Origin of the sequence: Vibrio sp. CUB2 (assembly GCF_001557945.1) — a bacterium.
Taxonomy (GTDB): Bacteria; Pseudomonadota; Gammaproteobacteria; order Enterobacterales; family Vibrionaceae; genus Vibrio; species Vibrio owensii.
In genome coordinates this window covers 115344-230686 of record NZ_LNRB01000010.1, presented here as the reverse complement: position 1 = coordinate 230686, position 115343 = coordinate 115344, and the positions used below count along the sequence as shown (strand labels likewise).

General features: G+C 45.5%; 72 protein-coding genes (2 of these 72 cut by a window edge). 25 read left to right on the top strand and 47 right to left on the bottom strand.

What is annotated here, in order from left to right; all coding sequences use genetic code 11:
- From tssF to ATB78_RS17535, 12 genes are all read right to left on the bottom strand, one after another.
- Positions 1-1003, bottom strand: partial view of a type VI secretion system baseplate subunit TssF gene (tssF, locus tag ATB78_RS17590; protein ID WP_020195814.1) — the 5' portion only. It extends 746 nt beyond the left edge of the window; the window shows 1003 of its 1749 coding nt (coding positions 1-1003); the start codon lies at positions 1001-1003; the stop codon falls past the left edge of the window.
- A 10-nt stretch (positions 1004-1013) separates the two neighbouring features.
- A complete protein-coding gene (gene tssE, locus ATB78_RS17585; protein WP_020195813.1) occupies positions 1014-1424 on the bottom strand; it encodes a type VI secretion system baseplate subunit TssE in 411 nt (136 codons plus the stop codon).
- A gap of 61 nt (positions 1425-1485) precedes the next feature.
- Positions 1486-2961 carry a type VI secretion system contractile sheath large subunit gene (gene tssC / locus ATB78_RS17580; protein ID WP_005437988.1) on the bottom strand — a complete coding sequence of 492 codons (1476 nt, stop codon included), beginning with the start codon at positions 2959-2961 and terminating at the stop codon, positions 1486-1488.
- 8 nt (positions 2962-2969) lie between these two features.
- Positions 2970-3476, bottom strand: coding sequence for a type VI secretion system contractile sheath small subunit (tssB, locus tag ATB78_RS17575; RefSeq protein ID WP_061009530.1), 507 nt, complete (start codon positions 3474-3476; stop codon positions 2970-2972).
- A 26-nt stretch (positions 3477-3502) separates the two neighbouring features.
- Complete coding sequence (gene tssA, locus ATB78_RS17570; RefSeq protein ID WP_061009527.1) at positions 3503-5077, bottom strand: type VI secretion system protein TssA; 1575 nt, start codon at positions 5075-5077, stop codon at positions 3503-3505.
- Positions 5077-7080, bottom strand: a complete 2004-nt coding sequence (locus ATB78_RS17565; protein ID WP_061009525.1) for a protein kinase — start codon at positions 7078-7080, stop codon at positions 5077-5079. Before ATB78_RS17565 ends, tssA begins: the two co-directional genes overlap by 1 nt.
- A gap of 235 nt (positions 7081-7315) precedes the next feature.
- Positions 7316-8260 carry a hypothetical protein gene (locus tag ATB78_RS17560; protein ID WP_061009524.1) on the bottom strand — a complete coding sequence of 315 codons (945 nt, stop codon included), beginning with the start codon at positions 8258-8260 and terminating at the stop codon, positions 7316-7318.
- Positions 8253-9245: a DUF2169 domain-containing protein gene (locus ATB78_RS17555; RefSeq protein ID WP_061009522.1), complete on the bottom strand. Its 993-nt coding sequence runs from the start codon at positions 9243-9245 to the stop codon at positions 8253-8255. The genes ATB78_RS17560 and ATB78_RS17555 overlap by 8 nt, the downstream gene beginning before the upstream one ends.
- Complete coding sequence (locus ATB78_RS17550) at positions 9226-10545, bottom strand: hypothetical protein (protein WP_061009520.1); 1320 nt, start codon at positions 10543-10545, stop codon at positions 9226-9228. Before ATB78_RS17550 ends, ATB78_RS17555 begins: the two co-directional genes overlap by 20 nt.
- Before the next feature lie 100 nt (positions 10546-10645).
- On the bottom strand, positions 10646-11131 hold the full coding sequence (locus ATB78_RS17545; protein ID WP_061009518.1) for a hypothetical protein: 486 nt from the start codon (positions 11129-11131) through the stop codon (positions 10646-10648).
- A complete protein-coding gene (tssI, locus tag ATB78_RS17540; protein ID WP_061009516.1) occupies positions 11131-13209 on the bottom strand; it encodes a type VI secretion system tip protein VgrG in 2079 nt (692 codons plus the stop codon). The genes ATB78_RS17545 and tssI overlap by 1 nt, the downstream gene beginning before the upstream one ends.
- Before the next feature lie 72 nt (positions 13210-13281).
- The gene (locus tag ATB78_RS17535; protein WP_009705234.1) at positions 13282-13800 is read right to left on the bottom strand and encodes an Hcp family type VI secretion system effector; all 519 of its coding nucleotides are present in this window, start codon (positions 13798-13800) and stop codon (positions 13282-13284) included.
- Positions 13801-14255: 455 nt separating this feature from the next.
- Between ATB78_RS17535 and tssH the strand changes: the two genes are divergently transcribed.
- Together tssH and ATB78_RS17525 are read left to right on the top strand one after the other, a co-directional pair.
- Positions 14256-16934 (top strand): type VI secretion system ATPase TssH, encoded by a 2679-nt coding sequence (tssH, locus tag ATB78_RS17530; protein ID WP_061009580.1) that lies wholly within the window; start codon positions 14256-14258, stop codon positions 16932-16934.
- Positions 16921-18549, top strand: coding sequence for a sigma-54-dependent Fis family transcriptional regulator (locus ATB78_RS17525; RefSeq protein WP_061009515.1), 1629 nt, complete (start codon positions 16921-16923; stop codon positions 18547-18549). The genes tssH and ATB78_RS17525 overlap by 14 nt, the downstream gene beginning before the upstream one ends.
- A 167-nt stretch (positions 18550-18716) precedes the next feature.
- Here ATB78_RS17525 and ATB78_RS17520 read toward each other — a convergent pair whose 3' ends face one another.
- The 4 genes from ATB78_RS17520 to ATB78_RS17505 all read right to left on the bottom strand — a co-directional run bounded on the left by ATB78_RS17520 (position 18717) and on the right by ATB78_RS17505 (position 35888).
- The gene (locus tag ATB78_RS17520; RefSeq protein ID WP_061009513.1) at positions 18717-23408 is read right to left on the bottom strand and encodes an OmpA family protein; all 4692 of its coding nucleotides are present in this window, start codon (positions 23406-23408) and stop codon (positions 18717-18719) included.
- Entirely contained in the window at positions 23401-24636 is a 1236-nt protein-coding gene (locus tag ATB78_RS17515) for a hypothetical protein (protein WP_061009511.1), read from the bottom strand. The genes ATB78_RS17520 and ATB78_RS17515 overlap by 8 nt, the downstream gene beginning before the upstream one ends.
- Before the next feature lies 1 nt (position 24637).
- Positions 24638-26356 (bottom strand): hypothetical protein, encoded by a 1719-nt coding sequence (locus ATB78_RS17510; RefSeq protein WP_061009509.1) that lies wholly within the window; start codon positions 26354-26356, stop codon positions 24638-24640.
- A gap of 760 nt (positions 26357-27116) precedes the next feature.
- Complete coding sequence (locus ATB78_RS17505; protein WP_155647827.1) at positions 27117-35888, bottom strand: tandem large repeat; 8772 nt, start codon at positions 35886-35888, stop codon at positions 27117-27119.
- A gap of 291 nt (positions 35889-36179) precedes the next feature.
- On the opposite strand from ATB78_RS17505, the gene ATB78_RS17500 reads away from it, so the two are divergent.
- From ATB78_RS17500 to cqsA, 3 genes are all read left to right on the top strand, one after another.
- Entirely contained in the window at positions 36180-37166 is a 987-nt protein-coding gene (locus ATB78_RS17500; protein WP_061009506.1) for a peptidoglycan DD-metalloendopeptidase family protein, read from the top strand.
- Between the two features lie 321 nt (positions 37167-37487).
- A complete protein-coding gene (gene ylqF, locus ATB78_RS17495; protein WP_038897169.1) occupies positions 37488-38432 on the top strand; it encodes a ribosome biogenesis GTPase YlqF in 945 nt (314 codons plus the stop codon).
- Between the two features lie 290 nt (positions 38433-38722).
- The gene (cqsA, locus tag ATB78_RS17490) at positions 38723-40024 is read left to right on the top strand and encodes an alpha-hydroxyketone-type quorum-sensing autoinducer synthase (protein WP_081096618.1); all 1302 of its coding nucleotides are present in this window, start codon (positions 38723-38725) and stop codon (positions 40022-40024) included.
- A gap of 155 nt (positions 40025-40179) precedes the next feature.
- Here cqsA and ATB78_RS17485 read toward each other — a convergent pair whose 3' ends face one another.
- Complete coding sequence (locus tag ATB78_RS17485; RefSeq protein ID WP_032801937.1) at positions 40180-42225, bottom strand: hybrid sensor histidine kinase/response regulator; 2046 nt, start codon at positions 42223-42225, stop codon at positions 40180-40182.
- Positions 42226-42528: 303 nt separating this feature from the next.
- Between ATB78_RS17485 and ATB78_RS17480 the strand changes: the two genes are divergently transcribed.
- Entirely contained in the window at positions 42529-43146 is a 618-nt protein-coding gene (locus tag ATB78_RS17480) for an HAD family phosphatase (RefSeq protein ID WP_033005631.1), read from the top strand.
- A 67-nt stretch (positions 43147-43213) separates the two neighbouring features.
- On the opposite strand, the gene ATB78_RS17475 is transcribed toward ATB78_RS17480, so the two are convergent.
- Complete coding sequence (locus ATB78_RS17475; protein WP_005437703.1) at positions 43214-43762, bottom strand: GNAT family N-acetyltransferase; 549 nt, start codon at positions 43760-43762, stop codon at positions 43214-43216.
- A gap of 293 nt (positions 43763-44055) precedes the next feature.
- On the opposite strand from ATB78_RS17475, the gene ATB78_RS17470 reads away from it, so the two are divergent.
- The 4 genes from ATB78_RS17470 to ATB78_RS17455 all read left to right on the top strand — a co-directional run bounded on the left by ATB78_RS17470 (position 44056) and on the right by ATB78_RS17455 (position 49643).
- Positions 44056-45180, top strand: coding sequence for a fatty acid desaturase (locus ATB78_RS17470; protein ID WP_061009502.1), 1125 nt, complete (start codon positions 44056-44058; stop codon positions 45178-45180).
- Positions 45181-45557: 377 nt separating this feature from the next.
- Complete coding sequence (gene dcuC / locus ATB78_RS17465) at positions 45558-46925, top strand: anaerobic C4-dicarboxylate transporter DcuC (protein ID WP_005437706.1); 1368 nt, start codon at positions 45558-45560, stop codon at positions 46923-46925.
- A 244-nt stretch (positions 46926-47169) separates the two neighbouring features.
- Positions 47170-47760: a LemA family protein gene (locus ATB78_RS17460; protein ID WP_054824684.1), complete on the top strand. Its 591-nt coding sequence runs from the start codon at positions 47170-47172 to the stop codon at positions 47758-47760.
- Positions 47760-49643, top strand: a complete 1884-nt coding sequence (locus ATB78_RS17455; protein WP_061009500.1) for a M48 family metallopeptidase — start codon at positions 47760-47762, stop codon at positions 49641-49643. The genes ATB78_RS17460 and ATB78_RS17455 overlap by 1 nt, the downstream gene beginning before the upstream one ends.
- A 65-nt stretch (positions 49644-49708) precedes the next feature.
- Here the strand turns inward: ATB78_RS17455 and ATB78_RS17450 are convergent, their stop codons facing one another.
- A complete protein-coding gene (locus ATB78_RS17450; RefSeq protein ID WP_009704179.1) occupies positions 49709-50065 on the bottom strand; it encodes a hypothetical protein in 357 nt (118 codons plus the stop codon).
- 576 nt (positions 50066-50641) lie between these two features.
- On the opposite strand from ATB78_RS17450, the gene ATB78_RS17445 reads away from it, so the two are divergent.
- Positions 50642-51874: an OFA family MFS transporter gene (locus tag ATB78_RS17445; protein WP_009704178.1), complete on the top strand. Its 1233-nt coding sequence runs from the start codon at positions 50642-50644 to the stop codon at positions 51872-51874.
- 95 nt (positions 51875-51969) lie between these two features.
- Positions 51970-53595, top strand: coding sequence for a VRR-NUC domain-containing protein (locus tag ATB78_RS17440; protein ID WP_061009498.1), 1626 nt, complete (start codon positions 51970-51972; stop codon positions 53593-53595).
- On the opposite strand, the gene ATB78_RS17435 is transcribed toward ATB78_RS17440, so the two are convergent.
- Positions 53592-54665 carry a HEAT repeat domain-containing protein gene (locus ATB78_RS17435; RefSeq protein ID WP_061009496.1) on the bottom strand — a complete coding sequence of 358 codons (1074 nt, stop codon included), beginning with the start codon at positions 54663-54665 and terminating at the stop codon, positions 53592-53594. The genes ATB78_RS17440 and ATB78_RS17435 overlap by 4 nt on opposite strands.
- Before the next feature lie 10 nt (positions 54666-54675).
- Complete coding sequence (locus ATB78_RS17430; protein ID WP_061009494.1) at positions 54676-55998, bottom strand: anaerobic sulfatase maturase; 1323 nt, start codon at positions 55996-55998, stop codon at positions 54676-54678.
- Positions 55999-56174: 176 nt separating this feature from the next.
- Here ATB78_RS17430 and ATB78_RS17425 point away from each other — a divergent pair, with 176 nt between their 5' ends.
- The 4 genes from ATB78_RS17425 (at position 56175) to ATB78_RS17410 (ending at position 59255) form a co-directional block, all read left to right on the top strand.
- Positions 56175-56963, top strand: coding sequence for an SUMF1/EgtB/PvdO family nonheme iron enzyme (locus ATB78_RS17425; protein WP_061009492.1), 789 nt, complete (start codon positions 56175-56177; stop codon positions 56961-56963).
- Between the two features lie 172 nt (positions 56964-57135).
- A complete protein-coding gene (locus ATB78_RS17420; protein WP_061009490.1) occupies positions 57136-58116 on the top strand; it encodes an HAD family hydrolase in 981 nt (326 codons plus the stop codon).
- 138 nt (positions 58117-58254) lie between these two features.
- Entirely contained in the window at positions 58255-58902 is a 648-nt protein-coding gene (locus tag ATB78_RS17415; protein ID WP_061009489.1) for an AcfA family outer membrane beta-barrel protein, read from the top strand.
- A 17-nt stretch (positions 58903-58919) separates the two neighbouring features.
- The gene (locus ATB78_RS17410) at positions 58920-59255 is read left to right on the top strand and encodes a NirD/YgiW/YdeI family stress tolerance protein (protein WP_061009487.1); all 336 of its coding nucleotides are present in this window, start codon (positions 58920-58922) and stop codon (positions 59253-59255) included.
- Between the two features lie 65 nt (positions 59256-59320).
- Here ATB78_RS17410 and yegS read toward each other — a convergent pair whose 3' ends face one another.
- From yegS to ATB78_RS17310, 20 genes are all read right to left on the bottom strand, one after another.
- Positions 59321-60223 (bottom strand): lipid kinase YegS, encoded by a 903-nt coding sequence (gene yegS / locus ATB78_RS17405; protein WP_061009485.1) that lies wholly within the window; start codon positions 60221-60223, stop codon positions 59321-59323.
- Positions 60224-60235: 12 nt separating this feature from the next.
- Positions 60236-61138, bottom strand: a complete 903-nt coding sequence (locus ATB78_RS17400) for a LysR family transcriptional regulator (protein ID WP_005437729.1) — start codon at positions 61136-61138, stop codon at positions 60236-60238.
- Positions 61139-61277: 139 nt separating this feature from the next.
- A complete protein-coding gene (locus ATB78_RS17395) occupies positions 61278-61703 on the bottom strand; it encodes a bifunctional diaminohydroxyphosphoribosylaminopyrimidine deaminase/5-amino-6-(5-phosphoribosylamino)uracil reductase RibD (RefSeq protein WP_061009578.1) in 426 nt (141 codons plus the stop codon).
- Positions 61704-61910: 207 nt separating this feature from the next.
- Positions 61911-62348, bottom strand: a complete 438-nt coding sequence (locus tag ATB78_RS17390; RefSeq protein ID WP_005431788.1) for a F0F1 ATP synthase subunit epsilon — start codon at positions 62346-62348, stop codon at positions 61911-61913.
- A gap of 15 nt (positions 62349-62363) precedes the next feature.
- The gene (gene atpD / locus ATB78_RS17385; protein ID WP_005431749.1) at positions 62364-63749 is read right to left on the bottom strand and encodes a F0F1 ATP synthase subunit beta; all 1386 of its coding nucleotides are present in this window, start codon (positions 63747-63749) and stop codon (positions 62364-62366) included.
- 23 nt (positions 63750-63772) lie between these two features.
- Entirely contained in the window at positions 63773-64633 is an 861-nt protein-coding gene (gene atpG, locus ATB78_RS17380; protein ID WP_005431811.1) for a F0F1 ATP synthase subunit gamma, read from the bottom strand.
- 21 nt (positions 64634-64654) lie between these two features.
- Positions 64655-66193, bottom strand: a complete 1539-nt coding sequence (gene atpA, locus ATB78_RS17375; RefSeq protein WP_005437731.1) for a F0F1 ATP synthase subunit alpha — start codon at positions 66191-66193, stop codon at positions 64655-64657.
- Between the two features lie 12 nt (positions 66194-66205).
- Positions 66206-66748: a F0F1 ATP synthase subunit delta gene (locus ATB78_RS17370; protein ID WP_005431763.1), complete on the bottom strand. Its 543-nt coding sequence runs from the start codon at positions 66746-66748 to the stop codon at positions 66206-66208.
- Positions 66749-66756: 8 nt separating this feature from the next.
- Complete coding sequence (locus ATB78_RS17365; protein ID WP_005431830.1) at positions 66757-67227, bottom strand: F0F1 ATP synthase subunit B; 471 nt, start codon at positions 67225-67227, stop codon at positions 66757-66759.
- A gap of 43 nt (positions 67228-67270) precedes the next feature.
- A complete protein-coding gene (gene atpE, locus ATB78_RS17360; protein ID WP_004727739.1) occupies positions 67271-67507 on the bottom strand; it encodes a F0F1 ATP synthase subunit C in 237 nt (78 codons plus the stop codon).
- Positions 67508-67556: 49 nt separating this feature from the next.
- Entirely contained in the window at positions 67557-68324 is a 768-nt protein-coding gene (atpB, locus tag ATB78_RS17355) for a F0F1 ATP synthase subunit A (protein WP_005533315.1), read from the bottom strand.
- Positions 68325-68723, bottom strand: a complete 399-nt coding sequence (locus ATB78_RS17350; protein WP_005431832.1) for an ATP synthase subunit I — start codon at positions 68721-68723, stop codon at positions 68325-68327.
- Between the two features lie 606 nt (positions 68724-69329).
- Positions 69330-70637 (bottom strand): BatD family protein, encoded by a 1308-nt coding sequence (locus ATB78_RS17345; protein ID WP_061009483.1) that lies wholly within the window; start codon positions 70635-70637, stop codon positions 69330-69332.
- 5 nt (positions 70638-70642) lie between these two features.
- The gene (locus ATB78_RS17340) at positions 70643-72385 is read right to left on the bottom strand and encodes a VWA domain-containing protein (protein WP_061009481.1); all 1743 of its coding nucleotides are present in this window, start codon (positions 72383-72385) and stop codon (positions 70643-70645) included.
- Entirely contained in the window at positions 72378-73469 is a 1092-nt protein-coding gene (locus tag ATB78_RS17335; RefSeq protein ID WP_061009479.1) for a VWA domain-containing protein, read from the bottom strand. Before ATB78_RS17335 ends, ATB78_RS17340 begins: the two co-directional genes overlap by 8 nt.
- Positions 73462-74013, bottom strand: coding sequence for a DUF4381 domain-containing protein (locus tag ATB78_RS17330; RefSeq protein ID WP_045379730.1), 552 nt, complete (start codon positions 74011-74013; stop codon positions 73462-73464). Before ATB78_RS17330 ends, ATB78_RS17335 begins: the two co-directional genes overlap by 8 nt.
- Positions 74014-74976, bottom strand: coding sequence for a DUF58 domain-containing protein (locus tag ATB78_RS17325; RefSeq protein ID WP_061009477.1), 963 nt, complete (start codon positions 74974-74976; stop codon positions 74014-74016).
- A 12-nt stretch (positions 74977-74988) separates the two neighbouring features.
- Positions 74989-75972, bottom strand: coding sequence for a MoxR family ATPase (locus ATB78_RS17320; RefSeq protein WP_039480845.1), 984 nt, complete (start codon positions 75970-75972; stop codon positions 74989-74991).
- 65 nt (positions 75973-76037) lie between these two features.
- Positions 76038-77354 carry an anaerobic sulfatase maturase gene (locus tag ATB78_RS17315; RefSeq protein WP_045414725.1) on the bottom strand — a complete coding sequence of 439 codons (1317 nt, stop codon included), beginning with the start codon at positions 77352-77354 and terminating at the stop codon, positions 76038-76040.
- A 95-nt stretch (positions 77355-77449) separates the two neighbouring features.
- Positions 77450-78967 (bottom strand): arylsulfatase, encoded by a 1518-nt coding sequence (locus ATB78_RS17310; RefSeq protein ID WP_045414723.1) that lies wholly within the window; start codon positions 78965-78967, stop codon positions 77450-77452.
- A gap of 127 nt (positions 78968-79094) precedes the next feature.
- On the opposite strand from ATB78_RS17310, the gene ATB78_RS17305 reads away from it, so the two are divergent.
- On the top strand, positions 79095-79964 hold the full coding sequence (locus tag ATB78_RS17305; protein WP_038892346.1) for a LysR family transcriptional regulator: 870 nt from the start codon (positions 79095-79097) through the stop codon (positions 79962-79964).
- Here the strand turns inward: ATB78_RS17305 and ATB78_RS17300 are convergent.
- From ATB78_RS17300 to ATB78_RS17290, 3 genes are all read right to left on the bottom strand, one after another.
- Complete coding sequence (locus tag ATB78_RS17300; RefSeq protein ID WP_061009476.1) at positions 79951-82305, bottom strand: multiheme c-type cytochrome; 2355 nt, start codon at positions 82303-82305, stop codon at positions 79951-79953. The two genes, ATB78_RS17305 and ATB78_RS17300, sit on opposite strands and share 14 nt — an antisense overlap.
- Positions 82306-82447: 142 nt before the next feature.
- Positions 82448-83995: an arylsulfatase gene (locus ATB78_RS17295; protein ID WP_061009474.1), complete on the bottom strand. Its 1548-nt coding sequence runs from the start codon at positions 83993-83995 to the stop codon at positions 82448-82450.
- A 277-nt stretch (positions 83996-84272) separates the two neighbouring features.
- Complete coding sequence (locus tag ATB78_RS17290) at positions 84273-85820, bottom strand: arylsulfatase (protein ID WP_020196647.1); 1548 nt, start codon at positions 85818-85820, stop codon at positions 84273-84275.
- A gap of 345 nt (positions 85821-86165) precedes the next feature.
- Here ATB78_RS17290 and ATB78_RS17285 point away from each other — a divergent pair, with 345 nt between their 5' ends.
- From ATB78_RS17285 to ATB78_RS17275, 3 genes are all read left to right on the top strand, one after another.
- Positions 86166-87731, top strand: a complete 1566-nt coding sequence (locus ATB78_RS17285; protein ID WP_061009473.1) for an arylsulfatase — start codon at positions 86166-86168, stop codon at positions 87729-87731.
- A gap of 141 nt (positions 87732-87872) precedes the next feature.
- Positions 87873-90230 (top strand): fatty acid cis/trans isomerase, encoded by a 2358-nt coding sequence (locus ATB78_RS17280; protein ID WP_061009471.1) that lies wholly within the window; start codon positions 87873-87875, stop codon positions 90228-90230.
- 18 nt (positions 90231-90248) lie between these two features.
- On the top strand, positions 90249-90440 hold the full coding sequence (locus ATB78_RS17275) for a hypothetical protein (RefSeq protein ID WP_005447215.1): 192 nt from the start codon (positions 90249-90251) through the stop codon (positions 90438-90440).
- A 66-nt stretch (positions 90441-90506) separates the two neighbouring features.
- Here ATB78_RS17275 and torS read toward each other — a convergent pair whose 3' ends face one another.
- Positions 90507-93470 carry a TMAO reductase system sensor histidine kinase/response regulator TorS gene (gene torS, locus ATB78_RS17270; protein ID WP_061009469.1) on the bottom strand — a complete coding sequence of 988 codons (2964 nt, stop codon included), beginning with the start codon at positions 93468-93470 and terminating at the stop codon, positions 90507-90509.
- Between the two features lie 43 nt (positions 93471-93513).
- Between torS and torT the strand changes: the two genes are divergently transcribed.
- Together torT and ATB78_RS17260 are read left to right on the top strand one after the other, a co-directional pair.
- Positions 93514-94563 carry a TMAO reductase system periplasmic protein TorT gene (torT, locus tag ATB78_RS17265; protein ID WP_080637388.1) on the top strand — a complete coding sequence of 350 codons (1050 nt, stop codon included), beginning with the start codon at positions 93514-93516 and terminating at the stop codon, positions 94561-94563.
- A 63-nt stretch (positions 94564-94626) separates the two neighbouring features.
- Positions 94627-95082 carry a methylglyoxal synthase gene (locus ATB78_RS17260; protein WP_005437764.1) on the top strand — a complete coding sequence of 152 codons (456 nt, stop codon included), beginning with the start codon at positions 94627-94629 and terminating at the stop codon, positions 95080-95082.
- A 79-nt stretch (positions 95083-95161) separates the two neighbouring features.
- Here the strand turns inward: ATB78_RS17260 and helD are convergent, their stop codons facing one another.
- Positions 95162-97231, bottom strand: coding sequence for a DNA helicase IV (gene helD, locus ATB78_RS17255; protein ID WP_061009467.1), 2070 nt, complete (start codon positions 97229-97231; stop codon positions 95162-95164).
- 292 nt (positions 97232-97523) lie between these two features.
- On the opposite strand from helD, the gene yccS reads away from it, so the two are divergent.
- The 3 genes from yccS to ATB78_RS17240 all read left to right on the top strand — a co-directional run bounded on the left by yccS (position 97524) and on the right by ATB78_RS17240 (position 100453).
- Complete coding sequence (gene yccS, locus ATB78_RS17250; RefSeq protein ID WP_061009465.1) at positions 97524-99677, top strand: YccS family putative transporter; 2154 nt, start codon at positions 97524-97526, stop codon at positions 99675-99677.
- Between the two features lie 233 nt (positions 99678-99910).
- Positions 99911-100072: a hypothetical protein gene (locus ATB78_RS29860; protein ID WP_171374408.1), complete on the top strand. Its 162-nt coding sequence runs from the start codon at positions 99911-99913 to the stop codon at positions 100070-100072.
- A gap of 114 nt (positions 100073-100186) precedes the next feature.
- Complete coding sequence (locus ATB78_RS17240) at positions 100187-100453, top strand: hypothetical protein (protein ID WP_061009461.1); 267 nt, start codon at positions 100187-100189, stop codon at positions 100451-100453.
- A 98-nt stretch (positions 100454-100551) separates the two neighbouring features.
- Here ATB78_RS17240 and ATB78_RS17235 read toward each other — a convergent pair whose 3' ends face one another.
- Positions 100552-115343: the 3' portion of a retention module-containing protein gene (locus ATB78_RS17235; protein WP_061009459.1), read on the bottom strand. It continues 3841 nt past the right edge of the window; the window shows 14792 of its 18633 coding nt (coding positions 3842-18633); the start codon falls outside the window, past its right edge; its stop codon occupies positions 100552-100554.

The window sequence follows — 115343 nt, the reverse complement described above, 5'->3', positions numbered from 1 at the left end:
TCTCGACTTGCTCAATCCCATAGACTTCATAGTGTTCTTGAGTATTGCTTTGAGGGCGTACTTTATATTCATTACGGCGATGCTCTAAGCGAATTGGATCACCGTCTTTCTCGAACAAGTTAACGGCTGGCGTACAATGCAATCTTAAGTGCTTATCTTTCAAAACCACTTCAGAAGGTAAAGCACGCTTAAAGTGGAATTTGATTTTGACCGTGCTGCGTTGCGGAATGCCTTTTAGCCACTCTAAGCCCTTTATGTCGAAGAACATGAACTTATCTGGCAAAGAGAAGAACTCTTGTAGCAAGCGGTAACCTGCGAAGGAGTTTTTGCTGTAAGGCAGCAGCGCTTCGTCTTCTTCATGCCCTACTGGCTTAACGTATTCTGGCCCTAGGCGGTGTTTGTAGCCACCACCAACATCTAGCTCGACGTAATCTAGGTAGCGGAACAACCATAAGAAGACAGTGCGAGTAATATGAATCTCACCATGCAAGTGCAAGCGCAACGTATCTAAACCGATACGAGACAGTTCAAGACCATGTTCCGTTGATAACGTCACATCAATCGCTGAACTGGTGCGGCTGTTGGTTTGTTCGATATTAGTGATCGTGATTGGGTACAGATTCACATCGTAGCAAGTGCGGAACAAACACTGCGTGCCTTCAACTTGTTCACTCGCCATCTCCGCGCCACGTTTCACCACGGTTTTCTCAGTAACACTTCCCGTATGTGGTTTCAGCTCGCTGATGCACAAAGAAGGAATTGAACGCATGTAGTGCGGCCACAGCAAAGTCATCAGAGATTGCGTCAGCTCTGGCAATTCATCGTCAATCTTTTCACGGATACGTCCGGTCAGAAAAGCAAAACCTTCAAGCAGTCGCTCGACGTCTGGGTCGAAGGTTCCTTCCGACAGAAAGTGAGTTAGCTTTGGATGATATTTGGCAAACTCACTACCCGACTCGCGCAAATACGTGAGTTCATCTTGAAAGTATTTACTGTTACTCAAGTGGCACCTACTAAACGTTAAATTGGCCGTCGGTTCCCATGTAGACATCGATCGACATTGGGACTTTACCGCCGTTATGGGAAACTTCGCCGCGAATACCAAAGCCGAGTTGTAATGGATTATGATGGTCTTCACGGTAATGAACCTCGACATTCAATAGTCGGGGCTCAAAGCGTTCTATGGTTGATGTGATGTTTTTTTGAATGTGACGAACGAGGTTTGTGTTATTGGAAAGCACATCGTTGAAATCAGGCAGGCCGTACTCATCATCAATCATGGCGTTGCCAGAATGTGTGTTCAATAAGTCGGCAAGGTGCGAATGAATAGACTCAATCAGGTGCTTGTGAGACACCACTTTCTCGTAGCAGTTTTTTGGCTCACCCAATTCAATCCGTTCTAGAAGACGATAACCTTTTTCCATGTTCGGTCCTACGAAAAAAGCAGCCAGTCTTCACTGGCTGCTTGATGGTTTCAGTAATGGGTTATTGGTCTAGTTTACCAACTAGAGACAAGTCGAAGCTTGCGCCCATGTACTTGAAGTGAGGACGTACAGACATCGATACTTTGTACCAACCTGGATCGCCTTCTACGTCTGATACCTCTACCTTCGCAGCGCGAAGTGGACGGCGACCACGAACTTCCGCTGGCGGGTTCTCCTGGTCAGAAACGTATTGACGGATCCACTTGTTCAGTTCGATTTCTAGGTCGGAACGCTCTTTCCAAGAACCGATTTGCTCACGCTGTAGCACTTTGATGTAATGCGCCAGACGGTTGATGATGAACATGTAAGGAAGCTGAGTACCTAGCTTGTAGTTCATCTCTGCTTGTTTGCCTTCAGGCGTGTTCGCAAACACTTTTGGTTTTTGAACAGAGTTTGCAGAGAAGAACGCCGCGTTGTCAGAACCTTTACGCATGGTTAGAGCAATGAAGCCCTCTTCCGCTAGTTCGTACTCACGACGGTCAGAAACAAGGATCTCAGTTGGGATCTTAGTTTCGATTTGACCCATTGCTTCAAAGTTGTAAACCGGTAGGTCTTGAACCGCACCACCACTTTGAGGACCAATGATGTTCGGACACCAGCGGTATTTAGCGAATGACTCACTGATCTTAGATGCCATCGCGTACGCTGAGTTGCCCCATAGGTAGTTGTCGTGGCTGTCTGTTACCTTCTCATCGTAGTCAAACGCCTTAATTGGGTTATCTTCTACAGAGTAAGGTGTACGTAGCATGAAGCGAGACGTACATAGACCTAGGTAACGCGCATCTTCGTGCTCACGCAGACCACGCCATTTCGCGTACTGTGGACCTTCGAATACAGACTTAAGATCTTTTAGGTTTGGTAGCTCTTCGTAGCTGTCTAGACCAAAGAATTTAGCCGATGCAGACGTGATGAACGGTGCGTGAGACATTGCGCCCACGTTCGCCATGTATTCCATCAGTTTGATGTCAGGCGTTGATGCTGACATGTCAAAATCACAGATTACTGCACCAACAGGTTTACCACCGAATTGACCGTATTCACGTGTGTAGATCTGTTTGTAAAGACCAGACTTCACCACTTCTGGTGCGTCTTCGAAGTCATCAAGAACTTCATCTTTCTTCGCTGAGATCAATTCAATTTGAATGTTTTCACGGAAGTCAGTGTGGTCAACAAGGTACTTAAGACCACGCCACGTTGATTCAACCGCTTGAACTTCTTCGCTGTGAAGAATCGCATCAACCTGGTTCGACAGTTTTTGGTCGATTTCAGAGATCATCAGATCAACCAAAGATTGGTCTACTTTCTCTGTGTTCGAGCTGCTTAGTAGCTCACTGATGAATGCTTCTACGCCGCGTTTTGCAACGTCAAAACCTTCATCACTTGGCTTTAAACGAGTTTCATTAAGAATGCTATCCAGAAGTGAGCCTGATTCAACTAAGGCTGCTTCTTGTTCTGGCGCTTGTGCTTCTGCAGACATGATATCCCTTACTCTTCTTTCGCTTCTTGGTCGGCGCCAATGCTTAGTTCATCCAACAGTTTCTTTCTCGCTTCTTCGTCTTGAAGAACCGATGCGATCTTCTTACGGAACGCAGAAACGTTTCCTAGAGGACCTTTCAGTGCAACCAAGGCTTCGCGAAGTTCAAGCAAGCTGTTTAGCTCAGGTACGCTTTTCGCGATTGCTTCAGGAGAGAAGTCCTTCATGTTTTGGAACGTCAGATCAACGCCGATTTGACCACCTTCTTCTTCAGAAAGACGGTTTTCAACATTCACTTTAACGTTTGGAGACATGCCTTCTAGCACTTCGTTAAAGTTGTCTTTATCGATATTGATTGGAGTACGTTCTTCGATTGGCGTCTCATCTGCACGTGCAGTAAAGTCGCCAACTACCATCATGCTCAGCGGCAGCTCTACGTCGTCTTGCGTATCACCAGTTGCTGGAACATAACGGATATTAATTCGCTCTTTAGGAGCCACCGAGCCGTCACGTGACATAATTAGTTCCTTATTTAACTCTTTAATTAGTCATAAATTGCTTTCCACTCTTCATACTTCTCAGGCAAAAGATCCTTACTTCTGAATAACTGATGGAGTGTTTTTCGAATCAGGTCTTCTAACTGTGACGATAAGTGGGGTTCCCAGCTCGCGAGATTAAACGCTTTTTGTACTTCCCAACCCTTCTCAAGATAAGGCAGACACAACGGGTATAATCCAACAGACTGGTAAGCTGCTATCAATTGTAAATACAGCATAAACTGACCACGTCCCGAGCTATCCAGCTCGAGTTTGCGGGCAAGTTCTGCGGCATATTCCCCTAGGTTTTCTAGAGTGATATCCTCCATCGGCAGCGAATCTTCTTGCGAAATAACAACCGTTTGAACAACGGATTGAGACGTCGAAGAAGTTGCATCCTGAGTCGATAACCAGCTCAAGGTCGCTTCATCTGCAAATGGTAAAGAATTCTTAAATGAGAGGTGCTCGATGCCCTCTAGCGAATCAACAAAACGCTGCACTTCTTGTTTCACAGCCGTCGCTGCATCGTCGAAGCCCAAATTAATGAGCATCGAATACACGAAGTAATGACCTGTCAGCCAAAACGGCGCATCCGTTAGTGTGCGCTCCAAACGTTTAATGGTGTCGATGTCGCTTTCTTGATTGGCTTTGTCTCTGTATTCCGCCTGTTGATCGGAAGACACCGCCAAGCTCAATGGCGTTTGATTGTTTTGATGATCAGGCAGACCATCAATATCATCCCAAGTCAGATGACGATAAATTCGGTAAGCCAGCGGATCACTTGGATTTGCATGAAGCATGACTTCTGCAACCTTCTTCAAGGTGCGCTTAGAAGCCGTCGGTGAAGAGAAGTCCGTATCGACATCCACTTCTTTTGCTACCGCTTTCTTAACTGGTGCAGGTTTAGGGGCCGGCGTAACCGTCTTTGCTGGAGCGGTTTGCACTTCGCTCTGTGCCGGCTTTTCTACTGCGGCAGACTGTGCAGTTGGCGTAGATATCGCCTGTTCAACAGTGACCGATGCGTCATCGATTTGGTCATCAGCCGCAGCTTGTTGAGATAAGACGTTGAGCTGTGTGCGAATCTCAAAGAAATCCGCTTCTGAGTCTTGGTAAACATCGTCGAATTGTCGCTGAACCTCTTCAATGGTCGAAATACAGCTTGAAACCAACTCCCATGACTGAGCACTTTCTGCTAACTTACCGCTTACCAATTTAAACTGATGGTTCAGCCATTCGACCGCGCCATCTCTGCCCCGCTTTCGCGAAGGATACAGTTCAACACCAAAGCGACTTAACGCCTCACTAAGCAGCTTTAGACCTTGCTCAAAACCTTGAAGACCAAACTCTTCCGTTAACGCGCGTACAAGGTAACAAATGGCTTTTAAGTCTTTGCTGTGGTGCTCTAGCACTTCAGTGGCATGCGTTTTTACGGCGCCCCAATCGACCGTTTCACCAAACAAGGAACCGAATTTTTTTACCTCAGATTCCATCATCTCGTAGCAAAACTCGTAGCGAGCATCTTCACCCACTGGCGTTGCATCAGAGATAGGGGCCAATAAGCGTTCGATATCGATAACAGACATTAGCCTCTCCCCTCTGCTAGATAATCTCTCAGAGCGCGCTCAACGGCGATTGCACCACGTGCCGGGCGAGAAAGTTGATGACTTTTATCGATAGAATCCGTAGCCATGCTCTCAAGCAGATCGGTAATTTCACTAAACTTCTTCGGCGCGTTGCGCTCAAGGTCAGCCAGTGAATCGTGCAATTTTTGCTTATCAAACACCGATTGCTCAGTCACAGTGCTAAATAGAATGTATTCGCTACGAGCAACAATCAGATCCTTGACCTTTTTGTTCAGCGCCGGCGTGTTACCAAAATAAGTCTTAGCGGCCTTCGCCTCTTCAATGGCTTTGGTGTAGTAGTGATCTTTTGCGTGCTGCTCGATAGACTCATTGATGTTTGCCATTACTTTATTTGGCAACACTTGGCTGTAGAAGTAAGCTTCCGATTGATTTAGCAACCAAGCCGCTTTCATCTCTTCGTCAGCCAACTTAGCTTCACCATCAAGGATTAAATTAGCAATCTGCTCGTCTTTGCTTCCCGCAACAGCAGAGATTTTCATCGAATCAACCGACGCGACATTCAAACCTGCCATCACTTTGGTTAAGGTTTTGTCTGCGTATGGGAATAAAGCACCATCATCGACCAATTTTTCTCGTAGCGTCACCAACTCTTTACGCAAATCCACTAGCGTCTTCGGTAAATCATCCGCTAGAGCTTGATAAGAGGTCAATTGCGCCTGATTATTTTTGTACAGCTTAGACAGCTTCATTTGCTGCACTTGGTAGGCTTCACGGTAAGGTGCCGTCGACATGACGTCTTTTTCCATATCATTGAGCGCCTGTTCAATCGCCCAAGGAGGCTGAGCCAAGAAAGAAGCGGTTTGTGCTGGTTTGATCGTACTCGCCAAAGGAGTTTCGTTTTGTGAAATTGTCGGTTCCGACTTCACAATCGTTTTCCACTCGGGCTGGTTTTGTTCGTATAAGTAATGGCCTGTAATTGCCATCACGCTCAATACCAAGCTAGCTTCGAGCACTTTAAAGCGACCGTAGCCGGCTTTGTCTTGAGGTTTACAATGCGTCAGCAATAAGTCGGCATTACGTAAGCTGCTGAAAATCGGCGCATTCGACTGTGAATCAATAGATTGAGTGTCAATGCGTGCAAGTTGCTGTGCAAATGAAATAGCGGTGTAGCCATGCCCTCTTGGGTTATTAATCACTTGCTTGAGCAGCTTCCAAATATGGTTTGGAATTAATGCCGGACGCTTGCGATCTTTTAATTGCTTGTGCCAAGCGTCACCAAAGATCGAACCAATAAATAAATGGCCCGTCAGTAATGCAAGTGAATAAACATCGTCTTGTGGCTCGGTTGTACCTGTCTCAAGATAAAGAGGTGAAGCGTAACTTAAACTTGCCTCAGCATGAGGTTCTGTCTCACCAATATAGCGAGCCGCACCAAAGTCGATGAGCTTGACGTAGTCGCCTTCGCTCACCAAAACATTTGATGGTTTGATATCAAGATGGCAGATACCTCGGGTGTGCATAAATTCCAGCGCACCTGCAAGTTGGTACACTAACCAAGCAATATGGTCGTGACGGAAACCTTTAGAGGAGTGACGCTCCATCTTTTCTGCCAGTGATTCACCTTGAATCCACTCGTACATTAAGTATGGGCGTTCAAATTCGTTACCGATTTTAATGAAATCCGCAACGCTAGGATGTTGAGAAAGTTCTAGTCTGCTTGCCTCATTGACCAACATCTTATTGGCAATGTCTGGCGCATCTTCGTTGACGACTTTACAGCAGATTTGTTTTTCTGGTTGGCCTTTTTTGGCGAGATGGTAAACCGTAGTTCTACCATTTTTCGATGGCAGCGTGTCTAGAACATCAAATTGTGAAAAAAGCACGTACTCAAGCTTTGGCTTATTTTTCTGCGCCAACCTTTGCTCGTTCTGTTTCTTTTTCTCAATGGCTTTGACAACCAATTGATCAATATATCCTTTGGCTGCTCCCTGCTTATCAGACACTTTGCACTCTTTTATCGAACAAATATTATTAGGCCGAAATAATATTTGCTGAAACATCCTTGTTTCAAGGCTGGTATTTAAAACGAACAGTAACGCTATTACTTTAGTTATAATTACTAAGTTATTAGACTCTTTGACTTACGCTTTCACTACATAAGTTATGTTGTTTTCATCGATTAAATACCATGCCGTGATTATGAGAGCATTTTAATAAGGTTTTGCGTGTTGTTTCGTACTAGCACGCCAGTAATTGAAGCAACCCTTTGTCACCATTAAAATCAAACATTAATAGCGATGCATGTTGGTTAAAATGATGATTTTTAACCGTAAATCCAATCAAAGCGAGTGAAGAACTACTGCCCATCGTGCCCCATAACTCATTGATAAGCTGTGGCTGTTCTGGATTCGTGAAACGTTCCGCTTTGGCCCCCAATGCGAAGCCGTAATCTTCAGTGTGCATACGGAGATTCGTCATATCGGAATACACTTCACCAAATGAATCGAGCTTTTTACTCGCACGCTGAACAAGGCGAAACATGCCTCTTCGGTCTGACGTATTTAATTCCGTGTCAATATAACCAAGCTGCGCTTGAGGTTTAAGTTTCAATGTTTCTACCGTATTTCTTCGGCAGAGAATTAAGCCAGCCCCTCCCTCACTCGGAATAATGCCCCACGGATTATTGGTACTCATGACCATGGCATCATCAATGAGCGCTTGCATCGTATCCACCATAGAATCGACGCTAATACACATCATGGCATCGTATTTATCCAAAGACTTCATAGCCTGTAGCACGAAGCTAGGCCCACTGGTATGCACTGCTTCGACCACAGAAAGAAAGTCAGAATAGTCACTTTCACCAAGCCATTCTTGCATCTTCACTAATGAAATTGTCGTTGGCACAGCAATAAGTAATGGAATCGGCTTCAAAGAACGAGGTAACTGCACAAGCAAAGAATCCAGTAAATTTGCAGTTAATTCACACGTTTTTTCAAATAACGCGCTCTCTTTTGTGTACTCGATTTTGGCAAAGGTAAAACGCTCAATGCCGTCTTTACCAACCACTTGATCAAATCTGGCTAAATCGGCGTTTGCGACACTGGTTGCGATATCCAGATTCATGCCAGTAGGTGTCATCACTTCCATCCCCAGTACGTAACGGCCTGTTGAATTATGCATGCTCGCTTACCTCTTCCAACTTAGTGATCGATGTCGACACCAACAAATGCTCTTTACCCTGACAAGGAAACGCAGCGGTGTAACTGATTGATATGGTTTTCTTTTCAGCATCCACAAACAAAGTGTACATCGCCATATCGGCTTGGTAGCTGTTGTCTTTGAACGTCGCGATTGCGCGATATTTCTCTTTAGGAATTCGGAACGAAAGCGTGTCATCATGACAGAAACCACTCATCATCAAGCGCTCACCACCATGAAGAAAGCCCTTACATTGTTGGTCTACAGGCGCGCTTTGAAAGAAACGCTTATCAAAGTCGAGCGGTAACATTGGCTTGCGGTTTTCAATCCAATCGTCATCAAATGCCCCCGCCAGTTTTTGGCGCGATTCAAAAAATGGAGGAATTGGACCAAAGCCCGCTACGCGAAGATTTTTCGAAGTAGCACTCCACTCTTCTCTCGGGTAGAAAACCGACGGCACTTTCTGTTCGAGCAGTTCTTTGTTGGAATCGGCGACCCCACCACCAACTCGGTTACGTAAATCACCGCCAATTGCACAGGTGTAATCAATGTCTTTTTCAATAAAAGGAATAGGCTTACTGAGCGTGATACTGCCACCATGTTCAACCCAAACACGTTCACCATGAATCGCGAGGGTTTTATCAATGTGGCCATCAATCAACACGCGACACTCTTGGTATGTCACTGGCTTTTTCGCGTAACTGCGCGCTTTGCCGTAAACAAGCACATCTGTGTTGTCTTTGGTATACGCAAACTCGTGGTCAACTTTCATCGCAGAGAAACCTTCTTCGCCCAAATATTGGGGATCATCAAAGATTTCACTTTGACCTAATTCGTGCCAGACCACACCATCGAATTGCCAAGTACGTTTCGCGACCACAACCCACACTTCATCGCCGTTTTCGTCACGTTGAAAACGACCTTTAAGTGATAGCTCAGGGTGCGCTTCAATATCCCATAACTGCATTGCTATTCCTTAAGTTGAATCGTTCGCTCGCAGAAGGTGCGGCCTTTAAATTGTTGAAGTTCCAGTCTTGCTGATGAATCGGCATCGCCATATCCCAAGGCACATAGGCTCTAGATTGAATGCAGATTTGGCGCCATAACCAATCGCGGAACAGCACATCAACGTTGGCATCTTGCATCGCAGCTAAAGTAGATTCGAAGCTCAATGCATAACCTAAGCGACTTGGTAGGTTTTGGACGTGTTTTTCATCTTCCACCCATTCATTGAGCAGGTCGACGATCTCTTCCCACTCATATTCAACACCAACGTCTTCGGGAGTAAGGGGAAGAAGCTTTCCGTAGACCACATACAAAGCTTGAATCCAAGTTTCACCGTCATCTTCATCCAGAGTTTCCAAGTGCTCGATGATTTCTGGCACTAACTTCCAATCGCCACTCAGAGCAAAATCAACGGGGGCTAATAACGAAGAGATATCAAACGCCTCAAACTCTTTGAGTTCTAATAGCTTCGCGAAAGTCAGCACTTGATCAGAAGGCAAACCACTCGGCTCAATACCAAAACACTGACGGAACCAGGTGCCTCTGTCGCGTTTAGTGATCAATCGTTCAAACAGATATTGTTCAGAATTCGCATTGTCATTAATCCATTCAATCCCCTCTTCCACATCTTGTAATGCCAGTAGAGGTAGCGCGATATTAGAACGAATGATTTCGGCTTTGTGCCAACGTTTAATTAACGCAACACTCAAAGCTTGACGCAGACGCAAGCACTCAAAGTACAACGTACTCGATTTTGCTTTCCCCTCAATGAGTTCAGACATGACACTATCAATGTGTTCAACTGGAGATTGCGTGACAATGACCATAGCCGTTTTAGTATCTAACGCTTCGAGTAAGCTCAATCCACATAAAAGGTTATCCAACTCAGAGCCCAATTCACCCTGAAGCATCAACCAGCCGTAGATTTCTGGCTCTTGGCCTCTTAATTGATGAATCAAGCCCGGTGCTAATCGATAAAACGACAAGTACACCTGCTTGAGCTCTTCAATTTGACGTTCAATCAGTTTGAGATACTCCAACTCACGACTTGGATAGCCCCGCTTGTGAATTTGAATTCGCTGCTTGATTAAAAATCCGATGCTTTCAGAAGCAATAGACAGCTTTTCATTACAAAAGCTCAGCCAAGTTGGCGGTAATTGGGAAAGGTCGTTCACAGCACGCTCAGCTTTTGCTAACGCGCCTTCGACTTCTTGATTGGTTATTGGTGCCTTTAGGTGCTCGACACCGATTCTTTGTCGCATCTACTTATCCGTTTTTAGCGTGCGATTACGCGATTGCAGTTAGTTAACTCGAGTGGCTAGTCAATTCGTTACCACGAGATAAAGAGTTAACAAGAGCTAACTAGTTAATTGCGATCGTTCCGCCTTGAATTTTTTGTGCTTTCTCTGCTTGAGAAGTGACGTATTTCGCTTTAGTGGTAATTCGGCCATCACGCCCGCTGTAGCGAGTTTCTGTCTCACCACTTCTGACGATCAGTTCTTGCTCTGTCTCGATGACCATCTTCTTTGCTCGCAGTACAAACTCCTCAGAGTCGTCCAGAATGGAGAAGAAAATGTCCGTCACAAGAGGCAAGCTTAAGTCGTCGTTCAAAAATTCGATTCGACAACTTAATCGATTATCGATAGCCATTTGCAGTTCAGAGCGGCGAAAGCCACGCCCTAACCTTGCGGTAAGTGGTTGGTTAAATGGGTTGCCATCAAAATCAACACGGACACTGCCCGTTGATTCGTTGATGGCGACTATGGTTCCAAAACGCGAAAAGCAAGCCGGTGTATCGGCTTGCTGCTTCGTGATGGTTTCTGTAATAAGAGGTTGTTTTTCCATCATTAGTTAATCGCTACGTTACCACCTTTCACGACGACTTTATCGCTACCTTCAATGGTGATTGAAGAACCAGTGAGCTTGATTGAACCGTCACTGTTCATCACTAATGAAGAACCGCCAGTTTTCAGTACAATCTTGTCCCCACTGATGATTTGCGTTGCGCCATCGGCTTTGTATGACGTATTACCTTTCACCGACACGGTTAAGTTACCGCCTACGGTTTGGTTATCATCCGCACCAATGTCTGAGCTCTTCGATGCACCTACTGTTAAGTTGCTGTTTTCACCCACATCCAGATCATCATTCTTGCCAATCTTGGTCGTGCGGTTATCACCAATCTCTAAATCAGAATTGTTTTTCACATACTGAGTTTCGTTGGCGTTGTAAGTAACGGTAACGTCTTGCTCTACGGTTTCCGTAAAGGTGCTGTTTACTTGCGTTGTCTTGTGACCATCAATGGTTTCCTTGTGGTCACCGTGTACTTCGTTGGTTTGATGACGCGCTACCTTTAAGAACTCATCCTGACCGATATCTCGGTAACGGTTGTTGAGTACTTTCGTCGACATGTCTTTTTGAGCGTGAATGTAGACTTCTTCTTGGTTCGCTTCGTCCTCAAAGCTCAGTTCGTTGTAGCCAGTGCCTTTGTGCGTTTGAGTACGGAACGTGGTACGCGTTTTGTTTTCTGGCAACGAGTATGGAGGGAAATGCAGGCCGTTATAAACCGCGCCTGTCACTAGCGGACGGTCTGGATCCCCTTCAAGGAAGGTCACTACAACTTCATGGCCAATACGTGGCAAATAAACCGCACCCCAAGTTGGAGCCGCCATAGATTGGCTAACGCGAATCCAACAACTCGCATGTTCATCATTATCGCCATAGCGATCCCAATGGAACTGAACTTTGATTCGTCCAAGCTTATCGGTGTAGATCTCTTCGCCTGCAGGGCCAACCACAACAGCGGTTTGCGGGCCATCAACTAGTGGCGCTGCCATTTTTGGTGCTTTAAATACCACATCGCGTGGAATGCAAGAAAACTGGTTGTAGTAGGTAGTCGGCATCCCACTGGTTTCGTCTTCATGCACTTGTGGATCTTGCCCAGTGTGCATGACGGAAAGCATGATGTAATCACGGTTAATTTCTGAACGAGGATGCTCGCCGATATTGAAGCTGTAACCAGACGCCAAACGCATTACGTCACTGCTTGCTTCCACTTGTTGGTTGTCCACAATGTGCTCAGACATCCATTCCGTCGTTCTCACCTGCCCCATCGCAGGATCAACATAACGACCTGGGTAATCAAACTGCTTCAAATCTTGGTCAAGGTCACCCGCGTGCGTCATCTCTTGCGGGATCTTTGGCTGCTCGTAGTTGTAATCCGTGTACGTAACCTGACCAGTTCGAACGCGGTTAACAAGCTCTAGATCAGAGATATGCTCGCGATCGGCAACACCGCCGCCATCAGCGTGAAACACAATCGGTCCGATATATGATGCATTGATTGGTGAGCTCACCAAAGGCGCGATGGCATCGTTACTATCAACAATCACCATGGTGTGGTTTGAATCGGTATGGTCAAAGTAATACCACATACCGTGCTCAGCCATCATTCGTTGAACGAAGTGCAAGTCAGATTCGCGATATTGCAGAACGTATTCTTTTGGAGGGTAAGTACCCGAGACTTCAAATCGGTAATCAGTAACCGCTCCATCATCTAACACTTCCGTGATGATATCTTGCGCTGACTTTTGTTGGAAAATGCGACAATCTTGGCGCTGAGATAAGAACCAAGCTTGAGGAACCAAAACTAATTGATAGCGAGAAAAACGACGCCCCGTACCTAGGTAACGAACTTCGTTTACTACGCCGTTGAATACGCGCGCAGCACCTACACCCTGCCCATAAAGAGTCAGCGTGCCCGCTTTACGAATGAGAGCATCAAAAGAGATATCTGGATCAAGTGAAAGTAATGAGAGACTGATGTGAAAAGGCTTCGAAAGCTCTTCATTCACTTGAAAGCTTTCTACTCGAAACTCGTGCCCACACCCTGGCACTTCAAATTTAAATTCTACGTCATTCACCATATCTTTTACCTGATACAAATAATCGAATTAGGGCCAACAATTGTTGGCCCTGAATCTTTACGCAAAAAGCAATTATGCTTCGCGTGGAGCACGCCAGTCGTCGTTACCAGCTGTACCACAGTTTTCGTGAGTTACTTCGATTGCACGGTAAGTCAGCTTAAGAACTTCTTCTGTCACGCGGTCTGCAGTTGCAGCATCTTGACAGTGGTTCATGCGAGTTTGGATATCTACAAGTAGCGCATCAATCAGTTTGATTGAGTAGTAGTGCTCTTGCTTACCTTGAACTGAAGTACGGTAGAAACGAATCACACACTCAGGAAGTTTTTCACCAGATACTAGTGCGTTGAATAGTAGTGGAGAAGAACGGTCTTGAACTTTAGTTACAACAAGTGGGCGGTGTACGCGTTGACCTGTTGGCTGACCGCTTTGTGGGTCACGTGGCACTGTTAGTACGTGGTCTAGCTCTTGTACTAGGAACTCATCAACGTGAGCTTCTTGCCAAGTGTTACCTACAGAATCTGCAGAGTAAGTATCTTTAGTGATGTGACCTTGAGTTTCACCTTGGATAGACATATATGCTGGAGTTGGCATCGTTATTTCCTTTTCTAAAATCTGTTTTGTTTAAATCACCAAATCGCTTATCACCGCGACTACTTGGTATAATCAAACTCCGTGCCAACTTTTATAAACCTTTAAATACAACAACTTAGAGGAAAATCAGCTTTATTTATCAATTTATTAAGTACAATTTATTGGATGAAAAACCAAAAAGTTGGATTCAAATAATAATAAATTGTTTCGATTATAAAAAGTGAAAATAACCATATATTTAAGGCAGAATAAAGTTAATAACACTGGCAATTTAGGCACATTAACCAATAATTAATTCACAATAACAACGAATATTTATCAGTGACAAATATTCGCACTAATATCATCATTAAAATCACCAACAAACGATAGTCAAAATATCTTGATAAAAAAACCGCACTGTCACTTTTAGTATAATAGCCGCTACCTCTTTTCCTCTAAAGAATAAAATGGCTATGATAAATATAAACCTTTCTTCATTAATTCAGCGTCTACACCCGATTGCAAAAGTGGCATTAGAAGACGCCGCTGCACTTGCAGTCTCTGAAAAAGCAAACGAAGTTCAAATTGAGCATTATTTACTGAGTCTATTAGAAAGGCCAAATAGTGATTTTGACGTCTTATTAAGTCATTTTGATTGTTCTGAGAACTTATTAAGACAATCGGTTCGATCCACACTCGACACCAACGCCAAAGGAAATGGCAGCAAACCTGTTTTTTCTGCTTTATTAATCGAATGGTTACAAGAAAGCTGGCTGGTTTCTTCTTTAGATCTATCCGAAACACAAATCCGCTCTGGCGCCCTACTCCTTACACTTGTTAGCAACCCACTACGTTACGGCCAACATGGTTACGCCTCTATCCTTGAAGCGGTAAACCCTGACAGCCTTAAGCGTAACTTTGCAGAGCTAACAAGCCACTCTATTGAGGCGCAAGTCGCAACTTCTGAGAAAACACAAGCTCGTGAAGATGGTAGCGCACTGAGCAAGTTCACGACCGACTTCACTGGTAAAGCACGCAAAGGCGAAATCGATCCTGTTTTCTGCCGTGACCAAGAAATCCGCCAAATCGTGGACATTCTTGCTCGTCGCCGTAAAAACAACCCTATTGCTGTTGGTGAACCGGGCGTTGGTAAAACCGCAGTAGTAGAAGGCTTGGCACTTAAGATTGTACAAGGTGACGTACCAGACAACCTCAAAGGTGTTGAGCTTTACGGCTTGGACATGGGTCTTCTGCAGGCAGGTGCAAGCGTAAAAGGTGAATTCGAAAAACGCCTAAACGCGGTATTGGATGAAGTGAAAAACTCGCCAACCCCTATCATTCTTTTCATCGATGAAGCACACACCCTTGTTGGTGGCGGTAACCAAGCAGGCGGCAGCGACGCAGCAAACTTGTTAAAACCAGCCCTAGCACGTGGTGAAGTGAAAACCATCGCTGCAACAACATGGTCGGAATACAAGAAGTACTTCGAGAAAGATCCTGCCCTTGCGCGTCGTTTCCAATTGGTGAAACTCGACGAACCGTCTCCTGAACAAGCAGCATTGATCATTCGTGGTCTTCGCCCTGCTTATGAAAAATCACACAATGTTTACGTGCGTGATGACGCCATCACTGCTGCGGCAGCACTTTCTGCGCGTTATATCTCTGGTCGTCAACTACCAGACAAAGCGATCGATGTACTAGATACGGCGTGTGCACGAGTGAACATCAGCCTTAATGCCATTCCTGCTTCTGTTGAGACTCTGCAGCAAGAACTTGCAGCTCAACAGCGCGAGCTAGAAGCTCTTGAGCGTGATGCTCTGCAGCAAACTGGCGACAAGCACAGCCTTGCTAACATTCCAGACCTAAAACTGGCAATGGAAACAACGAAAGAAGAGCTAGCAGAGCAAGAAGCCCAATGGCACAAAGAAAAAGAGCAGATCCAAGAGATGATTGCTCTACGCTCTCGCTTGCATGAACTGGTCTTTGGCGAAGCAAATGAAGAAGAATTTGCTGCAGACGAAGATTCAGAACAAGAGCAAGACGTTTCTCCATATGCAGAAATGGATGAAGAAGCCGTTCGCATTGCAATTTCAGCCTGCCAAGAACAGTTAGACGCAATCCGCAGTGGCAACCCACTGGTTCACTTTGAAGTGGGTCCAGATGAAGTCAGCCACGTCATCTCGGACTGGACCGGTATTCCAATGGGTAAGATGCTTCAAGACGAAGCAGAAACCACACTAAAACTGAAAGAAAGCCTAACACAAAGCATCAAAGGCCAAGAATACGCTATCGATGCACTGTCTGAAGGCATTCAAACTGCAAAAGCTGGCCTAGGTAACCCAGACGCACCGACAGGCGTATTCCTACTGGTTGGCCCAAGTGGTGTGGGTAAAACCGAAACGGCTCGTGCGATCGCTGATCAAATGTTTGGGGGTGAGCGCTTTATGACGACCATCAACATGTCTGAGTTCCAAGAGAAGCACACGGTATCTCGCCTAATTGGTTCACCTCCGGGTTACGTAGGTTACGGTGAAGGCGGCATGCTGACAGAAGCGGTACGTCAGCGTCCATATTCTGTTGTACTTCTTGATGAAGTTGAAAAAGCCGACCCAGAAGTGTTGAACCTGTTCTACCAAGTGTTCGACAAAGGTACGCTGAACGACGGCGAAGGCCGAACCATCGATTTCAAGAACACGCTGATCATCATGACCAGTAACCTTGCGACGCACGAGATTGAATCTTTGGTTCATCAATCCAAAGACATTGATGCAAACATCATCGCAGAAGCTATCCGCCCTACTTTGAACCAACACTTCAAACCGGCGCTGTTGGCACGAATGTCGGTACTGCCATTTGTTCCGCTTTCTGATGAAGCGATGACAGAAATCATTCACCATAAGCTGAACAAAGTTTCTCAGCGCCTACAGAGCCATCACAAGTTGTCTCTGAGCTACGAAGAAAGCTTAGTTGAGTTCGTACTAGGTAACTGTCGCCTTGCTGAAACGGGGGCGCGTAACATCGACGCGGTAATCAACCGTCAGTTACTGCCTCAGCTCTCGACTCAGCTACTAGTGCATGACAAGGATGATTCACATACGCAAATCGAAGTGTCTGTCGATGAGCAAGGAACACTAACCTATGCGTTCAGCTAACCATAGCGAACTTAGCAACGCCCTACTTGCGATCAGCCAGTCTTTGGCTGATCGCAGCCAGCTTACCCAAACCTTGGACGCTGTGTTGACTGCGGCGAGACAAATGACCCTCGCAAAGCACGGTATCATTTATGTTTTGGACCAGACTGGCCAGGCGTTGATTCCAAGTACCGCTCACCATAACGATAAAACGATTGTTTCCCACCCTTGGGAGGCATTGCAGATTGATTCCGCTAGTGAGAACGACCCATTTAACTTTGCCATTCGCAATGGTGAAGTGGTATTGATTAACGAGTTGTATAAGTACAACGGCTATGACTGTGACAGCATCTATCAAACTGAGCAGACGCTAGGACTAAAAAGCGAGAACTTGCTGGCTTGGCCTTTGATTGATAGCGAAAGTAAGACAATTGGACTCTTGGTCTTGCTCGATTTAAGTGTTATCGACAATGAGGCGGCATTGACTGAGTTTTGTCGCATGGCGGCGAGTAATATTCGCCAAGCCGTTTGGTTAGAGCAATATGGGCAAGTGATTAAAAGCCTCAGTGCCGATAATCAAGCCCTAGTGCGCGAGAACACTCAGCTCAAAAAGCGCACCCAAAAAGCCTATCAGGGCCCTATTGCAGAGAGCGAAGAAATGCTCAATGTCTTGAATCGTCTTGATAAGGTGTTATCTCTTCCTGTCGACGTTCTGTTACGTGGTGAGACTGGTGCCGGTAAAGAGGTGATCGCGAAATACATTCACGAAAACTCTAACCGAGCAGAACAACCTTTGATCGTTCAAAACTGTGCGGCTATTCCAGAGCAGTTATTGGAATCTGAGCTTTTTGGGCATAAGAAAGGTTCATTTACGGGCGCAGACAAAGACAAAGTCGGCCTGTTTGAAGCAGCCAACGGCGGCACACTATTCTTGGATGAGATTGGTGATATGCCAATGCTACTGCAGGCAAAATTGCTGCGTGTGCTACAAGAGCGTAAAGTTCGCCCAATCGGCACCAGCAAAGAGATTGAAGTCGACGTGCGCGTTATCGCCGCTACTCACTGTAATCTTATGCAGCAAATCAAAGATGGCGGATTCCGTGCCGATTTGTTCTATCGCTTGAATGTCTTCCCGATTACATTGCCGCCTTTAAGAGCACGCAAGTCGGACATCCTCCCTCTCGCAGAGCACTTCGTGCAACACACCACAAACACGCTAGGTTTACCGCAAGCGCCAGGGTTAAGTGCCAACGTCCGTAAACAGCTTCTTGCGTACCCATACCCAGGCAACGTGCGTGAGCTTAAAAACATCATCGAACGCTCGGTACTGCTGTCCGATTTTGAAACCATCACTCACATCGAATTTGGTGAACAAATTCCAGAAGATACGCCAAGTGTTGAAGTAAAAGCGGCATCACCTGCCCCAGAACAACCTGCTTACGAGCCAGCACAAGCAGATTTGGAAGACGCTTCAATGGGCCTTAAGGACGTTGTCAGCCAATACGAGCGCACAGTGATAATCGATTGCTTAAATGCCTGTAATTGGCACACCAAGAAGGCCGCAGAGCAATTGGCACTTCCAATGAGTACGCTCAACCACAAGATGAAGAAATACGATATTTCTGCAGCGGGTTAAGCGAGAAGCGAGAAGCGAGAAGCGAGAAGCGAGAAGCGAGAAGCGAGAAGCGAGAAGCGAGAAGCGAGAAGCGAGAAGCGAGAAGCGAGAAGCGAGAAGCGAGAAGCGAGAAATCTTACTTCAGTTTCCATTGATAAGAAAAGAAAAACCGCCCGAAGGCGGTTTTTTTATTTATTGAGAATCGACGCTTCAATGATGGTTGCCAAGTATGGGTCTCTAATCCAAGTTACTAAACGTTCTGTACGCTCTTCTGGTTTCAGTTTTGCCCAGTTGATGTACATATCTTTATCAACTTTATAGCTTGGATCCTCACAATCAGAAAAATAAGATAACTCATCTACATTTTTGTGCTGCCTGCCCAACGACATCTCAAAGCTTCCAAGTTTAAACGGAGTTTTTTCCGCTGTATTACGTTGTACTAGAGAGGACACCTTTAGAACTGCTTCTTGGAATCGACCAGATGTCGAAACAACGGGTCCAAATGGTCGAAGCCCCTTGATTTCTTGCCCGTTCAGCGCTTTAAATGCGAACTCAAAACGAGACGCGTAGACCACCTTACCATCGAAATCTTCATCCATGTCTATGTTGGATAGAGCCTCAGAGACAAAATCTGCATCTATATTTTTGTTAACCACATCGCTGTCATCTAGCGTCCATTTAGAACCGTTCTTCTTTAGTATCCCAATATAAGTAAGGTTACTTAGATACTCAGGACCAGCGGTAGTTTCAGATCCGAATACGGCTTCATTATCAAAAGTGGTAGATAGCTTTAGTGAAACTGGAACACTCTGCCATTCGAGGTTTTGTCCCTCATACGACTCTTTTCTGTGCTTGCCACCAATAAGCATAACTTCCATAGCGAATGACTTATTCGAAGTCCAATCAAAACCTTTGAGCTCATCAGCAGTAGTGAATATACTGTCTTCGTTCATAAACTGTCGTTTATTTCCGTAGTTGACCGCAATCGCACTGTGCTTAATGTCATCGATAACAGGCTTAGTCGGGCCTTTATGAACTTTACTATGTAAGACAAAATCTAGCGTTAACAAATCTTTCTCTGACACACTATTTCCGTTCGCTATAAAACCCGATTTAGCAGAGAGTGTATAGTTATGGTTTGTATCGACCCCGACAGGAATCTGTCTAGGTGACGTAATAAATCGTCCGACTGTCTTGTCCACTCGTACTGGTAGCTTATAGTTGCTTCCAGATAGAGTGAACTCATAGGTCATATTTTTGAAGCCACCGCTGTTTACATATTCTTTGAGCACGTCTTGTTGGGAGTCAATTTTTATCACCTGCCCAAAAATCGGACCGAGAGCAACTTTAGATAAATAGCCACTATAATCAACTAAATCATGCTTGGCGATCAAAGGCTTCACACCAGAGAAGACATCATCACCAAAGTAAAAATACGGCTCAAACTCACAACCAATCAGGGCTTTGCCGTCTGCTTTTTCCGCCTCAAAAAATTCGGCCAACTCACCTTTGGGGTCTACACTAAACTCCTCGTGTTTCATCGGTTTGAACATCAAATTAAACTTAGGCCCACTGGTATTAAGTAAACCATCAGTACGCTGATAAGACATCTCACACTGAAACACATTTGACGTCATCTGTTTCAGACTTTGTTTGCCTAACACCATTTGCCACTTCAAACGGTGGAAAGGCGATAATCGCACCTTTTTATTTGCTTTTAATCGTACCTTCTCCCACTCATCAAAGGTGACCCATTTAGAGTTGTCATGAGGCTCAGAGACTAATAACCTAACGAACCCTAGGTCCTCTTCTGATAATTTTTTAGACTCAACATTAAACTGTGTCGCAAACTCCACTAAGCCTCGTTGTTGATCGCGATTATAGAGCTTGTCTTGCACTGGAAACGCGACATTAAACGCCCCAGAAACGTCTTTCCTTTTTGGAGCAATATAGTTGGCTTTGTTACGAGTAATGATTTGTTCAGCTATTTCTTCACCGTAACTTTCAACTAATTGCTTGCGTCCCTCACGACGCATGAGTTCTTGGATCCACAAGTTGCACAAGTTTTCTTTTAACTCTGTGTTTAATATCCAGCCGTCGGTTTCGATATATCGCTGAATGTATTCATCGATGGCTAATACTTGCCACTGCTTTGTGAACTCTTGTTCGCCCTCAGCACAAGCTCTTTGAATCAAAAGTACCAAACCATTAATAGCAAGTGCACGGCGTTGATAGCGCTTAATCAACTCCTTTGCACCCGTTGCTTTTCCTAGGTGCTCGACTAACGCCTCTGAAGACGTAAAATACATCTCGGTCAATTGAGTATTAATTTCAGCCAATGAATCAATAATCTCTGTGGTTTCATGGCTAAGTTGTTCAATCGCAGATATGCTTTTTCTAACTTCGTTGTAGGAAGACAAGTAATAATCGAAGAGCGCAGAGTCTAGCAACTGGGCGCCACTCATCAGCATTTTCCCGCCTTCTTTAACAACGAAAAAGCCTCTTGCTGCCTGTCCTATTATCGGAACATAGCAAGCCATACCAACGATCATCTCGAAGATAGCTAGCTTGAGCTCTTTTGCAATTGCTTCTTCTCCCAAGTTCGCATTTAACTGAGCTAAACGCGCTTGCTCCATAGCCTTAAAGCCGAGTCGACTCGGTGGAATTCTCGCCGCAAACTCTTGTAGGTATATTCGAACCTCAACACGTCGGTTAATATTAAGTTGAGCGTTTTCGCGTTTGATTTCGTTGTTTGGTACCTCGACTATCGGTCGACGTTCGCCAAAAAATCGAATGTCAGTGACTGAAGAAAAGAACTCAGCAACATGCTGCGCTCGCTGTTGCGAAAGGTTTTGGTTATATTCTGAATCACCGTTTTGACAGGCATGCCCTTCGATTTCAACAACGGCATTTGGAATCTTAGATAATTCTTTATCGACAGCAGCCAAATATGACAAGTGAGGGGCTTGAACCTGATTGTTATCAAAAGGAAAAACCAAGCGTAAACCGGCACCTTTATGGTCTTTAACAAACATTGCACTGTCTTCAGCAACGTCATTAGGAATGCTGTCAGTAAACGTTACATTGTCGCCTAACTTATCTATGATTTGCTTAAGTAGTAATTCCCCGCTCTTCAGACTTTCTTTCCAGACTGGTACCCAGTTCAGATAATCGCGTGATACCTGCTCAAAATAACTTTTCCTGAGTTTAGCTTTCTCTTCTGCTAAGCGTAATTGCTCGCTTTTGTCAGTGATCTCTTTTATCTCATAGAAGGTGTTGATTGCATTGAGCCCTGCACCAGCAAAGGGCGACAAAAAGCTTTTGATACTGCCGTTACCTGTCAACCACGTTCTTGCAGCACTCCCCGCCACAACGTGGGCATTACCATTTCTCGCAGGTTCAATAACCTTGGTAAAGAACTTACTTTTGTCAAACCCCTTCTCTTTGAGGAGCACTTTTAAGCCCACTTGTGCTGCACGCTCAGATCCCGATGCGGCTTGGCGTAAATCTTGAAGAGTTTGGTAAGCTGCTGCGGTAGCCGATACCCCAAATGAAAACTCCAATGCAGAAATCATGGCTGGAGGTAATGCACCCTTGTCTACTTGCCCCCAAAACGTGTTTGCTAAACTTCCAATCACGTCGTGTTTACTTGATGGGTTTTGATGAATATTAATGCCAGCATTAACCAAACTTGGCGTAACTTTTGTGCCAATCTCCCAAAGTGCAGCACTCATACTGGCAGTCGTTCCACTATTCTCTAAGTTTTCAAGCTCCCCCATTCGGAAGGCTTGTAGGGCTTTAAACTGCGTAGGAAATTGGTATATCAAAGACTCTTCAAGTGAGATCATGTCGCCTGCAACAACCGCGATCTTACCGAACGGAGTCGTTTGGCTAAGTGTGATGTATTCTCGTAGCTCGTAGCTAACTCTTGTAGCATCACCAAACTCATCATACTCTTTGGTTACATTAGTGGCATTCTGGACAAATTCGGGAATTTTTCCTCCAAACTTTTGGTCGAAAGCCACTTCAATAGTGTACATGCCATCAGTAAAAACCTCCGACGCTAAAGGAAACAGCGCTACTGGACGATGCGACCCGCTGGTTTTTTCAAGTTTAGCCTGTGTTACAACGTCCTTGTCTTGCAAGCTTTTGTGTGTGCTCGTTGTTTCATCGAAACGCTTTATATCAACAACAGCGAGGTCATAATCATCGGTTGAAAACGCTACAGCGAGAAATGAAAAAGTCGGGACGATAAAACCTCGAATGGGCTTATCTTCAGGAACAGAGTCGTACCATTTGTTATATGTAATTTGCTCATCAGTTAGTGCTTGAGTGCCCACTTTATATTTAGGAGCAAGTTGTGAGCGCTTTACTTCTGTGACAGCGTATTCCACTTTTTTTTCTAGCGAGTTCAGTGTTTTCTTGCTCCCATTTCCCTTTAGATTTCCTAAGATAGAGACAAGGTCTGAGCACGCCTTTTTGATTGGGCGAGCATTGCTCTGCGCACCAATCGCCAACTCTGTAAGCATTGACCATTCAGGAAAAGACAGCTTGTACGTCTTCTGTGCTAACTCATGTACTGGCGAGCGCAGTGCCAAAACCTGATTGACATTGGTTTTTTGGTTTTTCTGAATAGAATCGCCCAGTACATGTAAACGGCCTAAATCATCTGTCGCCCAAAGAGCTGCGCTTTCCTCACCTAAATTTATGGCAATAGGAAGACGTGACATAGGGCGGATATTTTTCAGCTCTTCTAATGAGGTCAGATCTTTTTCGATATTAATCGCTCTATATTGAGGAGTCTGTGCATCCCCAATATTAGGAAAATCGACACCGAACAAATAGACATCTGTTGGTAAATACTTAAAGTTATTACTCATCGTTTTCTACCTCCAGAAAACGCCCGTCATTAGCATCAGCATTATATAACACTGGAGTTATCGTGTTTTGACCTGATTGAATCACCTTCCATGACTGAGCCCCATTTCCATTCATTTCATAACGGTGATCTGCCCCGTAACGTCTTATGGTTATTTTTGCTGCCCCTATTTGTGTTTCATTGCCGTTGTTACTGATATTGCCCACTTCCGCATAAACTTTCTTTTCATCACCCTCTCTAGAAAACGAAAGCCAAGTTTTATCCTCCACGTTGATCAGCACCTTACGATACGAGTTTATTCCCCATACATACTTACCATTAGGGCTGATCGCAATTTGGCGGTAGATACGCTTTTCAATATCGACGGAGTCTTCAAACTCTTTTTCAGGTAAAATAGTGTATAAGCGTTTGAGTGTCTTGGCGTCATAAACCCCAACCCCCAAGCCCGCGGCATTGATTAATTTGCCGTCTACAATGACCGTATTTTCAGACAACGGTACGTCTACCTCTTCTTTGATTCCTGTCGCGAGTGTGTATTTATAGCGCTTAAAACCGTCTGAGAAATAGATGTAGCTAGAGTCGTCCGCCCAGACTAAATAAGGCTTCGTGCGCGCACTGCCAAGTTGAATGGTCTGCTGCGTTTTTAGGTCAAAGATCGCTTTTATCAGAGGCTCACCATAACTGTATGCATAGGCAACATAACGATTATTGGGTGAGCGACTCATCATAAAGGTCTGTGGCGAAGCCGTACTTGGCATATCATCCGTAACCAAACGTAAATCTGTCCCATCAATTTTCACGCTCCAAATTTTGTAGCCATTTTCGTAATCATTTACGAGAGGGTCTCGAGAGCTGACATTATTCCACCAAAACTGAATTCGAGGTTTGTCATAAGAGCTCGCATCAGACAAGTCTTCACGGGGCCACTCTTTTGCTCTGCGAACGGCATAGCCTGGTTTTACGGGAAGTGTACCTGGGTATTCAGGCTTGGAAAGGTCTTCAGAATAAACAATAAAGTTGTGCTCACTTTGCCATTGGCAGCGTGGTCCTGTTACGTCTTTGCGTTCGAATGACGTTGTTTCACCAACATCATAACAAGCCTTCTGAGCGGGCTCTTTTTCTACGGATTGTGTTGTTGCAGTATTCGAAGTTTGACTACTTTCTTCACCACAGCCTGTTAATAACATAACTGTCGAAAGAAGCGTGATACTTAACGTTGTTCGTTTCATTTTATAATAGTTCCGTGAGTTCAATGTCTTGATAAATTACTGACATTAAGACCGTTTTATCTGAGTTATGAGATCGGCAATGACGGGTTAGATTGACCCTTTTAACTTCTGGTAACCAACCACTAAACACGACTTCTTTACAATACTGATCCACAAACTCAGCCTCGCGCAAAAAAATCTTTTGGCTCCATGTTTCATCAACACACGTCAGTTGGAAATAATCATCTGGTTGATCGCATTGGGGGTTACTCTTATAAGTAATTACAATGCCTTCGCTTGGGGAGTTAACAACAGCGGCAGCAACACCCTGCTCTTTTTGACTGACGACATTGTAATCTGATTTGCTTAACACTTGAGTACCTAGATTCGGCAGCGAAATCACAGGTTCGGAGCTCGCATCAAAGTTATGAGCGGAAGAATAATCACTGAGGTCTACTTTAACCGCTTTCTCGTTATTCCCGCTCTTTAATTCATTGAGTTGCTGAGTATTGAGTTGAGCCCGAGAATAATAAAGAGCAACATCACTTTGTACGCTCCCGTTTATTTTGTATGGAAGCCAAATATGAGGCAAAGGAACACCAAGCGGCTCTCTCTTAGTTTTACTTCCAGCCTTAAATGGACTCAACTCGGTTTGAAGTAATTCTGTGTATGTTTCGCCTTCATTAGGCCAATCAGCGACCACTACCTCAACTTCTTCTCCAGTAAGACCAAAAACACGGGCGCAAGCGTATTCGTCCAACATACCCTCATAGACTTTTTTACCGTCTTGATACAACTGAAACGCTTCCCCTGACAGAAATGCTTCGGAGTCTTCATCATATAAGCTGATATCGACCGATCTTTGAGGCGAGGACTTGGTGCTTTGGTAGAGTGATAGATCGACATCAGAAAAGCGTCCGTCGTTTTGAACTTGGATTTCTCGCCAAACTTCTGATTGCCAAACGGCATAAATATAACCGCGATCGATAGATACATACCCTGAATCACTCTTATGAACAGGAACCAAAGGCACCAACACGTTATCCCACTCATCCATCTGAGTTTCTTTATCAACGGGTTGCAGGTCTTCGGCGAGTTTAAGCAAGATTGGTTGAGGCTGGTCGGAACAAGGGATTTTGATATAGAGCGTTTTGCCCTCAGCTTCGAGATCTTTAAATGTCGCTAGGCTGCGGTGTTTATTTTCTGTATCGGCCTTGCCTACAGTAACTTTTTCTTTTTGAGCGTCGGTTTTTCCCAACATCAAACATGCTGCATTGCTAGACCACTGCCCTGCAAACTCGACAACGATTTTTTGCTCTGGGCTTGGCTCAGAAGGTACATGCGTGTAACTACGAACTAAAGCAACATCATCAGTAACCTGCTTGTAACCCGCTTTAAAAACTTTGCTTTCATTCGAAGCTGACACAGAGTCAACGAGTGTTTTAAGTCTAGGAAAACTTTGCAACTGAGAGTCTGTTAGTGGCGACCTACGAGCAAAGGAAGACAATGAGACCCAACTGCCTTTCCCAAGTTCGCCTCTGATCGCTGCTAGCAATCCGCTGGTCGTTTTTTTAGAAGAAAGAGAAATCTTTTGCGCAAACTCTTTAGGGAGGTTTCTAAGGATGTCATCTGAATTTCGCAAACGCGAAAGTTGCCCTATACACTCGTCTGGTGTAAGAACATAAGGTAGCTCGCTGGAGGATAGCTTCGAGCTAGGTATAAATTTGCAAACTAAATGCATTTGAATTCTCCACAACCAACATCGTAAATATGGTTGCGGTGACATTTAAGCTGATAAGGCTTACAAGTACGATTTGGTGCGCTAATGCTACTAATTTAATTTATAACATTCAATCACATAGAAAAATCAACAAATAAGCTGAAAGCCACCCAAAAGACATATTCGCTAGCAAACAGGTCATTTTAACTACAGAAAAACACAAAATAACTAGACATTTAAATCAAAAAGAAGAATTCAAATAAAAGGATTTTTTTTATTTTTGAGCAGAAGTTAACAGTTTCGATACAGACAATAAGGGAGCGAAGAAAAGCTCTAAAGCAATGACCTTCCTCAGTAACAATAAATAATAGAATTGCTACTGAGGAAGTATGAATAAAAAAAGGTGAGTGCGTGTCACACCCACAAAAACGCGTAACCGCTTTGATGTGATGCTAGGCTGGTGTCACTTCATTACGATTACACAACTGTCAGGTAGTACCCTACCTTATGCAGAACTCTATACTTGGGGTATAGCGATGGATGTAACTATATAATATTACGACATATTCTCAACGTGGCATATTCACCACCACATTCTGGAATTGACCACCACAATCACACCAATACCATCTAAAAACAAAATAGATATAGTCATTCTAGATATTTGACCTTGTATAAAGACCAACAAATCATCTGTCGCAATCATTAGAAAAAGCTAATCATTTGACTTAGATCACTTAACACCAAGTAAAAAGAAAGCGAGCTAAATGCTCGCTTTGTATTACGCAACCTTTTTCAAGGCTCTATCTTCCTTATCTCTATACAGATAGTCAGAGTCGGAAAGCACTTTAACGATAGTGCTCGAATAATTAAATGTCGTGTTGACCTCAGTTGCACTTGCAGATAGCGAATTTGTGCCATTTGCATAGACGGTAATTGTGCCCTCTTTCAAAGAAGACAAATCAAGATCAACGGTCCATGTTCCATCACTGAGCACAGATGCATTACCAGTAGTTGGTTTATCATCAGCATCAACAGCTCTGATTTCTATTACTTCACCCTCTTTAAAGCGAGTACTTGTTCCATTAACAGTTACTGTTGTATTACCAGACACATCACTAATGGCTCCAATAGTGATCGTTGGTGTAATTGGCATTGAGTGGCTGCTGTCATCTGCGCCTGTGTTACCAGACAAATCTTGATAGTCTTTCACCACCAAACCTACGGTCAGCTCTGACGTGACGGGCACGACAACGTCACCAGTCCAGACTTTCGCATCCGCTGTCTTGGTCAGTGTGAAGGCGGAACCACCCAGCTCTGCACTCGCTGCTTGCAGCGCTTTATCGAACTCCAGTGTGACCGTGACATTTTGCCCTTCCAACTGGTGCGTTGGATTGAAGGTCGCACTGGTCAAGGTTGGCAATGCCTGCGATAGCGTTAAGGTGCTCGTTTCTGTGACCTCGACGTTGGAGGCGTTGGTCCCCGTCACCACCACGTTGTAGGTGCCATTTGGCTCACCACTGATGTCCATCGCGTTGCTCGTCCAAGCCCCGCCGCTTTGCACCGTGGCATTGCTGCTCACGATAGCCGTTTCACTGCCTTGCGCTTTGATTTCTACGTTCACCGTTTGGCCTTCAAAGCGTGTTGACGTCCCCGCAATCTGCAATGAGGCCGCATTACTGCCATCCACATTGCCTACTGGCGTGATCGCCAAGATTGGCGTGATTGGCAATGTATATGACGTATTATCCTCACCCACATTACCTACTAGGTCTTTATATTGACTCACCACTAGGCCAACACCGAGTTCTGGTACGTCTGGGACATTAACGGTTCCGGTCCAAACTTTCTTATCAGCAGGATCAGCCGTTAGCGAAGTAACATTGTTCGCACCTAATGTTGCCGTTGCTTCTTGTAACTCTTTGTCAAACTCAAGCTTAACGTCTACTGCCTTTCCAATTTCTTGATGCAGTGGATCAAACGTTACTTTAGTAAGCGTAGGTAACACACCTTCTACCCCCAGAATCAAACTATCCCCTTTTCCGGGGATATTGTTGATGCTCTTATAGCTCCCATCATCGGCCCGTATGGTTATGTCTTTATTTTCTCTTTCTGGTGATATGTATGTGACTGTCCAAGTTATGTTGTCAGTGGTATTCCAAGATAAAGGTTTTAACTCACCGCCATTATTCTCATCTAACTTTACGTCTGAAATATCGAAATCTGTGACTTCTTCAGTAAAAGTAAATGTAAGCGGGACTTCGGCGCCACCAGCCAAAGGTGTGCTTGCAGTCGTCGATATTGTTAGCTCAGGAACTGTCGCTGCCACCACTTCGTAAGTTGTCTGTCCATCCTTTTGATTGCCGACAGCATCAGTCGCGATTACTTTTATCGTGTAATTTCCTGGCGATAATAAGTAGTGAAACACATAAGGGTCGCCATCGTTGGTAGGCTCCGTGATTGACTGTGGCCCTACTGCTAGACCTGAGCCGTTGTCAGCTGTTGATGTTACTGAACTTAAGTTTTTGTCTGTTACCTGAGCAGTTACATCCAACTGATATTTGCCATCATCTGTCGCTTTGTCATCCTGCGTGGTATCGACAATCGACACTTCAGGGGCTTCATAATCAACAACTGATGCGATACCCTCGGCATTATAAGTGTTATTAAAAATCGTAAAGTCTTTAATAGCACGTCCCATTGAGTCAGTGACTGTCACTTTGTATATGTATTCAGCTTGGTCATCAATTGCAAAATCCATGGTACCAGTCGCGCTTGACGACACAATATTGCCGTTGAAGTTAAGCGGGTCTCCGGTAGTTGGAACCATATCAATGGAATAATGAGTTGCCTTGACATGCTCCCCCTCTGTAGACGTAATCGTGAACGATTGACTTTCTTTAGTGAATGCTAGCTTGCCTCCCAGCAAGCTAGTCATGTCATTAAATGAGAGAGTAATAGTCGGCACAGTCAGATCGATAGTCTTGTCTTCACTACTTTGGTTATCCACCGCATCTTTCGCAATTACTTCAACCTTAATTTGATTAAGACCTGAAAGCTCACCTTTGGATAGCTCGAAATAAGTTATGTATTCCTTATCGTTTTCCTTATTCGTTTTTTCTTCTTCAAAGTCAAGCGCTCGCACCGTGTACTTAACCTTAGCTAAACCACTGACGTCATCTTTCATCTCGACAAAAGTGAACCTAACTTTGTCATCTGGTTGCTCAGTAACCGTGATCACATCTCCAATGACAGGAGCTGCATTATCGAATCTAATATTTTCAACGTCTGCACTTCCGGCGTTATCCCAAACATCTGTAACAGTCACATTTACATTTAATGACCGGTTTGCAAGCTCCTCATCCAACTTATCACTACGAAATGTTGAACAGAGAAATGTATCGTCATCAGTACATTCATTGAAATTCCTGAAGTTATCAGCATTATTTTTTGAGTCATAGGACTCGCCACCAAAGGTAACACTGACGTTTTCTATTTTCGAGTTTTCGGCAAGCTTAACTCTAAAGTCTACATCGAGGTATTCACCATTTAATACATCATTACCTTCAGGGCTTGTAATTTTAACATCTGGCTTTTGAGTTGGTAATACAAATTCAAACGCATGATCTGATGCTAAGTTGCCTGCATTATCCTTAATGTTCTTAATTATGTAGGGGTACTTACCATCCAACTTTCGAATAATATCGTAATATTTTTCTTTGTAACTGCAAACAGCTTGCCCTTCACCATTCAAAACACAACTCTTGGCATCAAATGTCGTATCCCCAGACGTCTTACTTAACTGAGGTTTGTCGTTAATATCTACTCCAGACAGTTCATCTTTGAATATCAGGTCGAATGCAAGATACTTAGTTGAGTCATCTGAGTCATAGCTTACCTCACCGCCTTGAAATTCGAATTTATCATCTTTAGGTGAGACTGTCTCTGGAGCCTCTGCATCCATCATTTGAAAGTCAAACTTCTGCACTGCTGCGGCTCCGTTCGTGCCCTTGGTTTGTACAATTAAAACGGCAGGTTTTAACGAAGCTCCTTCAGAGTCAACGCTGCAGCTAGGATCTTGACCCGGAGAGATATTCTTCTCGCCAGAGGTAGGCTTTTCTTCTGGGGGAGGTGCGACCTCGCTACTGTATTCTTGACGAACCCAACATTGAATTTTGGCTGCTTTAACTTCACTTTTAGTTGTGAATTTAACGTCTAGCACCCCATCAGAAACATAGCTCTGAAAATCTGTAGGCGCTGGCTCTGCAATTTCAAGCTCGACACCATTACGCTGGACGCTTAACGTGCGGTTAATGTTGCTAACTAGTGGAGTACCGTTATGTTGGACATTATTTTCAACACTAATACTTAACTCATAGTTTCCATCTATACTTAGTTGAGCCTGGGTTAACGTCGCTTCCCAAGTGTCCTCTGAACCGTCAACTTTAGAAAACTGAAAGTCTGTCGCATTGCTTTCACCAGAGTATTTATAAGTAGATATAATTTTATTAACCCCACTCACATCGTTTACTTCGAGTGTGAGTTTAATGTCACCATTGTCATAGACCACGTTATTATTAATTTCTTGGCCTTCTGAATCACCATTAGCATAGGTAATCCCTAATTTTAAGTCAGGTTTCTTACTGCTCACGTTAATTAAAAAGTCACTTGTCGATGAGTTGCCACGAGTATCTGAACCTTTAACTCTAATTGTATGCTCACCATCACTTTGCCCACCTAAAGGAATTTTAAGAGCTTCGGCATTAACTATTTTCGTTCCCGGAGTACCCGGTGCTGGTTCAACATCCTCAAATATCCAGTACTCTAAGTTTTCTCGATCTACCCCCTCAGTAGAAACGTTACCATTCGGGCCTAAATCTGTAGCTCTCAGCTCAAAGACATAATCACTATTGTAGTAACTATTAACATCGTGCCCCATCAAGCTAAATTCTGGGCCTTTGTTGTCAAAAATTACGCTATTTGTATTCGATTGACTTTCAAAACCATGAACATCTTTTGCTTTAACATAGAGACTGATGCGATTTCCTTCTCCTTCCCTCAGGTCAATTTTGTCAGTGTCAGCATCTACAAGAGGCATTTCGAATTTTTGACTTGGGTCGGCAGGCTTAAACGTTTTTAACACTGTAGGGTTATCTACCTGGAACAAGGATATTTCTTCAATACCAGAATCATCTGTCACTGATTCAAAAAGCACATTGAACTTACGTCCTACTACGGTGTTTTCTTTATTCAAAGCGTCTTCAATCCAAGGGGTAGAGAGTAGAACTACTGGTCCCTTATTATCAACTTGAAAGCTGAACGTCCCCTTCCTACTCTCGTTTGCTGGATAGGCTTTATCCGTTGCCGTTACGTAAAATTCATTTTTGGAATCATAATTAAAGGCTTCAGCAACCAATTGAACTTTAACATCCGGCTGCTCGCCAATGAGGTATGGTTGATCACAAACGCTTGTTTCAGGATCGCAAGCTTCTAACGTTTGGGACTGACCTGAGCCTTTCCTTAGTTCGACTTTTACATTGCTACCTTGACTAAGATCACCCCAATCGATCACCGGAGTCCAAACATCGTTGCCACCCAATCGCTCTGAAATTTCCGCATCATTAACAACCGGTGGCTCAGAGTCGATATAAATACGAAACCTTGACGCTCCATTGTCGGCATCTGACACCGCATTCCCCAAGTTATCTTCGGCGCTAACTACCGTTAACCAGTCACCATCACCTGGGTTAATTGTTGTTCCTTGAGTCGAGCAATCTTCCTGACTGCATAGGCGTACGACGAACCGATCGCTTTGGTTGGTATAAAACTGATCATATGAAACTGGGTATCTTTCGCCAGATGTCTTATAGAAAAGTAAACTACGTTTCTCGAGTTTGTCACCAACCACATCTTTCAACTCAAAAGTTAGATCGTGGATGTTATTTTTAATACTCAGATAAACATCTTCCCCTATAGGGTTTTTATCTGGACCTATAGGAGGGATGTAACTCGCCTCCGGATAGTCATTATCTACATACAAACGCTCTACAAGAGGGTCGGCCTCAGTATATCCATTACCTTTGGTATCGAATGCCGTTGTCTCCAACGCAAACTCGATGATATCGGTGAGATCTGCTGACTCTGTATTTAAGGTAAAGAAATACTCTTTTCTAAATTTATTACTATCGCCAGATTCTTGTGGTTTAAGTTCCAATGGAATTTCAGTATTAGGGTCTCCCACTGCATACCACATGCTTTGGAATTTCGGGGCTTGGTCGCCTTCCTCTACAACCCCAGATGGATCTTCTAACACTACTCTAGATACCACTTCACCCGCGACATATAGCTTGTCGCCAACCATGGTTGTGCGGCCAGTCTCTATTGTTAGCGTTTGTTTCGGCGGATAAATATCAATACTGCCGCCCCCACTATCAAAGATATTGTCTTCGCCAAGTTTAGGATTAGCCGTAGAAATATCATCAGCATAAAGCTGAGCAATATTATCTGGGATGCCGTATTTTTCAGTCATGATGTTGTAGTAGGACTGAGCAAGATCTTTACGGTAGGTATCAGGTTTAAATACATAACCATCTAGTTGGATTTGGTTCCCACCAGCGCCAATCCCGTTTGCTTTACCATCGTAGCTAAGATCGTCATAAATAGCGGAGGCGAAATCAGAAGAGTTATTACGAGGTGTGTTCTGAGATAAGTCATCAATTGCTTCAACAAGGAAACGGTGCAGGTAGTCGTTAGAGAGATCGCTAGGAATTGTCTCCTCAAGCATCTCATTTGTAGCGTACGCCGTAATGGTTGGATCGAATCCAAAGAACGATTCGTTACCGCCCGCTAAAGCGTATTTCACTTCTGTCAAAATTTGTGAGGCGCGTTCTGACGTTTTGTCACCGGCTTCTACCTGATTCCAACGATAATCAAACAAACCTGTCTGGTAAGTGGCAAGCTCGGTCACGTAATACGTATTCGAACCGTCAAGTTCAAAATATGCGCCGATATTGGCATTGTTTAGATTAACGCTCGCTTTTGCGCCTGCATCATCTTTCCATTGATAGTAGTGAGGGTCCGTCCCTTCTACACCAATTAAACGTACTCGCATGAATTCATAATTGACAACGTCCGTCGTGGCTTCACACGAAGCAACATCAAGCGCGCTAGTTTGATCACTTTCTGGCTGCTGAATAGTGGTACAACTTGCTAGAGAGGTGAATTCACCATTTGGGTTCAAACCTTCTAATTGCACACGTGCACCAATGAAAGGGGTCACAACCGTCATCGTAGGTAGGTCAAAACTGCTTCGGAAGTAAACTTCTTGGGTCGCACTTTCATTGTCGGACTCGTCGATGGTTTGAATCACCAGTTTCTGACTGGCGTTTTCTGAAACGTTTTTAAAACCATCACCAAGTACCTCTTTTACGAAAGGAACGTAGTAAATAACCTCATCGACTCTGCCTTCGCTATCTAAAATAGTTTCGTGAGGGATACTCGCGGTGATAGTGTCCGTCGAGGCCACGGTTTGTGTTGTGTTTTGAAATGCGTAGTTGTTGTCGTTGTTTTGGCTTACGTAGTACTTCACGACTAGTTTAAGTTTGTCAGCACTTGAGCCTAAAACCGTATCGGAGTTCACATCAGAAACTCGAACTCGCACGTAAGGGATCTTATTCTCTTTCAATACGTTGACGTGAAAATCGGCGAAATCAACGCCATCAATTGATTTCAAGCCAGAAGCAGCATAGACATAATCGATCTTCAAGTAGTCTCTACTCGACTGAACATTGTCTGATGTATAAGTATCTTGCGTGTAAACCCCTTCGTACGTAGACCTTTCTCCATCGACGGTCACATTAACGTAGTTCATCGATGTCCCTTCAGGGTACGTAATGATCTGAGCAGGGGCTTGATCGTCACGGCTTACTGCATGCTGGTATTCACCGACGTTGTCTTTGGTATCGGTCGCCTTGATATCGAACGTAGTCGTAGATAAGAATTCGTCCGTCAAATAAGCCTTACTAAATTCACAAGCACTGCCCGACTCTGCCGTTACAGGAGTACAAGCCACATCTTCTGGGAGACCGCTTTTAAATGAAACGCTGACAGACTTAATGTCTTGAGACGCTTCTTTTACTATGCCTTTTAATACGTACTCTTGAAGTTCGTTGTTGATAGCGCTTGCAGAAGTAACAGAGATGACCGGTGCATCATTATCCCACTCGAAATTTACGTAATGGCCTGAATTGCTACCAGGAACAAGTTCATTGCCTAAAACATCTGCCGTGTAAAACACCAAACGAGCAGCAGTCACATTAGAAAGGCCGGTTTCTGAGTCAACCTCAACGGCATCAATAGCTTTTGTATCGACACTTACTTTGATGTTTGTTTCACGAACACCAACTTCAAATCCGCTTGCGTCTACCGAACAAAACTCACTGCCAGAAGTCTGTTGGTCGTTACATTTGAATTCGCCTGACCAAGCACCATGTAATTGGTATTGCACATAAGCAGAAACAGATTGAACACCGATATCGTCATTAAGTCTGATATCTACGCTATCTGTTCTTGCTAATACATCACTATCGGTGCGCGTTACGGTTGGTGGTGTTGTATCGATTTCGGTTTCATCGCGTGGTGGAATAACACCATCGGTCGTACCATGGCTTCCCAAATCATTAATTTTTTGACTAAAAGCAACGTAATCATCAGCATCCGTACCTGAGATGTTAAGCTCTGGGTCGTTCACTACAATCAATACGTGTTGAGAAAGATCTTGAGTGTAAACGTCGCTGGTAATTCTCTGCTGACCAAACGTAAGCGGCGTCACTGCACCTGTCGAGTCACTGATTTCTAAGCCGTCTAGAAGACCATCAGCGATGACATCACGAAATTGAATGTCAGCGAAATGCATCGAGGTATAGACGTTATCTTCAGACTGACCGTATTTTTCAATAAGGTCATAAGAAAATGAAGAGTATGCTGTTAGCAAAGCTCCGTATTGGTGACCAGGAGTGGCAAAGCTACTTTGACCACCTTTCGTTATGTCAATCGGAGTGGTTTCATTGACATTGAACCCGTACATCCCATTGATACTATCTAAGGCTTCAGAGACCGCATCTGAGCCAGATTCCCCACCGGAAATCTTATACTTAGCTAAACCAGAAACGATATTAGTCAGTGGTGTGAGCATTAATTTCTGATCACTACCTTCACTAAAATTCACTACCCCTTCTAGGCGCAAAGTCTTACCCGCACTCGATGACACAATTTCTTTAGTGAGAGGATCGGTGTAGCTACCTTGCTGCGCGACGACATACAAAGGCATCGAAGAGGATTCAAATTCAAGCTTGTAATCACCAAAGGCATCAGAAGTCGTGCTTGCAAGCAATCTGCCGACTTTTCCATCCTTGTATTCAAACACCTCGATCTTGGCGCCATTGACCGGAGCGTCAAAAACGTTACCTGAGATGCTTCCTGTATTCCTAGCTGGCGGTGTATTGTCACCACCATCCCCACCGCCACATGCACTCAATAAAAGTGAAGCAGCCATGAGACCTAACGTTGGTTTTAGCGTATTTTTAGTGAACATAGTAATTTGGCAGAGTATATTTTGCCGCGATTATATTATTGTCTAGGATTTTCTCAACGTGACAAAATAACCATAAAATCAAACATAAACGCTAAGAAAATAGGTAGTTTTAAACCTCTTTAGCAGCGCTACTTCACATCTATCGTTATTTAATTAGTAAAAACACAGGAATTGGCTATAACGGCGTGTAAGATTTTATTTTAAATATTATACTCCCCTCAATTTTTCGCCTTTAAGCATAATTTCGATTTAATGACAAGTTTAATATTAAGACAACATACACAAAACATTGCTCTACCTCTTGTGCTCATTGCATTCGTCATCATTGCCGGCGTGTCTTTTACTCATCATCTACTTACTCCTGAAGAGCAACCAAGCGTAGCCACCAAAAAGCCTCAAACTGTTGTTTCTAATAAAATAATCCACAGTAACATCGAACACATCTACGAGACGTACTTTCAGCGAACCAAGATCACCACAGGCGTGATCGATTACTCTTTCGTGACTTCTTTGATTAATGCAGGATTATCTCAGCGAGAGATAAAATCTTTGATAAAATTAATCGAAAATGAATTCGACATTATTGGTTCAGTAAGAAAAGGCGACAAGTTCTCAATAAAAACCCGAACCAATAGTTATAATGAAAAATACATCAGTTCTTTTTACTATTCCGGTAGTAAAAGAGACTTCTTTGTTATTAACGATGGCGACAACAACGCTTACGATGAATATGGCAATAAGTTAATTCGAAAGCCATATTATTCATTTCCACTAGCGAAAAAGTACAAAGTTAGCTCTGGTTTTAATTTGAAGCGAAAACATCCAGTAACAGGTTTAATTGCACCACACTTAGGTACTGATTACGCCGTCCCAATTGGAACACCAATACAGAGTATTGCAGATGGTGTCGTCGTGAAGTCACGCTACAATCGTTTTGCCGGTAATTACATTAATATCCGCCACACCAACGGTTCCATGTCTCGTTACTTACACCTGTCTCGTAGCGATGTTCGTGTGGGTGACCACGTAACGAAAGGACAAACCATCGGCCGAACTGGTAATACTGGAAGAACAACAGGCCCTCACCTGCACTTAGAATTAATTGTGGATGGTGTGCCTGTTGATTACGCTCGTTACATCCGCACTAACCCTGCTCCACCGGTGAACATGCAAATGATGTTAGCTGCAAGAACTGAGCGCGCAGAACTGATCAACGAACTACTCGACTCCGCCTCTTAACGCCCTCTTGTCTCTTCTAATTCAGCTCATTGCGGCGTAGTTTTCTACGTCACAATGAGCTGATTACGCTTGAAAGAAAACCCCGTTCGACTTGAAAGTAACCGCATTGCCGCTAAAACAGGGCTTAAGCACCTAAATATCTCTCTGTCAGTCTGCTCTAACATTTCCGCTCTCTCAATAAAGTGTTAAGATCCTCACATGACTCGCTGTAGTGGTAACGAGTGGTGATGATTACCCCACTCCCTCAACATCCCCATAAGTGATGTAACTAAGCTAAGTAGCCCACCAGCATAACCATGAAACAATAAGGCGATTTTTCAAATGGTTAACAACTCTATCCAGTGGTTCCCGGGCCACATGCATAAAGCACAAAAAGAGATTGCAGAAGCGATCCCTCAAATAGATGTCATTATTGAAGTGCTTGATGCTCGTATCCCTTTTAGTAGTGAAAACCCTATGATCGCGGAGCTCAAGGGCGATAAGCCAGTAGTAAAAGTGCTTAACAAACGTGATCTTGCGGACCCAGAGTTAACTCAAGTTTGGATTGACCACTTCGAGAAAGAGCACAACGTAAAAGCGATCGCTATTACCACCTCGCAACAGACTGAAGTCCTAAAAATTATGGAGTTGGTACGTAAACTTGCCCCGCATCGTGAAGAAATTGGCAAGAACATTCGTACCATGATCATGGGTATTCCAAACGTTGGTAAATCCACCATTATCAATGCGTTGGCCGGCCGAACTATCGCAGTGACGGGTAACCAACCAGCGGTTACACGTCGTCAGCAACGTATTAACCTTCAAAATGGTATCGTTCTTTCTGACACTCCGGGGATCCTGTGGCCAAAAGTAGAAAACCCACACAGTGGCTTCCGTCTTGCTGCAACCGGCGCGGTAAAGGACACCGCAATGGAATACGATGAAGTCGCGTTCTACACGGTGGAATACTTAGCGGCTCACTACCCTGAAAAGCTAAAAGAGCGCTACCAAATCGACGAACTGCCACAATCGGATATCGAGATGATGGAAGAGATCGGTCGTCGCCGCGGTGCATTACGTGCTGGCGGACGAGTAGACCTTCACAAAGTATCCGAGATCCTTCTTCATGAACTTCGCCAGGGCACATTGGGACAAATCACTCTTGAACTGCCTGAGATGATCACTCAAGAATTGATTGAAGTAGAGATTGAAACCGCTCGTAAAGAAGAAGAAAAAGCAAAACGCAAAGAAGAACGTCGTAAGCGTTACCTTCGTAACAAGCGATAATCCCCCTCTTAACTTCCTTCCTAAGGCACGTGATACACGTGCCTTTTTTTATGCTTAAATTTTTTCATTGCAGTGCAAAAGAGCGACGCTTTTCTCATTATTTATGGAATGAAAACCACTAAACGTAGCGTTACCCTCATCCCCTAACAATTTGCCCTCCAGTTAAATTTTGTAGGAAAAGTCGAACAAATTCATAAATATTAATTATGTGTTTTAACGGTTATTTTTTAAGCGCGATCTTAGTTAGACCCCCGAATGGTAAGGAGTTACAAAGCTCACCCAACCCTTAAATGCCGAGTTTGCAGGCGCACGCAAACTTATGCAACTTGGCTAATGACACCTCACTCATATTAGTCAAACTATATAACTGTCAGCGCTGGCGTTTTTCTGTATTACGAAGAGAACTTATTATGAGTGATAAACTGAAAACGAAACGACTTCCTTCCTTTGTTGAGGAACGCCTGGACTTTTATATTCAAGATCTGATTGAACAGAACGAGAACCAAAAGCACTTGGTATTAGGGAAACGACCGCAACCCGAAGCTGTGGTCATGCAGAGTAACGATTACTTATCGCTATCTCATAACCAACAGATTCAAAAAGCTCACCGAGATGCGATATCAGAGCATGATGATAACGTCGTTATGTCAGCGATCTTCTTGCAAGATGATGATTCGAAGCCTGCATTTGAAACGCAACTTGCGGATTACGTTGGCATGGGGAGTTGCTTGCTTTCCCAGTCGGGATGGGCTGCAAATATAGGACTGTTGCAGACCATTTGTCCGCCTGAAACGCCGGTTTATATCGACTTCTTTGCGCATATGTCATTGTGGGAAGGTATTCGGGCCGCGGGAGCACAAGCGCATCCGTTCATGCACAACAACATGAGCCACTTGCGTAAGCAGATCCAGCGTCATGGCTCAGGCGTTATCGTGGTAGATTCGGTCTACAGCACGATAGGCACGATCGCCCCACTCCACGACATCTACGAAATGGCGCGTGAGTTTGATTGTGCTTTAGTGGTGGATGAATCCCACTCGTTAGGAACACACGGGCCTAACGGCTCTGGCTTAGTTAAAGCACTGGATCTCACTGATCAAGTAGATTTCATTACTGTCAGTCTGGCAAAAACCTTTGCTTATCGAGCAGGAGCGATTCTCGGCCCAGAAAAACTGGCACGAACGTTGCCATTTGTTGCGTTCCCGGCCATTTTTAGTTCAACGGTTCTGCCACAAGAAGTCATTCGACTAGAGAAAACGCTCGAAGTGATTAAAGACGCCGATGATAAACGAACCATGCTGTTCAATCGCGCTAAAGAGCTCAGAACGGGCCTTAAGCAGATTGGTTTTAATATCCGCAGCGAATCACAAATTATCGCGTTAGAGTGCGGTAGCGAGCGTAATACCGAGCGTGTACGTGACTTCTTGGAGGAACGTAATGTCTTTGGCGCTGTATTTTGTCGCCCGGCAACGGGAAAGAATAAAAACATTATTCGCTTCTCAATCAACGCCGACATGACGTCTCGCGACATCGACCATGTGCTGACCGCTTGTCAGGAAGCGTATAACCACCCAGAACTAGAGTTTGTTTAACAGATCATAAACGGCACGTTTGAATGGAAGCTTGTGACTGCCGAAAAACAAAGAGCTCAGCGTTATGCTGAGCTCTATTATGACCTTTTGCTTCCCCTTGGTGACGCTGGGCTAACAATACGAGGAGTTAAGACGACTAGGTTAAGAACGCTGGGTTAAATCCAATTAGCAATCTTGTCGAACAGTCTGTTCTTGTCGGCGGGTTTCACGATGAAATCCGACATCCCCGATGAACCAATCTTATCTAGTGTAATCGGTGAACTGTCGCCAGTATGCGCAATGATAGGCACCGTTGAATACGCCTTGTTTGAACCTCGGATTCGACGAGACGCTTCTACACCGTCCATCACAGGCATTTCAATGTCCATTAAAATCAAATCGACATCGTTCGCATCTAACGCGTTGATTGCTTGCTGGCCATCTTCTTTCTGAATCACGTCGAAGCCCTGCTTCTCCAGCAACATCGCCGTAAACTTGCGTAAAGACTCGTTGTCGTCCACCACCATAATAGTGCGCTTGTTTGTCGAATCCAGAGGTTTTACCGGCATCACTGGCACTACGTAATTTGCATCATAGAGCAGACGGTCGATGGTTGCTCTGGTGTTTAGCAGCCATGCTTGGGTTTCTACCCAAATCGGCTCGAAAGACACGTTTCTTGCGCGTTGAATTGGATGGTGCTCAAAGAGATACACGATTCGTGCTTCAGTAAAAGAGAGCAAAGATTCAACTTTATCGAGGTGACTCCCTCGCACGTCTAAGCTTTCCATGTCGATCAGTATTAAATCAAACTCGAATTCGTACTCTTTCTTCTTCATCATCGCCGGCACATCAAGTACCGTGAGTTCGAATCCCATAAAGCGCGCAATATCAGTGACTTTCGAGACTAAAATGTTTTGCTCACTCACAAACAAAATCGTTTTTAGCTTCGTTAATTCACTCTTAATCTCTTTGACTGCGTTTGAGCCAATGGTTGGGAAGGTCATGGTAAATTGTGACCACTCGCCGACTTCCGACTGACAACGGATATCGCCACCAAACGAGCGCATCACTTTCTTACAGAAAGGCAAACCAAGACCGTAGTTTCCGGATTTACCCGTGGTATAAAAATCTTGGAAAATACTCTGAAGTACATCCGGAGAAATGCCCGAACCATTATCCGTAACAACAATTTGGTTAGTGAACTCATCGCTATACATGGTGACGTGAATATGGAAATCTTCGGAACTACGATGATGGAACGCATTCTTGAATAAGTTGTACATCACGTACTTAAGCAATGTATCGCTGCCCAAGAAATCAAACTCGCTTCTTACGTCTAAAGAGATCGCAAAACGGTCGGTGGAACGTTTGTAACTGAAGCTTTCAATTGCACTCTCGACAACGGTTTGTGCTGAATGTTTTTTGAATGTAGAGCGAGATACACGGTTCTCATCAATTGAAGTAAGCAGCAAATCAATGGTTTCATTCCCTGAGTGGATGATCTTCATCGCGTCACTGCTAACTTCTCGTAACAGTGTCACGTCTTCATCGCTTAACGTGTATTGCGCCTTCTTACCCTCTTTTGGATTTGGCAGAACCGATTGAATAACATCAATAGAAGTCAGCAAACCGCTCAGAGGGTTTCGCATCTCATGTGCAATGCCGGCACCAAAAGATTTCGCCAATGATACTTTTGCTTCGTGCTCAACCTGATTTCTGAAGTAGAACAAGTTACCGAACAGGTAGATAAACAAGAAGATTGGAACGTGTGTCCAATCCATTGTGAGTTCGAGGTGGAACCCTTGCGCTATCCAAGCGAAGAATGTCGCAAGCCCAATACCGGCAAAGGTCTGAGCAAACATGACCCAAGTGATATGGACGAGCAGAATATGAAGAAATATCGCCGACATAAACGACATCACCCATACATTCGACCAGTTGTTCATCAGCAACATGTAAAAGAAGAAACAGGGTAAGCAGAGCGTTATGGCGACCTGATAATAAGCGGGTAAAAACCGACGCCATTCAAATGGCACACGGTTACGATAAATGATACCGAAGAATAAAATTGAGCAAAGGACACGAAGTGGCAGGTTTTCGTATGGTTGTGGGAACATAAATGCCCAGACCACGTAGTAAATTGGAAAGCCGACAAAACCCATCCATCCTACAAGGGTAAGATTGGGTTCTGCGTACTGATATACTTTGCGAATCGCGTCCATATTTACTTTATCTACTGAGCCTAGCGTTTACTGATTTTGTGTTTTGCATTGTTTTGTTTATATTTGCTTTCCAATTATATATTAGTTAACGCACATAAGCAGTGAGACATTAATCAAATATTTCGCGACGCTCTACTTTAAATTCAGTGCGTTATATTCACAAAACTAATAGTTAGGCAAATTTGATTGTTAATTCAACAGAAAATGGGATGTAACGCAAAGCCTTGTACATGAATGCCGTGCAACATACACACAGCGAAGCAACCCACTCTCTCCTATTCAACTTATCAAACAAGGACACCTATGCAATCAATAGCAATCAAAAATGTCGTATTCGATGTAGGTAATGTGTTAGTGAGATGGTCGCCATTAGAAATTGTAAGGCTGACATTTGGCAATGATGTCGACGCCGAGGCGTTAGCCAAAGACTTGTTTATGAGCACTATCTGGTTAGATTTGAACAAAGGGCTTATTACTGAAGCACAAGCTAAACAGCGATATCAATCGGAAAAAGCACTTTCAGATAGCGAAGTCGAACGTTTCTTTTACTACGTGAAACACACTCAATTACTGATGTATGGCAGTGTCGAGCTTCTTAAACGCATCAAAGCCGCAGGATATAACGTGTTTGCACTGACCGACAACGTGGTAGAGATCGTTGAATTTCTAAAAGCCACTTACGACTTTTGGCCACTATTTGAAGGCGCGACGGTATCTGCAGAACTAGGATTGTTAAAGCCTCAGCCAGAGATTTATCAAAGCTTGTTAGAAACCCACCAACTCCTCGCGCAAGAAACCGTGTTTCTTGATGATATGCCTTATAACGTTGAAGGGGCACGAGCGGTAGGATTAGCGGCAATTCAATTTAAACATGCAGAACAATGTGAACATGAATTAAAAGCAATGGGATTACGCTTTTAGAGTGGCAAGAACTAAAAAGAGCAGCACGTCGCTGCTCTTTTCTGAATTAGGCTTCTTGTTACAACCGTTACGAGTAAACCACGTTTTCTTCTATGCCATTAACCAGTGATTGTGCATTTGACCAACGGAACACTTTCTCAAGGACCTCACCTCCACCAGGCGCTTTCCAGTTGCGTTCTTGGCATTCTTGTCCACCAATATGCTGGTAGAACTGGATTGCTGGTTCATTTTGAGAAATCACTTCAAGGTACAAACCACTATCTTTAAAATATTGTTGTTGCCATTCTGCAACCGCTAATAGGAGTTGCTTCCCGATCCCGCGACCGCGATAACTGTCATCCACATGAAGCGCTTCAATAAAACTGCCGCGTTCAAAATCATGATTCCCAAACACACAAACAAAACCAAGAAGAAGCCCGCCCTCTTCGGCTAACACAACATGCTGGTTAAATGGTGGGTTGGTTAAGCGAGTTTGCCAAATCAACAATTTGTCGTCGATGGCTTCGCTATCAAGGTAACCATCACTTAGCATACCACGGTAGTGACGCTTCCAACTGTCCACGTGCAACTGCGCGATGCGTTCATAATCCTTATATTCCGCTAATCGTAATTCCATTACGTATTCCTATGTTCTTTTATTGCTTCTCTAACGAGCTTTGGCATTTTCCACCTCTTTAACTACATATTTTTGGCAGATTTTACAAATCTATAGCCACAGCTCATTGATTAATACTACTCATTATTCGTTTAAAAGCAAAAAATCCCACTGACTACACCAGATTATTGCGAGTTTGGCCTTAGCGATAGAACTGTCACAACTCGAAACAAAGTCGCCTAACTTTAGTTTGACTTACACGTGTACGCTGATATTCTAGCGAACAGTTGTTAGCTCAAAGTTAGGGACACATCGTGACGCATAATAAACCGCCCATTATCTGGTTGAATCTATTGATATTTTCTGCCAGTTTTATTCTGACTTTTGTTGTATTACCTTGGTATGCATACCACTACGGATTAGGTTGGGAACATCTGATCTGGGGTATCATCGCCTTTAGTTTTACCAATCTCTCCATTACCGCGGGTTATCACCGTTTGTGGAGCCACAAAACCTATGAAGCCCACCCAGTTTTACGATTCATCTTTGCCATCGGTGGTGCTTTCTCTCTTCAAAACAGTGCAATGCATTGGTCTTCTGATCATCGTGTTCACCACAAACATGTGGATGACAATGACAAAGACCCGTATTCAGCGAAACGCGGTTTTTGGTATTCGCATATTGGTTGGATGCTTCGCGATTACAACAAGTCAAAAGAGAACGAGTACACAAACTGTCGTGATTTGAAGCGAGACAAGATCGTTGCATGGCAGCACAAGTATTACGTTCCTTTGGCCATTGCGACTAATATTGGCTTCCCTCTTGCACTAGGTCTTATCTATGGTGATATCTGGGGAATGTTCCTGATCGTTGGTGCCGCTCGCCTGTTCTTGAGCCATCACACCACTTTCTTCATCAATTCGTTGGCGCATGTTTGGGGTAAACAGACTTTCACCGACAAAAACACCGCTCGTGATAATGGCATCTTAGCCTTCTTCACGTTTGGTGAGGGTTACCATAACTTCCACCACATCTTTGAGAACGATTACCGAAATGGTGTGTACTGGTGGCATTACGACCCGACTAAATGGTTGATCAAATCATGCTCTTGGCTGGGACTAACCACCAAACTTCGTACGACATCGACTGTCCGTATCGAAAAAGCGCGCGCAACTCAGTTGCTGAAAAAGGCAAAAGAAAAGTTAGAAACGAAACCGAATAGCCAATCGATTCGTGACCAACTTCAGCAGGAATTCGATGCACTCGTACACCACATGCAAGAATATTATGAAGCGCGAAAAGAAGTGCTTGGTGAGAAAACAGCAACCGTAGTGAAAAAGTACGAACGTTCCGTATCAAAGCTGAAATACGAGCAAATTAAGGAAGAATTTGAACGTCAACAACGCAGTTGGAACCTCTTAGTGCGACGCTACGCATAACGTGTAACTCGCGCTTCAATATAACGACGTCAAAACAAAAAGCTCCGTTCATTCGGAGCTTTTTTGTTCAATCAAGCCCCTTTAACGTGATCTAGCTCGAACTATCGCTTTTCCCACTTTTTAATCATTTCGTACGATTTTTATTCGATAAATTGTTCATATTTTCGTTTCTTTAAAAACAACAAAACCAGTACATAACACCTGAAAAACGTAATTTAAACAATATAATCCAACGCAATTATTTATTAATCTATTATTTGTTTTAGATCATGCTAGCTCTAATTTAGTCTCGTGCCACAGGAAAGAATTCTGTAAATTCCCTGACATAAACTGAAACAGTTTCTTTCTTTTTTTTCATAATATCTGGAGACAACCCTATGTTAGAGCTCTTAATTGGCTTGGTAGTGACCATTGCTGTGGGTTATTTCATTGTCAAAGGCTACAAAGCCGCTGGCGTGTTATTAACCGCAGGTATTAGTTTGCTTCTTATGACTGGTCTGCTTGGCCATGACGTTCTGCCATCAAAAGTAACCTCAACGGGTAATATGGTGACGGACGCACTAGAGTACGTAAAATACATGCTTCAATACCGTGGCGGCGGCCTTGGTATGCAAATCATGCTACTTTGTGGCTTCGCGTCTTACATGACCCACATCGGCGCAAACAATGTAGTAGTAAAACAGTTCTCTAAACCGCTTTCTGTTATCAAGTCTCCATACGTCCTTTTGGTAGCGGCTTACATCGTGGCATGTTTGATGTCTCTTGCAGTGAGTTCAGCAACAGGTCTAGGCGTGCTATTAATGGCTACCCTATTCCCTATGATGACAGCAATGGGTATCTCTCGCCCTGCTGCGGTAGCAGTGTGTGCTTCACCGGCGGCAATCATCCTTTCACCAACTTCTGGTGACGTGGTTATCGCGGCAGAAAAATCAGGCCTCGCGCTTGACGTGTTCGCGGTTCAAACCGTATTACCTGTGTCTATTTGTGCGATCATCGTAATGGCTGCTGCGGCTTTCTTCTGGAACAAATACCTAGATAAGAAAGACAACACGCCAATGGAAAAGATTGACGTATCTGAGATCAAAGCAGATGCGCCAGCGTTCTATGCGGTTCTTCCTTTCCTACCAATCATCGGCGTATTCCTATTCAACGGTCGCACGATTCCTGGTCTGACTCTAGACATCTACACTATTGTGGTAGGTTCTATCTTCTTGGGCGCTGTGATTCACTATGTGGTGAACAAATTTGACGGTAAGAAGTCGCTTGAGGATCTTGATTCTTGTTACGCGGGCATGGCAGATGCGTTTAAAGGCGTAGTAATGCTGTTGGTTGCGGCGGGTGTATTCGCGCAAGGTCTTATGTCAATTGGTGCTATCGATAACCTACTACACCTTGCAGACAATGCGGGTGCGGGCGGTATCGCGCTAATGCTTATTCTAACCGGTCTAACTGTTGCTGCTGCGATTGCGACGGGTTCTGGTAACGCTCCATTCTACGCGTTCGTAGAGCTTGCTCCTTCACTGGCTGCGAAGATGGGTCTTAACCCCGCATTCCTAATCATCCCAATGCTACAAGCTTCTAACCTAGGCCGTACTATCTCGCCAGTATCTGGTGTAATCGTTGCGACTTCTGGTATGGCAAACATCAGTCCATTCGAAGTAGTAAAACGTACATCAGTGCCAGTTCTAGCAGGTCTGATTACTGTGATCATCGGTACTATGGTGCTTGTACCAATGACGGCATAAACTGCGGTTACATTGCGTCAATCAACAAAGGCTCGGCTTCTATGTCGAGCCTTTTTTATTTTACGACTCTTCTCTTACGCCCTTCTCTTCTTCATTCACTAGTCCTTCGTTTTATTAGGTAGTGCGTTTAATTAAGCAATGCGTTCCATATTTTCAAAGTGCTCCACATTCTCAGCAGTCTGATTTGCTTACTATCTCAACAGCTTATATAAAAATCTCATACATTCACAAAATGGAACTTACTATGACTTCACTTATTGTTTTTATCGTCATCATTTTGCTTATCGCGGTGTTTGCGGTCAGCATTTACAACAAGCTAGTGACGCTACGTAATCGCTTTAAGAACAGCTTTGCTCAGATTGAAGTACAGCTGAAACGACGTTACGACTTAATCCCAAACCTTGTTAGCACCGCAAAAGGCTACATGGAGCATGAGAAAGAAACGTTTGAACGAGTAATTCAAGCTCGAAACCAAGCAATCTCTGGTTTAAAAGCAGCCAGTGATGCACCAGACAGCGACGCAGCCATCAGTCAATTAGCACAAGCAGAAGGCATGCTACAAAATGCGTTAGGCAAGTTAAATGTGGTTGTAGAAGCGTACCCAGAACTGAAAGCCAACGAAACCATGAGTCAACTGCAAGAAGAGCTGACTAGCACAGAGAATAAAGTCGCTTTTGCTCGCCAAGCCTTTAATGATGCAGTCACCAGCTACAACACCTACAAGCAAACTTTCCCACCAGTCTTGTTTGCCAATATGTTTGGTTTCCAAGACGGCAAGTTGTTGGAATTTGCAGACACTGAAGCCATCCAAGAAGCACCTAAGGTTGAGTTCTAATGAACTTCTTTGACCATCAAGATACCGCGCGACAACGCACCGGGCTTTTGGTGTTTCTGTTTTCCTTAGCGGTATTTGTCATTACGGGTTTGGTCAGCGTCCTATCGATTGGTATTTACTATGGGGTGACGGGTGAGCCATTTGATCAAAACACGGCCATTAGCTATGTCTTACTGTGCTTTGCGGGTGTCGTGTTGATCGTAGCAATAAGTTCGATGATTCGCCTATCTGACTTATCTTCGAACGGTGGCCGAGGCGTTGCAGAAAGCATTGGTGGTAAGCTGATTTCCTCCAACACGATAGACGCCAAACACAGGCGACTTCTTAACGTGGTAGAAGAAATGGCGATCGCGTCAGGGATTCCCGTTCCTCCTGTTTATGTGATGCAAGAAGAACGAGGCATCAACGCGTTTGCTGCAGGTATGAGTATTGATGATGCTGTAATCGGTGTCACACAAGGCGCACTAGACACCTTCACACGTGATGAGTTACAAGGCGTGATTGCTCATGAGTTCAGCCACATCTTAAACGGAGACATGCGCCTGAACACACGTTTAATCGGGGTACTCTTCGGCATCACTTGCATTGCCCATTTCGGTCATCTGGTATTAGACAACACACACCACACCAGTCGCGTCTCAAGAAGCTCTTCCGATTCAGATAAAGGCTTTGCCGTCATTATGTTGATAGCGATTGTCTGCTTGATTCTAGGCTGGGTTGGCACTTTGTTTGGTTCAATGATCAAAGCGGCAATCTCAAGACAAAGGGAGTTCTTAGCCGATGCGAGTGCGGTTCAGTTTACCCGTAACGATCAAGGCATCGCTGGCGCTTTAAAAAAGATAGGTGGCTGCAACGCTGGGTCTTATCTTAACGCCAAAGCAAGCAACCAAATGAGCCATATGATGTTTGGTCAGAGCAACTTATCTGGCTTTACTGGCCTATTTGCTACTCACCCACCACTTGAAGAACGGATTCGCCGGATTGAGCCTAATTGGGATGGCAGCTTTCTGAGTAAAAGTCGTAGCCAAGGAGCAACTTTCGGTAATGAACAAGTCAGTGGATTTGCGTCGGATGCCGACTTTAGTACCCAAGACTTAGGTACACAGGACGTTGAGCCACAGAGTGTCGCGCCAACTTCCTCAGAGTTAAGTGAGACAGGGAAACAGCTCATTAGCCAATTGCCACAAGACTTGGTCGACATAGCACGTGAACCTTATAGCGCTCGTTTTATTGCGTTGCTGCTAATTTTTGATGGAAGCAAAGTGCAGCGTGAGATGATCAAAGGTCATATTCCAATGGTGTCGCACGCAAAGCTATTACCTTGGTTAGATTACGAGCTGCCAACGCATTTGCGTCTTCCTCTTTTGGAATTAGCGGTCCCTGCCCTAAAAGCACTCAGTGAAGGCCAAAAGAACCGGTTGTGTGAAGTGCTGCGTGAATTATCACAAACTGACAATCATTACTCTCTCGGTGAGTGGTGCGTCATTAATTTACTTGAGAAGCAGCTCATCGCACCTTTTGGGTTTACTCGCCAGAACAAAACCCTTAAGCAACTGGAAGAAAGTGTACATTGGTTACTGAGGGAGCTCGCTTGGGTCAGTCACTCAGAACCACAAGCGGCGCAACTTGCATTTAATTCAGCCCTAACATCTTTAGGTTTCGCGGAAGTAACGTTAGAGCCTGCAAACAAGAATTGGCGCTTGAGCCGCGCTGCACTAGAGCTGTTGTTGCAACTGAAACCCGTTCAACGACGTCAGTTCGTTAAAGCATGCCGCTTGGCCATTGAATCGGATGGAAAGATCACCGTTGCAGAAGGTGAATTGTATCGAGTGATAGCATGCTTTTTGGAAGTACCAGAGCCTCCGCTGACTGTGACGCTTTAAACACAGAAAGCAAAACGCCAGCGATAATCGCTGGCGTTTTTGTGTTCATCAATTGATTACTTTGATTAAGCCGCTTTGAAGCGCTCAGGAATCTTGGTGATGCTTTGACGGTAGCTGAACCATAGGTAGGTTACTGCTAGTGAGAAGAACAAGTAAGACAAAGCAAATACGATTGGAGACGTAATCAGCTCAGCTGACATACCCCACATCACACCGACCACAGTAATCGTCAATTTAGACAACATGCCACAGATCAGTAAGAACAAAGCAAGCTGTGGGAAACGCGAACTACGGAATGCGAAGAAGTAGCAGCTACCTACTGCAAGCGATGCAATAGAAAGACCTAGCATGAATGAATGGATGTGATCTGCTGATGCGACACCTGCAGAAACAGAAGCCATAAGTAATAGGAACAATTTCATAAGTCACCTCACTACAAGTAGAGAAAAGCATCCTTTCATTAATGAAAACTCATTTTGCGCCCTATTTTGCTTATCTATTTAGCAATTACAAGCACATTTTTTGCTCACTTTGTGTTCAATCCTCCCTTTTGAATCTAGTTATTACAAGCGGTTAACATTCTAGAATTTATAAACCCTTTAGATCCTGCACTTACAAAAAGCAGTCTCTATTTTGGCCACTTTTGTTACAGAACATTAACACTTAAACATTTTGAAACTTTTTGCTTAAACTGTGAGCCAAACACCCATGTTCTAGCTATCAACCTTGTTTCACTTAGGTTCTCACTACCAAACCAAAGCTTCTTTACGTTAGATCAACATTTTCTTCATATATAAAACGCTCTCATTACAATCATTTTTAATGTTTCAAATTATTTTTAGCCACAGGGGTAAAAAGAGATTCCAATCACACATTTATTGGTTATAATCCGCGCTCATTACGTTATGTGTTGAAAAACGCAAACTTATTTTGAGTAAACCCTATCTTTAAACCGACCCCTCTTTGCTATCTGCCAAGAGGTATTACTGAGAACAAAAATGAGCAAGATTGATAAAGCTATGCGCATCCTGTTAGCAGGATTCTGTATCAACCTTTGTCTTGGCATCCTGTATGCTTGGAGTGTATTCAACAAAGCACTAGTGACTGAGTCAGGCTGGAGCGCAGCAGAAGCATCTGCACCTTACGCGACTGCAACTATTACTTTCTCTATCTGTCTTCTTGTTGCAGGTATTCTTCAAGACCGTATGGGTCCACGTTTGATCCTAATCCTAGGTACTGTTCTAACAGGTCTAGGCATGATCGCGTCTGGTTTTGTTAACTCACCACTAATGCTGAACATCACTTTCGGTGTAATCACTGGTGCAGGTATCGGTTTTGGTTACGCGTGTCTTTCTCCTTCAGCAATGAAGTGGTTCCACGCATCTAAGAAAGGTATGGTTAACGGCATCATCGCAGCAGGTTTCGGTCTAGCAGCTATCTACCTAGCTCCTGTGACTTCTGCACTGATCGACAGCATGGGCATCCAAACGAGCTTCCTAGTTCTTGGTGTTGGTATCCTTGCTATCGCTGTTCCTCTAGCAGCAACAATCAACAACCCACCAGCGGATTACACGCCAGCGGAGCCTAAAGTAAAAGAAGGTCAAGCACCTAAGGTTGTGAAGAAGTCTGACGACCTAACTTGGAAAGCAATGCTTAAAACGCCACAGTTCTACTCTCTATGGATCATGTACGCGTTCGCAGCTTCTGTTGGTCTTATGATCATCGGTAACATCACAACTATCGCAAGCGTTCAAGCGAACCTACCAAACGCGGTTTACCTAGCGTCTATCCTTGCGGTATTTAACTCAGGCGGTCGTGTAGCAGCAGGTATGCTTGCAGACAAGATCGGTGGCGTACGTACTCTTCTTCTAGCGTTCGTTCTACAGGGCATCAACATGGTTCTGTTCGCAACGTTCAAAACTGAGTTCACGCTAATCATCGGTACAGCAATCGCAGCAGTAGGTTACGGTACGCTTCTAGCAGTATTCCCTACTCTAACGGCTGAATTCTACGGTCTGAAGAACTACGGTACTAACTACGGCGTGCTTTACACAGCATGGGGTATCGGTGGTGCAATCGGTGCAGCTGTTGTTGGTTTCTCTATGACTAACGGTGACGGCTACGGTCTTGCTTACACTATCTCAGCAGTAATGATGGCAGTGTGTATCGTACTAGCGTTCATCACTAAGCCACTGACTGAAGCGAAAGTAGCACAACTGAAAAACGCTTAATCGACAGTCCAGTTCTATTTATCTAATAGATCTGCAGAAATTGATTCGAAAAAGGCTTAACCTATGGGTTAAGCCTTTTTTATTGTTAGTTGGTTATGGAAAACACCGTCGAACTCGCGCCAGATTACTATCTCGATAACTTCTTCAAGCTCACACAGCACGCTACCGAGTGGTACAGCGACTTACTTGGCCAAGATGAACATCAATGGCTATCCGCATTTGGTAGCTTAAACAAGCCTGCACAGTGCCTTCTCGTACGTCTTTACAGCCGTAAAGGGTGCTGGTTTCGTAGCGACAAACTCAACTATCAAGAAATTGAGAATATCCAGTCGGCTTTGGATGAATTGGCAAGTTTTGATTTTGTCTCGCTCTCCCCTGACCTAACGATAAAGGAATTAGCGGCGAATCTACTGACCAAGCCAGAGATCGTCACGCTCTATCCTGAACATCCTAAATCCCTCAAGAAAGAGGCGTTAATAGCATGCCTGAGTGAAGAGCGTTTCGAGCTATTTGATGCTCTGGGTTTCACAGTGATTAAGCTTAACTCCGCACACATGATTGATGTTTTGCTGACGCTGTTTTTTGCGAATACCCATCAAGACCTTAGCCAGTTCGTGCTTGATGACTTAGGCTTACACCAATTCGAACAATACCAGTTAAGTAAAGCGCGTCGATTCTTTGAGAGCAGAAAGCAAATCGATCGTCTTATTGAACTAAGCCAACTCTCCAACCTTTATTGGCAATGCGACAGAAAACAAAAAGCGAACCTCGATATTCTTATCGAAGCGATGCCAGAACAAGTTGAACATCGCTACGTCGATCGTAAACGCGAGCACATGATTAACGACACTGCCCGTGATTACGAGCGCATAAACGAGCTTGAGATTGCAATTTCGTTGTTTGAGACGACCACACTCGCGCCAAGCCGAGAGCGTCGTGCTCGCATATACGACAAGCTAGAACAAAACGATTTATTTAGTGACATTGTCACGGAGATGCTCACCCACCCTATTGATGTCTCTGAGTTTGAGGTGGCACAGAAGCTCGAACAACGCGTTAAACGTAAACAAGGCTTGAAAGTCCCGAGAGCCACCAAGCCCAAATGCAGCGAATACCACATCGAATTGGATCTATCCAAGCAACGTGTGGAGTTGGCAACCAAAGCGCATTTCGAAAGTTTAGGTTGGACCGTCTTCTATTCCGAGAATACCCTACTCAACAGCTTATTAGGATTAACTTTGTGGGATGCGATTTTTGCGCCAATAGAAGGCGCATTCATTAACGCATATCAACATCGACCATTGGATTTGTATCACGCCGATTTTGCCGATAAAAGAAAGCAGCTTATCGGCAATGCGCTTGAGCAAGTTCAACAAGGGAATACACAGGCGTTGTTTGATACATATAGAGATAAAGTTGGGATCAGTAATCCCTTCGTCAGTTGGGCATACGTGAACGAAGAGCTCATATCCCTCGCACTTGAACACATCCCTAATGACCTGTTGGCCGAACTGTTTAACGTGCAGTTAAGCGACCTAAAACTCTATCGAAACGGTATGCCGGATTTGATTGCATTTAAAAATGGGAAGTTTGAGTGGATTGAAGTGAAAGGTCCGGGCGATAAACTCCAAGATAACCAATGGCGTTGGATCAAGGAGTTCAATCGCCTCAATGTGCCGTTCTCAGTCTGTTATGTAACGACAGAGCCAAAAGAGCTTTAACGGTTTACTTTAGCGTTCTTCTGCCCTTTCTTCTCTTTCAATTGATCAATCACGTAGCTTGGTGCGACTTTCTCTAATTCGCCCAAGCACTCATCTGTTTTCGGGTTGTCGTAACGAACATAAATGTCGCAAACCGCATAAAGCTGTTCCGGCGCACCAGAGATCAAATACGCTTGCTCAAAAGACTTCACCGATTTGTCTAGGTTGTAGTCTTCTTGCAGTACGCCATTGAGATACCAGTAGTAGCTGTTATCTTTCGCCATGTTGGCCGCTTTTTCGATTTCTGTCGCTGCATTCTTCTTCTCATCCAAACGCACCAGCGTCAGCGCTTTCGAGTAATGCAAAGACGCATTATCAGGATGAAGTTTGATCGCAGAATCCAGCGTCTTGACCGCATCGGCATCGCGTTGCTGCGCTCGGTAGTTGTCGGCCAAGCTTAGCCAGATTTGTGGATTTTCAGGCTGATTGGTCACTAAAGCTTGATAGATTTTATCTGCTTTATCCCATTCATGGTGCCAACGATAGACATCCGCTAATAACAGTTTGGAGCCGTCATCTTTCTTGTGCTCTAAGTAGCTGATCAGTTCAGCAACCGGGGCTTCAAGCGTTTGCTGTTGCTCGCTGCTCACGTTAGAAAAGTCACGCACTAAGTTGGTCGCAGCAGTAATGCGAACCATGGCCTCAGGGTCACTCAACAGTGGCTCAATCATGCGCCAGCGATGTTCAATCGTGTAAGGTTCTGCTCCGACAATCGCGGCCTCACGAATCGCTGGGTCTCGGTCTTGAAGACTGCGTGCAACTGCCACCAGCGCGTTTTGACTTGGATATTTTGCCAACTCATGCAACGCTTCAATGCGCTTTTCTACTGGTTGTTTCACGTCTTGTGCTTGATAAGACCACTTCGCAACCACTTGCTGTGGCGACATCTGTGCTGAATGGGTTTCCTCAGCACTTGTCACGCTCGCAGAAGAAACTTGGTCAGGTGCCAGCAAGGTTTCATCCTGCGCGGCAACAGATTGGCTTGCGGTGATACCTAAAGCGACAGCTAATAACGTTTTTGAGAATGTCATATCAATCCCCTTAAAATTTGGTTTCGAATACAGGACGCTTCGCCGCTTGTTGGCGTAACACTGCATCACTGTATTTGCCATGTGCCACAGGGTTACCCGTTGCACGAAGAATGTATGCCATTGCCTTATCAGCATGAGAGAAGAACTTTTTCCAACCTGCACACAGGTAGTTCAACCCAGGTTCACCGTCTTTAGTGCGAATGAAACGGTTTTTCGGACACTCGCCGTAGCAAGCAAATTGGTAATCACACTGTTGGCATTGCTTGGTTAGCGAGCGAGTCTTGGCAAAACCGAACTTTTGCTGCTCAGGACCATACGCCAAGGTGTCTAATTTTTCGTGGTGGATGTTGCCAATCTTGTATTCTGGGTAAACGTAATGGTCACAAGCGAAAACATCACCGTTTGGTTCCATTGCCAAGCCTTTGCCGCAAATCTCGCCCAGTGTACAAAGTGGGTTTTTACGCCCCATCCAAGTCTCTACACTCGCTTCAAAGTACTGAACAAACACCTTGCCAATGTCGTGCTGAATCCACTCATCAAAAATCGCGATAAGGAAGTTACCCCACGCCTCGTCTGCCACACACCATGGCTCAACCACAGAGTCTTTGTGACCAGGAATAAGACGCTTGTCGCCTTGTTTCAGCTGCTCTTGCGGCTCCCATGTTTGAGGTGCAGTAGTACGGAACGTTTTCTGTTCTACGATGGGAATAAACTGCATTTGCGGAGAACGCACTTCATCACGTAGGAACCGGTACACCTCAAGAGGATTGCGGCTGGTTAGATTGTTTACACAAGTCAGCGTTGCAAACTTCACTTCATGTTTGTGCAGCAGTTCAACAGCCTTCATCACTTGGTTAAACGTGCCACGGCCTGCGCGGTTGGTTCGGTAAGCGTTGTGCATCATTTCTGGCCCGTCGATACTAAAACCAACCAAGAAGTTATTTGCTTTTAGAAATGCACACCAATCGTCGTTGAGCAACGTGCCATTGGTTTGTAAGTCGTTTGAAATGACCACGCCTTCAGGCTTGTACTTAGATTGAAACTCTACAATCTTTTTAAAGTAATCCAAGCCCAACATCGTTGGTTCACCACCCTGCCAAGAGAAGATGATTTCCGGCGTGTTCTGTCCTTCAATGTACTGACGAATGTAGGTTTCTAACGTCTCTTCATCCATCACAGGCGTGCAGCCTTTTTTGTACTCAAGTAAGTCCTGTTTGCTGAGGTAATAACAGTAAGTGCAATCAATGTTACAAGCCGCCCCAATAGGCTTTGCCATGACATGTAAACGCTTAGAGGCTTTACCGTTGAACTGAGGACCTTGAGTAATGTGCATACGTCACCTTTTTCGTTATGAAATGCAGCTGAGAACGCTCATAAGCGTGCCATTCTCACCTTGATGACCTAATCATAAATCCCATTAATACAAGAGGCTTGTTATACCGTTTATAACCTTTTTTCATAGCGTTTATTGCTAATATTTATCGTGACTTTTTTGGCGAGAAACTATTGATGAAATCATTTAAAAGCAAATCGTTAACCGCACTTTCCATTCTATCATTCAGCGTACTAATGAGTGGTTGTGCGACTCAATCACCGCACCCTATCGCGCTCAACATTGATCAAGACATGGTGTTGGTTGAAGGCGGTTCATTTGTCATGGGATCGGACAGCGACTCCGCCAAGAAGGCAGAAACCCCAGCACGCGAAGTAAAGGTAGACGGCTTCTACATTTCCAAATTTGAGGTCACTCAAGAATTGTTTGAATCTGTCATGGGTTCTTCAATGAGTTACTTCCAAGGTGCAGACATCCCGGTTAACAACTTGAGCTGGCAGCAGGCGAATTACTTCATCGAGAGGTTGAACGAACTGACCGGTGAAAACTACCGCTTACCGACAGAAGCGGAATGGGAGTTTGCTGCAAAAGGTGGTAACAAGAGCCAAGGTTTCACTTACGCAGGCTCAAACAACATTGCTGATGTGGCGTGGTATGCCGACAACTCCAAAAACCAAGCTCACCCCGTAGGTCAAAAACAACCTAATGAACTTGGTCTGTATGACATGACAGGTAACGTTGGTGAGTTCGTGTTCGACGCGTATGACGATACTTTCTACCGCTATGGCCCAACCGAGAATCCAAACAACGCTAAAGATGAAAAAGCCGGCCTAGCACACAAGTCCGTGCGAGGCGGTAGCTTTGCCTATGATTCTGATGAATCAGAGAATTTCCGTCGAGATTTCGCAAGCCAGTCTATAATTATGTCGGACATGGGACTTCGCCTTGCTAAAGATGCTGATTAAGCACGATTACGCATGAGAAGCGACGTTACTGCCCCTTTGCGCATTCTTACCAATTAACACGTCTCTTGGTTAGGGAAATGGTTAGGGAAAGAGGCTAAATCCACGTTGTTCTCATTTACATTTCACCTCAAATGTATACAAACAATACATTCAAACTTAGGTAAATAATAATATGAAGAAACACATCTGTGCCCTTGCAGTCTTATCTGGTTTATCGTTCTCAGCGATGGCTCTAGATTGCGACCCAAGCTTGCTGCCTTCTTGGAAAGATGGAGCAAGTAAGACCGCCATCGTAAACTACGTTGACCAATCTTTGGATACAACGAAATCGACATTCATCCCTGAGCAAGACCGTATTGCCGTGTTCGATAACGACGGCACGTTATGGTCAGAGAAGCCTTTCTACTTCCAGCTAGCCTATGCGCTAGACGAAGTGAAGGTCATGGCAAAAGACCACCCAGAATGGAAGACGCAAGAGCCGTTCAAATCAGTATTGAACGATGACATCGAAGGCGTCTTTAAGGGCGGTGAAAAAGCACTGCTTGAGATCGTTAAAGTCACACACAGCGGCATGACGGTTGAAGAATACCAAGAGAAGGTCGCACAGTGGCTAAAAGCTGCAAAAGATCCACGTTTTGGTAAGGCGTATACCGAACTGACTTACAAACCAATGCGTGAAATGGTGACCTATCTGCAAGAGCACGGCTTTAAGACTTACATCGTCTCTGGTGGCGGCGTGGACTTTATGCGTGTTTGGGCACCAGAAGTGTACGGCATCCCTGAAGAACAAATCATTGGTAGCGCACTAAAATACAAGTACGACTACAACGACGGTAAGCCAACCGTGACTAAATTAGGTGAAATCCTAACGATTGATGACAAAGCCGGTAAAGTGGAAAACATTCAACACATCATCGGTAAGAAACCTGTTCTCGCAATTGGTAACTCAGACGGTGACCACGCGATGATGCAGTGGGCAACCAGTCAGCCAAACTCGATGGCGATGATCGTTCACCACACCGATGAAGATCGCGAGTGGAAATACGACCGTAAATCCAGTGTGGGTCATTTAGATAAAGCAATGGATGAAGCCAATCAGCGTGATAACTGGCACCTCATTGACATGAAAAATGAGTGGTGCACGGTGTATTAACCATACCTTTGCAACTGACAAACTCCTCCTTAGTGAGGAGTTTTTTTATTAATTTTCAAACGTTAGTCTTTTCTTCACGAACACTTCACGACTCTTCACACAAAATGCCTCCCATCGAAACGAAGAGGTAAATATATAATGAAAAAAACAGTCCTGACGATTCTCGCAGCAAGCTCATTTTCGGTTGCAGCAGCACCTTACGTGGGTTTGGAATACGGATTCGGCACCACAGATCACGATTTTGAACCATCTTTTCAAGCTGACGGTGTGAATCTGAACCCTGAATTGGAAGACGGTATTTTTGGTGGCTTCATTGGCTACTCTATCAATGATTCTTGGGCTGTAGAACTGGGTTATAACCAATTTGATCTTGATGATGGTCGTTCCAAAAATCTTGGAATTGTCGATATCAAGGGTCAAAAATACCATCATGAAATGGATTGGGACGCTTCAATCAAAGCCAAACAAATTACGTTAGCGCCTGTGTTTAGCTATGCGTTAAACGAAAAGTGGACAACAAGAGTTAAAGCAGGTTTGACTTACACTCAGTACGAATCCAAAGCAAGCAAATCAGAAGAACATGAGCTTGTTATGAATGACGACGTCGAAATGAACAACACCTTGTTCCACCGTTCTGAAAAAAATAATGAGCTCGGTGCAATGCTATCTATAGGTGCGGAATACAAAATCTTCCCTCAATTGACCATCGGTGCAAACGCGAAGTACCAACTTGATAGCTACGCAAACACAGCATCAATCAACGTAGGTTCTACTTACTATTTCTAAATTAGGAAGCCATTAGCATGAAAAAACTGATTCTTGTGTCAATGCTCGCCCTACTTTCAGGCTCAGCATTGGCTGCCTTTACCGGTCCTGAAACCGCTGCAATCAATACCGTCAAAGAAGCACAAAAAGCGGCTGATGACAGCTATGTGTTGTTAACGGGTAACATTGTGCAAGCGTTGGGCAATGAGACTTACCTATTTAAAGACAACACAGGTGAAATCCAAGTGGAGATCGACAACGAAGACTGGATGGGGCAAGACGTGTCACCAAAAGATCAAGTTGCTATCCGTGGTGAAGTGGATTCGGAATGGACGAAAACTCAAATTGAAGTCGATACCATTCAGAAACTTTAAGCACTAGCGATTATCCCTTGTTCCAATTAAGCAAAAGCCACCGTCAGCGGTGGCTTTTCGTTTTCCTAGTGAACACTCAAGCAAGGGCAATGTGGCGGAAGCACCAAGCGAATGCTTCGTGGTTTGACATCAAATCGAATCTTATTAGAACGGTAAGGCTCGCCGTCTAAGTTCAATGGTAGCGTTTTAGGAAAATCAATCTCCAACCAACTCGCCTGAGTATGCTTAACAAACTGCCCAGTCTCGGTTGGGTTTTGAATTTCATCAATCACTTGAGGTAGCTCATGGGGCAAGAATGGATGCACCAAAGTAATGTCCATTAAACCATCATCAATAAGCGCGTTTGGCGCGAGCTCTTGTCCGCCGCCAGCTAAGCGACTATTACAAAACGCGCCAACGAGGATTTCTCCCTGATAACTGCCCTGTTCTATCGTCAACGAGCCATCATAAGGTTTAAAGCCTAGCGCTTTTACTAGTCCTGTTAATGTGTAAGCGCCACCACCTAAAAAGTTCTTCAGCTCTACGGGCGTCTCTGCGGTAATCTCTGCACCAAAACCTGCTGCTGCAATGTTCATAAAATAACGGTCGTTGGCTTGAACGCTATCTACCGCAACGGCGTCACCATTAACCGCGAGCTCGATGGACTCTCGAATCGTAGTTGGGATTTTTGTTGCAGTCGCAAAATCATTCGCCGTCCCCATTGGGATAATGGCCAATTCAGGCCGAGCATTCGCGTCAATCTGGTTGAGCGCTGTGACTGCTTCATTCACAGTTCCATCACCACCCGCGACAACAATACGTCTAATGCCTTCATGGACCGCTTCTTTAACTAAGCGCCCCATGTCTGCAGATTCCCAAGTCACACGAACTTGCAAATCTACACCCTGCTCTCGCATTCGCATGATCTCGTTGCGAAGTTCAGGGGTTCCGGCTTTCTTACCGTTTAGAATGGCACGTATTGTCTTCATGCTCGCTCCTCGTTATCGAATCGTTTTACCCGCTTGTTTTAACTGAGCTCTTAGCCATTGATGCGCGCTTTCATTACTGCGGCTAGAGTGCCAAATTGCACAAAGGTCATGCACACTGTCATTGAACGGCAACGGCACGGCTTTGATGTCATAGGTTTTTGAGAAGTGTTCGATGGTCGACAGTGGCAACATTCCAATGTATTCACTGCCGTTGATCACTGGCAACATTTCCATTGCACCGGCCGCGCGATACACAATGTTGCGGCTCGCCAAATCTTCAATGTCTTCACCCGTTAACAAACTATTGCGAGCGTGCCAACGAGATACAACAACGTGTTCTTCCGCCAAGAATTGCTCAACTGAACAAGAATCTTGAATGCGCGGGTGCTCAGAGCTGCATACCACCATCAATCGCTCAGAAAAGATAGGGTCCATTTTTAATACCGTTCGCCCACGCGGCGGCAAATCAATGATCAAATCGTATCTTTGTAAACGTAAGTCGCTTTCGTAATCTTCGGTAAACAGCGGATGCACTTCTAACCCGATATTAGGGGCTTGCTCGCGAATTTGACGCATCAGTTGTGGCATCAACTCATAACTCGCTACAGATACACAGGCGATCGAAAAAATGCGGTTAGAAACTTTAGGATCGAAACTGCTAGAAGCGGAAAGCGTAGAGGTGAAGTTTTTTAACGCAGCAACCATTGCGGGATAGATATCCATCGCAAAGCTGGTTGGCTCGACGCCAGAAGTACTTCGGTGGAAAAGTGGTTCATCGTAGATATCACGCAGACGAGCCAGTGCTTTGCTCACCGCAGGTTGGCTGATATCAAGACGAGCAGCGGCCTTAGACAGGTTCTGCTCTTCGTAAATCGCCACAAAAATTGGGATAAGGTTTAAATCGGTGCTCTTCATTTTGCAAACATAAAACAGGACATGGTCTTATTTTAGCTAACAGTATGATAGTTAACGACTCAGAACACCGGATTTGAGCGTCTATGCATGTTTTCGCGAGTTTTAACCTTGCATTGACGAAGAATATTCTGAAAATCGCTCAGGATTTTCCTAGGTAAGGGGTTAAAAAGGCACTCACCTCTTCTCCACACAAACCAATTTCTACTTCTACGCCGCCTTCTTTTAGGATGTCGATACCACGACCAGCGTTACGTGGGTCAGGATCTAACATGGCAACCACCACTTTTTTGATGCCGTAAGTCACTAAGGTTTTTGCGCAAGCAGGTGTACGTCCAACAAACGAACACGGCTCTAGTGTTACGTACGCGGTCACGTCACTTAAATCGCCGTTGTAAGCCTTGAGAGCTTCAACTTCTGCATGATTGCCGCCAATCGCTTGTGTATGCCCTTCTGACACGATTTCACCGTCTTTTACCAGCACGCAACCGACAGGTGGGTTTGGTTGACAAGCAGGCAGCGCGTTGCGTGACACTTCCAACGCACGAAGCATAAATTGTTGGCTCATTTGGATCTGATACTCGTTATTCAAAATTTGGGTGATGGATTCTAACGCCAGCATGCTTTCCTCGCTATATAAAAGTGTTTGCAAAACTCTTACGTTTGGCCTCTCCAAACAAATCAATCCCTTTATGATTTTCACAAAAAATAAAACGGGGCGAACCGAAGTTGCCCCGTTGATTACCACTCTTCAGACCGCATTCCGAAAAAGTGACTAACGAATTCTCATCGTTAGTTCTACTGCACGAAGTTGCGCCAATGCCTTGTTCAACTCCATGTGTGCCTGTGCAAAGCTGATGTCGTCCACATGCGCGCGAATGTTTTCTTCCGCCGCTCTGCGAGCTTCTTCCGCCCTTGCTTTGTCGATGTCTTTACCATGAAGCGCAGTATCCGCTAGCACAGTAACCACATCGGGCTGGACTTCGACCAAACCACCAGAGACATACAGAATCTCTTCAGGCTTCGACAAGTCACCGGTAATACGAGCAACACCCGGCTTGATTTTACTGATCAGCGGTGAGTGACCAGGACGAATACCTAACTCACCATCCGCACCTGCTACCGCGATAGCGTGTGCCGGACCTGAGTAAAGTGTGCCCTCTGCACTTACCACATTCAGCTGAAACGTATTTTGTGAAACCGCTATGGCCATATTGCCTCCCGCGCTTTACAGTTTTTTCGCTTTTTCAAGCACTTCGTCGATGTTGCCGCAGTACATAAATGCCTGCTCTGGGATGTCATCGTACTGACCATCTAACAGCGCTTTAAAGCCTGCAATGGTGTCTTTTAGCGGAACGAATACACCCGGTTGACCCGTAAACACTTCAGCTACGTGGTAAGGCTGAGTTAGGAAACGTTCAACTTTACGAGCACGAGATACCAAGCGCTTATCTTCTTCAGACAGTTCATCCATACCTAGGATGGCAATGATGTCTTTCAGCTCTTTGTAACGTTGCAGCGTTTGCTGAACTTTACGCGCTACATCGTAGTGCTCTTGACCAACCACTTGAGGATCAAGCTGACGTGATGTTGAATCCAATGGGTCAATCGCTGGGTACAGACCCAAGGCAGCGATGTTACGAGATAGAACAACGGTCGCATCCAAGTGCGCAAACGTGGTTGCTGGCGATGGGTCCGTCAAGTCATCCGCTGGTACGTAAACCGCTTGGATAGACGTGATAGAACCATTCTTAGTCGACGTGATACGCTCTTGAAGCACGCCCATCTCTTCTGCCAGTGTTGGTTGGTAACCTACCGCAGATGGCATACGACCAAGCAACGCCGATACCTCAGTACCTGCCAATGTGTAACGGTAAATGTTATCCACGAACAACAGTACGTCACGACCTTCATCACGGAAACGTTCTGCGATGGTCAAGCCTGTTAGCGCAACACGTAGACGGTTACCCGGTGGCTCGTTCATCTGACCGTAAACCATGGCTACTTTGTCGAGAACGCCCGCTTCCTTCATTTCGTAGTAGAAGTCGTTACCCTCACGAGTACGTTCACCTACACCGGTAAATACCGACAAGCCTGAGTGAGCTTTAGCAATGTTATTGATAAGCTCCATCATGTTTACCGTCTTACCTACACCCGCACCACCGAACAGGCCGATCTTACCGCCCTTCGCGAACGGACAAATCAAGTCGATAACTTTAACGCCTGTTTCTAGTAGCGCAGTGCTGTTAGATTGCTCTTCGTAGCTTGGTGCATCACGGTGGATCTCGTAAGACACTTGCTCACCGATTGGACCACATTCATCGATTGGATGACCCAACACGTTCATGATACGACCTAGGGTTTCTTCACCCACAGGTACCGTGATTGGGTTGCCCGTAGATTCCACTTCTAGGCCACGTTTAAGGCCATCTGAAGAACCCATTGCGATACAGCGAACCACACCACCGCCCAACTGTTGCTGAACTTCCAGCATCAGTGAGCCATCGCTGCCATCGTTGATTTTCAGTGCATCGTAAACTTTCGGGCCCTTGCCTTGTTCGAACTCGACGTCGACCACCGCACCGATGACTTTGACGATTTTGCCAATACTCATAATTTAAACCTCAAATTCTCTCTCTAAACCGCTTGTGCGCCGGATACAATTTCACTCAACTCTTGAGTAATCGCCGCTTGACGCGCTTTGTTGTAAACCAGCTGTAGGTCTTCAATCAGTTGCGCTGCGTTATCAGTCGCGGCAGACATTGCCATCATCCGCGCGGCTTGTTCACAAGCGATACTCTCAACCACACCCTGATAAACCAGTGATTCCACATAGCGTTGAATCAGGTGGTTGAGAATGTCTTGAGGAGACTGCTCGTAGAGGTAATCCCAACGAGCCTCTTTATCACGTGAAATGTCTTCTTTCGGGAACGGCAGCATTTGCAATACCGTTGGTTTTTGCACCATGGTGTTTACAAACTGGTTGTAAACAAGGAACAAGCGGTCGATTTTGCCTTCGGAGTAATGCTCCATCATGGCATTGACCGCGCCCAACATATCTTCCAGTTTTGGTGCATCACCAAGGCCAGAAGTCTGTGCCATTACTTTCCCGAGGGACTGGAAAAAGCTGATTGCTTTCGAACCAATGAGCGTCGTATCTACTTCAACGCCCTTCTCTTGCCAGTCCTGCATTTCTGCCAATACTTTTTTGAACAAGTTACTGTTCAGGCCACCACACAAACCTCGATCGGATGAGATGATGATGTAAGCCACTCGCTTCACTTCACGTTCTTGAAGGAAAGGATGGCTGTACTCCAGCGTACCGGACGAGACGTGACCGATAACCTTACGCATGTTCTCTGCGTAAGGACGGGACGCCTGCATGTTCTCCTGCACTTTGCGCATCTTGCTGGCGGCGACCATTTGCATCGCACTCGTAATCTTTTGCGTGCTACTCACGCTAGCAATTTTGGTGCGAATCTCTTTGGTATTTGCCATAACGGACTCCTGTTAGTGGTCCTACGATTGCAGCGCAGTGAACTCTTTCAGCAAGCTGTGTAGCTCACTCTCGATCTCGTCGTTGTAATCACCGGATTGGTTGATCTTGTCCAGTAGCGGCTGCGCGTTTGTACGACCAAATGCCATCAACTCTTCTTCAAAACGAGAGATTTGGTTTAACGCGACATCCGTGAGGTAACCCTTCTCTGCTGCAAAGATCGCCAGTGCTTGCTCAGCAACCGTCATTGGTGCGTACTGTTTCTGCTTCATGAGTTCCGTTACTTTCTCACCGTGGTCAAGCTGACGACGTGTCGCTTCATCTAGGTCAGAAGAGAACTGAGCAAATGCGGCCAATTCACGGTATTGCGCCAACGCGGTACGAATACCACCCGACAGTTTCTTGATCACTTTGGTTTGCGCTGCACCACCTACACGAGATACCGAAATACCTGGGTCAACCGCCGGACGTAAGCCTGAGTTGAATAGCTGAGTTTGTAGGAAGATTTGACCATCGGTAATCGAGATTACGTTGGTTGGTACGAACGCCGATACGTCACCCGCTTGGGTTTCGATGATTGGCAGTGCGGTTAGAGAACCTGTTTTGCCTTTGACTTCACCGTTAGTGAATCGCTCTACGTATTCTTCGTTAACACGTGCTGCGCGTTCTAGTAGGCGTGAGTGGAGGTAGAAAACGTCACCCGGGAAAGCTTCACGACCTGGTGGGCGTTTTAGCAGTAGTGAGATTTGACGGTAAGCTACCGCCTGTTTTGATAGGTCATCATAAACAATCAGCGCATCTTCACCACGGTCACGGAAGTATTCGCCCATGGTACAACCTGCGTATGGCGCTAGGTATTGCAGCGCTGCGGCTTCTGATGCTGACGCAACCACCACAATGGTGTTTTCTAGTGCGCCGTGCTCTTCTAGCTTACGAACCACGTTGGCAATGGTCGATGCTTTTTGACCAATTGCGACGTAAATACATTTAACGCCCAGTTCTTTTTGGTTGATGATGGCATCAATCGCCATCGCGGTTTTACCTGTTTGACGGTCACCGATGATCAACTCACGTTGACCACGACCGATTGGCACCATGGAGTCTACCGCTTTGTAACCGGTTTGGATTGGTTGGTCGACAGACTTACGGTCGATAACACCAGGGGCAATCACCTCAACTGGGTCCATACGGTCGAATGACACTGCGCCTTTACCATCGATTGGTTGACCTAGCGTGTTCACTACACGACCTAGCAAACCGTTACCGACTGGCACTTCAAGAATACGACCTGTGCCTTTTACTTTCATCCCTTCTGACAAGTCCGCATATGGGCCCATCACAACGGCGCCGACCGAATGACGCTCTAAGTTCAGTGCCAACGCAAAGCGGTTATCTGGCAGTTCTAGCATCTCGCCTTGCATAACGTCTGCAAGACCGTGAATTGTGATGATGCCGTCACTCACAGAGACGATAGTACCTTCATTTCTCGCTTCACTTTCGAGGTTGAAGTTAACAATTCGCTCTCTGATTAATTCACTGATTTCATTTGAATTTAATTGCATTTCTATACCCCGTTACACATGTAGGTTGGTCGCCAATCGGCTTAGGTTGGTGAGGACACTGCCGTCATACACGGTCTGCCCTGCTGTAATCACCACACCACCTACAAGGGATGGATCCAGCTGTGTTTCTAGTGTGATGGCTTTCCCGTATTTTTCGGTTAACGCTTGTTTAAGCCTTGCCATCTGTTCCTCATCCAGAGGTTCTGAAACACGCACTGTTACTGTCATGGTTCGTTCGTAATCCGCTTTCATCTCTTGGAACTGAACGTTTACTTCACTGAGCGCTTTTAGACGCTTGTTCTCTTCCATAATGCGAAGAAAATTCTCGAAGTTTTGATTCAACCATTCACCACCAGCATGAAGAATCAGATCCAACAATGGTTGTTCAGAACCGTCTTCATCAAGGTCATTCAAGACCAGAAGCGTGTTAGGCTGTTCCAAGACCACTTGGGTAATCGCAAACATTTGTTGCCAATCGTCCAAGCACTCTGCGTCGCGTGCGTAATCAAACGCCGCTTTTGCGTAGGGTTGAGCTACCACTGTCAATTCGGACATGTACCCTCCTACATTTCGTTGATGAAGCGGTTCACCAAGTCGCGGTTAGCCGAGCTATCCAGATTGCGATTAATCAGCTTGCTGGCACTTTCAATCACCAGATCCGCCATTTCATCTTTCAGCTCTTGGCGAACTTTGCTGCGTTCGCTTTCCACTTCTGCTTTGCCTTCTGCGACAATGCGCGCTTTCTCTTGATTTGCCAGATCAACCGCTTCCGCAACCATCTGTTCTTGACGTTGCTTACCTTGGTTGATGATGGCTTGAGCTTTTGAGCGAGCTTCTGTCAGTAGCGCTTCACCATTCGCTTTTGCCAGTTCTAACTCTTGTGCTGCTTTTTCTGTTTGCTCAAGACCTTGGGCAATTTCAGCACGACGCTCATCAAGCAGTTTTACAAGTGGTGGCCAGACATATTTCATGCACAGCCAAACGAAAATCACGAAGGAGATCGCCTGACCAAACATTGAGGCATTTAAGTTCATAGCACCCTCTCTTCTATAACGTTATGAAAATTATTAATTCGAATTACGCTACAGCGAAGATGATGTACAAACCGATACCTACACCGATCATTGGCACCGCGTCCACAAGACCCATCATGATGAAGAACTGAGTACGAAGCATTGGGGTCAAATCAGGTTGACGAGCCACACCTTCAAGGTATTTACCTGCAAGGTTACCGATACCTGCTGCGGCACCCGCTGCACCAAGACCGATCAGTAGTGCACCCGCCACGTAAAGAACTGCGCTAACGATATCCATAACAACTCCTAGAATTGAATTTTTTAATTAAGAAACAAGATTTTTGAAATTAATGCTCTTCAACAGCCATGCCGAGATAAACCACGGTCAGTACCATAAAAATAAATGCTTGAAGAACAACAATAAGAATGTGGAACAGTGCCCAAGGAACACTTAGTGCCCATTGCATCCACCACGGCATTAATGCAATTAGAATGAAGATCATTTCACCTGCATACATATTGCCAAACAATCGAAGACCTAAAGATATTGGTTTAGAAATTAACGTTACCAATTCAAGAACTAAGTTCACTGGATATAACAGCGGATGTGAGAATGGTTGAGTAGTTAACTCTTTAATAAAACCTTTCACGCCTTTGTTTTTGAACGTATAACCCAACACCAAAATAAATACGCCTAATGCCATCGACATCGTAATATTGACGTCGGCAGATGGTAAGTCACGGAAGTGTTCAACGCCTACAGCACGAGTAAGTGCAGGAATTAAATCAATCGGCAACAAATCCACGGCATTCATTAATAACACCCAAACAAATATTGTCAGTGCTAAAGGACCAATTAACTTGTCCTTGGCTTGAAATATTTCTTTTACGATATCATCGACGAACTCAAATATTATCTCGATCAAACACTGGAATCGTCCTGGTACTCCTTTCGTTCCTTTCGTCACCGCATAACGGAATGAAAGGATGAAAACGAGCCCAGTCAGCCAGACCATGATCATGGAATCAAGGTTAATTCCAAACCAACCGTCGCCGGCGGTGAGAAAGGTCAGGTGGTGCTCAATATATTCATGAGCGGACTGGACAGTCTCCATTTATGCCTTCCTTTCGAAGCGATCTCTGAACAGCGGCGTTAAGAAGTGACCAAACATCGTCACACAAAAGCCTATCAGGACCACGATGTTGCGAAGAGCCATAAATCGAAACGTCAAAACAAACATCACAATGGTGTAAATGACTTTGATATTTCGACTCAGATGCATGAGGTCACGCAAACTCTCTTCTGGTTTCACCCTAGATTTAATGGACGCGAATACCATGCCGAACAGAGATGGAAGAATCGCGATAAGCACCCCAGTAATCGCTGACTCAGCACTGAGAGAGCCGCTTCGCATGTACTCATACGCGATGAATACCAGACCCAAAGTTGCTTGAGCAATCAGAATCCTCTTGCCTGCCACCAATATTGGATCGTCGTGAATATTAGCTTCCATAAATCACCCTTTAAAATAATTTCGAATTAAACTTCTGATAATTAAACTTCACAAAATAAAGCTGCCTAGTGACGACGAATTATATTAAGATAAATTTAATACACAGAATTAAATTTAATCTGATAATTATTATTCACATATTTAAAAATCAAAACGGAATCACTCCGTATTTCCGTTTCCCCAGAAATATACACCGATAATTTTAATAATCTAAATCGAAAAACTTGCAAGTTATCATTCCATTTTTGAAGTGTTATTTTATTTGAACAAACCAAAAATGAAATATACATTGATTAAGCCGTCTTTATCAGGGTTAAGACGAAAAGCTTGTCACATGGAAGTGACACTCCATAAGAAAGGAATTAAAGTGATTTTAGGTTATATATTTTCAAATATAGCAGTTGTAAATATATAATCGATTAATAAACCTGTTTAATATCGCAATGAAATATCTTTTAAATAGAAGTTTAAAAGATAAGAATTAAATATATTTGAAATATATTATTTCTTTACGTCAGTTGTAGCACGTTAAAATAGACATCCCATTTACTTATTGCGATTGAAAAGAACAAAAAAAGGACGCTGAATCAGCGTCCTTTTTCGTTTTTACTTCTTATTACTTGCCTGCTTATCGAGTTGCGGCAAGGCCTTTGGTATCGCCCACTTAAGGCGTTTTGGCTTCAGCGCTTGTATCCCTTTCCAAAGCGCATTCATCAAGCTTGCGTCCTCCTGCCCCTCTTGTAGGCGCTGTGAACGCTTCTGCCAAACGTCAGAGTCACTGGCTTTACTCATTTCAAGACCGCCTGTGTTGCTTCTCAGCTGCTTATACAAGCTTGCTCGAGCAGCGCCCCATCGATTCGCTTTCACCATTCGTCTGAACACTAACCATGGCGGCGTAGGACGAGAACGATAATAACGGTGAATGCTCAAGGCGGCGATAACGAGAACAAATAGCGTCACTGCGCTGCCAATCAACCAGCCAGAATAAGCTCTAACAAAGGATTTAAATGTATGCTTGGCTTTGAAGGTCTTACCCTCAATCACCACCGTTTCCAGCGCTTTACTCTTGCTATTCCACCATTGGAACTTATGTTCAGGCAATGTGAACTCACCGCCCTGTTGGATCACATACACGCTTTCTTCTATTCGACTCGACTGGTAATCGCCACGTGTTTGCTTGTCGTCTAAGCGGTTTGGTTGAGGATACGCTTGATAACTGGCAGTAGAATCATTGGATAACAAGTCTGGAAGCAATACTGACAAACTGTCTTGTGCATTGATCGTTATGGTGCGAGTGATTGCATCACCGACTTTCAGCTCATCATTAGACATTGTCCATTTCTGATCCACACTCACCTTAGTCGCGGTAAACCATGCAGAGTCATCACTTAGCATCCCAGAAGGCATAGACGCTTCGAACTTAATTGGCTGCGTATAAAGCGTACCAGCCACTTTTGAACCATCAGGCGCAGAGACTTGCACACCCACGGCGACAGGTGGAATCACAAACTGCCCTGAGGCTTGCGGATACAAAGTTATTTCCCAACGCTGACGAGACCACGTTTGTCCCCCTTTACGCTCGGTATAGTTGGTTGCTAATTGGTTACGCTGCTTTGCAATCACGTTAGGGATTTCTACGCTGCCAATGCGTGTACCACCAGTGAACCAACGAGGCGTTGCGACTTCGATGTACAAGATCACCTGCTCATTCACACTGAACTTAGGTGCTTCCTTCGTATCGGCCCCTGCTCCCTGCTTGCCAACCCAAGCTAATAGCTCTAAGTCATTGCTGCGCTGCAAGTCTTGAATGTCTTGTGCGTTCGCCAAACCAGTAAAAAGCAAAGTAAACATCATCAAGATGGCGCTCAAACGCCCAACCATGGAGTCAGCACTAAGTTTGAATGCATTCATCATTGTGCTTACTCCTCTTCTTGTTGTGATTGCGGTTGTGGCTGCGGTTCCGTTTTCACGGGCTCACGCAGTTGAATTTGGAATTTAGCGCGCAAAAAGTACTTAGGATCAGCCTCTACGCGTTTTAACCACTTATCCGCCAGTTCTTGGCTGCCAAGGATTTCGTTCGCATTGAGTTTCTCTTTCAGCATTAATTCAGCAGCGGTTTTTTCGTCAGCCCCATCTGCCGTTTGCGGGTTGTCACCCAGCTCAAACGACTCTTCGGGTCCATCTGTTGTCCCCGCTTGGCTTTCACTGGTGCGGTTAATCTCTTCGACAATGCCACCAATGACTTTTAGGTTGTGCTCGACGTCTGGTCGCAATTGCTCACTCAAGGTGTCTTTGTCTGCCAGTGTTTGCAACAAATTACGCGCGGCCAAGTACTCACGTTGACGTGCCAACGCACTCGCAGCGTTGTACAAGCCATAGTCTTTTACTGCATCTGATGGATCGTTTTGCATCTCCAAGAAAGCGGTATGAGCCAGTTTGTATTCGCCTGCGTAGTAATAAGCTGTCCCTTTACGCAACGGATCCGTAAAGTGCTTTGCTGCCTCAAGGTATTCGTTTTTGTTGAACAAACGTTGCCCTTGTTGATTTGGGGTGAGCCATAAATCCCACCACCATTGAGACGCTTTATCCCAGACGGTTACCTCTTGCACCACTTCAGGCTTATCCGCTTTGAGCGAGACGGTTTCCGCCATTGCTTTTGGCGTCATAAACAAAGACGTTGATACCATAGCCACCACACACCATTGCACTAGCCAGCCTTTACGGAACCAAAGCATCATAATGAGAGCAATTGGGAACAACAGTTGATAGCCCATGTCTTTCCAAGGCATTGATGATTCGCCATTGAGTTGCATGTTTCGCTCAACAAAGCGATTAAGCTTCTCTATGTCGCTGTTGTCGACCGTCACTTCCACAAGGCGTCCGCCTGTCGCGCTGGCAAGATTATTTAACGAGTCCAAATCGACCGGATTGTTAGAAACAATGTCCGAGTTACCCGCAGCCAAGATAAGCAATTGATAAGGCTTGTCTGCAAAGTAGTTTTTGTAAGCGGTAATGGTTGCCGGATTGACGCCATCCGTAACCAACAGAACCGTAGAACCCGGTTGACCTTGTAATTGTTGGTCAATCAAAGGCAACGCCGTTTCAGCAAGTTTACCTTCAACTGGCATGATTTCTGGTGTTATCGCCGCGAGAAACGGTTCGAATACTTTACTGTCCTGCGTTACAGGCATCGCGACATGAGCAGAACCCGCATAGACAACCAACCCAGTGCTGCCACCTTTTCGTGCTGCCAATAGGTCACGGATCTTTTGCTTTGAGCGTTCCAAACGGCTTGGCGGAAGGTCTTTTTGCAACATCGAATCGTTGTTGTCCAACACCACCAGCATGGAGGCTTTGTCTTCGCCAAACGGTGAAGCTTGGCGCTCCCAAGAAGGTCCGGCACAGATGATGATGGCAATCGCTACTATCACCATAAGTAGCTTGAGCGGCAGTTGTTTTCGCCAACCATAGTCGCCAATCGTTAATGCTTTACGTAAATGCTCAGGAAGAATGTCTTTCCAGCTTGGTTTGGATTCTTCTCTCCATCTTAACCAAAGCAAAAGAAACATCGGGATGAACGCCAATAGCCACATTGGACGAATGAAATGGAACTGTGTGACAAACTGTTCTAGCCCCATGCTAGAGAAAGGAGAATCAAACATGGTGCTCTCCTTCTACGTTGTCTGTTTGTGCAGAACCGGCACTGTTCACTGATAGTCGACGACGCTTAAATGTCGCCAACGAGAACGCGGTTAAATACATCGCAACCACCAAAGCCATTAAGTAATGATGCAAACTTTGCTTAGGACGGTAAGTGGTACTTTCATAAAGCTGTGGCTCTAACTTACCAATCTCATCATAGGCTTTAGCAAGTTCGTCACGGTTGAGCGCTTCAAACGCCTCACCACCGGACTCTTTCGCAATACGTTTGATCGTATTCATATCTAGTGCAGTTTCACCCACGGTTTGTGGATCACCCATTGCAATCACGTGGATGCGTACATCTTTGGCTTTCGCGACTTTCGCCGCATCAATCGGTTCAACGAAGCTTCCGGTATCATTACCATCCGTTAGAACAATGGCGACTTTCTCTTTGCTATCTTCTACGTCGGTACGCGACTTTTCACTTTGCTCAAACACCTTAATCGCCAAACCAATTGCATCACCTAAGTGAGTGCTTTGCCCTGCCATCGCCACATCCGTTTGGTTAAGCAGCTCTAACCACACTTTTTGATCGGGCGTGAATGGCGTTTGCACAAATGCCGCATCGCCGAACAAGATCAAACCTAAGCGGTCGCCTTTGCGCGTTTTGGCAAAGTCACTCAAAACTTCTTTGGCTGCATCGAGACGAGAGATCTTTTCACCGGTTTTGGACGTGAAGTCTTGTTCTGCCATTGAGCCAGACAAATCGACGACGACCATAACATCACGACCCAAGCTTTCACGCACCTGTGGCTCGCCAAGCACTGTCGGCTTTGCCATTGCGGTCACGACCAAAAGCCAAGAAATGATGAGTGTTGCGCGCTGCCACCAGCTCGGAGTAAGTTGGCTTGCGCCTTCTGATGGGGTTTCACCAATGGCGTCCACAAGCTGACTAAAGAACGGCACTTTGATGGCCATTTGTTTGGTGCGGTAAGCTGGGACGAGGAAATACACCACTAAAGGCAGCGGCAAGATGATGAACCAAAGCGGATGCTCAAATTCAAAACTGCTCATGCCGAGCCATGAAGCAAGAAGATCACCCATGGCGACCTCCTTTTAATGCACGCGCTTTGTAGGCAAGCGTGCGCTTTTCAATGTTGTGAGCGTTCTCATCGTGCTCTTTCACCCACTCAGTTGCGCGTTCAAGAAGTTGTAAACGCTCTGTTTTTTCCAGTTCAATACTTGGGTCAACGATACTTTGCAGCCATCGCTTCGAGACTTCGTCATCAAACATTTTATGCTTGGGGTTAAGCTCATCTAACTTGCGTAGGAACGCAGTATCAAACAAGCGAGCATGAGAGCTATCAAGATGAATCAAGACGATTTTCAGAATCGAGAACAACGCTTTCGGCATGCTGGCGTCATCTGGTGTTAAACGAGAAATCGCTTCAATAGCTTCTTTACGGTAACGGTTATCCCACCAATGGTGTGCCAATCGGTAGCCGACATACATGAGTACAATCGCCCCCACAATTGCAAGGATCTTCCAACCAATGGTTTGTGGCACCCAGCTTACGCTTTCTGGCACCGCGACATCATGCAGCTCACGCAGAATATACGTGCTTGGAGGCGTGTGTAAGTCTGTCATTTATCGACCTCCAACGAGTTTTTGGAATTGAGTAATGTGGTCACCTGTTGTATCGATTTCGATATGAGGCAGCTTTTTGATTGCCATGAGTTGTGCCAATGATTGACGTTGTAACTGGGCTTTCTCAATCAAACTGGCGCTGGCTGCATCGACTTTGGCTTTACTGTCTAAGTTTAGCTGGTAACGACCATCACCAATCACCCATTTTACTTTCGCCAAATCTTGAGGAAGCGACTGCTCTAAAGGATCGCTTACCATCACCGCGAGGACATCGTTGTGCTGTTGGAGCTGCTTAAGATGATCAAGATGATGCTCTTCGCAATCGCGCCAATCACTGATGAAAATCAGCGTGGATTGTTTTAGCTTCATCCGTTTGATGAGCTCAATCCATTTACTGAACGTCACTTTGTCTGAATCTAACGAGTCCACACTTAAGCGCTGGTTGGCTTGAGAGAGTCGTTTCAGTTGAGCGAGCAAATCGTTTTGGGAACGCTGAGCTTTGCTGTGGTATAGAGCAGAATCAGAGGCGATAACAAACCCGACTCGGTCACCGTCTTTCAATACTCGCCAGCCACACATAGCCGCCACTTCAGCAGCGACCACAGATTTCATGACCTCGGTCGAGGCGAAAAACATCGCACTGCGCTGATCTACACAGACAATCACATTACGGTCTTTTTCTTCGGTGTAACTGCGCACATGAGGCTTACCTGTGCGCATGGTGACTTTCCAATCTAGGTTTCGGATGTCGTCCCCTAGTTGGTAGTGACGAAGTTCTTCAAAGTTCAAACCACGTCCGCGGAACAATGAGTTATGACGACCAGAAAGCACACTGCCCGCTTTCAAGTGAGGCAGTAAGCTAAAAGATTCGGCTTGCGCTTGTAAACGCACCAAGCGTGAGTAATCGCAATACAAGCGAGGGTCGAGCCCTTGGGATTGAGGAGCAAGCGTTGGCTTTGCCATAGTCCCTCCCGCTTATCCGATTTCTACACAATCAAGCAACTCTTGCACTACACGTTGATGATCAACACCATCGGCAAGTGCATCGTAAGAAAGTGAGAAGCGATGTCCCAGTACCGATGGCACCATTGCACGCACATCATCAGGCGTTACATGGTCACGCCCTTGTAGCCACGCATAAACGCGCGCACATTTGTCTAAGGCAATTGAGGCGCGAGGACTTGAGCCGATTTCGATCCATTTTTGTAGTTGGGAATCGGCGTAACGCTCTGGTTTACGTGTCGCCATCACAAGCGCCACGATGTAGTTCTCGACTAAATCGGAAACAGTAATGTTTGGTAATTGACGTCGCGCTTCAATAACGAGCTCTGGTTCAATGTGTTGTGGCGTCACTAATTCGCTACTGATTTCTGAACCTAGCTCTTCGCTGCGCACCAAGCGAATAATGTCACGCTCTGCTTCATCTTCTGGGTAGTCGACGGTCACTTTCATAATAAAGCGGTCCATCTGCGCTTCTGGCAATGGGTAAGTACCCTCTTGTTCAACTGGGTTTTGCGTTGCAAGCACCATAAACAACTCAGGCAAGACGTGGGTCTTATCACCCACCGTAATCGTGCCTTCTGCCATCGCTTCTAGCAGTGCAGCTTGAACTTTTGCTGGCGCACGGTTCACCTCATCCGCTAACACAATGCTGTTGAAGATTGGTCCCGGTTGGAAGTGCAGCTGAGGCTTACCATCCAACTCTTGGTACACTTCGGTACCTGTTACGTCAGAAGGTAATAAGTCTGGAGTAAACTGAATACGACCAAAGCTGGTGTTAAGAAGGTTGGCAAGTGACTTCACCGAGCGCGTTTTTGCCGTTCCCGGTAAACCCTCTAAAAGTACGTGACCATTGGTCAGTAACCCTATCACCAAAGCCTGAACCACATGGCTTTGTCCAATGACGCTTTTTTCAGTTTGTTCGATTAATTCATTAATGGCTTGTTGTGCGTGGTTCATAGTCTACCTATTGAGTTTACGGGAGCCTGAGCGTTAAAAGTTGAGTATAAGACTGAAAGTAATAACTAAAGGTTATATTCGCTATATTCACCTGAGTTGTAAGACTTTATTAACCTTGATATGCCAACCAGAATTGGCAGCGAATGGTCAAAGAACATTTTTATTCCCGGACACAAGTAGTTTAGACCAGCCTCACCATTCGGCGCGGTAAGTAGCCGATTTTTTGGGCATTCTCCCCAGCAATACTTCAAATATGGGCAATCAAGGCAGTATTGCGGCAAAGAAGACTTTTTCGCCATGCCAAAGCTGTATTGACGAGTTGAGATAGCAATTTCATTCAGAGATCGGTCATGAATGTTAGCCAGTTGGTATTCCGGATAAACGTAGTGATCACAGCTAAACACATCCCCATTGTGTTCAATCGCTAGGCCTTTGCCGCAGAACTCTGCACTAACACACAACTGCGAAGGCATCCCCATCACTTGCGCGACAGCGGTTTCGAAAAGGTTGACCAAGACTCTGCCAAGATCGTTGTTCACCCATTCTTCAAATACAGCAATCAGAAACTCGCCCCACTCTTCTGCATCGACGGACCAATCCGTAACGACCGACATCAAATGGCCCGGCTTTGCTAATTCGCTGCCAAGTTTTGGCGACATGTTTTCTTTCCAAAAATGAGGAGCGGTTTGAGTGAAAGATCGAGGTTCAACACAAGGTGTGAATTGAATATAAGTGACACCGAGCTCTTGAGTGAGAAAGCGATACACTTCGAGCGGATATTTGGCGTTAAAGCGGTTTACTGTCACCAACGCATTGAATGACACATTATGACGCTTCATCAGATCAACGGCTTGCATGACGCGCTGAAAGGTCGGTTTTCCACTTCGGGTTTTGCGGTATTTATCGTGGATAAACTCAGGGCCATCAATCGATAGACCAACCAGAAAACCATGGTCATGCAGAAACTGACACCAAGCCTCGTTCAATAAAAGACCATTAGTTTGAAGGTCGTTTTCGATGCGAACGCCCGGTTTAGCGTACTTATTCTGCAGTTCGACGATCTTCTTGAAGTAATCCAATCCCAACAGTGTTGGCTCACCACCCTGCCAAGAAAACACAATCTCGTCACCGTCTTGGCTTTCGATATAGCTCTTTATGAATGCCTCAAGTGTTGCATCATCCATTTTTGGTTGAGTGCCTTGATTGAGTAATTCATCCTTATGCAGATAAAAACAGTACTGACAATCGATATTGCATTTCGCCCCGCCCGGTTTCGCCATCACGTGAAAACGTCGTTCGACTTTATCACTATTAGATGCAAATGCCGTTTTGAGAGGAGTTAATGCCATTTGAGTAGTATGAATGTGAGTTTGTTTTTTCATAAAGAACGATCTCGAAAGCAGAAGAAAGTCAGCGCCCAAGTTGGGCGCTGTATTTAAGGACAATAACTAGGGTCTATAGACCTATGGACAAAACGTTATTTCGGAACAAACGAGCCCGGAGCCATACGCGGCGGGTACTCTTTGAAGGTTTCCATGACCTCTTTTACTTTTTCAACCGCAGGCATCATCAAGAATGAACGTTCGTACATCCAACGGTCGTAACCCATACCAGTATCGCCACGCTCAAATGGGTCGATACTCAAGTCATAGATTTGTGGTACACGGAGTTTGGTAAATGGTTTCTTCCAGATATCCAAACCGGTTTCGTTTTCTTGGATCATGAAGTGGTATTTGTATTTACCGTAGCGTAGAGCCAGTAAATCGCCGTCATCACTCCAGTAAACAAACTCGTTACGAGCAGACTTGTCTGTTTTACCCGTTAGGTATGGCAATTGGTTATAACCGTCTAAGTGAACGTTGTAGTTCATATCGCCCACTTTCTTGCCTTTCAACAGCTCTTCTTTGACGTTGCTGTTGCCCGCCGCAGCCACCAATGTTGGTAAGAAGTCTTCCAGAGACACAATGCCGTTAAACGTCGTGCCCGCTTGGATATGACCCGGCCACTTAATTACTGCAGGAACGCGGAAGCCACCTTCCCAGCCAGTGTTTTTCTCACTACGGAATGGCGTCATACCCGCGTCAGGCCACAAGTTGATCATTGGGCCGTTATCTGTGGTGTAAACAATGATGGTGTTGTCATCAACGCCAAGCTCTTTAATCTTATTGAGCAAGTGGCCAATTTGGTCATCGTGTTGCTTCACACCATCGGCGTAGAAACCTGCGCCTGTTTTACCTTTGTAGTCGTCTGGAACGTGCGTGAAGTTATGCATGCGCGTGGTGTTAAACCACGTAAAGAATGGCTTGTCGGCTTTGACTTGTTTCTCGATAAACTTCTCAGCTTCATCTAGGAACTCGTCATCAACCGTTTCCATGCGTTTACGCGTTAGTGGACCCGTGTCTTCAATCTTGCCATCCGCATAAGAATGGATCACACCACGAGGACCAAATTTCTTCTTAAACTCAGGATCTTGTGGGTAGTCTACGTTCTCCGGCTCTTCTTCCGCATTTAAGTGGTAAAGGTTGCCAAAGAACTCGTCGAAACCGTGGTTGGTCGGCAAGTGTTCATCGCGGTCACCAAGGTGGTTTTTACCAAATTGGCCCGTTGCGTAACCAAGGTCACGTAGCAGTGTCGCAATAGTTGGATCTTTCTCAGAAATCCCTTCTTTCGCTCCTGGCAAACCAACCTTAGACAAGCCGGTACGTTTTGGCATTTGTCCCGTGATGAACGCAGAGCGACCTGCGGTTGAGCTTTGCTGAGCGTAGAAGTTCGTAAACTTAGCACCGTCTCTTGCAATGCTATCAATATTTGGTGTGCTGTAAGCCAGCATGCCACCGTTGTATGCACTCAAGTTCCAGTAACCGACATCGTCACCAAAGATAACGAGGATGTTAGGTTGTTCTGCCGAATAAGCGGTCGCTGATGCCGCTCCGATCGCAAGCGTACAAGCGTTTAATACCAGCTTCTTGCCGCGTTTTTTATCGTGGTTTGCCATAAAAGGGCTCCATAAATCCGTTGCTGCTAATCTTGGTAGAAAATCAGATACCAAGATTTGATTAAGATAAAACTTGTTATTTGACGGATAAATAGAGTTCAGATACGTTGATATATAAATTTAGTTTATGGGTAACAAGATGGACTTAAACTTGATTCAAACATTTTTGGTGGTGGCTGAGTATCAGTCCTACACCAAAGCGGCCGACCATTTAGGCCTTACGCAACCTGCGGTGAGCGCTTCGATTAAACGGCTCGAACAAGTGGTCGGAAAACAGCTTTTCGTCAAACAAGGACGAGGGATCGCCCCCACTTCAACCGCGTATCAACTCATGCCGCAGTTTCGTCAGGCAGTGAGCATCGTAGACAACGCCATTTCAGAAAGAACCACTTTTCAAGTCTGCTGCTCAGAAACCTTACTCCACAGCTTAAATCCGATTGAAAACGTGGTTTTCCACGAGTCTCCACCGGAAAAATACTTGTTGTTTGAACAAATTCGTCAGCAAAAAATGGACTTGGTGATTGATACCATCATCACCAAAGACTCCTCTTTCGTGATTGAAAACGCCTACCATGAACCTGCAATGATCATCTGTCGTCAAAGTCACCCACGAATCCAAGGAACGTTGAGTCGAGAAGATTTTTATCGCGAAAATCACTGTATGTTTTCAGGTAAATGGAATAACACTTCTGGCTTCGAACAGCTGGCAAAAGAGCCGATTCAGGAGCGAAATGTAGAGATCGTAACGTCATCTTTGGCAGGTATGGCAATGTACGTTGCACAGCGAGATTGCTTAGGTGTTGTCTCTCGTTCGTTTGCGATGAAATGGAGTAAGGCACTCAAGTTACAGGTCCTTGAGTGCCCAATTGAAATCGACCATATTCCTTATAAATTTGTGTATCACAAGCGTGATGAGCACAATCCTGCTCATCAACGCTTAAGGGAACAGGTCAAGCAACAACTTGAGTTTGCCCATGCCGCTCCTATTGATTTATAGACGCTCTTAAACGTTGAATCACATCAGCCGGTGCAAACTCTCCTAGTTGCTTCAAACACTGCTCAAAAGCAAATGCAACAGAGCCATCTTTGTAGTTTCTAGCCAGCACCTCACATTCCGCAAACAAGTGCTGTGGGTTGCCTCCCACTTTGTAAGCGGTGTTCAACGCTTTGCTGGCCGCAAGCACGTCTGATTTCTCCAGAGCGAGCCCATAAACATACCAATACTGTGGGTTTCGCTCTGCGGTTTCCGCTGCTTGTTTTAAGTATTGGTTGGCTTTCACACTGTCACCTACTCGCAACCAAGCTAATCCTGCACTGTATGGCAAAGCACTCGATTTCGGCTGAGCTTCAATCCCTGCCATCAAGGTTTCTAATGCTTTTTTGTCGTTGCCCTGTGCACGATACAAATCGGCTAAGTTTGCATAGCTGTTCTCGAAGTAAGGTTCTATTTCAATCGCCTTCTGGTAAGACGCAATGGCTTTGTCTGTGTCACCAAGGTCTCGACAGACATTCGCTAGGTTCGTTCGCCCAAAGCCTCGGTCAGCATTAAAGCGTTGGATTGCCATGTAGTCTTCCAATGGCTGTTTAATCTTGTCACGTTGCAACGGATTCATTTCCGGATAATGGCGAACCAGTGCGCCTGCGGCTTCTGCACGTACAGATAAGACTGGGTCGCTCAATAATGGTTCGAGGATTTGCCAGCGGTCACTGAACTCATAACCAGAAGACCCAGCAACAGCCCCGAGGCGAATCATGTCAATTTCATGCTTCACCGCGCGAGCTAGAGATACCAAGGTATTTTGACCGGTATTGCCACCCATACGCTCCAGTGCGGAGGCACGAATAATGTCACTCAACGATGAGTCTTGAGCGGAATACGCTAACGCATCAGGCGCACCACGATGACCAATAGAATCGGCGTAGAATGCCACCGCAAAGTGTTGTTGGTTACGGTATTTCGAATTCGGGAACCATTCGCCTATTTTCTGATCCGCCCACTGGTTGGTTTCGTCTTCATGGCATGATGTACAGACGTTTGGCGTATTGATGTGTTGGCTTAGATCTGGACGTGGCACATGCCAGCTGTGGTCACGACGTGGGTCAACTTGCATGTAGGTCGTTTCCGGCATGTGGCAAGTGGTGCATTGGGATGCCTCAGTATTTGCCTCATGGAACGTGTGATTCTCCGGCATGTAGTCAGACGCAATATGGCACTGAGCACAAACCGCTTCTTCAGGGATTTTTAACTCTGCGGTATGAGGGTCGTGACAGTTGGTACAGGTTACCCCTTTCTCTGCCATGGCTGACTGTAAAAATGAGCCATAAACGTAATCTTCATCGTAGATTTGACCATCGTGATAATAGAGCTCTGGTGTAATTAAGCTGAGGCGGTATTTATCTAGGAAGGAGCCTTTGACGTGGTCTGCACTTTCATTTAACTGTGTACGACGGCTATGGCACTGCGCACAGGTTTGTACTTGATGAGTCATCGCGATTTCTTTTGGCTGGAGCGTACTGTGCCCTTCTTCGTAGACCCACTCTTTTACTGCCATACCTAAATCTCGGTCAAAACCATAATGGTTCGCTGAAGCTATGGTATTCCCAGATTTTTCCGCTTGTTTGGCAAGCTCGACGTGTTCACTGGCTGGGCCATGACATGCTTCGCAACCGACGTTGATTTCTGACCATGTCGTCGAATACGTATTGGCTGTTGCATCGTAGTTTTTTTCTAGATTGGTTGAATGGCAATCAGCACACATGAAGTTCCAATTCTGGCCAGTGTTCGTCCAGTAGAACTCATCTTTTGGGGTAGTATCGGGATAAAGATGGAACCAGCGCTGCCCGCCTTCTTGCTTGGTTCTCGAATCCCAAGCGAAAGGAATCAACTGCACACGTCCGTCTTCGAATTCCACCATGTATTGTTGAAGTGGCTCCCACGCAAAGGTGTAGCTGATTTTGTAGTCATGCCACCCACCATCAGGCCCTTGGATATTGACCCAATACTCTTCCCCTTTTCGATAGAAGCGATTTGGCTTCCCTTCAAAGGTGAATGTGTGGTCATCAAAGTCACCGAGAACAGATTCCGCCTCGGCGTGACGCATCGCCATATCGTGATGAGAATCTTGCCACGCTTCGGTTTCTTTCTTGTGGCAATCGATACACGCTTCACTACCAACATAGGTAAGCTGCGAGGAATCGATTGATTTAGGTGTGTCCGTCCCGACTTGCTGCTCAACAAGAGGTTCTTGTGAAGAAAGCGTTTCTTGTGCAAACAGAGAAAAACTGACGAGCGCTGCTAGGCCGATCAGAGCCTGCTTCCAACATGCCCACTGAGTCATAACTGTCCTTGTGTGTGATTCTTTTTATTCTAAAAACAAATATAGTTGAGATTTTGAGCAAAATGACTGAAATGTAAGAAAAACTTCCAGCCGACATCACAAAGAGGCTCATTGAGCCCCTTCGCTTTGTTAACTAATAAATCTATTGATGGTGATTCTCTTGAAGCTTTTCCATTACCTGATCAAGAGAGAAGCTGGCTGCTTTCTGTCTTGGAGGGAATTCTTCAAACGTCGCCAAGAATTTACTGACATAGGCTTGCGCAGGAACCAGCATATAAGCATGGTCAAGAACCCAATCGTAGTATGTATTAGAAGTCACATCAGCCACTTCATATGGGTCCATACGTAGGTTAAAGATTTTAGGTACTCGCAGTGGCGTGAATGGTTCTGCCCAAAGACGAAGTGTGCCTTGTGCACGTTGCTCTAAGAACACGATCTTCCAATTATGGTAACGAAGCGAACTCAAATCACCGTCATCAGTGAAGTAGAAGATCTCTTCACGAGGGCCTTGTTCTGTTTTACCGGTTAAGTACGGCAAGAAGTTGTAGCCATCAAGGTGAACTTTAAACGTCTTGTCCCCTGCAGTATGACCTTTCAACAGTTTTTGTTTGATTTGGTCATCACCCGCCGCAGCAAGTAGTGTTGGCATCCAGTCCATGTGGTGCATGATTTCGTTAGAAACAGTGCCTGGTTCAATCTTACCCGGCCAACGAACCATTGCAGGAACACGGTACGCCCCTTCCCAGTTGGTGTTCTTCTCCCCACGGAAAGGCGTTGTGCCTGCATCAGGCCACGAGTTCATGTGTGGGCCATTATCGGTCGAGTAGAATACGATGGTGTTGTCTGTAATACCTAGATCATCCACTTTCTTCAACAGCTGACCTACGTGGTTGTCATGTTCAACCATCCCGTCTGCATAAAAGCTGATGCCAGTGCGGCCAAGGTTGTCTTCTTTGACGTGAGTACGGAAGTGCATGCGTGTTGCATTCCACCAAACGAAAAACGGTTTCTCAGCCTTTACTGCACGGTCCATAAAATCAAGTGCCGCGTCTAATGTCTCTTCATCAACAGTTTCCATGCGCTTGCGCGTTAATGGTCCCGTATCTTCAATCTTACCGTCAGCAAAAGACTTAATGACACCGCGAGGGCCAAACTTCTTACGAAATTCCGGATCTTTCGGGTAATCCACATTCTCAGGCTCTTCTTCGGCATTCAGGTGGTAAAGGTTGCCAAAGAACTCATCAAACCCGTGATTCGTAGGAAGGTGCTCGTCCTTATCTCCTAAGTGGTTTTTACCAAACTGACCTGTCATATATCCCATCGGCTTGAGCATTTCTGCAATCGTCGCGTCTTCTGCTTGCAGCCCTAAATCAGCCCCCGGAAGACCAACTTTACTCAAACCTGTTCTCAGAACCGATTGTCCAGTAATGAAAGTGGAGCGACCTGCAGTACAAGATTGCTCACCGTAGTAATCGGTAAACATCATGCCTTCGTTGGCAATGCGGTCGATATTCGGCGTTTTGTATCCCATTAATCCAAATGTATAAGCACTGATGTTCGATTGACCAATATCATCACCCCAAATGACCAATATGTTCGGTTTCTCTGCGGCGAAACTACTACTCGTCGCCCCAATAAACGCTGTGGTAAGAATGGCTAATCGGCGTTTCAAACCGTATTTCGTTCTCATATAAACCTCTGTTTAGTAATGTAATGTGCCTCCTGCACAACAAATTTATATTTCACGAATCAATGAGACCAATAGGCATAAAATAAATCTCACCCAAACTTAATGCCTAGCGAATTAGGTATTTCGACCAGTGATGTAAACAAAATAACCAGACGTCATTCTCTACTCTAAAACCGTATGACACTTGGTTTAATATGGGGTTAACGATGATGACAAAAGCTGAATCCAAGGCAAAAAAAAGAGGCTCCGAAGAGCCCCACGTTTACTTGCAATCAATTTATTTATTGTGACTTTCCTGCAACTTCTCCATCACCTGATCAAGTGAGAAACTTGCTGCTTTTTGTCGCGGTGGGAATTCTTCGAACGTTGCCAAGAATTTACCCACATAAGCCTGTGCAGGAACCAACATGTATGCGTGGTCAATCAACCAGTCGTAGTATGTGTTCGACGTGATGTCCGCCACTTCGTATGGGTCCATGCGTAGGTTGAAGATCTTAGGCACACGTAATGGTGTAAACGGTTCAGCCCAGATACGTAGTGTTCCTTTTGCGCGCTGCTCTAGGAATACGATCTTCCAGTTGCGGAAGCGAAGTGAACTCAAATCGCCATCATCAGTGAAGTAGAAGATCTCTTCACGTGGGCCTTTCTCTTCTTTACCAGTTAGGTAAGGCAAGAAGTTGTACCCATCGAGATGGTTCTTAAATGTCTTATCACCTGCCGTGTAGCCTTTTAGCAGCTTCTCTTTGATTTGATCATCACCCGCAGCGGCTAGGAGCGTTGGCATCCAGTCCATGTGGTGCATAATTTCGTTGGAAACGCTGCCCGCTTCAATCTTACCAGGCCAACGAACCATTGCAGGAACACGGAACGCACCTTCCCAGTTGGTATTCTTCTCACCACGGAATGGCGTTGTACCCGCATCTGGCCAAGAGTTCATGTGCGGGCCGTTATCGGTTGAGTAGAATACGATGGTGTTGTCTTTGATGCCCAAGTCATCCACTTTTTTCAGCAACTCGCCTACTTGGTTATCGTGTTCAACCATACCGTCAGCATAAAAACTGATGCCTGTTTTACCCAAGTTTTCTTCTTTCACGTGCGTACGGAAGTGCATGCGTGTTGCGTTCCACCAGACAAAGAAAGGCTTGTCTGCTTTCACTGCTCGATCCATAAAATCAAGCGCCGCATCTAACGTTTCTCCATCCACCGTTTCCATACGCTTACGCGTTAGAGGACCGGTATCTTCGATTTTGCCGTCAGCAAAAGACTTGATTACACCACGAGGACCGAATTTCTTACGGAATTCTGGATCTTTCGGGTAGTCCACATTCTCAGGTTCTTCCTCGGCGTTCAAATGGTAAAGGTTGCCAAAAAATTCGTCGAAGCCGTGATTGGTTGGAAGGTGTTCGTCTTTGTCGCCAAGGTGGTTTTTACCAAACTGACCTGTCATATAACCCAGTGGTTTAAGCATTTCTGCAATCGTTGCATCTTCAGCCTGAAGACCTAAATCTGCCCCCGGAAGGCCAACCTTACTTAGGCCAGTTCTCAATACCGTTTGTCCGGTAATGAAGGTAGAACGGCCTGCAGTACAAGATTGCTCGCCGTAATAGTCAGTGAACATCATGCCTTCTTTTGCAATGCTATCGATGTTCGGTGTTTTGTATCCCATTAAGCCAAATGTGTAAGCACTGATATTAGATTGACCGATATCATCGCCCCAAATGACCAGAATATTCGGTTTCTCTGCTGCGATACTGCTACTTGTCGCGCCGATAAAAGCAGCGGCAAGAATCGCTAATCGGCGTTTCACGCCATAATTCGCTGTCATATAAACCTCTGTATGTAATAGAAAAGTGCATCCTGCACACAAACGTATAGCTCACAAAATAGACTAATGCGAATCAAATGGCATAATTATACTTTGGTTAAAACTAAGGTCTTATATCCCTATTTAGAAAGCGGATTAACGTGACCTGAGTCTCGCTTCAGTTTTCCCTACAAATCCTAAGGTCGAAACAATCAACTGATAAAACAACAAGTTATTTCTCTACATAACTTATGGTTATAAACACTATAAAGCGACATTCTTCAATTGCATCATTAACTTAATAGCCAACGAAGCATGGGCGGTACCTAAGCTTCTTTTCCAACTTACAACCAATTTGGAGTTTTTATGGCTAACCAAATGAGCAAGCTGGCTGTCGGTCTCGGCGTACTGGCAACCTCAAGCGCAGCAGTGGCAGCAGACAAACCAAACATCCTAGCGATCTTTGGTGATGATGTTGGTTACTGGAACATCAGTGCATACAACCAAGGTATGATGGGTTACGAGACCCCGAATATCGACCGTATTGCAAACGAGGGTGCACTATTTACTGATCACTACGGTCAGCAATCTTGTACTGCAGGCCGTGCAGCATTTATCACAGGCCAAGAACCGTTCCGTACTGGCTTGCTTACAATCGGTATGCCAGGCTCTACTCATGGTATCCCTGATTGGGCACCGACAATTGCAGATCTGCTTAAAGGTCAAGGTTACATGACGGCTCAGTTTGGTAAAAACCACTTAGGTGACCAAGACCAACACTTGCCAACTAACCACGGTTTCGACGAGTTCTTCGGTAACCTTTATCACCTCAATGCTGAAGAAGAACCAGAAACTTACTACTACCCGAAAGATCCTGAGTTCCGTAAAAACTACGGTCCTCGTGGTGTAATCAAGTCTTTTGCTGACGGTAAGATTGAAGATACAGGCCCAATGACGCGTAAGCGTATGGAGCACGCGGATGAAGAATTCCTAGAAACGTCACTGGCGTTCATGGAAAAAGCCGTGAAAGCAGACAAGCCATTCTTCATTTGGCACAACACCACTCGTATGCACGTTTGGACTCGTCTACAAGAGAAATACCAAGGTAAATCAGGCGTAAGTATCTACGCTGACGGTATGCTTGAGCACGATGACCAAGTGGGTGTTCTACTAGACAAACTTGATGAGCTAGGTGTTGCTGATAACACCATCGTTATCTACTCAACCGATAACGGTGCAGAGACAGTTACATGGCCTGACGGTGGTGCAACACCATTCCACGGTGAGAAAGGTACCACTTGGGAAGGCGGTATGCGTGTACCTCAACTTGTTCGTTGGCCTGGCGTAATTGAACCAGGTACTAAGATCAACGAAATGATGGCGCACCAAGACTGGCTACCAACACTAATGGCAGCGGCTGGCGTTCCTGACGTGAAAGAGAAGCTAGCAGAAGGCTACAAATCAAACGGTAAAGATTGGCGCGTACACATCGATGGTTACAACTTCATGCCTTACTTCCAAGGTAAAGAAGAGAAAGGCCCTCGTGAGTCACTACTTTACTTTACAGCAAACGGCGAGCTAAACGCAGTACGTTGGAATGACTGGAAACTGAACTTCGCGGTTCTTGAAGGTGATATCTCTAACGCAATTCGCTTCTCTCCAAACTGGCCACAAATCATCCACCTACGTGCTGACCCATTCGAGAAAGCACCGCACGAATCAGGTATGTACCTGCGCTGGATGGCTGACAACATGTGGTTGTTCGTACCTATCCAAGACGTTCTTGGTGAATTCTTCAAGACGCTGCCAGATTACCCAATGCAGCAAGGTCAGATGATGAACCCAGCGTCAATTAGCTACCAATCTCTTGGCCTACAAGGCAAGATGAAGCAGCTAGAGCAACTTCAGCAAGAAGTTAAAAAAATGAACTAGTTTCTTTTGCAACTACCGAAAAAGCCCACCGATTTAGGTGGGCTTTCTTTTTGTTTTTCGCGACTAATCCCGCTTCTTTTTGGTATTTGGCGACTTATTTTGCTTTAATTAACGCAAATTCAATTTACTCAAAATAACTCAATGAATTTACGTTTAATTTTCACACTGTGTATCGCCACTCTGTTTGCAGGTTGTGCGACCTATGCGGGCCTAAACTACGATAAACTGTTTGGCCCTGAAGAAGTGCGTGAGCGTACTGTTGCTCTTGAGACACCCCAAGCGGACTTCTTTCAACATGAAGTAAAACCTATCGTCGATAATCGATGTGTGGTTTGTCACGCCTGCTACGATGCCCCTTGTCAGTTAAAACTCTCTTCCGTAGAAGGCATTGACCGTGGTGCAAGCAAAGCTTTGGTTTACGAAGGCACACGCTTGACTGCAGCAGCCCCAACTCGCTTATTTGAAGACGCGCAAACTACGCAAGAATGGCGTGATGCTGGCTTCCATCCTGTGCTCAACGAGCGTGAGCAGAGCATGGCGGCTAATATGGATGCAGGTTTGATTGCTCGTATGCTTCAACAAAAGGAACGTCATCCACTCCCTGACCAAGTTCAATTAGAAGGCTTCGATTTTTCTATCGACCGTGAACAAACGTGCCCGACAATAGAAGAGTACGCAAAATACGAACAAGACAACCCGACATGGGGAATGCCCTTCGGAATGCCGAATCTAACGGCGATAGAATATCAAACGCTCATGCTTTGGCTGGAAAATGGCGGCATCATGAATGCGCATATCCCGCTTACCGAGCAACAAGAAGCTGAGGTTCAGAAATACGAGACACTGCTGAACAAGAGTTCTCGCAAAAACCAACTCGCCGCTCGTTATATTTACGAACACCTTTTCTTATCGCACCTGTTCTTTTCTGAGCTGGGCGGTGAGCAACCTCGCTTCTTCACTCTCGTGCGATCTTCGACGCCACCGGGAGAGCCAGTAAAACGCATTACAACGCGTCGTCCTTATGATGATCCGGGTGTTGAGCGCGTGTACTACCGAATCATTCCTGAGCAAGGCACTATTGTCGATAAGACGCACATGCCGTTTGCGCTGAACAAACAACGTATCGACAACTGGGAAAAATGGTTCATTGATGCCGATTACGAAGTAGCGAAATTACCAAGCTACGAGCCTGAAATCGCCGCAAATCCAATGACTGCATTCATCGATTTGCCTGTGAAGTCTCGCTTCAAGTTCATGTTGGACAACGCTCAGAACACCATCATGGCTTACATCAAAGGCCCGGTATGTCGTGGTCAGCTGGCATTAAACGTAATTAATGATCGCTTCTGGGTATTCTTCCTAGACCCAGACAAGGCCGACATTCCTGAAGTCAACGAGTTCTATCGCTCACAAGCAGCGAACCTAAAACTTCCCGGCGAGCTTGAGAGCAATACTGTTCCAGTTACCAACTGGGTGAAATACTCGCGTCAACAAGCACGTTACCTAGAAGCGAAGTCTGACTTCATCAACAAGTGGTTTAAGAACGGTGAGCACCTATCGACCGACGTAATTTGGGACGGCAACGGTACAAATCCAAATGCTGCTCTTACGGTCTTCCGTCACTTTGACAGCGCGTCAGTAGTGCAAGGTTTGGTGGGCGAACAACCGAAAACGGCTTGGGTTTTGGACTATGCTCTGCTTGAACGCATCCACTACCTACTTGTTGCCGGCTTCGATGTGTACGGTAACTTTGGCCACCAGCTGATTACCCGCATGTTCATGGACTTCTTACGCCTTGAAGGGGAAAGTAACTTTATTGCCCTACTTCCTGCTGATATGCGCCACCAAGAACATTCAAGCTGGTATCAGGACCAACCGCGTCAACTAAGTGACTTCTTACAACGCAACGTTGCACCATTTAGCCAACCGACCAGTGTTGTGTATCACACCGACGATCCTAAATCTGAGCTATTGGATATTCTGCGCAAGCAAGTATCACCAGTCTTGTTGCCACGATACGACATCATTGATACCGCGCTTACCGTGGAAAATGAGCAGCAATTGGCGAGCATCAACCAAGTTCGTGGTGAAGGGCTAAAAACGGTACCGCAAATCACAATGCTGATGGTGCGCAGCAAATCTGATGAAGATGAGCTTTTCACTCTTATTCATAACAACGCTCACATCAACATTTCTAGCTTGTTTGATGAGGAAAGCAATCGAGACTTCGCGAACGATGACATGACCATTGTTCGAGGCGTGGTTGGCAGCTATCCAGCGGCGTTTTTCTCTATCGAAGAAGATCAAGTGAAAGAATTTGTCGATCAATTTAGCAACCTTCAATCCGAGGATGATTACGTTAAGTTACTGGATAATTTTGCTATTCGCCGAAGCTCTGAAAAGTTCTGGTCATTTAGCGATCGTATCCACGATTGGTATCGTACAAAACAACCGATCGAATTTGGTTTACTTGACTATAATCGTTTTGAGAATCGATGATGATTTAAGGGGGTTCTCATGAGTATCCGAGACAACATCGCCGCTCTCGAGCAACAGATATACGTTGCCTGCTCAGAGGGGGATTACGACACGGTCAACATGCTTGAGCACCAACTCGAATACTTGCGTGGCAGAATGGAGCATCCGTTCGAAGATGATCCTTATGCTCTAGACACTCGGTTCGAGTGGGAAGATGATCTGACCGAATAGAAAAAAACCTCCGGCGCAAACCGGAGGTTTTTGTATATAAATGGAGCTGAAATCAAACGACCGATGTTATTCAGCCATTAACTCATCCAGCGCAATCACTGACTCACTCACCTGCCCTTTCAAGTCCGCTCGAAGCATTGTGTAAGCCTCTAATGACTCTGATGCAATCTCGATGCTTTGGCACGTATTCATTAGAGCCGTCAAACCTAAACTGCCTGCGCTGCCTTTTAGTTTGTGAGCGAGATCTTTTACAGCACGACTTTCACCGTTTTGTGCAGAACTTTCCATTTGGCTCAGAACATCAGCGCTGGTTTGTCGGAACAAGTCGATGATGTGAAGCATTTTCTCTTTGCCCAAAATCTTCATGTCTGACTGAATCACATTAGGGTTGATGATAACCATCGCTGGCTCCTCTGCTGTTAGGTCTGTTGTGACGGACACAGTGTCGTTGTCACTTGTTGTAATTATCTCATCCTGAGCAAGGCACTCCCCACTTTGGGGAAGCAGTAATTGTTTGCCATCCAACATATCTTGGATGAGTGCAGAAAGCGCTTCTTTTTCCATCGGCTTAGGCAGATATCCGTCAAAGCCCGCCGCCAAATAGCTTTCCACTTCTTCAGCGAATACATGGGCAGAAACCGCGACCATTGGCGTTGGATTGAGTGCTTTATCCGAAGGCTTATTGCGCTCGATACGTTTGAGGCGGTGGATTAAATCAGCACCATTGCAATCTGGCAAGTTGATATCGACCAATGCAATGTCGAAATCATGCTTGTCAATGATCTGCTCCGCCTCTAACCCATTTTCTGCCAAAATAACTTCGTGTCCCATGCTCTCCAGGAAGCCTTCCGCTACCACACGGTTCACTGGGTTATCTTCCACAACAAGGACCTTCGCTCGAATCTTACAACGCGCACTAGCAATCGATACGGTTTCTACCGGTTCGCTTTCCTCTAAAGGAATGGAGAACCAGAAACGGCTACCGTGTCCCTCGTCTGAGTCTACTTCCAAGCAGCCTCCCATCGCTTGGATAATGCGTCGACTGATCGCTAAACCTAATCCGGTTCCGCCAGTTTGATTCATGCCGCCTTCAGCCTGAGTGAAGGCATCAAACAACGTCTTTTGATCTTTCTTAGCAATGCCGATACCTGTATCAGAAACTTCAAATAGCACCTGAGTTTCATCTTCTGGATTCAAGCTAACATAGATGTCGATTTCACCCTGCTCGGTAAACTTAATCGCGTTACCAACAAGATTGTTCAACACCTGATTGATGCGAATGACATCACCTTTCCAATAGCGACCTACATCACTTTCAATGTGGTAAGAAAACAGCAGTTTTTTCTCTTGTGCTTTGCCGTTCATCAATTGGAACGTATCTTCTACCATCTGGTGTAAATCAAAGCCTAAGCTACGTATTTCCAAATGTCCCGCTTCGATTTTCGAGTAATCCAATACATCGTTCAAAATCGCGAGTAGCGTTTTACCACTGCGGTTGATGATTTCAGCGTAACGTTTCTGAATCGGGTTCAAACCAGAATCAATCAATAGACGTGCCGTACCAAGAACACCATTCATTGGGGTACGAATTTCATGGCTCATGGTTGCCAAGAAGGCCGATTTCGCACGGCTTGCTTGTTCCGCTTGTTTGCGTGCTTTTGCGTGGTTCAGCACTTCTTCGTTCAAGCGTCGGTTCGCTTGTTTCAACTGAGAAGTGCGCTGTTCGATCAGCTCTTCTAAGTGTTCTTTGTGCTCTTCCAACTCACGTTTTGCTTGCGCTTCACCTTCTGCCACCACTTTTAATGCTTGTGCGGTGTTTCTCGCTGTGATGATCGCCTGCCCCATGTGCGCCAGCTCATCCTTGCCTTTCACTTCCAACTCTACTGCGAGGTTACCCTGCGCCACCGAAAGCAATGCAGAAGAGTATTCACCTAGACGTTTGATTACCGAAACATAAACCACGCGCCAAAGGATGAGTACAACGATAATCAAACCGATGATGGAGATCACCGTCAGTGACCACTGTGCGAACTTGAGCGTGCTAGTCAGCTTTTCAACGGCAATTCTGGTTGTTTTGTTGGAATCATCCACCAGCTTGTTTACTGTCCCGTTTAGCTCTGAAAAGAGTTCGAGGGTTTTCTGCATTAACTGCTGAGATTGCTCGTTGTTCTCATACTGCTGAAGCAAAATAGTAAACACCACCTGACGCTTACCAAGCTCGGTAAGTAATTGACTCATTTGCTCTGAACGCGTCGGATCTTCTACCGCAAGCACGCGGCGCTTCATGATTTTCAGGTTGTCTTCAAAGGCAGTTTGAATTTGTTGGATGCGGTCAACGTTGGTGAGCGTGCGCGCTTCTTCAATTTGGTTAAGCATTTTGAACGCCAGCAAGTGCAGCTCATGAAGTCGTTCTGTCAGGTCTAGATCGACTTCAACAAGAGCATCCAAAGCTTGGAATGCTTGCGCTTTCTTATTCGCGTCAAGAAGGTCATAAATGTGCGTTACGTTCGCGACTGCAATAGTGCTGGTGTTTTGAACTTGAGTACGAGTCAACTGCTCTAGTTCTTCACTCAGCAAACGCATTTCTTCTACGCGCGTGTCGATCTCTTTCGTCAACCACAGCTTACGTTCTACCGTAACGCCAAGCTCTGCTAAGTTATCGATGACGTTCTGGACATTGTTTTCCAATGCTTCAAGTAGCTTGGAGTCAAACGACTCACTGCCAAGCTCTTTAATATGCGTAAGTAACGATTCAAGCTGTTCAAAAAGAACACGCCCAGCTTCTTTACGTTCTTGCTCATTCTGAGCATTAGAGAGCATTTGTACCGACGAAATAATTCGTGTACTGAGCTCAGAAACTTGTCGAGCTTCTAGCATTGCCGGAATGGCACTGTCCACGACGTTCCTTTCTGTTTTTGCTACCAGAGAAAACCCTGATACACCGATTAATGCTGATATCATCACCAGCATTGCCATCGCAATGAAAGACAACAGCAGTTTTCGACCGATGCTTGCAGTAGCTAGCAACATATTTTCCTGACCTTAATGTTCGTGTTCGGCGACATATTACGTTATATTTTGCAGTGTTTACTTAATCTATGCCAACGAACTTCATTTCATGGTTATAAATCAGCGTTCATTTCGCACAATTTTCAAGCATTCTACACTCGCATTGTCACTTTTCGCTTCAGTGCCTACTTTTGCGGCTGAGAAAATCTGTGCCATATACCCTCATTTAAAGGATTCATACTGGTTGTCAGTAAACTATGGAATGGTTTCCGAAGCGGAAAAACTCGGTGTTGACCTTCGGGTTCTCGAAGCGGGCGGCTACCCGAACAAAACGCGCCAGGAACAACAACTCGCCCTGTGTACCCAGTGGGGTGCTGACGCCATAATTCTTGGCACCGTTGATCCGCAAGCCTACGAACACAATCTCCAAAGTTGGGTTGGTAAGACGCCTGTTTTTGCCACCGTCAATCAACTTGATCTCGACGAAGAACAATCAAAGTTACTCAAAGGCGTTGTCGGTGTTGACTGGTACTGGATGGGCTATGAAGCGGGTAAATACCTTGCAGAGAAACACCCGAAAGGATCAGGCAAAACCAATATTGCCCTATTGCTGGGCCCAAGAACCCGTGGTGGAACAAAGCCTGTCACAACTGGTTTTTACGAAGCCATTAAAGACAGCGACATTCGTATCGTCGATTCGTATTGGGCAGATAACGACAAAGAGCTTCAACGTAACCTTGTGCAGCGTGTCATTGATATGGGCAACATTGATTACATTGTTGGCAGCGCAGTAGCGATTGAGGCTGCCATCAGCGAGTTGCGCAGTGCAGAAAAGACCGAGGAAATTGGTTTGGTTTCTGTGTACCTAAGTCATGGTGTTTATCGTGGCTTGTTGCGCCACAAAGTTTTATTCGCACCAACAGACAAAATGGTGGAACAAGGTCGCCTTTCTGTCATGCAGGCAGTCCACTACTTGCGTCATCAACCGTATGAAAAACACGCGTCTCCAACCATTAAAGCGCTGACGCCAAAGACACTTCATGACGACACAATTGAAGATTCGTTATCTCCGTCAGAATATAGGCCTACATTCAGCGTTAAGGCTGTTGATTGATTGGCAAAAAACGTGTTTTATTGGATGTAGCGAATTTAAAATCATAAAAACGGAAATAACTTGATGCAAAAAACAACTCGTACCATGCCAGCGCACAAACATGTGGCATTGGTTGCCCACGACAACTGCAAACCTGAATTGCTTCGTTGGGTAAAAGAGAACAAAGAGAAGCTGCAAAGCCACTTCTTGTACGCGACCGGAACAACGGGTCACATGCTGAGCAAAGAAACTGGCCTTGCTATCAAGAGCATGATCAGTGGCCCTATGGGTGGCGACCAACAACTTGGTGCTTTGATTTCTGAAGGCAACATTGACGTGCTTGTGTTCTTCTGGGATCCACTGAATGCCGTTCCTCATGATCCTGATGTAAAAGCCCTACTACGTATTGCAAGCGTATGGAATATTCCCGTGGCAACGAACCGTGCGACCGCTAAATTCCTATTCAACTCTCCGCTGATCGATCAAGAAGTGGATATTGAAGTACCAGACTACGAAGCATACCTTGCTGAGCGCACATAACTTCGATTAACGGCGCTTCCAAATACAACAAAGGTGATACTCAGTATCGCCTTTGTTTTACCCAAGTAATGGGAAGGAATTATCTTGAAGTGACGATTGGATAATCGCCATTCACCAGTTCTTGTACAAAAGCAGAACCTGCACCTGTGTGGGTGATCCAAACCTTCTCTTTCGCACGAGTCAACGCAACATAGAACAAACGACGCTCTTCTGCATAAGGGTATTTGTCTTTCGACTCACTCAATGCCCCATCGATATGCGCTTGCTTCTTCTTCGCTGGAAATTGACCTTCATCCACCGACAGAATAATCACAAAGTCCGCTTCTCTGCCCTTACTTGCATGACACGTCATAAAGCGAATCTCAAGGTTAGGGAAACGCTTCAACCAATCGTCATATAGATCGGGTTTGTGATAATGGTTTCGCCCTAACAGCAGCACCGACTTGGTTTTCTTCGCTTGTTGATTGAGCTGGTCAAGAATCTTCTCAACTTGGTTGCTCGGTGCAGTATGCACACTCTTCTGTTTACGTTGCTTGTGGCTGTTAAGCGTCTTAGGCAACTGAGATGGGTTCTCTTGGACAAAGGTATTCGCCACATCACCAATTTGGTTGTTGAAGCGATACGTCGTGTCTAAGTGATGCACAGTTGAATGTGTAAAACGTTCTTGGAAACCAGTCGTCAAATCCACATCTGCGCCTGCGAACTGGTAAATCGCCTGCCAGTCATCACCTACTGCAAACAGAGTCGCGCCAGTTTGCTTCTCGGTTGACGCACATAACGCTTCAATAAGCGCTAAGCGGTCTGGTGAGATGTCTTGGTATTCGTCCACCATGATAAAGCGCCAAGGTGAAATGAATTTACCTTTCGTCACGTAATCTGTCGCGCGGCTGATCATGGTTGGAAAATCAACCTGATTGGTTTCTTTAAGCATCTTTTGCCACGCACTAAAACATGGCCAACAAAGTGCTAACTCACTGTTCAAACGCGTGTAATCTTGGTGATTCACAAGCTTTTCTTGAACTTGCTTCTTGGTTAAGCCAACGGCAGCCAATTGCGAAAGTTGGTTGTCGAGCCAAGCAATCAGCTTCGGGTTTTCTGAGTGGCTACCGAGCTCGTCATCGCCTTTCAAGTAGGCAATCGGCCATTTATCTAAATGCTTTTGCCAGCGCTTAAAGTTGGTTGGCGTCATCCAATGTTTTTTGAGCCAATCAATGCACCATGCTGAACGTTGATTGTCATCCAAAGCAAGCGGGCTAATTTCAACAGGTTGAGGCTCAACTTGATTAAGGATACGTAAGCCAAGTTGGTGGAAAGTATTCACTCGCACGTTTTCTGCCGCGAGCCCCACTTTGTCGACCAATCGCTCTTTCATTTCTTTTGCGGCATCACGACCAAATGCCAACATCAATAACTCTTCTGCCTGCGCTTGATGGCTCTGAAGTAAATACGCCACGCGAGCGGTCAGTACGCTAGTTTTGCCGGAGCCCGCCCCTGCAAGTACAAGGTTATGGTCATCATTGAGCAGCACAGCATGCTGTTGAGAAAGGTTAAGAGGTGAAGACTCAATACGGCTGAACAGAACTTCCCAGTTTGGACGTTCATTCTCGAGCCACTCATGGTTACGTTCACTCAAGGTATGAGAGGTCTCAGACAACCATGGCTCAATCTCCGCCATACGCTTAGGCATACGCATTTTCGCTTCTACCAAGCTGGTTTTGATTTCAACAAGTTCGCCGTTTAGTTGGTCGACCCAATTTTGCACTCTCGAGTGCGAGAGATAAGCTGGAAGATGCTTGAGTTGATACAACTCGTCTTCCCACTTAGGGAGGTATTCAGCAAGTTTTCGGCACTGAGTATTGTGCCAGTCTTGATATTGACGAACCGCTTCGACCGCAAATTTACGACATTGTGGCCAAGGCAAACCTTGCACTAACCAGCTTTGCTGCTTGCCATCTTGTTCATGAGCGAAAAACTGCAGAGAGCTCCATAGCAAGCCGCGTTTAACGCCAACTTTGCCATTCCAAATCGTAAATGGAATGTGCTCTTCACTGCCGACTGAACTTAATAAAACACTATTTTCTTTTATTTCGACTTGGTAATACTCATTTTGAATAAAAAACTGTGCTTTATTGGTGGCAGTAAGCTGCATGAAAGGTGCGCCTTTTGATAGAGAAGTTCTCGTTTTATATCATTTTAGTCAGTTAAATTGTAGCGATGGATGAAGCACAAATCGCCTTCTGTCGGTATTCTTAATTAAAATTCACATTACTGTTGAATTTGTGAACAGTGGTTCGTTCATGATTCTCTCACAACAAGTTAAGTCAATGACAATTCTGTTGATTTCCTGAGCAAGTGACGTTTTTTATTAAATTAGGTCATAAACACGCTATAGTGAGTTTGTTAAAATTCTCCTGTTTTCCACCGGCAACGAAAGGCGCATCGTGCAAGCTGCTTTAAAACTTCGCCTCTATTGGGCAAACAAAACCATTAACTACAGCATTCTGATTCTTATCACCCTTTTAGGCGTGGTGATTCCTGCTTGGTATTTTAAGCAACATACCTTGATTACTCCTCTTATCTTGGGTGTGATTGCTGCCGCTTTGGCTGAGAGCGACGACAGTTTCACGGGCAGGATAAAAGCGCTCATTCTTACCTTTATCTGTTTCGCCGTCGCTGCTTTCTCAATTGAGATCTTATTTGATACGCCATGGGCTTTTGCCATCGGCCTGTTTGTCTCGACGTTCGGCTTTATTATGCTTGGCGCTATTGGGCCTAAATACGCTAGCATCGCGTTCGGCTCTTTATTGATTGCCATCTACACCATGCTTGGCGCTCATGAAAGCACCAATATTTGGTTCCAACCATTGCTGCTATTGACTGGCGCGGCGTGGTACTACTTCATGTCGATGATTTGGCAGATGTTTTGGCCACTTCAACCTGTTCAACAAAGCTTGGCGACGGTGTTCTTACAAATCGCCAACTACCTTGATGCCAAGGCGAAGCTGTTCCACCCTGTCACCAACTTAACTCCGCAGCCTATGCGCATCGAGGCGGCGAAGCTAAATGCTGCGACCGTCAATGCACTGAATGCTTGTAAAGCAACGCTTTTGAGTCGTTCTAAGCGCGGTCACATCGATGGTCCAAGCGACCGGTTCCTTAATATTTACTTTATTGCGCAAGACATTCACGAGCGTGTGAGTTCAAGCCACTATCGATACCAAGATTTAGCTACTGAGTTTGAGCGCTCAGACGTTCTGTTCCGCTTTAAGTACTTACTGGAATCTCAAGCGCAAGCTTGTCGCGATATTGCTCATGCGATTCGGCTAGGCAACGAATACACTCATACTGATCAATCTATTCTTGCGTTGGCAGAGCTACAAAACTCCCTAGGTTACTTGGAAGAACAAGAGCAAAGTCATTGGAAGCGTTTATTGGCTCAGCTTACTTACCTGTTCAATAACCTGGCGACGGTAGAAAAACAGCTCAGCAATATTAATAACCCAGACGCAGAGCGCCTCGAAGAGGATGTGCTGGATGATACGAATCCACACACCCTGAAAGCCATGTGGCAACGCATTTCAGCGAACTTACACAAAGACTCGATGCTGTTCCGCCACGCACTGCGCATGTCGATTGCCCTAACTGCTGGTTACGGAATTATCCAAGCATTCGACATTGACCGTGGTTACTGGATTCTGCTTACCACGCTATTTGTTTGCCAACCTAACTACAGCGCAACACGACAAAAGCTTATCGCCCGCGTGATCGGGACACTCGCAGGTTTGTTGATTGGTGTGCCCCTATTGACCTTCTTCCCTTCTCAAGAAAGCCAGTTGGTCTTTATTGTCATCTCTGGGGTGATGTTCTTTGCGTTTCGCATCAACAACTACGGTTATGCGACCGGCTTTATTACCCTACTCGTGTTGTTCCTGTTTAACCAATTAGGCGAAGGCTACGCCGTGGTACTGCCTCGACTTGCTGATACCTTGATTGGCTGTGTGTTAGCGGTTGGCGCCGTTTTAGTCATTCTGCCTGACTGGCAATCGAAGCGCCTGCATAAAGTGATGTCCGACGCGATAGATGCCAATAAGCAATATCTGGGTCAGATCATCGGCCAGTATCGAATTGGTAAGAAAGATAACCTGAGCTACCGAATCGCTCGTCGTCAGGCACACAACACTGATGCCAACCTCTCTTCCGCGATCAGCACCATGTTGGCGGAGCCGGGAAAATATCGAACGGCAGTGGACGAAAGTTTCCGTTTCTTAACGTTGAATCATGCCATGTTGAGTTATATCTCAGCATTAGGCGCGCATCGAACTCGGATTGACGATGAATCCATCCACCAGCTTGTTCTTGATGCTCATCGATGTATTCACCAGCATTTGGATGTATTACATCAACAATTGCATCACAACAGCGAAGAGTGCGATTTGTCGTCGATCGACGATACCAATTTGGAACAACGTCTAAATGAATGGCGTGACGAAGATGACCATTCTGCCCGAATGGTGCTTCAGCAATTGCACCTCATCTATCGCATGTTGCCTGAATTGCACTCTCTTGCTTCTAAGTTTGCCGTCCGTGTGAATTAACCAAGCCTCTTGTACTAACGAGGCATATTAAAGGGGGAGACTATGATTCTACCCCTTTATGATTACCGCATTTATTCATAAGAAAAGTCTTACAAGTTACTTGAGGCTTACTGACATTACTCGGACAAAAAACACCATTCAAAAACTAACCTAAGAATATTAGAACATTCTTTAGTTGTGACCATGGAGGTGGGTGGATGAAGGAGAAGCCCAAGAAATGTGAGGAGATCGAAATGACTACTCAACAGTTTAATGAACTGAGACAAAAGATTAATGAGCTGACAGCGAGCCAATTAAAATCGCTTCAGGGTGACATTAGTCATTCGCTTAACAAAAAGGAAAGCCCGCTTCTTTCTAACGAAGAACGCGATATGCTTTCAAAACTGTTTGCATAATCAAAACGTTCGAATAAAGAACTTGCACGAAATTGCAACACTTCCTATGCTAACAAAAGCATAACAAGTGAGAGAGTTAACATGCCAGTATCAGGAATACAGTCCGGATATAATATGATTCAGCTGTCGCAGAAGATGGCTGAAGGTGCTGCGCATGAAATTCAACAAGACTTTGTGAAAGAAAACGATTTAACGTTTAACAAAGTTGACCTTGTCAAAGATAACGAGCTTAATTTCAATAAAGTCTCCTCTGAATTGCCTTCAAACCCAATCGAGCCTCTCGTTAACTTAACTCAAGCTGCAAGCTATAACCGAATCGGTGCATCGGTTGTTGATAAGAACAACGAAGTGATCGGCAGCCTACTCGACATTCACGTGTAAACAACGCTTTAAATATCAATCAGCACACTGCTTTTTATATCAGACACAAAAAAGCGCGATAACTCTATGAGCTATCGCGCTTTTGCTTTTAGGCTGTGTTAACCATTGGCAAGCACATTATTGTTTAGCAGTGACTCAACGATCTCGTTTGAACTCAGACCGTTAAAGTCCAGCGCATCACCTAAGTGTTCAACCACGATGGTTTGATGCACATTGGTGTCGGTCGTGATGTTTAACGATACCGCCTCGGTAGCCGCATCGTAGTCTGCCGAAATGTGGCCAAGCAGATCATCCATATCGATCATTGGATTGTTAAGATCAGAGATGACCTCACGCAAATCGATACTGTCTTCGTTCACGGTAAAGTCAGTAATGGTATCCACTGCTCCTTCGTCAACGGAATCCACTGTCCACTTGAAGGTATCGCTGCCGTCACCACCGGTTAGGATGTCTGAACCTAGGCCACCGATCAGCACATCATCACCATCGCCACCTACGATAAGGTCGTCACCTTCCCCACCAATTAAGTTAATACCTGTGTCTCCACCAACTAGGTAGCTGTCGTCTGTTGCGCTTGACTGATCAATATCGTCGTTATCGCCGCTCACATCCAAACTAATTTGGACAGGCGAAGACTGCGCTTCATCGCCATTGGATTCTGTTGATATCGCAGTAACCGAAATATCGTAAGAACCGATATCAATACCACTGTTGGTGTCCGTCGCCACAATTTCTAGCGTATCAATTTCATCGCTTGGTACTGTCCAACTGGTACCATCGAAGCTGATGCCTGATGGAGAAACACCGCTTGTCACCTCTGCACTAGCAGGTACACCCGTTAGTTCCAGTGAAAGCACCTCGTCAATGTCGGTCAACGCCGCCATTATCCCCACAATCGCAAGACCTTGACTGCTCGCGGTTTGGCTAGCAGCAATTTGACGAACGTAGTTAAACTGAGGATCGATACCCAGTGTTGGCGCGTCAGCCACAGGGGTCACATTGATGGTGAAGTCTTGATTCGCCTCCAATGCTGTACCCGATGCATTTTCAAAGTACACACCGTTGTCTTCGACTTTCACCGATAAGGTGATTGAAGCAGCATCCACGTCTCCTGCATCTACAAATACGCCCTCAGAAGCATCTGTCGCACCAAGAACGGAGTTAATGTTATCTGGTGTTCCCATTAGGATAATTTCACCAAACATTCCCGCTCCTACAGTGACACCACTACCTGCCGGCGGCTCAACACGAACGTCACCTTCAGTCACCGCTAGCGTCACCGTCATGATTTCGTTCGCCTGTGCACCAGTGAAGTCGATGTCGCTTACACTAATACCAGTAATTTTCTGGCTATCGGCTTCGTTGATCGTATCCGTTACCGACGTAGCTGTGATTTCAGGTGCGTCATTGGTCGCTTCAACATTCAACACTGCTGTGCCAGCAATTGTGACTGGGTCTGGCGCACCGTTAGTGGTTCCGTCATCTGTAATTTCATAAGTGAAGTTAACGTCACCAAAGAAATCTGCAGCAGGTTCAAACGTCCATTCTGTCGCACTGACTTGCGTTAACATACCCGCCGAAGGGTCTGCCAAAGCAACATTACTAATGGTCAAATTGTCCGATTCAGGGTCGCTCGCATTACTCAGAAGTTCTGTCGCAGTAATCGTCACCGCGCCAGCATCTTCTTCCGTACTGCTTAGCGTTACTTCAGATGTCACCGGAGAATCGTTCACCTCGGTGACTTCAAAGGTTGCCGTTCCTGACACTGTCTGAGGATCAGAAGCACCGTTCGTCGTACCGTCATCGGTAATGGTGTAAGTCAGGTTCACCGTGCCGTTGTAGCCCGGAGCTGGTGTAAATGACCATGTACCTGAGACGTTATCGAAATCCAATGTACCGCTACTTGGGTCGATCAATTGAACGCTACTCACCGTCAACGTGTCGTTCTCAATATCAGAGGCATTCGCCAACAAATCAGCTTGGGTAATCTCCACCGCCGCACTGTCTTCAGCAATATCAGAAAGTGTCACTTCAGACGTTGTTGGTGCATCGTTTACTTCCGTTACATTGAACGACGCGCTGCCATTAACCGATTTAGGATCGGATGCACCATCTGTCGTGCCATCATCTGTAATGGTGTACGTGATTTCAACTGGACCGTTGTAATCTGGTGCTGGAGTAAACTCCCACTCACCAGTACCGCTGTTGAAAGTAATGCTACCCGAACTTGGATCGGTTAACTGAACATTGCTAACAGTGAGGTCGTCGTTTTCTACGTCTGTCGCATTCACAATAAGGTCCGCTTCAGAGATAGAGAACACACCACTGTCTTCTTCAATATCCGGTAGCGTCACTGGCGTAGTTTCTGGAGTATCGTTCACCGCTGTCACTTCAATATTGAAGCTGCTGCTGTTGGTATTTAGGGTGTCATCTACCCCACCAATCACGATACCTTCATTGCCTTGGTCATCGACTGTCACGTCCACCTGAACGTCACCAAAGAAGTTCAGGTCTGGATTAAACTCAATCAGACCGTTTGCAATGGCATTGTTTAGATCGGCCACAGTGCCTTTCAGTTCAACGGAGTCCGTACCATCACCGCTCACGGTTAGGTTGTAAGTAGTGATGAGCGTTGGGTTGAGCTCCAAGATACCGCTGTCTACAGTAACATTGAGCACGTACTCAGCATTCGGATCATCTAGCACCGCATCAACGTCTGTAATGCTGAAGCCATCAAGCAGTAACGGAGTATCCTCTGGCGTTTCAACATCCACTGTATTCACGAACTCTGGGCGGTCGTTAACAGCTTCTACTTCGACATTAACGTCAAACTCTTTTGGCGTGCCTAGGCTTTGACTTCCATCTAAGCCAGTATCAACCGCCTGCACTTTAAACTCTAATGTGCCATTCCAAGAGTTATCGTTGCGATCGCCAGAGTTAAAGACCACTTTATCCAGATCTTGAGCATCAATCTCTAGAACGAACACACCGCCACCTAGGTCGGCAAATGCAGTGCCGTCGGTAAGTTCAATGCTTGCACCGTCTGGCACATTCGCGATTTCTACACGAAGCGTTTCTGGATCATTCTCTTCATAATTCGCACCATCACCAATCGACTCTTGCTTGTCGACCACGAGAGCATTGATATTGATTTCAATGTCTTCACCCTCATTACCTGAAACTAAGGTATCTGGGTTTACATCAACATCGTCACCAATTGGATCAATGATCACTTTGAAGTTGCCAGTGTGTTCCGTAGGTACTTTAAGCAACTCTTCCTGTGTGAAGGCAGTAATACCAATATCAACTTCACCACTGAAGTTTTTCGGTGGTTGGATTTGAATTGAACTCAAATCAACGGACGTTTGTGTCAAATCATTTAGTTGAATACTCCACTCACCACCACCGTTGTTTTTCACCGTGTAATCAGGAGAGCTAGAAGTCACAATAAAGTCGGTCGGTAATCCAGTAAGCTTCAAGGACACAAACTGCTCTGAACCATCATTATCGTTCAGACTCACCGATACGCCGGAGCCTGACTGCGTCAATGAAATAAGGGTATCTTCATCGCCTGTGACAACGATAGGTTGAGAAGGATCTGCACCACTTATCGTAATGTCATCAACCACCGGGGTGATTTCAAACGACACGTTATCAGTAAAGGTGCGAACATCGGTATCGTCGCCAGGGTTAGCAAGCGTGGTTTGATCGATGATTGCTGTGTCCGTGATCTCCCCTTCGATATTAATTTGAACGGTATTTTGACCGCCACCGACTGGGTAGTTCTCTTTAGGCTTGAACAACACTTCATCCAATGCGCCCGCAGCAATTTCAGCAGCACTGAATTCGATACTTGTGCCTAATGGGTTGCCACTCGCGTCAACAAACTCACCTAACGTCGTATCATCAAGCGTGAGCTTAATGTTGGTGAGCGTCTCTCTGCCCGCTTGCAAGTTATTACGGTTGTCAGCAAAGTCGACATTCAAGTTGAGTTGAATCAAGCCATCTTCGTAGCCAATACCATCGTTGGTTGGGACATCATTGTTAAGGTCGTTCACTGGTTGCTTGTCGGCATCTAAGCCTAACGTACCAGTAATATCGACTGTCACATCTGGTGTCACATTGCTATCAAGAGGTTGATCACCCGAAGAACCTGGGACATCCGCAACTGGCAAGATCTGAACAGGTAGCGACTCTAGCGTCGTATTTTCATCACCCGATTGAGTATCGGTGGTAACAAACAGAACTGGCAGCGTGAAGTCACCTGCCCAGTCTTCGGCAACACGTAGGGTCAAACCATCGAGGCCGGTAATGTTGCCACTCGCATCAATCGAAGCTTGGAACACGTATTTGCCGTCAACGAAGTCAACGTCAGTGCCGCCAATAACTAGGCCCGGAGGTACACCAGGTGATGAAGGGTCAATAACCAGCGTTAGGACATCTTCTACACCATCGGCATTGATGGTGGTGACTTTAGATGACAATTGCGTACCCAAATCAACAGTATTGTCTTCGTTGCCATCAATTTGAACCGTGTTATCAAGGTCAATTTCAGCTGCTACGCTGGTTTGAGGCGTGATATCTGTTGGGAACTCAAGTGTGATGTCAGTCTGACGTTGAACTGTTGCGTCTTCTTCGACCGCATCTTCACCCAAGTCGTTCACTTGTGCGTAGATGGTTAAGCCAATTGAGGAAATACCGTTGTTATCGCCGTCGTCAGTGTCATCATTAGGTGTAAGATCCAAACCTGCTGGCGCAATAATCGAGAAGTTCTCTTCATCGGTGATCGTCCAGCGACCACCACCTTCATTCGATGCACCAACAATGACTAGCTGATTCAAGATTTCTGGGTCAGTAATACTGAATTGAACCACCAATTGAGTCACGACTTCATCAGAAGAATCATCAAACTCTTGATATTTGATGATGTTAGCACCGGCTTGACCACCAGTACTGCTGTTAATCGTGAAATCGATATGGCCTTGAGCATCAGCACGAACTACATCGGTTGTTGTACCACCCGATTCTTCAACCAGTAGACGAGTTTGATCTGCAACATCACCTGTTAAGTCCTCTGGTTCAACAACCGGATTCACTTGAACATTGACTGTACCGTTGATCACGGTAGATGCAATGCCCTCACCCGGATTGCCTGAGTCGACATACTCTGCATCAATTTCTTTCACCGTCACCTGTGTACTCAAGCTAAAGTCAGTACTTGAGTCCGGTTCAAGCTGGACTTGAATATAGCCATCTTGAGTGATTCTGGCAGAGAAGTCTTGCTCTGACTCGTTAGTTCCCGGAGTGAGCGTAATGCTGCCACCTGTCACGGTTTGCGCGACACCGTCAACATAAACAGTACTGCCATTTGGGAAACCACTGATTGTTAGAGCAGCAAAGAATTCGTCCGCATCTGGGCTTTGCGTTGCTGTCGGCTCCCAATCAATATTAATGCGCGTGTCTTCGTTGCCTTCAGAGCTAACGACATAGTTGTCTTGAGCATCAATCACAGGGGCAACTTTAACGCGGATTTCACCGGTTACCTCACGCGTATGACCATCGTTCTCAGTCACGATAGTGGTTGCTGTAATGGTAATATTTTCTGTCGATGACGCTTCAGGTCGAATAACAATGCCCGAGTTTACGTTAGCATTGGTAATGTTTGCTTCGTAAATCGGCTGGCCTGCTCCATCGTATCCAACAAACGTCAGGTCGATAGAGGCACCATCGTTATCAAACAGTTCTACACCATCAGGGATATTAGACAGCAGTACCGTGATGGATTCTGAACTATCAGCTGGGTTGTCTTTCAGCTCTCCTGACACCACGCTAAACGCGAGATCAACTTGACCGTTCTCATCGATTTCGGCCTCGATTCCTCGAACGGTACCATCATCGAACACGTTCCAAATGCCAGTTTTATCGTTCAGTTCGATGTCTGGAATATCCGCAACACCTTTCACCGATACAATCACCGATTGCGTGCCCAAAGAACGAATGTCCTGAGCGGCGCCCCCTGATAGAGAGGCGTTGTCTTTCACAATACCTTCTACATCAAACGTGAAGTCTTCGTTACTGTGTAATGGAGGAAGCACTTCAACATTAGCAAGGCTTGATTCTGGAATTTCGTAGTAAAGAACATTCCCGCCACTGTCTGTAACTGCATTGATTTGGCTTGGATTTGCTGTATCAAGCCAAACCAACGTCACACCATCAATGGAGAAATTGTCGATGCGTACAAACAGTTTTTCCGAGCCATCAATATCATCTGATGGGCTCATCGTAATGACCTCGCTCAACTGAAGCGGATCGTGGTCTGTCACAGGGTCGACGGTATCTTGAGTTCGAGCGTTATCCTCAAAAATGTTGATGCGATTCACCACAAAGTCTGCTTGGTCGGCGACAGGGTTAACGTCAATCACAATTTCTTCGGTTTCAGAACGCGCCGTTTCTTTGCCCGTCAGAGGGTTGGTACTTTCCGTCGTAATCGCGGTTACATCTAGCTTAATCTGGCCAGAGAAGTGCTCCGAAGGATCCACTTCAACCTCGTCAATACGACTCGCATCCACTAGGTATTTGCCACCTACTTCTGGAATAGGTGTACCATCTGAGTAAACCAACGTCGCGTTGTCTCCACCCTCGGTAAAGACAAGTTCATATACGATGGACTCTGGGTTACTGATGTCTTGAGTGTTCGCCTCAATGTCTAACTCAACATTGTTGCCATCTTCATCAACGGTGTAATCGAAGGTGCTGCTAGCGTTCCACGTTGCAATATCTGCCACGGCATCAACTTCAATATCCAAGCGACCATTAATCGTGTGGTCTGACGTACCATTGTTAAGGATTTCCACACGGATACGAGGATCGATACCAGAAGCATCGGTTGACGAATGGCGATCTGGCACAAAGTACAAGTTGTCTAGCGAGACAAGCTCACCATTGAATGATTGCTCAACATTTGATGCATCAAGAACAACCGTATTGCCGACAGGCGTTAATTCAATGTAGTTGCCGCTACCGTCTCGATAGTAGAACGTACCGTTGTGAGTATTGGCATCTCGAATAGTGATGTCACCTAGGCTCTCGTTACGATCGATATCATGCAAATCGATAACCAAATCGACTTTCGCCGGCGTCACATCCAAGGTTGATAGGTTATCTTGCGTATTTGCAGAATCCACACCTGCGACAACACCACCACGACCTTGGTCCTCGAACGCGGTGACGGTTGACGTATTAATCTGCGCGTTACGGTCGGTGATTGAGATATCAACATCTGCATCACTAGTATCACCGTCACCATCGGTTGCAACAACGTTGATGGTGAAATCAATAGAGTCGTTTTCTGTATGATCAAGATCGTCATTTGGTCGGAAAGACACGCGGCCGTCGGTTCGAACAATCAAACGACCGATTTCGGTATCCACTCCGTCAAGAACCTTGTGAACGAACACAACTTGGTTGCTGCCGTTCAAATCAACAGAATCCGAGTCAACACCGTTTTGCTTGAAGTAAATACCCGAATCATCAGCCGAGAATGACGTCACTTGTGCGCCGTCAGCACCAAGATCATCATCACCTTCTACAGGGTCTCGGAATAAGCGAACCGTACGGTTTCCTTGTCCCTCAACACGTGAAATAGACGCATCGTGCAGGGTTGGAACATCATCTGTAATCGTCACTGGTAAGTTAATACCGGCCGTATCGCCATCGACATCGGTCGCGAAGACTGGAAGATCGAGTATGAGTGTATCTTCGCCTTGGGTTGAGTGGTCTAGCGCACCTTCAAGCGTAAACTTGTAAGAGCCGTCAGCGTTCAAAACTAGCGTGAACACTGAGTTACCATCCGGTGTTTGACCTTGATAAGTAAAGTTGTTGTTGCTTACCGCGGTTTGAACTAACGTTACCGCGAGACCACCTGAAGTGACTCCTGGGATCGGGTTAGAAGTAAGATCCAACTGGTAAGAGACAACGGTATCTGCCCCTTCTACCGTATCGAAATTGCCTGTTGCTTCTAGGCTGTCTTTGTTGGTTGCCCGAGAGCCATTAGCGAGATCATCCTCGTCAACAGCCAAAGCATCTGCTGATGAAATTTCAGGAATGTCATCAACAATGGTGATTGGAAGGTTCAGTGATGATGACGTATCACCATCAAAATCTGTCACTGTAATTGGAATATCAATGACAAGGTTGTTTTCACCTTGAACAGCGTCATGATCGATTGGTCCCAATAGTTCAAATTGGTAACTGTCGTTATTCGCATCAAGAGACAACGTGAAGATCTTAGTTGATGTGCCAGTAATGACCGCTTCGTAACTGGTTACACCACCAACCGAGCTCACCACATTCAACTCGATGCTGTTGCCGTTCGAAGTTAAGCCAGACACAACGGCATTGAGGTCAGAAACTTGGTAACTGACAATCTCATCCGCACCATCAACGACTTCAAATCCACCAGTTAATAACGTTGAATCGCTACTTGTCGTGTCTGAGCCACCAGCGAGATCATCTTCATCGACTGTTTGTTGGCTAGTGTCTGTCACTTTCACAATCGCAGGAACATCATCCACCACTGTGATCGGCAAGGTGACATTATTTGAAACATCGCCATCAAAATCAGTCGCGTTGACTGGGAAGTTGATGACTAACGAGTTTTCATCGTTACCCGCAGGATGATCAAGTGCACCCAACAGTTCAAATTCATAACTGTCTGCTGAACCATTTAGCGTCAGTTTAAAGACGGTGTCCGTCGTACCTTGTACATAAGCTCGGTACTCAATCACACCGTTTGAATTTGAAAACTCAACCAACTCAAGCGGTTGACCACCTGAGGTAAGGCCAGAAACAGGCGATGTTAAATTATCCAACTGGAAGCTAACGATAGAATCGGCACCATCAGTAACGTCAAAGTTGCCACCAATGATATTGGATTCTGGCGTGTCGTCCGAACCTTGGCTTGGAATATCATCCTCATCCACAGACAAGGTACTACCAGAGCTAATAGCATCAATGGTTGGTTTGTCATCTACGATGGTCACTGGCAAGGTCGCAGTGATGGTATCGTTGTCGCCATCCGTGATCTTCACAGGTAGATTCAACAAAATTTCATCAGAGTTAACCGCGTGATCTAACTGACCAGATAACTCAAAGTCGTATTTACCATCTTGATGAAGTGTCAACGTGAAGACCGTCACTCCACCCGGTGTTTGTCCCACGTAAACAAGCGCGTCAGCAGTTGAAGCACCAACGTCTTGAGAAAGTGTTACCTCTTCTCCGCCCGATTTCAGGTTCGGGATAGGATTTGAGCTTAGATCCAATTCGAAAGCATCAATACCATCTGCGCTAGTGACTTCGAACTCACCTGATACCGTTAATGGCTCTTTCGTTCCATCAGAACCAAGAGGTAAGTCATCTTCGTCGACACGTAGACTTTCAATATTGGTAACAACTGGAACATCGTCCACAACGGTAATTGGCAATGTGAAGGCTGGTGAAGTATCACCATCATTATCTGTCGCCGTCACAGAGAGGTTAATAACAATCTCGTTTTGCTGATTACCATCGGGATGATCAAGCGGCTTCTGTAAATCGAACTCATAGGAGTTGTTCGTTGCATCCAGCGTCAGTTCGAAAACCACTTCAGCAGGATTGCCAGCAACACCTTGGTATACGTTCACGCCGTTTGCGCTAGAAGACAGAACTAAGGTGATAGCTTCACCATCTGAAGTCAGTGAAGCAACAGGCGTGGTCAGGTCATTCAGCTGAATAGAAGCAACTTGGTCAGCACCTTCGGTGATATCAAAAGTACCTGAAATAACAGTATCTTCTGCACTTGCAGCATCCGTGCCTGCTGGTAGGTCATCTTCATCAACGGTTTGTTCGCTGCCTGCTAGTAAACCATCAATGGTCGGAACATCATCCACAACCGTAATTGGTAAGGTGATGTTGTTCGACACGTCTCCATCAAAGTCAGTCGCGTTTATCGGTAAATTGATGACCAGTTCATTTTGGCCATCAGCATTTGGATGATCGAGAGGAGCAAGCAAATCGAACATGTAGCTATCATCAGAAGCATCGAGAGTTACACGGAATACTGGTGTCGTCGTGCCATCAATACGAGCTTCGTAAACTGAAACGCCACCTGCGTTTGATACTTCAACCATAACCAGAGATTGACCACCAGAGGTCAAGCCTTGTACTGGCATCGTCAGGTCAGAAACGCTGTACTCCACAATGCCATCAGAGCCATCAATCGCGATGAAGTTACCTGCAATGCTGTTCGACTTCGTACCATCAGATCCGACTGTTGGGATATCGTCCTCGTCAACCGTTTGCACACTTGTTGCTTCGATGCCACCAAGTGTCGGTTTGTCATCAACGATCTTGACAGGAATTGTCTCAGCAGACGTGTCGCCATCAAAGTCGGTTGCGATGATTGGGAAGTTCAGTGTCAGCTCGTCACTATCTACCGCGTGGTCGATTGGACCTTCTAGCGTGAAGTTATAAGAGCCATCGGTATTCACTGTCAGCGTAAAGACCGCTTCAGTCCCCGCTGCCGCTTCGTAAGTAAAGCTACCATCGCCGTTTGCGGTTTCCGTCAGCGTGACGGCCACGCCTTGCGACGTTAAACCGTCAACTGGTGTTGATGTGCCATCAAGTTGGTAACTCACCACTCGGTCTGAACCTTGTGTGGTAGTGAAGTTGCCATCGATTGAAATCGGATCAGTCTGATCCGAACCAATCGTGCCTAAATCATCTTCATCAACGGTAATCGCATCGACATCAGTAATGGTCGGTTTATCATCTACGATGGTGACTGGAATCGTTTCTGTGGTGGTATCACCATCAAAATCCGTTGCGATGATTGGGAAGTTCAGCGTCAGCTCATCACTGTCTACCGCATGGTCGATTGGCCCTTGAAGCGTGAAGTTGTATGAGCCATCCGTGTTTACTGTTAGCGTAAATACGGCTTCAGTTCCTGCTGTCGCTTCATAAGTGTAGCTACCGTCGCCGTTTGCGGTTTCAGTCAGCGTGACGGCCACACCTTGTGATGTTAGACCGTCAACAGGCGTTGCAGCAGCATCCAATTGGTAGCTTACTACCCCATCAGAGCCTTGCGTTGTAGTGAAGTTGCCATCGATTGAAATTGGATCTGAGCCGTCGGAGCCAATCGTCGCTAAGTCATCTTCATCCACGCGGATTGCGTCTACGTCAGTGATGGTTGGTTTATCATCAACGATGGTGACAGGTAACGTCTTCGATGAGGTGTCGCCATCAAAGTCTGTTGCGATAATCGGGAAGTCGATTTGCAGACTGTCGCTATTCACCGCATGGTCTAGTGGGCCCTGCAGAGTAAAGGTGTAGCTGCCATCTGGCTTCACCACCAATTCAAATACGGCATTGCCATCTGCTGTGGCAGTGTAAGTAAAGCTGCCATCACCATTTGTTGTCTCAGCAAGTACGACAGGCTCACCATGAGAGGTTAACCCTGCTACTGGATCTGCTGTTGCATCAAGCTGGTATTTAACAACGCTGTCCGAGCCTTCAGTTGTGCTGAAAGAACCCGACATGAACGCATCATCGTTTTGGTCTGAGCCAATTGAAGCGAGATCATCTTCGTCCACCGTAAGTGGAACAACGTTGTCAATGGTTGGAACGTCATCAGTAATCGTAACTGGAATGGTCGCGGTCGTCGTATCGCCATCAAAATCTGTTGCAATGATTGGGAAGTTCAGAACTAATTCATCGCTGTTTAACGCATGATCAACCGGCCCTTCTAGACGGAAGTTGTATGTGCCATCAGCATTCACATTCATGGTGAAGACAGGATTGCCATCCGCGGTAGCCACGTAAGTGAAGCTGCCATCGGCATTCGCAGTCTCTACCAAAGTAACAGGCTCACCTTGAGAAGTTAAACCTGAAACAGGATCAGCCGTTGAATCAAGTTGGTAGCTCACCACTCGGTCTGAACCTTGAGTAGTCGTAAACGCGCCTTCAACAAACACTGCGTCAGTTTGGTCTGAGCCAATACCTGATAAATCATCTTCGTCTACAGCCAGAGGCACGACATTATCAATGATTGGTGCATCATCCGTAATCGTGACTGGAATGGTTGCCGAAGTCGTATCACCATCAAAATCGGTGGCAATAATTGGGAAATCAATCGTCAGGCTGTCACTGTTAGCTGCATGGTCAATCGGGCCTTGCAGCGTAAAATCGTAAGTGCCATCTGTTGCTACGTTTAACGTGAATACCGGATTGCCGTCTGCGGTCGCCACATAAGTAAAGCTGCCATCACCGTTGGCGGTTTCCACCAAGATAATCGCCTCACCTTGAGACGTTAGCCCCGCAACAGGATCAGCCGTTGAATCCAGTTGATAGCTCACCACTCGGTCAGAGCCTTGAGTGGTCGTAAACGCGCCTTCAACGAACAGGTCACCACCTGGGTCTGAACCGACACCGGTAAGGTCGTCTTCATCGACACTTAACGCATCCACCGCTGTGATGGTCGGTACATCATCAACAATCGTGACTGGAATGGTTTCAGTGACAGTGTCGCCATCAAAGTCGGTTGCGATAATTGGGAAGTTTAGTTTCAACTCGTCACTATCAACCGCGTGATCAATCGGCCCTTCTAGCGTGAAGTTATAAGAGCCATCAGTATTCACAGTCAGCGTAAAGACCGCTTCAGAGCCCGCTGTTGCTTCGTAGGTAAAACTGCCATCACCATTTGCGGTTTCTGTTAGCGTGACCGCTACACCTTGCGAGGTTAAACCGTCAACTGGTGTTGATGTGCCATCGAGTTGGTAGCTCACCACTCGGTCTGAGCCTTGCGTGGTGGTGAAGTTACCATCAATAGAAATTGGATTGCTTTGGTCTGAACCGATTGACGCTAGGTCATCTTCATCAACCGTAATGGCATCTACGTCAGTAATAACTGGCTTATCGTCCACGATGGTGACCGGGATAGTGGCATTTGTGGTGTCACCATCAAAGTCGGTCGCGATGATTGGGAAGTTGAGCGTTAACTCATCACTATCAACAGCATGATCGATTGGGCCTTCAAGCGTGAAGTTATAAGAGCCATCAGTGTTCACTGTCAGTGTAAAGACCGACTCGGTACCTGCTGTTGCTTGATAGGTAAAGCTGCCATCACCGTTTGCGGTTTCAGTCAGCGTGACAGCCACGCCTTGCGACGTTAAACCGTCAACTGGTGTTGATGTGCCATCAAGTTGGTAACTCACCACTCGGTCTGAACCTTGTGTGGTGGTGAAGTTACCATCAATAGAAATCGGATTGCTTTGGTCTGAGCCAATTGACGCTAGATCATCTTCATCAACCGTAATGGCGTCGACGTCAGTAATAACCGGCTTATCGTCCACGATGGTGACTGGGATCGTTTCTGTGGTGGTATCACCATCAAAATCCGTCGCGATGATTGGGAAGTTCAGCGTCAGCTCATCACTGTCTACCGCATGGTCGATTGGACCTTGAAGCGTGAAGTTGTATGAGCCATCCGTATTCACAGTCAGCGTAAATACGGCTTCAGTTCCTGCTGTCGCTTCATAAGTGTAGCTACCGTCGCCGTTTGCAGTTTCCGTCAGCGTCACTGCCACACCTTGCGATGTTAGACCATCAACTGGCGTTGCAGCAGCATCCAATTGGTAGCTCACTACCCCATCAGAGCCTTGCGTTGTAGTGAAGTTGCCATCGATTGAAATTGGACCTGAGCCGTCAGAGCCAATCGTCGCTAAGTCATCTTCATCAACCGTGATGGCATCTACGTCAGTGATGGTCGGTTTATCATCAACGATGGTGACAGGTAGTGTTTCTGTCGACGTATCGCCATCAAAGTCTGTTGCGATAATCGGGAAGTCGATTTGCAGGCTGTCGCTATTCACCGCATGGTCTAGTGGGCCCTGCAGAGTAAAGGTGTAGCTGCCGTCTGGCTTCACCACCAATTCAAATACGTCATTGCCATTTGCTGTGGCAGTGTAAGTAAAGCTGCCATCACCATTTGCTGTCTCTGCAAGCACGACAGGCTCACCATGAGAGGTCAACCCTGCTACTGGATCTGCCGTTGCATCAAGCTGGTATTTAACAACGCTGTCTGAGCCTTCAGTTGTGCTGAAAGAGCCCGACATAAACGCATCATCGTTTTGGTCTGAGCCAATTGTAGCGAGATCATCTTCGTCTACTGTCAGTGGAACAACATTATTAATGGTTGGAACGTCATCAGTAATCGTGACTGGAATGGTCGCGGTCGTCGTATCGCCATCAAAGTCTGTTGCAATGATTGGGAAGTTCAGTACTAGCTCATCGCTGTTTAACGCGTGATCGATTGGCCCTTCCAGACGGAAGTCATATGTACCGTCAGCATTCACATTCATGGTGAAGACAGGATTGCCATCCGCGGTAGCCACGTAAGTGAAGCTGCCATCGGCATTCGCAGTCTCCACCAAAGTAACAGGCTCACCTTGAGAAGTTAAACCTGAAACAGGATCAGCCGTTGAATCAAGTTGGTAGCTCACCACACGGTCTGAACCTTGAGTGGTCGTAAACGCGCCTTCAACAAACACAGCGTCAGTTTGGTCTGAGCCAATGCCTGATAAATCATCTTCGTCTACAGCCAGAGGCACAACATTATCGATGATTGGTGCATCATCCGTAATTGTGACTGGAATGGTTGCCGTGGTCGTATCACCATCAAAATCTGTGGCAATAATTGGGAAATCAATCGTCAGGCTGTCGCTGTTAGCTGCATGGTCAATCGGGCCTTGCAGCGTAAAATCGTACGTACCATCTGTTGCTACATTCAACGTGAAGACTGGATTGCCGTCAGCGGTCGCCACATAGGTAAAGCTGCTGTCACCATTGGCGGTTTCCA

Excerpts from the sequence above, each read along its gene's own strand:
- tssE (WP_020195813.1), bottom strand. The coding sequence starts at position 1,424 with ATGGAAAAAGGTTATCGTCTTCTAGAACGGATTGAATTGGGTGAGCCA.
- tssC (WP_005437988.1), bottom strand. The coding sequence starts at position 2,961 with ATGTCTGCAGAAGCACAAGCGCCAGAACAAGAAGCAGCCTTAGTTGAA.
- tssB (WP_061009530.1), bottom strand. The coding sequence starts at position 3,476 with ATGTCACGTGACGGCTCGGTGGCTCCTAAAGAGCGAATTAATATCCGT.
- tssA (WP_061009527.1), bottom strand. The coding sequence starts at position 5,077 with ATGTCTGTTATCGATATCGAACGCTTATTGGCCCCTATCTCTGATGCA.
- ATB78_RS17560 (WP_061009524.1), bottom strand. The coding sequence starts at position 8,260 with ATGCATAATTCAACAGGCCGTTACGTACTGGGGATGGAAGTGATGACA.
- ATB78_RS17555 (WP_061009522.1), bottom strand. The coding sequence starts at position 9,245 with ATGCAGTTATGGGATATTGAAGCGCACCCTGAGCTATCACTTAAAGGT.
- ATB78_RS17550 (WP_061009520.1), bottom strand. The coding sequence starts at position 10,545 with ATGCGACAAAGAATCGGTGTCGAGCACCTAAAGGCACCAATAACCAAT.
- ATB78_RS17545 (WP_061009518.1), bottom strand. The coding sequence starts at position 11,131 with ATGATGGAAAAACAACCTCTTATTACAGAAACCATCACGAAGCAGCAA.
- tssI (WP_061009516.1), bottom strand. The coding sequence starts at position 13,209 with ATGGTGAATGACGTAGAATTTAAATTTGAAGTGCCAGGGTGTGGGCAC.
- ATB78_RS17535 (WP_009705234.1), bottom strand. The coding sequence starts at position 13,800 with ATGCCAACTCCAGCATATATGTCTATCCAAGGTGAAACTCAAGGTCAC.
- tssH (WP_061009580.1), top strand. The coding sequence starts at position 14,256 with ATGATAAATATAAACCTTTCTTCATTAATTCAGCGTCTACACCCGATT.
- ATB78_RS17525 (WP_061009515.1), top strand. The coding sequence starts at position 16,921 with ATGCGTTCAGCTAACCATAGCGAACTTAGCAACGCCCTACTTGCGATC.
- ATB78_RS17520 (WP_061009513.1), bottom strand. The coding sequence starts at position 23,408 with ATGAGTAATAACTTTAAGTATTTACCAACAGATGTCTATTTGTTCGGT.
- ATB78_RS17515 (WP_061009511.1), bottom strand. The coding sequence starts at position 24,636 with ATGAAACGAACAACGTTAAGTATCACGCTTCTTTCGACAGTTATGTTA.
- ATB78_RS17510 (WP_061009509.1), bottom strand. The coding sequence starts at position 26,356 with ATGCATTTAGTTTGCAAATTTATACCTAGCTCGAAGCTATCCTCCAGC.
- ATB78_RS17505 (WP_155647827.1), bottom strand. The coding sequence starts at position 35,888 with ATGGCTGCTTCACTTTTATTGAGTGCATGTGGCGGTGGGGATGGTGGT.
- ATB78_RS17500 (WP_061009506.1), top strand. The coding sequence starts at position 36,180 with ATGACAAGTTTAATATTAAGACAACATACACAAAACATTGCTCTACCT.
- ylqF (WP_038897169.1), top strand. The coding sequence starts at position 37,488 with ATGGTTAACAACTCTATCCAGTGGTTCCCGGGCCACATGCATAAAGCA.
- cqsA (WP_081096618.1), top strand. The coding sequence starts at position 38,723 with ATGCCGAGTTTGCAGGCGCACGCAAACTTATGCAACTTGGCTAATGAC.
- ATB78_RS17485 (WP_032801937.1), bottom strand. The coding sequence starts at position 42,225 with ATGGACGCGATTCGCAAAGTATATCAGTACGCAGAACCCAATCTTACC.
- ATB78_RS17480 (WP_033005631.1), top strand. The coding sequence starts at position 42,529 with ATGCAATCAATAGCAATCAAAAATGTCGTATTCGATGTAGGTAATGTG.
- ATB78_RS17475 (WP_005437703.1), bottom strand. The coding sequence starts at position 43,762 with ATGGAATTACGATTAGCGGAATATAAGGATTATGAACGCATCGCGCAG.
- dcuC (WP_005437706.1), top strand. The coding sequence starts at position 45,558 with ATGTTAGAGCTCTTAATTGGCTTGGTAGTGACCATTGCTGTGGGTTAT.
- ATB78_RS17460 (WP_054824684.1), top strand. The coding sequence starts at position 47,170 with ATGACTTCACTTATTGTTTTTATCGTCATCATTTTGCTTATCGCGGTG.
- ATB78_RS17455 (WP_061009500.1), top strand. The coding sequence starts at position 47,760 with ATGAACTTCTTTGACCATCAAGATACCGCGCGACAACGCACCGGGCTT.
- ATB78_RS17450 (WP_009704179.1), bottom strand. The coding sequence starts at position 50,065 with ATGAAATTGTTCCTATTACTTATGGCTTCTGTTTCTGCAGGTGTCGCA.
- ATB78_RS17445 (WP_009704178.1), top strand. The coding sequence starts at position 50,642 with ATGAGCAAGATTGATAAAGCTATGCGCATCCTGTTAGCAGGATTCTGT.
- ATB78_RS17440 (WP_061009498.1), top strand. The coding sequence starts at position 51,970 with ATGGAAAACACCGTCGAACTCGCGCCAGATTACTATCTCGATAACTTC.
- ATB78_RS17435 (WP_061009496.1), bottom strand. The coding sequence starts at position 54,665 with ATGACATTCTCAAAAACGTTATTAGCTGTCGCTTTAGGTATCACCGCA.
- ATB78_RS17430 (WP_061009494.1), bottom strand. The coding sequence starts at position 55,998 with ATGCACATTACTCAAGGTCCTCAGTTCAACGGTAAAGCCTCTAAGCGT.
- ATB78_RS17425 (WP_061009492.1), top strand. The coding sequence starts at position 56,175 with ATGAAATCATTTAAAAGCAAATCGTTAACCGCACTTTCCATTCTATCA.
- ATB78_RS17420 (WP_061009490.1), top strand. The coding sequence starts at position 57,136 with ATGAAGAAACACATCTGTGCCCTTGCAGTCTTATCTGGTTTATCGTTC.
- ATB78_RS17415 (WP_061009489.1), top strand. The coding sequence starts at position 58,255 with ATGAAAAAAACAGTCCTGACGATTCTCGCAGCAAGCTCATTTTCGGTT.
- ATB78_RS17410 (WP_061009487.1), top strand. The coding sequence starts at position 58,920 with ATGAAAAAACTGATTCTTGTGTCAATGCTCGCCCTACTTTCAGGCTCA.
- yegS (WP_061009485.1), bottom strand. The coding sequence starts at position 60,223 with ATGAAGACAATACGTGCCATTCTAAACGGTAAGAAAGCCGGAACCCCT.
- ATB78_RS17400 (WP_005437729.1), bottom strand. The coding sequence starts at position 61,138 with ATGAAGAGCACCGATTTAAACCTTATCCCAATTTTTGTGGCGATTTAC.
- ATB78_RS17395 (WP_061009578.1), bottom strand. The coding sequence starts at position 61,703 with ATGAGCCAACAATTTATGCTTCGTGCGTTGGAAGTGTCACGCAACGCG.
- ATB78_RS17390 (WP_005431788.1), bottom strand. The coding sequence starts at position 62,348 with ATGGCCATAGCGGTTTCACAAAATACGTTTCAGCTGAATGTGGTAAGT.
- atpD (WP_005431749.1), bottom strand. The coding sequence starts at position 63,749 with ATGAGTATTGGCAAAATCGTCAAAGTCATCGGTGCGGTGGTCGACGTC.
- atpG (WP_005431811.1), bottom strand. The coding sequence starts at position 64,633 with ATGGCAAATACCAAAGAGATTCGCACCAAAATTGCTAGCGTGAGTAGC.
- atpA (WP_005437731.1), bottom strand. The coding sequence starts at position 66,193 with ATGCAATTAAATTCAAATGAAATCAGTGAATTAATCAGAGAGCGAATT.
- ATB78_RS17370 (WP_005431763.1), bottom strand. The coding sequence starts at position 66,748 with ATGTCCGAATTGACAGTGGTAGCTCAACCCTACGCAAAAGCGGCGTTT.
- ATB78_RS17365 (WP_005431830.1), bottom strand. The coding sequence starts at position 67,227 with ATGAACTTAAATGCCTCAATGTTTGGTCAGGCGATCTCCTTCGTGATT.
- atpE (WP_004727739.1), bottom strand. The coding sequence starts at position 67,507 with ATGGATATCGTTAGCGCAGTTCTTTACGTGGCGGGTGCACTACTGATC.
- atpB (WP_005533315.1), bottom strand. The coding sequence starts at position 68,324 with ATGGAGACTGTCCAGTCCGCTCATGAATATATTGAGCACCACCTGACC.
- ATB78_RS17350 (WP_005431832.1), bottom strand. The coding sequence starts at position 68,723 with ATGGAAGCTAATATTCACGACGATCCAATATTGGTGGCAGGCAAGAGG.
- ATB78_RS17345 (WP_061009483.1), bottom strand. The coding sequence starts at position 70,637 with ATGATGAATGCATTCAAACTTAGTGCTGACTCCATGGTTGGGCGTTTG.
- ATB78_RS17340 (WP_061009481.1), bottom strand. The coding sequence starts at position 72,385 with ATGTTTGATTCTCCTTTCTCTAGCATGGGGCTAGAACAGTTTGTCACA.
- ATB78_RS17335 (WP_061009479.1), bottom strand. The coding sequence starts at position 73,469 with ATGGGTGATCTTCTTGCTTCATGGCTCGGCATGAGCAGTTTTGAATTT.
- ATB78_RS17330 (WP_045379730.1), bottom strand. The coding sequence starts at position 74,013 with ATGACAGACTTACACACGCCTCCAAGCACGTATATTCTGCGTGAGCTG.
- ATB78_RS17325 (WP_061009477.1), bottom strand. The coding sequence starts at position 74,976 with ATGGCAAAGCCAACGCTTGCTCCTCAATCCCAAGGGCTCGACCCTCGC.
- ATB78_RS17320 (WP_039480845.1), bottom strand. The coding sequence starts at position 75,972 with ATGAACCACGCACAACAAGCCATTAATGAATTAATCGAACAAACTGAA.
- ATB78_RS17315 (WP_045414725.1), bottom strand. The coding sequence starts at position 77,354 with ATGAAAAAACAAACTCACATTCATACTACTCAAATGGCATTAACTCCT.
- ATB78_RS17310 (WP_045414723.1), bottom strand. The coding sequence starts at position 78,967 with ATGGCAAACCACGATAAAAAACGCGGCAAGAAGCTGGTATTAAACGCT.
- ATB78_RS17305 (WP_038892346.1), top strand. The coding sequence starts at position 79,095 with ATGGGTAACAAGATGGACTTAAACTTGATTCAAACATTTTTGGTGGTG.
- ATB78_RS17300 (WP_061009476.1), bottom strand. The coding sequence starts at position 82,305 with ATGACTCAGTGGGCATGTTGGAAGCAGGCTCTGATCGGCCTAGCAGCG.
- ATB78_RS17295 (WP_061009474.1), bottom strand. The coding sequence starts at position 83,995 with ATGAGAACGAAATACGGTTTGAAACGCCGATTAGCCATTCTTACCACA.
- ATB78_RS17290 (WP_020196647.1), bottom strand. The coding sequence starts at position 85,820 with ATGACAGCGAATTATGGCGTGAAACGCCGATTAGCGATTCTTGCCGCT.
- ATB78_RS17285 (WP_061009473.1), top strand. The coding sequence starts at position 86,166 with ATGGCTAACCAAATGAGCAAGCTGGCTGTCGGTCTCGGCGTACTGGCA.
- ATB78_RS17280 (WP_061009471.1), top strand. The coding sequence starts at position 87,873 with ATGAATTTACGTTTAATTTTCACACTGTGTATCGCCACTCTGTTTGCA.
- ATB78_RS17275 (WP_005447215.1), top strand. The coding sequence starts at position 90,249 with ATGAGTATCCGAGACAACATCGCCGCTCTCGAGCAACAGATATACGTT.
- torS (WP_061009469.1), bottom strand. The coding sequence starts at position 93,470 with ATGTTGCTAGCTACTGCAAGCATCGGTCGAAAACTGCTGTTGTCTTTC.
- ATB78_RS17260 (WP_005437764.1), top strand. The coding sequence starts at position 94,627 with ATGCAAAAAACAACTCGTACCATGCCAGCGCACAAACATGTGGCATTG.
- helD (WP_061009467.1), bottom strand. The coding sequence starts at position 97,231 with ATGCAGCTTACTGCCACCAATAAAGCACAGTTTTTTATTCAAAATGAG.
- ATB78_RS29860 (WP_171374408.1), top strand. The coding sequence starts at position 99,911 with ATGACTACTCAACAGTTTAATGAACTGAGACAAAAGATTAATGAGCTG.
- ATB78_RS17240 (WP_061009461.1), top strand. The coding sequence starts at position 100,187 with ATGATTCAGCTGTCGCAGAAGATGGCTGAAGGTGCTGCGCATGAAATT.